General features: G+C 69.3%; 116 protein-coding genes, 2 tRNA genes, 1 other RNA gene and 1 pseudogene (2 of these 120 cut by a window edge). 48 read left to right on the forward strand and 72 right to left on the reverse strand.

Going from position 1 to position 110703, the window contains the following annotated elements; all coding sequences use genetic code 11:
* Positions 1 to 630, forward strand: the final stretch of a protein-coding gene (locus ACQHIV_RS27650; RefSeq protein WP_427896570.1) for a CARDB domain-containing protein. It extends 1758 nt beyond the left edge of the window; only the last 630 of its 2388 coding nucleotides appear in the window; its start codon lies off the left edge, out of view; it ends in the stop codon at positions 628 to 630.
* 33 nt (positions 631 to 663) lie between these two features.
* Here the strand turns inward: ACQHIV_RS27650 and ACQHIV_RS27655 are convergent, their stop codons facing one another.
* Positions 664 to 1653 (reverse strand): winged helix-turn-helix domain-containing protein, encoded by a 990-nt coding sequence (locus ACQHIV_RS27655; RefSeq protein WP_427886514.1) that lies wholly within the window; start codon positions 1651 to 1653, stop codon positions 664 to 666.
* A 98-nt stretch (positions 1654 to 1751) separates the two neighbouring features.
* Between ACQHIV_RS27655 and ACQHIV_RS27660 the strand changes: the two genes are divergently transcribed.
* Positions 1752 to 2660 (forward strand): superoxide dismutase, encoded by a 909-nt coding sequence (locus tag ACQHIV_RS27660; RefSeq protein ID WP_427886516.1) that lies wholly within the window; start codon positions 1752 to 1754, stop codon positions 2658 to 2660.
* Here the strand turns inward: ACQHIV_RS27660 and ACQHIV_RS27665 are convergent.
* From ACQHIV_RS27665 to ACQHIV_RS27675, 3 genes are all read right to left on the reverse strand, one after another.
* Positions 2657 to 3073, reverse strand: a complete 417-nt coding sequence (locus tag ACQHIV_RS27665) for a MarR family winged helix-turn-helix transcriptional regulator (RefSeq protein WP_427886517.1) — start codon at positions 3071 to 3073, stop codon at positions 2657 to 2659. The genes ACQHIV_RS27660 and ACQHIV_RS27665 overlap by 4 nt on opposite strands.
* Before the next feature lie 53 nt (positions 3074 to 3126).
* Complete coding sequence (asnB, locus tag ACQHIV_RS27670) at positions 3127 to 4956, reverse strand: asparagine synthase (glutamine-hydrolyzing) (RefSeq protein WP_427886519.1); 1830 nt, start codon at positions 4954 to 4956, stop codon at positions 3127 to 3129.
* Positions 4957 to 5045: 89 nt separating this feature from the next.
* Complete coding sequence (locus tag ACQHIV_RS27675) at positions 5046 to 5483, reverse strand: hypothetical protein (protein WP_427896572.1); 438 nt, start codon at positions 5481 to 5483, stop codon at positions 5046 to 5048.
* Between the two features lie 55 nt (positions 5484 to 5538).
* Between ACQHIV_RS27675 and ACQHIV_RS27680 the strand changes: the two genes are divergently transcribed.
* A complete protein-coding gene (locus tag ACQHIV_RS27680) occupies positions 5539 to 6249 on the forward strand; it encodes a class I SAM-dependent methyltransferase (protein WP_427886521.1) in 711 nt (236 codons plus the stop codon).
* Positions 6246 to 6764 carry a DUF402 domain-containing protein gene (locus ACQHIV_RS27685; protein ID WP_427886523.1) on the forward strand — a complete coding sequence of 173 codons (519 nt, stop codon included), beginning with the start codon at positions 6246 to 6248 and terminating at the stop codon, positions 6762 to 6764. The genes ACQHIV_RS27680 and ACQHIV_RS27685 overlap by 4 nt, the downstream gene beginning before the upstream one ends.
* A gap of 149 nt (positions 6765 to 6913) precedes the next feature.
* On the opposite strand, the gene acs is transcribed toward ACQHIV_RS27685, so the two are convergent.
* Together acs and ACQHIV_RS27695 are read right to left on the reverse strand one after the other, a co-directional pair.
* Entirely contained in the window at positions 6914 to 8848 is a 1935-nt protein-coding gene (acs, locus tag ACQHIV_RS27690) for an acetate--CoA ligase (protein ID WP_427896574.1), read from the reverse strand.
* Between the two features lie 178 nt (positions 8849 to 9026).
* Positions 9027 to 9641, reverse strand: a complete 615-nt coding sequence (locus ACQHIV_RS27695) for a hypothetical protein (protein ID WP_427886525.1) — start codon at positions 9639 to 9641, stop codon at positions 9027 to 9029.
* A gap of 78 nt (positions 9642 to 9719) precedes the next feature.
* On the opposite strand from ACQHIV_RS27695, the gene ACQHIV_RS27700 reads away from it, so the two are divergent.
* Entirely contained in the window at positions 9720 to 9869 is a 150-nt protein-coding gene (locus tag ACQHIV_RS27700; RefSeq protein WP_427886527.1) for a hypothetical protein, read from the forward strand.
* Positions 9870 to 9872: 3 nt separating this feature from the next.
* Here ACQHIV_RS27700 and ACQHIV_RS27705 read toward each other — a convergent pair whose 3' ends face one another.
* Both ACQHIV_RS27705 and ACQHIV_RS27710 read right to left on the reverse strand, forming a co-directional pair.
* Positions 9873 to 10313, reverse strand: a complete 441-nt coding sequence (locus ACQHIV_RS27705; protein ID WP_344189465.1) for a MarR family winged helix-turn-helix transcriptional regulator — start codon at positions 10311 to 10313, stop codon at positions 9873 to 9875.
* Positions 10314 to 10365: 52 nt separating this feature from the next.
* Complete coding sequence (locus ACQHIV_RS27710; RefSeq protein WP_427886529.1) at positions 10366 to 10710, reverse strand: winged helix-turn-helix transcriptional regulator; 345 nt, start codon at positions 10708 to 10710, stop codon at positions 10366 to 10368.
* Between the two features lie 73 nt (positions 10711 to 10783).
* Here ACQHIV_RS27710 and ACQHIV_RS27715 point away from each other — a divergent pair, with 73 nt between their 5' ends.
* Together ACQHIV_RS27715 and ACQHIV_RS27720 are read left to right on the forward strand one after the other, a co-directional pair.
* On the forward strand, positions 10784 to 11371 hold the full coding sequence (locus ACQHIV_RS27715) for an NAD(P)-dependent oxidoreductase (RefSeq protein WP_427886531.1): 588 nt from the start codon (positions 10784 to 10786) through the stop codon (positions 11369 to 11371).
* A 45-nt stretch (positions 11372 to 11416) separates the two neighbouring features.
* Positions 11417 to 12091 (forward strand): sugar isomerase domain-containing protein, encoded by a 675-nt coding sequence (locus tag ACQHIV_RS27720; protein ID WP_427886533.1) that lies wholly within the window; start codon positions 11417 to 11419, stop codon positions 12089 to 12091.
* Positions 12092 to 12844: 753 nt separating this feature from the next.
* Here ACQHIV_RS27720 and ACQHIV_RS27725 read toward each other — a convergent pair.
* Positions 12845 to 13603 carry a GntR family transcriptional regulator gene (locus tag ACQHIV_RS27725; RefSeq protein ID WP_427886535.1) on the reverse strand — a complete coding sequence of 253 codons (759 nt, stop codon included), beginning with the start codon at positions 13601 to 13603 and terminating at the stop codon, positions 12845 to 12847.
* A gap of 200 nt (positions 13604 to 13803) precedes the next feature.
* Here ACQHIV_RS27725 and ACQHIV_RS27730 point away from each other — a divergent pair, with 200 nt between their 5' ends.
* A complete protein-coding gene (locus ACQHIV_RS27730) occupies positions 13804 to 14751 on the forward strand; it encodes a glutathione S-transferase family protein (RefSeq protein ID WP_427886537.1) in 948 nt (315 codons plus the stop codon).
* Here ACQHIV_RS27730 and ACQHIV_RS27735 read toward each other — a convergent pair.
* Positions 14748 to 15329, reverse strand: coding sequence for a TetR/AcrR family transcriptional regulator (locus tag ACQHIV_RS27735; RefSeq protein ID WP_427886538.1), 582 nt, complete (start codon positions 15327 to 15329; stop codon positions 14748 to 14750). The genes ACQHIV_RS27730 and ACQHIV_RS27735 overlap by 4 nt on opposite strands.
* A 49-nt stretch (positions 15330 to 15378) precedes the next feature.
* Between ACQHIV_RS27735 and ACQHIV_RS27740 the strand changes: the two genes are divergently transcribed.
* The 4 genes from ACQHIV_RS27740 (at position 15379) to ACQHIV_RS27755 (ending at position 18740) form a co-directional block, all read left to right on the forward strand.
* Positions 15379 to 16041, forward strand: coding sequence for a haloacid dehalogenase type II (locus tag ACQHIV_RS27740; RefSeq protein WP_427886540.1), 663 nt, complete (start codon positions 15379 to 15381; stop codon positions 16039 to 16041).
* 71 nt (positions 16042 to 16112) lie between these two features.
* On the forward strand, positions 16113 to 17324 hold the full coding sequence (nhaA, locus tag ACQHIV_RS27745) for a Na+/H+ antiporter NhaA (protein WP_427886542.1): 1212 nt from the start codon (positions 16113 to 16115) through the stop codon (positions 17322 to 17324).
* A gap of 46 nt (positions 17325 to 17370) precedes the next feature.
* Positions 17371 to 17817 (forward strand): phage holin family protein, encoded by a 447-nt coding sequence (locus tag ACQHIV_RS27750; RefSeq protein ID WP_427886544.1) that lies wholly within the window; start codon positions 17371 to 17373, stop codon positions 17815 to 17817.
* 50 nt (positions 17818 to 17867) lie between these two features.
* Complete coding sequence (locus ACQHIV_RS27755) at positions 17868 to 18740, forward strand: alpha/beta fold hydrolase (protein ID WP_427896576.1); 873 nt, start codon at positions 17868 to 17870, stop codon at positions 18738 to 18740.
* Here ACQHIV_RS27755 and ACQHIV_RS27760 read toward each other — a convergent pair.
* From ACQHIV_RS27760 to nth, 6 genes are all read right to left on the reverse strand, one after another.
* Positions 18720 to 19418, reverse strand: a complete 699-nt coding sequence (locus tag ACQHIV_RS27760) for a hypothetical protein (protein WP_427886545.1) — start codon at positions 19416 to 19418, stop codon at positions 18720 to 18722. The genes ACQHIV_RS27755 and ACQHIV_RS27760 overlap by 21 nt on opposite strands.
* On the reverse strand, positions 19411 to 19923 hold the full coding sequence (locus tag ACQHIV_RS27765; protein WP_427886547.1) for a SigE family RNA polymerase sigma factor: 513 nt from the start codon (positions 19921 to 19923) through the stop codon (positions 19411 to 19413). Before ACQHIV_RS27765 ends, ACQHIV_RS27760 begins: the two co-directional genes overlap by 8 nt.
* Before the next feature lie 48 nt (positions 19924 to 19971).
* The gene (locus ACQHIV_RS27770; RefSeq protein ID WP_427886549.1) at positions 19972 to 21144 is read right to left on the reverse strand and encodes a MarP family serine protease; all 1173 of its coding nucleotides are present in this window, start codon (positions 21142 to 21144) and stop codon (positions 19972 to 19974) included.
* Positions 21141 to 21902, reverse strand: a complete 762-nt coding sequence (locus ACQHIV_RS27775; protein WP_427886551.1) for an NUDIX hydrolase — start codon at positions 21900 to 21902, stop codon at positions 21141 to 21143. Before ACQHIV_RS27775 ends, ACQHIV_RS27770 begins: the two co-directional genes overlap by 4 nt.
* Positions 21899 to 22372 (reverse strand): TlpA family protein disulfide reductase, encoded by a 474-nt coding sequence (locus tag ACQHIV_RS27780; protein WP_427886553.1) that lies wholly within the window; start codon positions 22370 to 22372, stop codon positions 21899 to 21901. The genes ACQHIV_RS27775 and ACQHIV_RS27780 overlap by 4 nt, the downstream gene beginning before the upstream one ends.
* A 179-nt stretch (positions 22373 to 22551) precedes the next feature.
* Positions 22552 to 23316 carry an endonuclease III gene (gene nth, locus ACQHIV_RS27785; RefSeq protein ID WP_427886555.1) on the reverse strand — a complete coding sequence of 255 codons (765 nt, stop codon included), beginning with the start codon at positions 23314 to 23316 and terminating at the stop codon, positions 22552 to 22554.
* A gap of 134 nt (positions 23317 to 23450) precedes the next feature.
* On the opposite strand from nth, the gene ACQHIV_RS27790 reads away from it, so the two are divergent.
* A complete protein-coding gene (locus tag ACQHIV_RS27790; protein WP_141857382.1) occupies positions 23451 to 24128 on the forward strand; it encodes a Crp/Fnr family transcriptional regulator in 678 nt (225 codons plus the stop codon).
* Here the strand turns inward: ACQHIV_RS27790 and ACQHIV_RS27795 are convergent.
* The 4 genes from ACQHIV_RS27795 to ACQHIV_RS27810 are packed head-to-tail and all read right to left on the reverse strand — an operon-like array spanning position 24125 to position 26336.
* The gene (locus tag ACQHIV_RS27795; RefSeq protein WP_427886556.1) at positions 24125 to 24892 is read right to left on the reverse strand and encodes an MBL fold metallo-hydrolase; all 768 of its coding nucleotides are present in this window, start codon (positions 24890 to 24892) and stop codon (positions 24125 to 24127) included. The two genes, ACQHIV_RS27790 and ACQHIV_RS27795, sit on opposite strands and share 4 nt — an antisense overlap.
* Positions 24889 to 25710, reverse strand: coding sequence for an NUDIX hydrolase (locus ACQHIV_RS27800; protein ID WP_427886558.1), 822 nt, complete (start codon positions 25708 to 25710; stop codon positions 24889 to 24891). The genes ACQHIV_RS27795 and ACQHIV_RS27800 overlap by 4 nt, the downstream gene beginning before the upstream one ends.
* Positions 25711 to 25716: 6 nt before the next feature.
* The gene (locus tag ACQHIV_RS27805) at positions 25717 to 26178 is read right to left on the reverse strand and encodes a RidA family protein (protein WP_427886559.1); all 462 of its coding nucleotides are present in this window, start codon (positions 26176 to 26178) and stop codon (positions 25717 to 25719) included.
* Positions 26175 to 26336: a DUF4177 domain-containing protein gene (locus ACQHIV_RS27810; RefSeq protein WP_130386959.1), complete on the reverse strand. Its 162-nt coding sequence runs from the start codon at positions 26334 to 26336 to the stop codon at positions 26175 to 26177. The genes ACQHIV_RS27805 and ACQHIV_RS27810 overlap by 4 nt, the downstream gene beginning before the upstream one ends.
* A gap of 50 nt (positions 26337 to 26386) precedes the next feature.
* Between ACQHIV_RS27810 and ACQHIV_RS27815 the strand changes: the two genes are divergently transcribed.
* Together ACQHIV_RS27815 and ACQHIV_RS27820 are read left to right on the forward strand one after the other, a co-directional pair.
* Positions 26387 to 27337, forward strand: coding sequence for an ArsA-related P-loop ATPase (locus tag ACQHIV_RS27815; protein WP_427886561.1), 951 nt, complete (start codon positions 26387 to 26389; stop codon positions 27335 to 27337).
* A 52-nt stretch (positions 27338 to 27389) separates the two neighbouring features.
* Positions 27390 to 28511 carry an ArsA family ATPase gene (locus tag ACQHIV_RS27820; RefSeq protein ID WP_427886563.1) on the forward strand — a complete coding sequence of 374 codons (1122 nt, stop codon included), beginning with the start codon at positions 27390 to 27392 and terminating at the stop codon, positions 28509 to 28511.
* 43 nt (positions 28512 to 28554) lie between these two features.
* Here ACQHIV_RS27820 and ACQHIV_RS27825 read toward each other — a convergent pair whose 3' ends face one another.
* Positions 28555 to 28896, reverse strand: a complete 342-nt coding sequence (locus tag ACQHIV_RS27825; RefSeq protein ID WP_427886565.1) for a YciI family protein — start codon at positions 28894 to 28896, stop codon at positions 28555 to 28557.
* 170 nt (positions 28897 to 29066) lie between these two features.
* Here ACQHIV_RS27825 and lon point away from each other — a divergent pair, with 170 nt between their 5' ends.
* Together lon and ACQHIV_RS27835 are read left to right on the forward strand one after the other, a co-directional pair.
* On the forward strand, positions 29067 to 31418 hold the full coding sequence (gene lon, locus ACQHIV_RS27830) for an endopeptidase La (protein WP_427886567.1): 2352 nt from the start codon (positions 29067 to 29069) through the stop codon (positions 31416 to 31418).
* A 134-nt stretch (positions 31419 to 31552) separates the two neighbouring features.
* Positions 31553 to 33973: a transglycosylase domain-containing protein gene (locus tag ACQHIV_RS27835; RefSeq protein ID WP_427886569.1), complete on the forward strand. Its 2421-nt coding sequence runs from the start codon at positions 31553 to 31555 to the stop codon at positions 33971 to 33973.
* Positions 33974 to 34047: 74 nt separating this feature from the next.
* On the opposite strand, the gene ACQHIV_RS27840 is transcribed toward ACQHIV_RS27835, so the two are convergent.
* Positions 34048 to 34515, reverse strand: a complete 468-nt coding sequence (locus ACQHIV_RS27840; protein WP_427886571.1) for a GatB/YqeY domain-containing protein — start codon at positions 34513 to 34515, stop codon at positions 34048 to 34050.
* 26 nt (positions 34516 to 34541) lie between these two features.
* On the opposite strand from ACQHIV_RS27840, the gene ACQHIV_RS27845 reads away from it, so the two are divergent.
* From ACQHIV_RS27845 to ACQHIV_RS27890, 10 genes are all read left to right on the forward strand, one after another.
* Entirely contained in the window at positions 34542 to 35477 is a 936-nt protein-coding gene (locus ACQHIV_RS27845; protein WP_427886573.1) for a metallophosphoesterase, read from the forward strand.
* Between the two features lie 24 nt (positions 35478 to 35501).
* Positions 35502 to 35578: transfer RNA gene (locus ACQHIV_RS27850), tRNA-Pro, on the forward strand.
* A gap of 68 nt (positions 35579 to 35646) precedes the next feature.
* A complete protein-coding gene (locus tag ACQHIV_RS27855) occupies positions 35647 to 36951 on the forward strand; it encodes a J domain-containing protein (protein ID WP_427886575.1) in 1305 nt (434 codons plus the stop codon).
* A gap of 4 nt (positions 36952 to 36955) precedes the next feature.
* Entirely contained in the window at positions 36956 to 37585 is a 630-nt protein-coding gene (lipB, locus tag ACQHIV_RS27860) for a lipoyl(octanoyl) transferase LipB (RefSeq protein WP_427886577.1), read from the forward strand.
* Positions 37586 to 37594: 9 nt separating this feature from the next.
* Positions 37595 to 38032 (forward strand): hypothetical protein, encoded by a 438-nt coding sequence (locus tag ACQHIV_RS27865; protein WP_427886579.1) that lies wholly within the window; start codon positions 37595 to 37597, stop codon positions 38030 to 38032.
* A complete protein-coding gene (locus ACQHIV_RS27870) occupies positions 38025 to 38723 on the forward strand; it encodes a carbohydrate-binding family 9-like protein (RefSeq protein ID WP_427886580.1) in 699 nt (232 codons plus the stop codon). The genes ACQHIV_RS27865 and ACQHIV_RS27870 overlap by 8 nt, the downstream gene beginning before the upstream one ends.
* Before the next feature lie 45 nt (positions 38724 to 38768).
* Positions 38769 to 39704, forward strand: a complete 936-nt coding sequence (locus ACQHIV_RS27875) for a tetratricopeptide repeat protein (protein ID WP_427886582.1) — start codon at positions 38769 to 38771, stop codon at positions 39702 to 39704.
* A 111-nt stretch (positions 39705 to 39815) separates the two neighbouring features.
* Complete coding sequence (locus ACQHIV_RS27880) at positions 39816 to 40577, forward strand: CoA transferase subunit A (RefSeq protein ID WP_427886583.1); 762 nt, start codon at positions 39816 to 39818, stop codon at positions 40575 to 40577.
* A gap of 1 nt (position 40578) precedes the next feature.
* Entirely contained in the window at positions 40579 to 41208 is a 630-nt protein-coding gene (locus ACQHIV_RS27885) for a CoA transferase subunit B (protein WP_427886585.1), read from the forward strand.
* Between the two features lie 82 nt (positions 41209 to 41290).
* Positions 41291 to 42196 carry a carbohydrate kinase family protein gene (locus ACQHIV_RS27890; RefSeq protein WP_427886586.1) on the forward strand — a complete coding sequence of 302 codons (906 nt, stop codon included), beginning with the start codon at positions 41291 to 41293 and terminating at the stop codon, positions 42194 to 42196.
* On the opposite strand, the gene ACQHIV_RS27895 is transcribed toward ACQHIV_RS27890, so the two are convergent.
* Both ACQHIV_RS27895 and ACQHIV_RS27900 read right to left on the reverse strand, forming a co-directional pair.
* Entirely contained in the window at positions 42153 to 42833 is a 681-nt protein-coding gene (locus ACQHIV_RS27895) for an SDR family NAD(P)-dependent oxidoreductase (RefSeq protein WP_427886588.1), read from the reverse strand. The two genes, ACQHIV_RS27890 and ACQHIV_RS27895, sit on opposite strands and share 44 nt — an antisense overlap.
* A gap of 34 nt (positions 42834 to 42867) precedes the next feature.
* On the reverse strand, positions 42868 to 43536 hold the full coding sequence (locus ACQHIV_RS27900) for an NUDIX hydrolase (RefSeq protein WP_427886590.1): 669 nt from the start codon (positions 43534 to 43536) through the stop codon (positions 42868 to 42870).
* A gap of 78 nt (positions 43537 to 43614) precedes the next feature.
* Between ACQHIV_RS27900 and ACQHIV_RS27905 the strand changes: the two genes are divergently transcribed.
* Together ACQHIV_RS27905 and ACQHIV_RS27910 are read left to right on the forward strand one after the other, a co-directional pair.
* Positions 43615 to 44637 carry an SPFH domain-containing protein gene (locus ACQHIV_RS27905; RefSeq protein ID WP_427886592.1) on the forward strand — a complete coding sequence of 341 codons (1023 nt, stop codon included), beginning with the start codon at positions 43615 to 43617 and terminating at the stop codon, positions 44635 to 44637.
* Positions 44634 to 45509, forward strand: coding sequence for a hypothetical protein (locus ACQHIV_RS27910; RefSeq protein WP_427886593.1), 876 nt, complete (start codon positions 44634 to 44636; stop codon positions 45507 to 45509). Before ACQHIV_RS27905 ends, ACQHIV_RS27910 begins: the two co-directional genes overlap by 4 nt.
* A 271-nt stretch (positions 45510 to 45780) precedes the next feature.
* Here ACQHIV_RS27910 and ACQHIV_RS27915 read toward each other — a convergent pair whose 3' ends face one another.
* Positions 45781 to 46698 (reverse strand): hypothetical protein, encoded by a 918-nt coding sequence (locus tag ACQHIV_RS27915; RefSeq protein WP_427886595.1) that lies wholly within the window; start codon positions 46696 to 46698, stop codon positions 45781 to 45783.
* A 151-nt stretch (positions 46699 to 46849) separates the two neighbouring features.
* Here ACQHIV_RS27915 and ACQHIV_RS27920 point away from each other — a divergent pair, with 151 nt between their 5' ends.
* A complete protein-coding gene (locus tag ACQHIV_RS27920) occupies positions 46850 to 48778 on the forward strand; it encodes a CocE/NonD family hydrolase (protein WP_427886597.1) in 1929 nt (642 codons plus the stop codon).
* Here the strand turns inward: ACQHIV_RS27920 and ACQHIV_RS27925 are convergent.
* From ACQHIV_RS27925 to ACQHIV_RS27995, 15 genes are all read right to left on the reverse strand, one after another.
* Positions 48770 to 49924 carry a glycosyltransferase gene (locus ACQHIV_RS27925; protein ID WP_427886599.1) on the reverse strand — a complete coding sequence of 385 codons (1155 nt, stop codon included), beginning with the start codon at positions 49922 to 49924 and terminating at the stop codon, positions 48770 to 48772. The genes ACQHIV_RS27920 and ACQHIV_RS27925 overlap by 9 nt on opposite strands.
* Positions 49925 to 52555, reverse strand: coding sequence for a glycosyltransferase family 4 protein (locus ACQHIV_RS27930; protein WP_427886601.1), 2631 nt, complete (start codon positions 52553 to 52555; stop codon positions 49925 to 49927).
* Positions 52552 to 53853: a nucleotide sugar dehydrogenase gene (locus tag ACQHIV_RS27935; protein WP_427886602.1), complete on the reverse strand. Its 1302-nt coding sequence runs from the start codon at positions 53851 to 53853 to the stop codon at positions 52552 to 52554. Before ACQHIV_RS27935 ends, ACQHIV_RS27930 begins: the two co-directional genes overlap by 4 nt.
* Before the next feature lie 25 nt (positions 53854 to 53878).
* The gene (locus ACQHIV_RS27940; RefSeq protein WP_427886604.1) at positions 53879 to 55078 is read right to left on the reverse strand and encodes an acyltransferase family protein; all 1200 of its coding nucleotides are present in this window, start codon (positions 55076 to 55078) and stop codon (positions 53879 to 53881) included.
* Positions 55079 to 55082: 4 nt separating this feature from the next.
* Positions 55083 to 56135 carry a non-hydrolyzing UDP-N-acetylglucosamine 2-epimerase gene (wecB, locus tag ACQHIV_RS27945; protein ID WP_427886606.1) on the reverse strand — a complete coding sequence of 351 codons (1053 nt, stop codon included), beginning with the start codon at positions 56133 to 56135 and terminating at the stop codon, positions 55083 to 55085.
* 3 nt (positions 56136 to 56138) lie between these two features.
* Positions 56139 to 57137, reverse strand: a complete 999-nt coding sequence (locus tag ACQHIV_RS27950) for a Gfo/Idh/MocA family protein (protein ID WP_427886607.1) — start codon at positions 57135 to 57137, stop codon at positions 56139 to 56141.
* 2 nt (positions 57138 to 57139) lie between these two features.
* On the reverse strand, positions 57140 to 58231 hold the full coding sequence (locus ACQHIV_RS27955; protein WP_427896578.1) for a DegT/DnrJ/EryC1/StrS family aminotransferase: 1092 nt from the start codon (positions 58229 to 58231) through the stop codon (positions 57140 to 57142).
* Positions 58228 to 58839 (reverse strand): acyltransferase, encoded by a 612-nt coding sequence (locus tag ACQHIV_RS27960; protein WP_380190590.1) that lies wholly within the window; start codon positions 58837 to 58839, stop codon positions 58228 to 58230. Before ACQHIV_RS27960 ends, ACQHIV_RS27955 begins: the two co-directional genes overlap by 4 nt.
* On the reverse strand, positions 58836 to 60020 hold the full coding sequence (locus tag ACQHIV_RS27965) for a hypothetical protein (protein ID WP_427886609.1): 1185 nt from the start codon (positions 60018 to 60020) through the stop codon (positions 58836 to 58838). The genes ACQHIV_RS27960 and ACQHIV_RS27965 overlap by 4 nt, the downstream gene beginning before the upstream one ends.
* Positions 60021 to 60024: 4 nt before the next feature.
* Entirely contained in the window at positions 60025 to 60921 is an 897-nt protein-coding gene (locus ACQHIV_RS27970; RefSeq protein WP_427886610.1) for a hypothetical protein, read from the reverse strand.
* Entirely contained in the window at positions 60918 to 62240 is a 1323-nt protein-coding gene (locus ACQHIV_RS27975; protein WP_427886612.1) for a glycosyltransferase, read from the reverse strand. The genes ACQHIV_RS27970 and ACQHIV_RS27975 overlap by 4 nt, the downstream gene beginning before the upstream one ends.
* On the reverse strand, positions 62237 to 63349 hold the full coding sequence (locus ACQHIV_RS27980; protein ID WP_427886614.1) for a glycosyltransferase: 1113 nt from the start codon (positions 63347 to 63349) through the stop codon (positions 62237 to 62239). Before ACQHIV_RS27980 ends, ACQHIV_RS27975 begins: the two co-directional genes overlap by 4 nt.
* 4 nt (positions 63350 to 63353) lie before the next feature.
* A complete protein-coding gene (locus ACQHIV_RS27985) occupies positions 63354 to 64142 on the reverse strand; it encodes an ABC transporter ATP-binding protein (RefSeq protein ID WP_427886615.1) in 789 nt (262 codons plus the stop codon).
* 16 nt (positions 64143 to 64158) lie between these two features.
* On the reverse strand, positions 64159 to 65025 hold the full coding sequence (locus ACQHIV_RS27990) for an ABC transporter permease (protein ID WP_427886616.1): 867 nt from the start codon (positions 65023 to 65025) through the stop codon (positions 64159 to 64161).
* A 360-nt stretch (positions 65026 to 65385) separates the two neighbouring features.
* A complete protein-coding gene (locus ACQHIV_RS27995) occupies positions 65386 to 65592 on the reverse strand; it encodes a hypothetical protein (protein WP_427886618.1) in 207 nt (68 codons plus the stop codon).
* A gap of 523 nt (positions 65593 to 66115) precedes the next feature.
* Between ACQHIV_RS27995 and ACQHIV_RS28000 the strand changes: the two genes are divergently transcribed.
* The gene (locus ACQHIV_RS28000; protein WP_427886620.1) at positions 66116 to 67105 is read left to right on the forward strand and encodes a helix-turn-helix domain-containing protein; all 990 of its coding nucleotides are present in this window, start codon (positions 66116 to 66118) and stop codon (positions 67103 to 67105) included.
* Positions 67106 to 67136: 31 nt separating this feature from the next.
* Here the strand turns inward: ACQHIV_RS28000 and ACQHIV_RS28005 are convergent, their stop codons facing one another.
* Together ACQHIV_RS28005 and ACQHIV_RS28010 are read right to left on the reverse strand one after the other, a co-directional pair.
* Complete coding sequence (locus ACQHIV_RS28005) at positions 67137 to 68234, reverse strand: aspartate-semialdehyde dehydrogenase (RefSeq protein WP_427886622.1); 1098 nt, start codon at positions 68232 to 68234, stop codon at positions 67137 to 67139.
* A gap of 5 nt (positions 68235 to 68239) precedes the next feature.
* Positions 68240 to 69511, reverse strand: a complete 1272-nt coding sequence (locus ACQHIV_RS28010; protein WP_427886624.1) for an aspartate kinase — start codon at positions 69509 to 69511, stop codon at positions 68240 to 68242.
* 217 nt (positions 69512 to 69728) lie between these two features.
* On the opposite strand from ACQHIV_RS28010, the gene ACQHIV_RS28015 reads away from it, so the two are divergent.
* Entirely contained in the window at positions 69729 to 70049 is a 321-nt protein-coding gene (locus tag ACQHIV_RS28015; protein ID WP_427886626.1) for an ArsR/SmtB family transcription factor, read from the forward strand.
* Positions 70050 to 70080: 31 nt separating this feature from the next.
* Positions 70081 to 70668: a dihydrofolate reductase family protein gene (locus ACQHIV_RS28020; protein WP_427886627.1), complete on the forward strand. Its 588-nt coding sequence runs from the start codon at positions 70081 to 70083 to the stop codon at positions 70666 to 70668.
* Here ACQHIV_RS28020 and ACQHIV_RS28025 read toward each other — a convergent pair.
* Positions 70551 to 71762: an MFS transporter gene (locus ACQHIV_RS28025; RefSeq protein WP_427886629.1), complete on the reverse strand. Its 1212-nt coding sequence runs from the start codon at positions 71760 to 71762 to the stop codon at positions 70551 to 70553. The genes ACQHIV_RS28020 and ACQHIV_RS28025 overlap by 118 nt on opposite strands.
* An 82-nt stretch (positions 71763 to 71844) precedes the next feature.
* On the opposite strand from ACQHIV_RS28025, the gene dinB reads away from it, so the two are divergent.
* A complete protein-coding gene (gene dinB, locus ACQHIV_RS28030; RefSeq protein ID WP_427886630.1) occupies positions 71845 to 73047 on the forward strand; it encodes a DNA polymerase IV in 1203 nt (400 codons plus the stop codon).
* On the opposite strand, the gene ACQHIV_RS28035 is transcribed toward dinB, so the two are convergent.
* From ACQHIV_RS28035 to ACQHIV_RS28070, 8 genes and pseudogenes are all read right to left on the reverse strand, one after another.
* Complete coding sequence (locus ACQHIV_RS28035; RefSeq protein WP_427886631.1) at positions 73044 to 73676, reverse strand: hypothetical protein; 633 nt, start codon at positions 73674 to 73676, stop codon at positions 73044 to 73046. The genes dinB and ACQHIV_RS28035 overlap by 4 nt on opposite strands.
* 2 nt (positions 73677 to 73678) lie before the next feature.
* On the reverse strand, positions 73679 to 74323 hold the full coding sequence (locus ACQHIV_RS28040) for a DUF5063 domain-containing protein (RefSeq protein WP_344189329.1): 645 nt from the start codon (positions 74321 to 74323) through the stop codon (positions 73679 to 73681).
* Complete coding sequence (recR, locus tag ACQHIV_RS28045) at positions 74316 to 74915, reverse strand: recombination mediator RecR (protein ID WP_355700982.1); 600 nt, start codon at positions 74913 to 74915, stop codon at positions 74316 to 74318. The genes ACQHIV_RS28040 and recR overlap by 8 nt, the downstream gene beginning before the upstream one ends.
* 1 nt (position 74916) lies before the next feature.
* Positions 74917 to 75615, reverse strand: a complete 699-nt coding sequence (locus ACQHIV_RS28050) for a YbaB/EbfC family nucleoid-associated protein (protein ID WP_427886634.1) — start codon at positions 75613 to 75615, stop codon at positions 74917 to 74919.
* Positions 75616 to 75863: 248 nt separating this feature from the next.
* Complete coding sequence (locus ACQHIV_RS28055; protein WP_427896672.1) at positions 75864 to 76241, reverse strand: hypothetical protein; 378 nt, start codon at positions 76239 to 76241, stop codon at positions 75864 to 75866.
* Positions 76242 to 76522: 281 nt separating this feature from the next.
* The gene (locus ACQHIV_RS28060; protein WP_427896674.1) at positions 76523 to 76729 is read right to left on the reverse strand and encodes a hypothetical protein; all 207 of its coding nucleotides are present in this window, start codon (positions 76727 to 76729) and stop codon (positions 76523 to 76525) included.
* Between the two features lie 120 nt (positions 76730 to 76849).
* Positions 76850 to 77074: a hypothetical protein gene (locus ACQHIV_RS28065; RefSeq protein ID WP_427896676.1), complete on the reverse strand. Its 225-nt coding sequence runs from the start codon at positions 77072 to 77074 to the stop codon at positions 76850 to 76852.
* A gap of 979 nt (positions 77075 to 78053) precedes the next feature.
* Positions 78054 to 79556 (reverse strand): annotated as a pseudogene (locus ACQHIV_RS28070) (DNA polymerase III subunit gamma and tau); the annotation flags it as partial.
* A 132-nt stretch (positions 79557 to 79688) separates the two neighbouring features.
* Here ACQHIV_RS28070 and ACQHIV_RS28075 point away from each other — a divergent pair.
* Positions 79689 to 80504 carry a nucleotidyltransferase domain-containing protein gene (locus ACQHIV_RS28075; protein ID WP_427886636.1) on the forward strand — a complete coding sequence of 272 codons (816 nt, stop codon included), beginning with the start codon at positions 79689 to 79691 and terminating at the stop codon, positions 80502 to 80504.
* Positions 80505 to 80507: 3 nt separating this feature from the next.
* Here ACQHIV_RS28075 and ACQHIV_RS28080 read toward each other — a convergent pair whose 3' ends face one another.
* On the reverse strand, positions 80508 to 82136 hold the full coding sequence (locus ACQHIV_RS28080; RefSeq protein WP_427886638.1) for a long-chain fatty acid--CoA ligase: 1629 nt from the start codon (positions 82134 to 82136) through the stop codon (positions 80508 to 80510).
* A 153-nt stretch (positions 82137 to 82289) separates the two neighbouring features.
* Between ACQHIV_RS28080 and ACQHIV_RS28085 the strand changes: the two genes are divergently transcribed.
* Genes ACQHIV_RS28085 through ACQHIV_RS28095 form a run of 3 tightly spaced genes read left to right on the forward strand, consistent with a single transcriptional unit; the run spans position 82290 to position 84047 of the window.
* Positions 82290 to 82766: a MarR family winged helix-turn-helix transcriptional regulator gene (locus tag ACQHIV_RS28085; protein WP_427886639.1), complete on the forward strand. Its 477-nt coding sequence runs from the start codon at positions 82290 to 82292 to the stop codon at positions 82764 to 82766.
* A gap of 2 nt (positions 82767 to 82768) precedes the next feature.
* Positions 82769 to 83173, forward strand: a complete 405-nt coding sequence (locus tag ACQHIV_RS28090) for an SRPBCC family protein (RefSeq protein WP_427886641.1) — start codon at positions 82769 to 82771, stop codon at positions 83171 to 83173.
* Between the two features lie 25 nt (positions 83174 to 83198).
* Entirely contained in the window at positions 83199 to 84047 is an 849-nt protein-coding gene (locus tag ACQHIV_RS28095) for an alpha/beta fold hydrolase (RefSeq protein ID WP_427886643.1), read from the forward strand.
* On the opposite strand, the gene nadE is transcribed toward ACQHIV_RS28095, so the two are convergent.
* Together nadE and ffs are read right to left on the reverse strand one after the other, a co-directional pair.
* Entirely contained in the window at positions 84040 to 84858 is an 819-nt protein-coding gene (nadE, locus tag ACQHIV_RS28100; RefSeq protein WP_427886645.1) for an ammonia-dependent NAD(+) synthetase, read from the reverse strand. The genes ACQHIV_RS28095 and nadE overlap by 8 nt on opposite strands.
* A gap of 36 nt (positions 84859 to 84894) precedes the next feature.
* Positions 84895 to 84991: signal recognition particle sRNA small type (ffs, locus tag ACQHIV_RS28105), an RNA gene on the reverse strand.
* 56 nt (positions 84992 to 85047) lie between these two features.
* On the opposite strand from ffs, the gene ACQHIV_RS28110 reads away from it, so the two are divergent.
* On the forward strand, positions 85048 to 85527 hold the full coding sequence (locus ACQHIV_RS28110; RefSeq protein WP_427886647.1) for a VOC family protein: 480 nt from the start codon (positions 85048 to 85050) through the stop codon (positions 85525 to 85527).
* 45 nt (positions 85528 to 85572) lie between these two features.
* Positions 85573 to 86388 carry a TIGR03620 family F420-dependent LLM class oxidoreductase gene (locus tag ACQHIV_RS28115; RefSeq protein ID WP_427886648.1) on the forward strand — a complete coding sequence of 272 codons (816 nt, stop codon included), beginning with the start codon at positions 85573 to 85575 and terminating at the stop codon, positions 86386 to 86388.
* On the opposite strand, the gene ACQHIV_RS28120 is transcribed toward ACQHIV_RS28115, so the two are convergent.
* A complete protein-coding gene (locus ACQHIV_RS28120) occupies positions 86377 to 86889 on the reverse strand; it encodes a GNAT family N-acetyltransferase (RefSeq protein WP_427886650.1) in 513 nt (170 codons plus the stop codon). The two genes, ACQHIV_RS28115 and ACQHIV_RS28120, sit on opposite strands and share 12 nt — an antisense overlap.
* Before the next feature lie 65 nt (positions 86890 to 86954).
* Here ACQHIV_RS28120 and ACQHIV_RS28125 point away from each other — a divergent pair.
* A tRNA-Ser gene (locus tag ACQHIV_RS28125) sits at positions 86955 to 87042 on the forward strand.
* 47 nt (positions 87043 to 87089) lie between these two features.
* Here ACQHIV_RS28125 and ACQHIV_RS28130 read toward each other — a convergent pair.
* Genes ACQHIV_RS28130 through ACQHIV_RS28140 form a run of 3 tightly spaced genes read right to left on the reverse strand, consistent with a single transcriptional unit; the run spans position 87090 to position 89337 of the window.
* Positions 87090 to 87905, reverse strand: a complete 816-nt coding sequence (locus tag ACQHIV_RS28130; RefSeq protein WP_427886652.1) for an aminoglycoside phosphotransferase family protein — start codon at positions 87903 to 87905, stop codon at positions 87090 to 87092.
* An 8-nt stretch (positions 87906 to 87913) separates the two neighbouring features.
* Positions 87914 to 88564, reverse strand: coding sequence for a response regulator (locus ACQHIV_RS28135; RefSeq protein ID WP_427886654.1), 651 nt, complete (start codon positions 88562 to 88564; stop codon positions 87914 to 87916).
* On the reverse strand, positions 88561 to 89337 hold the full coding sequence (locus ACQHIV_RS28140) for a sensor histidine kinase (protein ID WP_427886656.1): 777 nt from the start codon (positions 89335 to 89337) through the stop codon (positions 88561 to 88563). The genes ACQHIV_RS28135 and ACQHIV_RS28140 overlap by 4 nt, the downstream gene beginning before the upstream one ends.
* 142 nt (positions 89338 to 89479) lie before the next feature.
* Between ACQHIV_RS28140 and ACQHIV_RS28145 the strand changes: the two genes are divergently transcribed.
* The 3 genes from ACQHIV_RS28145 to ACQHIV_RS28155 are packed head-to-tail and all read left to right on the forward strand — an operon-like array spanning position 89480 to position 93288.
* Positions 89480 to 90175, forward strand: a complete 696-nt coding sequence (locus tag ACQHIV_RS28145; RefSeq protein WP_427886658.1) for an ABC transporter ATP-binding protein — start codon at positions 89480 to 89482, stop codon at positions 90173 to 90175.
* A gap of 44 nt (positions 90176 to 90219) precedes the next feature.
* Positions 90220 to 92502: an FtsX-like permease family protein gene (locus ACQHIV_RS28150; protein ID WP_427886659.1), complete on the forward strand. Its 2283-nt coding sequence runs from the start codon at positions 90220 to 90222 to the stop codon at positions 92500 to 92502.
* 45 nt (positions 92503 to 92547) lie between these two features.
* On the forward strand, positions 92548 to 93288 hold the full coding sequence (locus tag ACQHIV_RS28155) for a class I SAM-dependent methyltransferase (protein ID WP_427886661.1): 741 nt from the start codon (positions 92548 to 92550) through the stop codon (positions 93286 to 93288).
* Here the strand turns inward: ACQHIV_RS28155 and ACQHIV_RS28160 are convergent.
* The 11 genes from ACQHIV_RS28160 to ACQHIV_RS28210 all read right to left on the reverse strand — a co-directional run bounded on the left by ACQHIV_RS28160 (position 93283) and on the right by ACQHIV_RS28210 (position 102640).
* Positions 93283 to 94110: a nitroreductase/quinone reductase family protein gene (locus ACQHIV_RS28160; protein WP_427896580.1), complete on the reverse strand. Its 828-nt coding sequence runs from the start codon at positions 94108 to 94110 to the stop codon at positions 93283 to 93285. The two genes, ACQHIV_RS28155 and ACQHIV_RS28160, sit on opposite strands and share 6 nt — an antisense overlap.
* A gap of 414 nt (positions 94111 to 94524) precedes the next feature.
* Positions 94525 to 95085, reverse strand: a complete 561-nt coding sequence (locus ACQHIV_RS28165; RefSeq protein ID WP_427886663.1) for a hypothetical protein — start codon at positions 95083 to 95085, stop codon at positions 94525 to 94527.
* On the reverse strand, positions 95085 to 95987 hold the full coding sequence (locus ACQHIV_RS28170) for a carbohydrate ABC transporter permease (RefSeq protein ID WP_427886665.1): 903 nt from the start codon (positions 95985 to 95987) through the stop codon (positions 95085 to 95087). The genes ACQHIV_RS28165 and ACQHIV_RS28170 overlap by 1 nt, the downstream gene beginning before the upstream one ends.
* Positions 95980 to 96918, reverse strand: a complete 939-nt coding sequence (locus tag ACQHIV_RS28175; RefSeq protein WP_427886666.1) for a carbohydrate ABC transporter permease — start codon at positions 96916 to 96918, stop codon at positions 95980 to 95982. Before ACQHIV_RS28175 ends, ACQHIV_RS28170 begins: the two co-directional genes overlap by 8 nt.
* Complete coding sequence (locus tag ACQHIV_RS28180) at positions 96915 to 98189, reverse strand: extracellular solute-binding protein (RefSeq protein ID WP_427886668.1); 1275 nt, start codon at positions 98187 to 98189, stop codon at positions 96915 to 96917. Before ACQHIV_RS28180 ends, ACQHIV_RS28175 begins: the two co-directional genes overlap by 4 nt.
* A gap of 129 nt (positions 98190 to 98318) precedes the next feature.
* Positions 98319 to 98726 (reverse strand): hypothetical protein, encoded by a 408-nt coding sequence (locus ACQHIV_RS28185; RefSeq protein WP_427886669.1) that lies wholly within the window; start codon positions 98724 to 98726, stop codon positions 98319 to 98321.
* A 48-nt stretch (positions 98727 to 98774) separates the two neighbouring features.
* A complete protein-coding gene (locus ACQHIV_RS28190; protein ID WP_427886671.1) occupies positions 98775 to 99503 on the reverse strand; it encodes a hypothetical protein in 729 nt (242 codons plus the stop codon).
* Between the two features lie 100 nt (positions 99504 to 99603).
* A complete protein-coding gene (locus ACQHIV_RS28195; protein WP_427886673.1) occupies positions 99604 to 99900 on the reverse strand; it encodes a hypothetical protein in 297 nt (98 codons plus the stop codon).
* 20 nt (positions 99901 to 99920) lie between these two features.
* Positions 99921 to 101123: a hypothetical protein gene (locus tag ACQHIV_RS28200; RefSeq protein ID WP_427886674.1), complete on the reverse strand. Its 1203-nt coding sequence runs from the start codon at positions 101121 to 101123 to the stop codon at positions 99921 to 99923.
* A complete protein-coding gene (locus ACQHIV_RS28205) occupies positions 101120 to 101536 on the reverse strand; it encodes a hypothetical protein (RefSeq protein WP_427886675.1) in 417 nt (138 codons plus the stop codon). The genes ACQHIV_RS28200 and ACQHIV_RS28205 overlap by 4 nt, the downstream gene beginning before the upstream one ends.
* Before the next feature lie 36 nt (positions 101537 to 101572).
* Positions 101573 to 102640, reverse strand: a complete 1068-nt coding sequence (locus ACQHIV_RS28210) for a substrate-binding domain-containing protein (protein WP_427886676.1) — start codon at positions 102638 to 102640, stop codon at positions 101573 to 101575.
* A gap of 76 nt (positions 102641 to 102716) precedes the next feature.
* On the opposite strand from ACQHIV_RS28210, the gene ACQHIV_RS28215 reads away from it, so the two are divergent.
* Positions 102717 to 103334: a DUF624 domain-containing protein gene (locus ACQHIV_RS28215; RefSeq protein WP_427886678.1), complete on the forward strand. Its 618-nt coding sequence runs from the start codon at positions 102717 to 102719 to the stop codon at positions 103332 to 103334.
* Between the two features lie 60 nt (positions 103335 to 103394).
* Positions 103395 to 104876: a DHA2 family efflux MFS transporter permease subunit gene (locus tag ACQHIV_RS28220; RefSeq protein WP_427886680.1), complete on the forward strand. Its 1482-nt coding sequence runs from the start codon at positions 103395 to 103397 to the stop codon at positions 104874 to 104876.
* 280 nt (positions 104877 to 105156) lie between these two features.
* Here the strand turns inward: ACQHIV_RS28220 and ACQHIV_RS28225 are convergent, their stop codons facing one another.
* Together ACQHIV_RS28225 and ACQHIV_RS28230 are read right to left on the reverse strand one after the other, a co-directional pair.
* Positions 105157 to 105588, reverse strand: a complete 432-nt coding sequence (locus tag ACQHIV_RS28225) for a hypothetical protein (RefSeq protein WP_427886682.1) — start codon at positions 105586 to 105588, stop codon at positions 105157 to 105159.
* Positions 105585 to 105983, reverse strand: a complete 399-nt coding sequence (locus tag ACQHIV_RS28230) for a hypothetical protein (protein WP_427886683.1) — start codon at positions 105981 to 105983, stop codon at positions 105585 to 105587. The genes ACQHIV_RS28225 and ACQHIV_RS28230 overlap by 4 nt, the downstream gene beginning before the upstream one ends.
* 151 nt (positions 105984 to 106134) lie before the next feature.
* Between ACQHIV_RS28230 and ACQHIV_RS28235 the strand changes: the two genes are divergently transcribed.
* Both ACQHIV_RS28235 and ACQHIV_RS28240 read left to right on the forward strand, forming a co-directional pair.
* Positions 106135 to 108729 (forward strand): Tex family protein, encoded by a 2595-nt coding sequence (locus ACQHIV_RS28235; protein WP_427886686.1) that lies wholly within the window; start codon positions 106135 to 106137, stop codon positions 108727 to 108729.
* Positions 108730 to 109112: 383 nt separating this feature from the next.
* The gene (locus tag ACQHIV_RS28240) at positions 109113 to 109661 is read left to right on the forward strand and encodes a dihydrofolate reductase family protein (RefSeq protein WP_427886687.1); all 549 of its coding nucleotides are present in this window, start codon (positions 109113 to 109115) and stop codon (positions 109659 to 109661) included.
* On the opposite strand, the gene ACQHIV_RS28245 is transcribed toward ACQHIV_RS28240, so the two are convergent.
* Positions 109628 to 110703, reverse strand: partial view of a carboxylesterase/lipase family protein gene (locus ACQHIV_RS28245; RefSeq protein ID WP_427886688.1) — the 3' portion only. 493 nt of this gene lie beyond the right edge of the window; the window shows 1076 of its 1569 coding nt (coding positions 494-1569); its start codon lies off the right edge, out of view; the stop codon is at positions 109628 to 109630. The genes ACQHIV_RS28240 and ACQHIV_RS28245 overlap by 34 nt on opposite strands.

The raw sequence follows: 110703 nt of genomic DNA on the forward strand, positions 1-110703 counted from the left end.
GGCGGCGGCGAGGTGCGGGACAACGTCTTCGAGAACCTGTCCGCGACGCTGACCTGGCGGGCCGCCGGGTTCGCGGTGTACGGCGGGACGAACAACGTCTTCCGGAACCTGTACGCCGCGGACATGCTGACGTACCCCGGGATCACGATCAGCTCGCTGGACTTCGGCATCCCGATGAACGGCTTCGGCGCGACCCCGCCGACGCAGTTCCAGAACGTCTCCGTGGTCCGCTCCGGCGGCCACTTCTGGGGCAACCAGGCGTTCGGTGCGGTGTGGGTCTTCTCGGCGTCGAAGATCTTCCAGGGCATCCGGGTGTCCGACCTCGACATCGTCGACCCGACGTACTCCGGGATCATGTTCCAGACCAACTACGTCAACGGCAGTCCACAGTTCCCGGTCGCCGACACGGTCTTCACCAACACCACCATCACCGGCGCCCACAAGTCCGGCGACGCCTTCGACGCCAAGTCCGGCTTCGCCATCTGGGCCAACGAACTCCCCGAACCCGGCCAAGGCCCCGCCACCGGCGAGGCCACCTTCACCAACCTGACCCTCACCAACCTGACCCTCACCAACAACACCACCGACATCCAGAACACCACCACAACCTTCACCCTCCACCGCAACTGATCCCCTGCTAGGGGCCGTTCCCTGCGGCGGCCCCTATCCGATCTGCCCTGGGATGCCTCGGGATTCGCCCGCCAGTAGTGGGCGGGCGGCTGGGGTGAGGGTGTGGAGGGCGGTGCCTTGGGTTCGGTGGGTGGTGATGAGGCCGGCGGCTCGGAGGATTCGGGTGTGGTCGGAGGTGGAGGCGAGGGAGATGCCTACCCGGTGGGAGAGTTGGGTGGTGGTGGCGGGGTGGATCAGGGAGCGGAGTACGGCGGCTCGGGTGCGGCCGAGGAGGTCGGCGAGGGGGTCGGCGGTGGTGGTGTCCTCGTCGGAGTCGGTCAGGTCGGTGCAGGGGTAGACGAGGACGGGGCGGAGGCCGGGGGTGTCCAGCGCGAGGCAGGTGGTGGTCAGCGGGGACGGGTAGAGCTCCAGCCCGCGGCCGTCGAGGTGGATGTCCGCGGGCGGGCCGTCGGTGTGGCCGTATGTCGTCAGCACCGGGCTGTTCCATTCGACGTCGGGGTGCAGCGACGACAGCAGCGCGTCGATCCCGCCGTGCAGTAAGGCCTGCGACCGGATCCCGAGGTCGGCGCCGTACCGCCGCTGCAGCTCCCCCGACGTGGGCGCGAGCACCTGCTGGTGGAACTCCCGGACGGCGATCCCCAGTGCCCGCCGCGATCCGGCCCGTCCCGCCAGCAACCCGCGCAGATAGCGGTCGATGTCCGGCGGCAGGTACGGCTCCAGCTCCTCCCGGATGACGTCCGCCGGCGTGTCCATCAACACGTCGACGGACGAGTCCAGCCCCTGCCCCGGCACCTCCGGGGTGAGGAAGTCCGGAAACATCCCGGTCGGCGAGATCAGCTTGAACAGCGGGCGCATCGACCCCCGCACCCGCGGCGCCGCCGACCGCCGCCAGCGCCGTACCGCCGGAGTCATCGACCGGTCCCCCAGGGCCCGGGCCGCGAGCGCGGCCTCCCACAGCGGGTGCGGCTCGACCGGGAACGTGATCCGGCCGAGGTCCGCCGCGGTGAAGTGGACCCTGATCATCCCCCGATTGTGGACGCCGCGAGGACCGCGCGACAGACCCCTTCGGTTCAGACCGAATCCGGTCGCGGCGCCGCGCCGTACCCTCGGACGCTGGCCGGATGAAACGTCTCGCGCTCCTCACCGTCCTCCTGCTCCTGACCGCCCCGGCCGCCGGCGCGACGACAGTCCACCGGCCGACGGAGTACGTCGTGTCCACGACTCCCGGCGACACCCTCGAAGGGATCGCGGTGACGCCGGGCGGCACGATGTACGTGACCAGCGTCGGCAGCGGCGCCGTGTACCGCGGCGACACCCGCACGTCGCACCTCACCCCGTTCCTCGCGCCCGGCAGCGACGGCCGTACGTCGGCCACCGGCATCCACGTGGACCGCTGGGGCCGGGTCCTGATCGCGGGCGCGAGCACCTCGAAGCTCTTCCTGTACGACGCCCACGGCCGGCTGCTCGCCGTACGCAAGGCGGCCGACGGCTCGTTCCTCAACGACTTCACGATCGCGGGCGACGCCGTGTACGTGACGGACTCCGCGCACAACCAGCTCTGGCGCGCGCCGCTCACCGCCGCCGGACTCGGCGAGCTCGAACCGTGGATCACCCGCGACCGGATCCAGCCGACGCCGTACTTCCTGAACGGCATCGTCACCAACGGCAAGGTGCTGCTGATCGGCGAGCAGGGCCAGGACGTCACGTACCGCGTCGACCTGCGGACCAAGCAGGTCAGCGTCGTGAACGTCCCGAACGGCATCCTCTCCGGCGACGGCTACCTGCTCGAAGGACACCGCCTGTACGCCGTCTACAACGCCGGCGCCGGGAAGTACGTGACGAGGTTCGCGCAGCTGAACGACGACTTCACGACCGCGACGCTGATCGCGGACTCGAGCCCGGGCGCGGCGGGTGCCACGCCGACCACGATCGCCCGCGACCGCGGCCGGCTGCTGTGGGTGAACAGCCAGCTCGACGTTGCGCCCGGTACGCCGCCGTACACCGTCAGCGTCGTACCGGGGCTGCGTTAGAGGTCGTCGGTCACCCGGGCGAGCACGGCACCGGCTTGGAGGACGAGCGTGCGGTCGGCTTCGTCGAGGCGGCTGAGGACCTTCGCGAGTTCGTCTGCCGCCTGTTGCCCGGACGCCGCCACGGTCTCGGCGCCCGCGTCGGTGAGGACGACCGCGGTCGCACGGCCGTCGACCGGGTCCGGTTCGCGCCGGACCAGGCCGGCCTCCTCCAGGCCCGCGACCGTGGTGGTCGCGGTCGGCTGCGAACACGGCACCCGGGCGGCGATCTCACCGATCCGGATCGGCTGCTCGTCCGCGATCAGCATCAGGGCCAGGAACTGCGTCGGGTGCATCAGGGTGGTGGTGCGGCTCCGGCGAAGGTGCCGGACGATCCGGTGCATGCTGACCAGCAGCTGCAATGCTTCCTGCGCCATCGCGATCACCTCCGTCGGGAAGCGCCATCCTGGCACAGTCGTCCAAATTTCTCCTACCGCGGCAACGTGATCTCCGGCCGGTAGAGATCCAGCCAGGTGGCCAGCGACAGCGTCTGTTCCAGCAGCCGGCGGGCCGAGCCGTCGGCCGCGGTCGCCAGTTGCAGCGCGCTGTCGCGGTCCACCAGTTCGAAGACCGGATGCCGCTCCGCCACGAGTTCACGGACCTGCCCGGCCAGCGTCGCGACGTACGCCGGGTCCTGCGTCTGCGGGTACGGCGACTTCCGTCGGTCCACCACCGACTGCGGCAACACGTCCTGGGTCGCCGCCCGGAGCAGGCTCTTCTCGTGGCCGTCGAACGTCTTCAGCGACCACGGCGTGTTGTATACGTATTCAACGAGCCGGTGGTCGCAGAGCGGGACGCAGACCTCGAGCCCGACCGCCATGCTCATCCGGTCCTTGCGGTCCAGCAGGATCCGCACCATCCGGGTCAGGTGCAGGTAGCAGACCTTGCGCATCGCCCACTCGTCGTCGGACTCGCCGTCCAGCCGTTCGACCTCGCGGACCGCCTCGGCGTACCGGTCGCGCAGATGCCCGCCGAGATCGAGCTGCTTCAGCACGTCCTTCCGCAGTACGTGCGCGTGGTTCCCACTCCGCCGCGACGCCAGGTACGCGATCCACGGGAAGATCGGCTTGTTCCGTACGTCGGGATCGTGGAACCACAGGTACCCGCCGAACACCTCGTCGGCCGACTCGCCGGACAGCGCGACCGTCGACTGCTCGCGGATCGCCGAGAACAGCAGGTACAGCGACCCGAAGATGTCGCCGCCGAGCGGGGCATCGTTGGCGCGGACAACCTTCCGGCGGATCTCCGGATCGGTCAGCGCGGCGTTGTCCAGCACGATGTCCGAGTGCTGCGAGTGCACCAGGTCCGCGACGTCGTGCACGTACGGCGTGTCCGGCGTACCGCGGAGCTCGTCGGGCCGGAAGTTCTCCTCCTGGCCGACGAAGTCGACCGCGAAACTGCGGACCTTCCGCCCTTCCTCGGCCAACTGGCCGGCGGCGAGCGCGGTGATCGCGCTCGAGTCGAGGCCGCCGGACAACAGCACACACTTCGGTACGTCGGCCACGAGCTGCCGGCGGGTGATGTCGTCGAGAAGTTCCCGGACGTGCGCGACCGAGGTGTCCTGGTCGTCGACGTGCGGCCTGGTCTCCAGACGCCAGTACACGTTGGTGTGAACGCCGTTCCGGTCGACCGTGACGACGGTCCCCGGCTCGACCTCGTGCATCCCGGCCCACAGTGCGGCACCGGGCGTCTTCGACACGGTGAGCAGCTCGCGCAGTCCGTCGACCTCGACCACGGCCGGTACGGCGGGGTTCGCGAGGATCGCCTTCGGTTCGGAGCCGAACAGCACGCCGTCGGCGGTCGGGTAGTAGAAGAACGGCTTGATGCCCATCCGGTCGCGGACCATCACCAGGGTCTCGGTCCGCGGGTCCCAGATCGCCAGCGCGTACATGCCGTTCAGCCGTTCCGCGAACGCGGTTCCCCATTCGGCGTACGCCCGCAGTACCACCTCGGTGTCCGAGTCGGTCGTGAACGGGTGGCCGCGGCGGCGGAGCTCGGCGCGCAGCTCGGTGTAGTTGTAGACCTCACCGCTGTAGACCATCCCGAGCGTGACGTCCCCGACCTCGGTCGTCATCGGCTGTTCGCCGCCGGGCAGGTCGATCACCGCGAGCCTGCGGTGGCCGAGCGCCACATGTCTGGCGTACCAGGTGCCGCGCGCGTCCGGTCCGCGACAACACATCGTCTCGGTCATCGCGTCGACGACCGCCCGCTCCGCCTCGAGGTCCTGCCGGTACGCCACCCATCCGGTGATGCCACACATCCGGTCGCTCCCCTCTGCCAGAGATACATTCCATTCCAATGTATTTCTGGCAGAGAGTGACGACAACGCTCGATTCCGTGATCAAACTCTCAGACGTGTGTGGCGACGACCCCGAGCGCGAACGCCAGCCCCGCGAGGCCGAGCATCGCCGTCGCCAGCTTGACCAGGCGGCGCTGCAGGACGGGGAGCTCGGCCGCGGTCGCGAACACCCGCTGCGGCCAGTGCCGCCAGGACACGTACCAGAAGATCCCGGTGGCGATCAGCAACAGCAGCCCCTTGACCGCGTGGATCTGCCAGTTGCCGTGGTCGATCAGCAGCATCCCCACCCCGGTCACCGCGATCGCCGCCACCAGCCCGACCACCTTCCACCGGTTGCCCGAGGCAATCACCGCGGTCAGCATCTCCCGCCCCTCGCGATCCGCCCCGAAGTACTTCTTCACCTTCGGCTGCACCACGAACAACGAGTAAGCCATCCCACCCACCCACGCCGCCGCCAACCCCGCATGCACCACCGCCAGGATCGCCATAGTCACCCCCAGAAGGTAGTCCCACCCCAGTCCACCACCCGGTAGCCTCGCGGCCATGGACCCGTGGCAGACGTTGACCACCGACTACGAGCAACGCCGATCGCGGGAGGACTCGCTCGACCGGCTGATGGAGTGGGACGCCCAGCGGTCGATGATCGGCTCCGTCGAGGGCCGGACGATCCTGGACGTCGGCTGCGGCAACGGCCAGAAGGCGATCGAACTCGTCACGGACCACGGCGCCGCGTCGGCCGTCGGGGTGGACATCGGCGCCGAGTTCCTGGCAGGGCCGGCCGAGGTCGCTTTTCACAGGGCCGACCTGTCGTGTTTGGACGAACTCGACGCCTTGAAGGGCCGCCGGTTCGACGTGGTCCTGTTCCTCCAGACCCTCGCCTACGCGCGCGACCGCGCCCGGACACTCCGCACGGTGCGCTCGCTGATGACGGAGGACGGCGTACTGGTGGTCTCGATGGCCCACCCGATCCGGTACGCCGTCGAGCGCTCCGAGCGCGACGGGGTCGGGATCGGGGACGCGTACCACGCGGTCGGGCCGTACTCGTACCCGTCGCTGTGGAACCCGGAGATCACCGTCACGCACACCACCGACACGTTCTCGACCATCCACAACGCACTGACCGGCAACGGCTTCCGGGTCGAGGAAATCCTCGAGCCACAACTGTCCGAGGAGAAGAAGGCGCGCTACCCGCACAAGCAGGCGTGGCTGTCCAAGTACGTCGGCATCATCATCCTCCGGGCACGCCCCGCATGACCGACGTCCAGGTCCTCCACCGAACGAGCCAGTGGTGCCACGGCCGGCAACTCGGGAACATCGTCGCCTACGACGTGCGGATCCTGCCGCAGTACCAAGTCGCCGGGCGGCCGACCGTCGACCGCAGCTACCTGCTCGTCGGGGAAGGCGTACAGCTCACCAGGCCGGCGGTCTTCGAAGGGGTGATGGAAGGTTGGTGGTACGTCGACCTCGTGGAGATCGAGTACGCCGAACGCGGGCTGGTCGTGCACGACATGTACGTCGATCTGCTGATACCGCCGGCGGCCCAGCGGTACCAGGTCCTGGACCTGGACGAGCTGGCCGAGGCCCTACGGGAAGGCAAGATCACGCCGGCCCAGTGCGCCGACACCCTCACGGCCACCCAGCAGTTCGTCCACCGCTACCTCCGCGGCCCGGAGGAAGGCCCGATCGGCCCCGCCCACCCCTTCCCACCCGAGCCCGTCACCACCCTCGCCCAACTCCCCTCGTTGCTCGACGGCTCCGCCGAGTCGTAAGAATCGGCGGCGAATACCCGCCCCGATCCACGACTCGGCGATGAGGGCGAGAACCGAACGCCACGACTCGCGGGGGGACGCCGGGATGGCGGTCCGCGGGATGTCCGGTGCCCGGGGTTTCCCGGGCACCGGGGGTGTGCGCGGTGCTGTCAGTCCTCGTCGGACTTGCCGGAGTCCAGGTTGGTCTTGATCAGGTCCATGACGGTGGAGTCGGCGAGGGTGGTGACGTCGCCGACCTCGCGGTTCTCGGCGACGTCGCGGAGGAGGCGGCGCATGATCTTGCCGGAGCGGGTCTTCGGGAGCTCCGAGACGACCATGATCTGCCGCGGCTTCGCGATCGGGCCGATCTCCTTCGCGACGTGGTTGCGCAGTTCCTGCACCACGTCCGGACCGCCGTCGCCGGCCTCCGAGCGAAGGATCACGAACGCCGCGATCGCCTGACCGGTGGTCGGGTCGGACGCGCCAACGACCGCCGCCTCGGCGACCTTCGGGTGCGAGACCAGCGCGGACTCGATCTCGGTCGTCGACAGCCGGTGCCCGGACACGTTCATCACGTCGTCCACCCGGCCGAGCAGCCACAGATCGCCGTCCTCGTCCTTCTTCGCACCGTCGCCCGCGAAGTACACGCCCGGCCAGCGCGACCAGTACGTGTCGACGAACCGCTGGTCGTCACCCCAGAGTGTGCGCAGCATCGCCGGCCACGGCTTGGTGATGACCAGGTACCCGCCGGACCCGTCCGGCACCGGGTTGCCCGCGTCGTCCACCACGTCGACCGCCACACCCGGGATCGCCTTCATCGCGGCGCCGGGCTTGCCGGCGGTGACGCCCGGCAGCGGGGAGATCATGTGCATCCCGGTCTCGGTCTGCCACCAGGTGTCGACGACCGGCGCCTTGTCCCCGCCGATGTGCTCGCGGTACCAGACGTACGCCTCCGGGTTGATCGGCTCGCCGACCGACCCGATCACCCGCAGCGAGGACAGGTCGAACTTCGCCGGGATGTCGGCGCCCCACTTCATGAAGGTGCGGATCGCCGTCGGAGCGCAGTACAGGATCGACACCTTGTACTTCTGGACGATCTCCCACCAGCGCCCCTGGTGCGGGGTGTCCGGGGTGCCTTCGTACATCACGGAGGTGGTCGCGTTCGCGAGCGCGCCGTACACGATGTAGCTGTGCCCGGTGACCCAGCCGATGTCGGCCGCGGTCCAGTACACGTCGGTGTCCGCCTTGAGGTCGAACACACCCCACTGCGTGTACGACGTACCGACCAGGTAGCCGCCCGTGGTGTGCAGGATGCCCTTCGGCTTGCCCGTGCTGCCCGAGGTGTACATCACGTACAGCGGGTGCTCGGCGTCGAACGCCTCCGGCGTGTGCTCGGTCGACTGCTTGCCGACGAAGTCGTCCCACCACAGGTCGCGCCCCTCGACCATGGCGGTCTCCTGCCCGGTGCGCTTCACCACCAGCACGTTGCGCACCTTCGGGTAGTCCACCAGCGCGGCGTCGACCGCGGGCTTCAGCGCCGAAGCGGCGCCCCGCCGGTACCCGCCGTCCGAGGTGATCACCACGCGCGCGTCGCAGTCCTCGATCCGGCCCTTCAACGCGTCCGACGAGAAGCCGCCGAAGATCACCGTGTGCGGTGCGCCGATCCGGGCGCAGGCGAGCATCGCCACGACCGTCTCGGGAATCATCGGCATGTAGATCGCGACGATCTCGCCGGCCTTCACGCCGAGCTCGAGCAGCGCGTTGGCCGCCTTGCTGACCTCGTCCTTGAGCTGCGCATAGGTGATCTCGCGGGTGTCACCGGGCTCACCCTCGAAGTAGTACGCGATCTTGTCGCCGAGACCGTTCTCGACGTGCCGGTCGACGCAGTTGTACGCCGCGTTCAGCTTGCCGTCGGCGTACCACTTCGCGAACGGCGGGTTGCTCCAGTCCAGCACCTCGGTCGGCTTGGTGGCCCAGGTCAACCGCTTGGCCTGCTCCGCCCAGAACCCCTCGAAGTCCGCCGCCGCCTTCTCGTAGGCGTCCGCTTTCAGGTTCGCGTTGGCGGCGAGCTCGGCCGGCGGCTCGAACCGACGCTCCTCGTGCATCAGGTTCGACAGTGCCTCGGACTGCGGTGGTTCTTGATCCGTCACGTCGACGACTCCTCCTCGCTGGCTTCGGCGCGGCCGCGCGCCCGGCTACCTTTCTACCAATGCAACCCCTTGCAAGGAACCGGGGTATCGCCCAGCCGCTCCGAATCTGCGCCGAACAGGACGGTTCCCGGGCTCAGCGGCCCTGCAAAGTCCGGTCGGCGGCGGTTGCCGCCGCGAGCAGCAGTCGCCGCCGGTTCGCAGCCTGCATCTGGGTCTCGACGGTCTTCTGAACGCAGCAGTCGGTGCCCCACAGCTCGACCTCCACGACCGCGTTCGACCGCCGGAACCAGACCCGCGACGTCACCAGCCCCTGGAAGTCGTCGGTCGCGAGGAACGCCTCCTCACCGATCCCCGGCACGTCGCCCACCGTTGCGTGGTTTGCAACCATGCTGCCCCGCTGGCCGTCGTACTCCGCGATCGCGCCCGTCGCGCCGTGCTGCTTCGCGGTGTGGACGCTGACAGAGATCTTGAGCCGCCGCTCGATCGGACCCTGCGCGTACGCCGAGTACCAGTGGGCGCGGGGCTGCTTGTAGGACCAGACGCAGTACTTGTACGGAACAATGACGTGCGACTCCTTTGCCTGCGCCGTACTCAGCTTCGCGCCGACGTCCGTCGCCCGGATCGCCTGGTCCCGCGTGAGCAGGTCGCAGGCAGCCAGGGCCCCCGGGTACTTCGCGTCGACCTTCGCCTGGCAGCCCGCCAGGACGGCCAGGACCAGCGCGATCGCGACCAGCCTCGGCGTCGGCATGCGCGCAGAGTAGGGCGGCGATCGGGTCAATTCGGCGTACGACGGAACCAAACGGGCGAATCCTGCATCGGACTTGATGTGAACCCAACCCGGCCGACCATGCAACCGCCCGCCGTCACCGACGAACCGCGGAAGATCTCCCGCGCCGCCCGGCGCCGCGTGCACGCGCGCGAGCTCCGGGTCCGCCGGACCCAGGCCGCCCTCCGGGCCCAGCTGCCGGTCGCCTGAGCGCTACTCCTGGTGGTACGTGAGGAGCTTGCCGAGGATCGTGCTCAGCTTGTTCCGGTCGGTGGCCGAGAGCGGGGCGAAGATCTCCTCCTGCGCCTTGCCGACCAGGTTGGTCAGCCGCCGCTGGTGCCGCTTGCCGGCGGTGGTGATCGTGATGATGTTCCGGCGGCCGTCGGCCGGGTCCGGGCTGCGCTCGACGTACCCCTCCGCCTCCAGCTCGTTGAGCGCGGCAACCACATCGCTGCGGTCGATCGAACTGCGTCGCCCGAGCTCCGCCTGACTGGCGGGACCGAACTCCACCAGCGTCGCGAGCAGGCGGAAGTGGTACGCCCGCGCACCTCCGGCGGCGAACGACTCGGTGACGATCCGGTGTGCCTGGGCCGCACTCTGCGTCAGCAACCAGCTCGGCAATTGGGTCAGGGCGCTCGGCGTCTGCTCATCCACCCGCGCAGTCTAGGTCGTCAACGGTTCGCAACCGGCGATCTATTGGCCATGCCTACGATTCGCGCGCATCCAGGAGCTCGTCCCAGTGCTCCTCGGCCCAGTCGCACAGCTGCCGTAGCGGTCCGAGCAGGCTGCGGCCGAGCAGGGTGAGCTCGTACGTTACCCGGCGCTCGTCGACCGTCCTGGTGATGAAACCGTCATGTTCGAGCGCACGCAACGACTGGGTCAGAACCTTCGGGCTGACGCGGGCGAGCGGGATCCGGAGCTCGGAATAGCGGCGCGGACCGCCCTCGAGGCACGCCAGTACCAGAGCGGCCCACTTGTCGCCGCCGATCCGGAACGGCAGCACGGTCGACGGGCAGATCTCCTCGAACATGTCCGCGCGCAGGGCAACCATGTCTTCCAAGGTATCCAATCGGTAACCACCCCTCCTTCTACGGTCGCCGTACCCATTCCTTGAGGAGGTTGCGGTGAGCAAGATTCTGGTAGTTGGCGCCCGAGGCCGGGCCGGTTCGGCGGCGGTTGCGGAGGCGCGAGGTCGCGGGCACGACGTACTCGGTGTCGCGCGTGGCGGGGGCGACGAGGCGGCAGCCGGGGATGTGCTGGACTCGGAGCGGATCGCGGAGTTGGCCGCTGGTCGGGATGCGGTGATCGCCGGGGTGTATGGCGCCGGGGACGGCTTCTTCCCGCGGTCGGCGCGGGCGTTGGTGAAGGGGTTGGGGAAGGCGGGAGTACGGCGGTTGGTGTGGGTCGGGCTGGCGTCGATCCTGCCGACCGCGGACGAGACCTTGCTGATGGACACCGACGGGTACCCGCGGAAGTACCGATCGTTCTTCCTCGCGCACCAGGCCGCGCTGGACGTGTTCGCGGCGTCGGACCTCGACTGGGTCTCGCTCGCCCCGGCCGGTGACTTCTCGGACCTCTCCCCGCGGGGCAGCTACCGGGCCGGCCCGGCCGACGCCGGCGCACGGATCTCGTACGCCGACTTCGCGGTCGCGCTCGTCGACGAGGTAGACCACCCGTCACGGCACCGCGAGGCGTACGGCGTACTGGTCTAGACGGGGGCCTCGCGGGGTCCGGCGTACGGACGATAGGTTCGGGACATGGCTGGGGCCGAGGAGTACTTGGACAAGGCGTTGGCGATCGCGCACCGGGCGGCCGAGACGCAACTGGGGGCGATCCGGGTGGCGGCGGAGCTGGTCGCCGACGCGCTCGCGGACGGCCGGACGTTCTGGGTGTTCGGCACCGGGCACAGCCACACGCTGGCCGAGGAACTGTACGGTCGCGCCGGCGGCCTCGCCGACGTCCGCGCCATCCTCGAGCCCGGCCTGATGCTCCACGAGGGCCTCCAGAAAAGCTCCCTCCTGGAACGCCTCCCCGGCCTGGCCGGGGTCCTCCTCGAGATCAACCCGCTCGCACCGGGCGACGTCCTCCTGATCGCGTCGAACTCCGGCCGCAACGCCGTACCGGTCGAGTTCGCCCTCGGCGCCCGCGCCCGCGGCGTGAAGGTGATCGCTCTGACCTCCCTGGCGCACTCGACCGCGATCACCTCCCGAGCCCCCAACGGCCAACGCCTCTTCGAAACCGCCGACGCCGTCATCGACAACTGCGGCACCCCCGGCGACGCCCTCATCACCGTCCCCGGCACCCCAGAACCCACCGGCGCCACCTCAACCGCCGTAGGAGCCCTCCTCCTCCAAGCCCTCACCGTAGAGGTAGTAACCCGCCTGACCACCCGAGGCCAACCCCCCAACGTCCTCCGCAGCCTGAACGTGTAGGACCTGGTGGTGAACCGGGCGGATGTGGTGAACCGGGCGGATGTGGTCAGCCCCCGCGTGCTCCGCAGGTGCTCCGGTCGCTACGCTCCCTCCCCCACCTGCTTCGCGCGCTCCCACCCGCCGCCGGGCTGGCGCCCGGTTCTTGTCGGCTGCCGCCGACGAGTTGCTCCTTGGCGCTCGCGTGCGAAGGCTTACGTCGGCGCCCTCCGACAACCCGAGCGTGGTGAGTGGCGACTGGTGGTATGCCCGCCGCGGCCACGGATCGCGGCTGGTGATGTCCTGGGAGGTTGTCCTTCCTGGTGGCGCGACCGTGAACGTCCTGTGGTGGCGCAGGATCGTAGGAGGATCAGTCGCCGGCCGTCGAAGTGGCGGCAGCAGTACGGGCCGAGTCGCATCGGCTCGGTGGTGGACGGTGCGGTTGGTGCCCGCGCCACTCATCCACGCGCCGGCTTGCGACGTGCTCCTTCTAGCAGTCGCACGCGAGCAACTCGTCGGCGGCAGCCGACAACTCCCCGCGCTGGCCGGAAGTGGATTCCGGGCGGCAGCCCGGGGCGGCAGCCCGGGGCGGGTGGGAGCCCGCGTGGCGGGCGCGGGAGCGAGCGCGCGTGGCGGGCGCGGGAGCGAGCGCGCGTGGCGGGCGCGGGAGCGAGCGCGCGTGGCGGGCGCGGGAGCGAGCGCGCGTGGCGGGCGCGGAGCGACCGGAGCGACCGGAGCGACTGCGTAGCGCGCGGGGGGCTACTACCCCGCCACAGCTCAGGTGGCGCGGTAGGCGACGGTGATGTCGTAGCGGTCGGAGCGGTAGATGGAGATGCCGAATTCGATCACCTGGTCGGTGGCGGTGCGGGGGGCCGAGGTGATGATCAGGCAGGGGGTGGAACTGTCGATCTCGAGGAGTTCGGCGTCGGCGGGTTCGGGTGGGGCGGCGACGATGGAGGCGGAGACCATGCCGAGGGTGACGCCGTACCGGGTGGAGAGTTCGGTGTAGAGGGACTTCTCGGTGAAGTCGATCTCGTCCAGGCCGGGGTAGCGGTGCAGGGAGAGCGTGGTGCGTTCGATCGCCATCGGGTCGCCGTCGGCGGTGCGGAGGCGGACCAGGTGCAGGACCGGCGTACCGACCGGCTCCTCGAGCTCGCGGGCGAGGTGTTCATCGGCGGCGCCGACGCGGTGTTCGAGGACCTTGGCGCCGGGGCGGATGCCGCGGTTGGTCATGTCCTGGCTGAACGAGGACGCGAGCATCCGGGACGGGCGCGGTTCGGCGACGAAGGTGCCGCCGCCGGGGCGGCGGTTGGCCAGGCCTTCGGCCACGACGCGGTCGACCTCCTGCCGGACGGTCATCCGGGCGACGCCGAAGCGTTCGGCCAGGACGCGCTCGGACGGCAGCACGGTGCCGACGGCCAGCGAGCGGGTGAGGTTCTCCAGAATCTCGCGGATCTGGTCACCCTTCGGGCGATCGGTGCGGAGCTCGGTGGGGAGCTCGGCGAGATCACCGGGGTTGTTCCGTGGGCGGGCCATGAGGTCAAGTATCCCTGAGACTCTGCCCGGCAAACCGGTTGCCGGGGAACGCGGGCCGCGGTGTGTCGTACCGCGCAGGCCGCCCGCGACGACGTTGTCCCGGCCGACCATGTCAGTCCGACTGTAACGTCCGCTGCCACTTCACGGCCAGTGACGTTCCACAGGCTCAGCCAATTGCCAGCGAGGGTAGTTTTAGCGTTATGACCCCGGCACAGTTCGCACAGGAGACGTCGAAGACCGGCGAGTGGAAGCGGCAGGGCAACAGGTTCACCGGCCGGATCAGCCGGGAGTCGACGTCCGCGCCCGGCGAAGGACCGGACGACCAGGGCCGCTGGCCGGTCGAGCCGGGCCGATACCGGCTGGTCGTCAGCCTGGCTTGCCCATGGGCACACCGGTCGGTGATCGTCCGCCGGCTGCTCGGTCTGGAGGACGCGATCGGCCTGGCGATCGTGGATCCGGTCCGGGACGAGCGCGGCTGGCGGTTCACCCTGGACCCGGACGGCCGCGACCCGGTGCTCGGCATCGCGTTCCTCTCCGAGGCGTACCTGCGCACCGATCCGGCGTACGACGGCCGCGTGACGGTGCCGGCGATCGTCGACACGCTGTCCGGCGAGGTGGTCACGAACGACTACCCGCAGATCACGCTCGATCTCTCCACGGAGTGGGTCGACTTCCACCGGCCCGATGCGCCGCGGCTGATCCCGGACGACCGCGCCGAGATGGACCAGTTGATCGAGGAGATCTACCGGGACGTGAACAACGGCGTCTACCGCTGCGGTTTCGCGACCAGCCAGGAGGCGTACGAGGCGGCGTACGACGTGCTGTTCGCGCGGCTCGACGTACTCGAGGAGCGGCTGCGGGACCGTCCGTACCTGCTCGGTGACACGCTGCGCGAGGTGGACGTCCGGCTGTTCACGACACTGGTCCGCTTCGACGCGGTGTACCACGGCCACTTCAAGTGCAACCGTCAGAAACTGACTGAGTTCCCGAACTTGTGGGCGTACGCGCGCCGCCTCTACCAGCAGCCGGGCTTCGGCGAGACCGTCGACTTCGACCAGATCAAGCGGCACTACTACGTCACGCACGACACCATCAACCCGACCGGCATCGTCCCGAAGGGGCCCGATCCCCGGGTCTGGACCGACTAGGCCGCGAGCGCGGTCAGTGCGGCACTCACGGCGGCCTTGAGCTGGGCCCGGGTCGCCCCGGACCGCGACCGCAGGTTGATCGCGTAGGCGAGCAGCGTCAGCAACTCCGCCGCGTCCTCCACCTCGGTCCCCGGCCGCAGTTCGCCGTTGCCCTGCGCAACGTTCAGCGCGGTGGCCAGCGAGTCGCGCAGTACGGCGTGATGCTCGGACAGCACCGTCCGTACGGCGTCCGGCGGGCTCTCGGTGTTCGCGTTCGCCATCATGCAGCCCCAGCCGGCGTACTCCCCCGAGAGCCGTAGCCGCAGCAGCTTCTCGAAGAACGCGCGGACCGCGGCCAGCCCGCGACCGTCCGCGGCGAGCTGGTCGAACATGGGGCGGGACCGGTGCTCCAGGTACCGGCGGGCCGCCGCGGCGTAGAGGGCGTCCTTGCCGCCGAACGCGTTGTACAGGCTCGACCGGCTCAGCCCGGTCGCGGCGACCACGTCCTGGATCCCGGTCGCCGCGCTCCCGCGCCGCCAGAACAGCTGCTCGACCGCGGCCAGCACGTCCGCTTCGTCGAAGTGTTTGACATCCGGCATACCCAGCATCATATCTTGGAACGACCGATCCAAGATATGAGGAGTCCTGATGCTCGACGTACTGGTGCTCGACGTCAACGAGACCCTGACCGACATGGAGCCGCTGCGGGACGGGTTCGAGGCGGCCGGGCTGCCCCGGCACGGGCTCGACGAGTGGTTCACGGCGATCCTGCGGGACGGGTTCGCGCTGACCGCGGTCGGCGAGTACGCCGCCTTCCGCGACCTGGCCGCCGACCTGCTTGAGGCGCAACTGATCGCTGCTGGGGCGGAAGCGACGGAGGAAGTGGTAGGAGGCGTGCTGTCCGGATTCACCAGGCTGCCCCTGCACCCGGACGTCGCGCCCGGGCTGCGGAAGATCCGCGAGGCGGGAATCCGGATCGTCACGCTCACGAACGGCGCGGCAGGAATGTCCGAAAACATATTCCAGAACGGCGGAATCCTGCCGCTGCTCGAGCACCGGCTGGACGTATCGGTGCCGCGCCGCTGGAAGCCGCACCCGGACGCCTACCGGTACGCCGCCGAGGTCTGCGGCGTGCCCGTGGAGCGGATGGCGCTCGCCGCGGTCCACCCCTGGGACATCGACGGCGCCGCCCGGGCCGGCCTGCGGACGGCGTACGTCGACCGCAGGAGAACGCCGTACCCACGGGCTTTCCGCACGCCCGACAGGCAGGTCCTCGATTTCGAGGCGCTGGCGGCGGAGATCACCAGGTAAAATACCGAGGAGGGTGTGCCGGGAAGTCTGGTCGGCGTCCGTCCGAACGACCCCGAAAACGAAGGGCCGACATGAGCCAGCACCCTCGGATCCGGCAGAAGAAGCGTGCGTTCCCCCGTGTCCTCGGGCGGGAACGCGCGTTCCTCGCCGACATGCTGCGCGCCGAGACCACCGGCGGGTTGTTGTTGCTCGCGGCCACGATCGTCGCGCTGGTCTGGGCGAACTCGCCGTGGCAGGACGCGTACCACCACCTCCGCGACGCGCAGCTCGGCCCGCTCACGGTCGAGGCCTGGGCGTCGGACGGCGCGCTGACGCTGTTCTTCTACCTGGCCGGCGTCGAACTGAAGCGCGAGCTCGTGGTCGGCTCGCTGTCGAAGCTCAGCGAGGCGGTCGTCCCGGTGGTCGCAGCGCTCGCCGGAATGATGCTCCCGGCAATCATCTACGTGATCGTCAACGTCAGCGCCGGCGGCAACCCGCACGGCTGGGCTGTACCGACCGCGACCGACATCGCGTTCGCCCTGGCCGTGCTGGCGATCGTCGGCTCGTCGCTGCCGAGCGCCCTGCGGGCGTTCCTGCTGACGCTCGCGGTGGTCGACGACTTCGGCGCGATCCTGATCATCGCGGTGTTCTTCTCGCACGGCTTCCACCTGCTGTCGCTGCTCGCCGCCGTCGCCCTGATCGCGCTCTGGTACGTCCTGCAGCGACGCCGCGTCCGTACGCCGTTCCTCTACATCCCGATCGCCCTCGGCGCGTGGTGGTTCATGCACGAGTCCGGGATCCACGCCACGATCGCGGGCGTCGCGCTCGGCCTGGTCACCCGGGTGGTCGCGGACCCGGCGGAGAAGGAGGCGCCGGCCGAGCGGATCGAGCACCGGCTGCGGCCGTGGTCCGCGGGCGTCGCCGTACCGGTGTTCGCGCTGTTCGCCGCGGGCGTCACGTTGAGCGGCAGCGCCGTCCGGGAGATGCTCACCGACCCGGTCGCGATCGGGGTGGCGGCCGGGCTGTTGTTCGGGAAGGCGATCGGGGTGTTCGGCGGGTCGTGGCTGACCGCGCGGTTCACGCGGGCCGAGCTGAACTCGGACCTGGCCTGGCGGGACGTCGCCGCGGTGTCGGTGCTGGCCGGGATCGGATTCACGGTCGCGCTGCTGATCGCGCAGCTCGCGTTCGGCTCCGACGTCGCCCAGATCGAGCGCGCGAAGGCCGCCGTACTGGTCGCGTCGGTGCTCGCGGCGCTGATCGCGAGTCTGCTGCTGGCTCGCCGCAACCGCGCGTACGCCGATTGACCGTGGGCACTGACGGTAGTGTCAGGCCTGTCCGGAAGGAGTTGCGATGTCGATGAACGGGGACGACGAGCCCACGGTCGGCCAACTGGTCGCGAACGTCAGCAAGGAACTGTCCAGCCTGATCCGCAGCGAGGTCGAGCTCGCGAAGACCGAGCTGAAGAAGACCGCGGTCGCGGCCGGCACCGGGGCGGGGATGTTCGCGGCGGCTGCCTTCCTGGCACTGCTCGCGGTCATCCTGCTGTGCATCTCCGCGGCGTACGGGCTGGTCGCGGCCGGCCTGCACCCGGCCATCGCGTTCCTGATCGTGGCCGGCGCGTTCCTGCTGATCGGCGCGATCCTGGTCCTGATCGGGCTCCGGGCGCTGAAGAGCGCAAAGGGACCGACCCGGACGATCGAGAGCTCGAAGAAGTCGGTCGAGGCGCTGAAGGCGATCGGCAAGGGGCACGACGAGGACACCACGTACGCGCTGCCCGAGCCGGGCGTACGGCGCTGAGCCCGGCGGGAGTCGTCGACCTGCTGGTCGACGGCCCCTGGTCGCACTCACTGGTCGCGGCCAACGGGGCACGGTTCCACGTCGCGGAGTGTGGCGCGGCGGACGATCCACTCGTCCTGTTCCTGCACGGCTTCCCGGAGTTCTGGTGGGCCTGGCGGCACCAGCTCCCGGTGGTCGCGGCCGCCGGGTACCGCGCGGTCGCGATGGACCTGCGCGGGTACGGCGCCAGCGACAAGACGCCGCGCGGCTACGACCCGTACACCGCGGCCGCGGACGTGTCCGGCGTGATCCGCTCGCTCGGGGCGACGGACGCGGTCGTCGTCGGGCACGGGTGGGGCGGGTTCATCGGGTGGTCGGCCGCCGTACTGGCGCCCCGTCAGGTACGCGCGCTGGCCGCGGTGTCCGCGCCGCACCCGCTGCTGCTGACCCGCTCCGGGCAGACGAAGGCGGTGACCCGGACCGCCTGGTTCCAGCTGCCGGTCCTGCCCGAACGCCGGCTGCTCGCGCAGGACGGTATCCACATCGAACGCCTGCTCCGCGCCTGGGCCGCGCCGGGCGGCCCGTTCCCGGACGCCGAGGCCTCCCGCCGGTACCGCGCCGCCCTCCAGGTGTGGCCGGCGCCGCACTGCGCGCTGGAGTACCACCGCTGGTTCGCCCGGTCCCGCTTGCGCCCGGACGGCCGCAAGTACTCGAACCTGATGCGTACGCCGGTCGCCGTACCTGTCCTGCAACTCCAGGGCGCCCAGGACTCGGCCGTCTCCCCTACCGCGACCACACCGCCGGACCTGGTCACGGCCCCGCTCCGCCACGAGCTCATCACCACGGCCGGGCATTTCCCGCACGAGGAATCGCCCGGCCTCTTCAACCGTGTGCTCCTCGACTGGCTGTCGACGACCCGGCAGTCAGCGGTTCCAGGGGCCTAGGTTCTGCGTGATGACCCAGTGTGCGCCTCGCGGCTCGACCCGGTATCGCGCCGAGGTCGTGCCCTGGCATCCGGTCGGCATCGACAGTGCCACGTCGACCTCCAGATAGTTGCCCTTGTCAAGCACGTCGCTGAGCTGGATGATCGCGGTCTCGGGATAGTCGGCGCAGCTCACATCGTCGGGCAGCGACCGGTCGAGAACCCGCACCGGCATCAGCCGGATCGTGTGCGCAACGATCATCACCCGCTGGTTCGGGGAGAACTGCGGTCCGGGGCGTACCCGGCCCGGTGCCGCGCTCGAACTGTCGACTACAACTGCCTTGGTGAACCGGCTGAACCCGGCCGGCTTCGGCTGCGGATTCTTGAACGACCGGAGCATCACGCCGACTGCCAGGCCCCAGATGTCGGCGTCCCTGGTCGTGTAGGTGGTCGACGTCCGGGACACAGCGGCGGCAGGTTGGGTCGTGGTGGTCCGGGGGATGCGTTGGACGCCGTACAGCGTCCCGGTGAGCACGACCAGGACCGTGGCCGCGGCCAGCAGGACCGGAATTGCCCTGCGCCGCATGTGTGCGGACGGTACGTGGTTCTCGTGGGGTAGCGCTTGGCCGACCCTGGCCTCGCGGTCCGCGAAGGTCTCGCGCAGCAGAGTACCGAGCTCTTCGTCGGTCAGATCAGGCATGTCCGTTCGCCTCCTCGGCGGTCAGGTATTGGCGCAGGGTCGACAGCGCGCGGGCGGCGTTCGATCGGACGGTGGCCGCGGCCACGCCCAGAAGTTCAGCGATCTCGGCGTCCGGCAGGTCCTCGTAGTACCGCAGAACCATGACGGCGCGTTGTTTGCGCGGCAACCTGGCCAGCAGCTGCCAGATGGCGTCCCGCTGCGCCTGCCGCGGACCGATGTCGTCGTAGGTCGGCCGGTCGATCGGCTCGGCCAGCAGCACCTCCTTGTTCTTGAGCAGCCTGCGCCAGCTCAGGAACTCGTTCAGCACCATCCTGCGGAGGTAGGCTTCCGGACGCTCGAGACCGCTGATCCGTACCCACTTCCGGTGGGCCCTGGCCAGCACTGTCTGCACCAGGTCCTCTGCGGTGTGCTCGTTCCCGGTCAGCATCACACCGAGCCGCAACAACCGACGCTCACTCGCCTGCACGACATCGACGTACGAGTGCGTCGACTCCACTTCACTCATCAGCACCGTCACACCAGGTCAACGCGGCGGGCGTGCCCGCCTGCTGCATCAGGTGCAGGATTGAGTGGAGACGTCCTGTGTCGCGGTGGCGCCGGTACGGGCGTCGGCGGCTACCTGCTGGGCGGTGAGGACGTAGCCGGTGCGGTTGTCCTCGACCGAGGCGGCGAAGACGACGCCGTACACGGTGCCCTTGTTGGACAGCAGCGGGCCGCCGGAGTTGCCGGGGCGGACCGAGGCCCAGATCGAGAACGCGTCCCGGGTGACGGTCTTGTCGCCGTAGATGTCCGGGCCGCGGAGGCGCTCCTCGGAGCGGATCCGGGCCGGCTCGGCGTCGAACGGGCCGTTCTCCGGGTAGCCGAGGACGACCGCGGACGCGTCCGCCTTCCCAGTCAGGTCGAAGGACAGCGGAGTGGCGTTCAGGTTCTTCACGTACAGCACCGCGATGTCGGTCTCCGGGTCGAAGACGACCACCTTCGCGTCGTACTTCTTGCCGTTCACCTCGACCTGCGGGGAGCTGACGCCGGCGACCACGTGCGCATTCGTCATCACTCGCTGCGGGGCGTACACGAAACCGCTACCCTCGAGACCGCGGGAGCAGTTCGCGACACCGGTGACCTTCGCGATCCGGCTGTACGCGTCCCGGACCGGCTGCTGCCGGGAGATCGCCGCGTCCGGCGGCTGCGTCTCGCGGATCCGCTCCGGCACGAACGGGTCCAGGAACCGCGGGAACAGGTCCGTGTTCACCACGTTGTTGAACGACGCCAGCGCCCGGTCCGCACTCGCCGGCAGTACTTCGTCGACCTTCGCGAGCACATGCGACCCGCGGACCGCCGACGTCACGCTCGGGATCCGCGCGCCGCTGACCGCGACACCGAGCACCCAGGCGACGATCAGCACCGACGCGGCCGCCAGCGCGGCGCCGCCGAGCGCGTCCAGGAACCGGATCGGCTTCCAGGACAGCCGGTTCCGGACCCGGGTGCCGATCATCGCCCCGATCGTCCGCCCGGCCGCGCCCAGCAGTACGACCAGCACCAGCGCGACGAACGACACCGTCACGCTCGGTGAGAAGTTGTCCAGGATCTTCGGCACGCCCCAGACCCCGAGCCCGGCACCGACCAGCAGGCCGATGGTGGCGCAGGCGCCCAGCACGAAGCCCTCGACATACCCCGAGATCGCCACCAGCGCGGTGACGATCAGCAACGCCCAGTCGAGGTGGCTCACTCCACACCTTTCGGATCAGGCCCCTGCGCGTGGCCGAGGTCGTGCTCGATCGCCGTCATCCGGCGGACGTCCTCCGGCCGGCGCCCTTCGCTGCGCCAGGCCGCCTCGACCAGCCGGTCGGGCAACGGTACGACGTTCGAGGGGTCCCAGTCTCGGTACCAGCCGCCGAGCAGCAGCAATTTGTCCAGCAGACCGGCTGTGAACCCCCAGATGTACAGGTCACCGATCGTGAACGCCGGGCCGGTGAAGCCGCTCGGGTGCAGGCAGCTGATCCGGTTCGCCGGGTCCGCGAGCGCGCTCAACGGGACCTGGTGCACGGACGCCACCTCGGCCGGGTCGACCACCGCGACCGGTGACGGCGTACGCCACCAGGCCAGCACGGGCGACACGCCGAAGTTGCTCACCGGCACCCAGAGCGCCGGCCAGATCTCGAACGGGACCACGCCGGCCGGGTCCAGGCCGGTCTCCTCCTCGGCCTCACGGAGCGCCGTACGGACCAGTCCCGCGTCGCCGGTGCCGTCCTCCGGGTCCGCGCCGCCGCCCGGGAACGCCATCTGGCCGGCGTGCTTGCGGAGTGTCCAGGCGCGCTCGGTGAGCAGCACCTCGGGACCCTCGGCGTTGCCGTCGGCAAGCAAGATCAGGACGGCGGACTTGCGTACCGAGGGGTCGTCGGGCGGGAGGAAGCGGGAGAGCAGGTTCGGGTCGACGTTCTCGGACGCCTTCGCCAACGGGTGCAGCCAGTCGGGGATCTCGTTCATGGGGTCACCCCGAGTTTGTCCTGCACCAGTTGGTCGAGTTGGTGCTGGGACGTCAGTACGCCGCGGTGTACGTAGGCGATCGAGCCGTCCTTCGCGACGAAGACGGTCAGCGGCGGGCCGCCGACCTTCAGGGCGCGCTGGATCGACTTGTCCTGGTCCTTCACGTGTGGGTACGCGAGGCCTTCCTCGCGGGCGAACTTCACCGCCAGCTCCGGGCGCGGGTCGTCGTAGTCGATGCCGAGCATGCCGACCTTGCCGGACTTCGCCAGCTTCGCCAGGTACGGCGCTTCCGCACGGCACGGGCCGCACCACTGGGCCCACACATTCAGCACCAACGGACCACGGAGGTCCGCCAGCCGCACATCCGGTCCGTCCCCCAGACACGGCAGGCTCACATCCGGCAGTCCATTACTCACCACCGGCTTCGACGGCGTCGCCGTACAACCCACCAACTCCCCCGTCACCCCCACAGACGGCGTCCCCGCCCCATCCGCAGCCTCAGAACCACACCCCGCCAACACCCCAACCATCACCACCACCGGCACCCACCCCACCCAACGGGACCACGGGCGGGCGGTAGCACCACCGGACGGCTGCCGGGCGGGTGGGCCGTCGAGGGCGTGGTGGGGTGACGAGCGGGGGTGTGGGGTCATGCGGGGGTCTTCACCAGCTTGGCGGCGGCTTCCGGGTTGGTGGGGCCGGTGCCGTAGGAGGGGCACCATTGGGCGATGGGGCAGGCGCCGCAGGCCGGCTTCTTCGCGTGGCAGCGGCGGCGGCCGTGGAAGATCAGGCGGTGCGAGAGCATCGTCCAGTCCTTCTTCGGGAAAAGCTCCCCGATGATGTGCTCGACCTTGACCGGGTCCTCCTCGGTCGTCCAGCCGAACCGGCGGACCAGCCGCCCGAAGTGCGTGTCGACCGTGATCCCCGGCACGCCGAACGCGTTCCCCAGGACCACGTTCGCGGTCTTCCGCCCGGTGCCGGGCAGCTTCACGAGCTCCTCCAGCTTGCCCGGTACGACGCCGTCGTAGTCGTCGACGAGCGCCTGGCCGAGCTTGATCACGCTGTTCGTCTTCGCCCGGAAGAACCCGGTCGGCTTGAGGATCGTCTCCATCTCGTCCCGGTCGGCCTCGGCGTACGCCTGGGCGGTCGGGTACTTCGCGAACAGCGTCGGAGTCACCTTGTTCACCGTGACGTCGGTGGTCTGTGCCGACAGGATGGTGGCCACCAGCAACTCGAGCGGGGTCGTGAAGTCCAGCTCGCAGTGGGCGTCCGGATACGTCTCGGTCAGCACCTTGTGCATCTTGCGGGCCCGGCGGACCAGCTGGGTATGGGTCTCGTCGGCGTACACGGGGGCCTTGCGGGGGAGCTTCAGCGGGACCGCCGCAAGCGGCTCCGCGACACGCGGGGATGGCATGGAGGCAAGCCTACGTGGCGGTGCCGACACCCGAGGGGCTACGGTTTTGTGGCGACCGGGTGTACACATATCGGTCGACGGACGTGGCGGATCCCACGTCCGGAGTCGTGGTCGAAGGTCCTAGGAGGCCAAAAGTGGATGCCGCAGTGCTCCGACAGGCACCGCTGTTCAGTCAGCTCGACGACGAAGCCGCCGACGCACTGGCTGCTTCGATGACCGAGAGTCGGCTGCGCCGCGGTCAGGTGCTGTTCCACGAGGGCGACTCCGGTGACCGGCTCTTCGTCGTCGTCGAGGGCAAGGTCAAGCTCGGCCGGACCTCCGCCGACGGGCGGGAGAACCTGATCGCGGTCCTCGGGCCGGGCCAGATGTTCGGTGAGCTGTCGCTGTTCGACCCGGGCCCGCGGTCCGCGACCGTCACCGCGGTCACCGACGCCTCGCTGATGTCGCTGACCCACGACGAGCTGCTCCGCTGGCTGGACGGCCGCCCGGCGGTCGCCCGCGGCCTGCTGCTGCAGCTGGCCGGCCGGCTCCGCAAGGTCTCCGACGTGGTCGCCGACCTGGTGTTCTCCGACGTACCGGGCCGGGTCGCGAAGGCGCTGCTGGACCTCGCCAGCCGCTTCGGCCGGACCGCCGACGACGGCGTCCACGTCCACCACGACCTCACCCAGGAGGAGCTCGCCCAGCTGGTCGGCGCCTCCCGCGAGACCGTCAACAAGGCGCTGGCCGACTTCGCCTCCCGCGGCTGGGTCCGCCTCGAGCCGCGCTCCGTCGTACTCCTGGACGTCGACCGCCTTCAGCGCCGCGCCCGCTAACTGTCCAGGTAATCCAGCTGCGCCCGCACCGAGAGTTCGGCGGCGGGCCAGAGGGTCTTGTCCACGTCGGCGTAGACGTGTTCGACCACCGCTTCGGGGGTGGTGTGGCCTTCGGCGACGGCGGCGCGGACCTGGTTGAGGCGGTCCTGGCGGTGCTTGACGTAGTACGACAGGACATCGGCGGGGGCGTCGACGACGGGGCCGTGGCCGGGTAGCAGGCGCAGTACGTCGGCCGCCGAGTTCGCGAAGGCGCGGAGGCGGTCGAGGGAGTCCAGGTACGGGCCGAGGGCGCCGTCCGGGTACGCGACCACCGACGTACCGCGGCCGAGGACCGTGTCACCGGTGAGCAGCGAGCCGTCCTGCGGGAGCCAGAAGCAGACCGAGTCGAGGGTGTGGCCGGGCGTCGGCAGGACCTCGACGCGGAGGTCGCCGGCGGTGATCACGTCGCCCTCGGCGAGGCCGTGCGCGTGGTCGGTCGGGATCCGGCACTCGGGGTCCACCGCGCGGACGCCGCAGCCCGCCTGGTTCGCGAACCAGGCCGCGCCCTCGGAGTGGTCGAGGTGTTTGTGGGTGAGCAGTACGACGGAGACCTTGCCGGCGGCTTCGAGTACGGCGCGGAGGTGGTCCTCCATCAGCGGACCCGGGTCGACGACGACGGACTGCTCGCTGCCCGGGGCGCGGAGGATCCAGGTGTTGGTGCCGTCGAGCGTCATCAGGCCCGGGTTGCCGGCGCGGACGAGGGTGGCGTAGTCGGTGACTTTCATGTGGTCTCCAGATAGGCCCGGTCGCCGTCGACGCGCACCGTGGGCATGATCGCCCGGATCTCGCGGTCGCCGGCCGCGGCCAGGATCGCCGGTACGTCGCCGTACCGGGTGAGGTCGTGGCAGCAGACGTACGTCGGGGGCAGCATCAGCATCTCGCCGGCGTCGACAGCCTGTACCGCGTCCGCGGGGCGGATCCAGGTGACCTGGTCGGACTCGCTCGTCACGTCGCGGGTGACCTGGCCGGCCGGGAGCGCGGCGACGAAGAACGCGGTGTCGTACCGCTTGGGCTCGAACTCCGGGGTGATCCAGTGCGCCCACGGCCGCAGCAGGTCGGCGCGGAGCAGCAGGTGGCGGCGGTGCAGGAACTCGGAGAAGCCGAGCTCGCGGGTCTCGAGCGCGACCCGGTCGGCCTCCCAGTCGGCGCCGGTGGTGTCGTCGACGACCGCGTCGGGGGTGGGGCCGGCGAGCAGTACGCCGGACTCCTCGAAGGTCTCCCGCACCGCGGCCGCGACGTACGCCGCCGCCATCTCCGCCGAACACCCGAGCCGCTCCCCGAACCACCCCGGCGCCGGCCCGAACCACGAGTCCGCCACCGTCGAGTCCGTCGGATCGACCCGCCCACCCGGAAACACCGTCATCCCCGCCGCGAACGCCATCGTCCGCTGCCGCCGCAGCAGGTACACCTCCAGGGGTGCGTTGCGGAGGAGGATGACGGTGGATGCCGGCCGGGCGGGGGTCGCGGTACGGGTGCCGTGGGCGTACTCGAGGGCGGTCTCCGCCATCCGGCCGGTCATCAACTGCGAGGTGAGGTCTCGCACGAGCGGTCAGCTGACCTCGACGATCAGTTCGACCTCGACCGGGGCGTCGAGCGGCAGGACCGGTACGCCGACCGCGCTGCGGGCGTGGGCTCCGGCCGCCTCGAAGACCTGGCCGAACAGTTCGGAGGCGCCGTTCGCGACCTGGGGCTGGCCGGTGAAGTCGGGGGTGGAGGCGATGAACGCGACCGCCTTCACGATCCGCTGGACGTTCGCCAGGTCGCCGATCTCCGCCTTGACCGCGGCGAGCGCGTTCAGCGCGCACTGCTGGGCGCACTCGCTGGCCACCTCGGGCGTGACGGCGTCGCCGACCTTGCCGGTGGCGATCAGGGTGCCCTCGCGCAGCGGCAGCTGGCCGGACGTGTAGACGAGGTTCCCGGTCCGGACGGCCGGGACGTACGCGGCGACCGGCTTCGCGACCTCGGGCAGCTTCAGGCCGAGCTCGGCCAGCTTCTCTTCCGGGTGGCTCACTTGTCCTCGATCTCCCGCTTGAAGTAGGCGACCAGGTTCTCCGGGTTCATCCCCGGGACGACCTGGACCAGCTCCCAGCCGTCCTGGCCGAAGTTGTCCAGGATCTCCTTGGTCGAGTGGACCAGCAGCGGCGCGGTGAAGTACTCGAACTTCTTCATAACAGGGGACTCTAACCGTGTGTGCTGCGCCACGTCCTACCCTGGGACCTATGGCGCGACTGCACGTGGTCACCGGTAAGGGGGGCACCGGGAAGACAACCGTTGCGGCCGCCATGGCCCTGGCCCTGGCGGAGGAGGGCAAGCGGGTCCTGCTCTGCGAGGTGGAGGGCCGGCAGGGCCTCGCCCAGCTCTTCGACGTACCACCCCTGCCGTACGTCGAACGCCGCATCGCGCAGGGCCCCGGCGGCGGGGAGGTGTTCGCGCTGGCCGTGGACGCAGAAGCCGCGCTGCTCGAGTACCTCGACATGTACTACCACCTCGGCCGCGCCGGGAAGGCCCTGGAGAAGGTCGGCGCGATCGACTTCGTCACCACGATCGCCCCGGGGCTCCGCGACGTACTGCTGACCGGCAAGGTGTACGAGGCGACCCGCCGGAAGGTACAGGGCAAGCTCGCGTACGACGCCGTCGTACTGGACGCGCCGCCGACCGGGCGGATCGCGCCGTTCCTGAACGTGAACACCGAGGTCGCGGGCCTCGCCAAGGTCGGCCCGATCCGGAACCAGGCGGACGCGATCATGGGCATGCTGCGCTCCGACATCACCCGGATCCACCTGGTCACGCTGCTCGAGGAGATGCCGGTCCAGGAGACGCTGGACGCGGTCGAGCAGCTGCAGAAGCTGGACCTGACGATCGGGTCGATCGTGGTGAACATGGTCCGGAACAGCCCGCTCGACGACGACGCGCTCGCCCTTGCGGTGAAGGAGAAACTGCCCGCCGCCGAGCTGACCCGCGGGCTGAAGGCGGCCGGGCTGACGATCGGCGACGACCTGGTCGGGACGCTCGCAGCGGAGGCCCGCGACTACGCCGTCCGGGTCGGGCTGGAACGCGAGAACCGCGACCGGATCGATGCCCTGGGCAAGAAGGTGACCGAGTTGACGCTGCAGCCGGAGGGGATCGACCAGGGAGCCCTGCTGGACCTCGCCGAGGAGCTGCGCGGATGACGCGGCGGGGCGTGAGAGTGGTGTGGGTGCGAGCGGGCGGAGGACTCGGGCGGTGAGCGAGCTGGATCTGGATGCGCTGATCGACGACGCCGGTACGCGGATCATCGTGACGTGTGGTGCCGGTGGGGTCGGCAAGACGACGACGGCGGCCGCGCTCGGGCTGCGGGCGGCCGAGCGCGGGCGGAAGGTCGTCGTACTGACGATCGACCCGGCGCGGCGGCTGGCGCAGTCGCTCGGGCTGACCGAGCTGGACAACGTCCCGCGCGCGGTGGCCGGGGCGAACCCGACGAACGGCGGCCGGCTGGACGCGATGATGCTGGACATGAAGCGGACGTTCGACGACGTCGTACTGCAGCACGCGACGCCGGAGAAGGCCGAGCAGATCCTCGCGAACCCGTTCTACCAGGCGCTGTCGTCGTCGTTCGCGGGGACGCAGGAGTACATGGCGATGGAGAAGCTCGGCCAGCTGCACCACCAGGCCGAGCGGACCGGCGACTGGGACCTGATCATCGTCGACACCCCGCCGTCCCGCTCCGCGCTCGACTTCCTGGACGCGCCGGAGCGGCTCGCCTCGCTGCTGGAGGGGCGGTTCCTGCGGCTGCTGCTCGCCCCGGCGCGCGGGCCGTTCAAGTTGATGTCGGCGGGCGTGAACATGGCGATGTCGGTGCTGAACAAGGTGCTCGGCGCTCAGGTGCTGACCGACGTACAGACGTTCGTTGCGGCGTTCGACACGCTGTTCGGCGGGTTCCGGCAGCGGGCCGAGCAGACCGTGGCGCTGCTGCGCGAGCCGCACACCGCGTTCCTCGTGGTGGCCGCGCCGCAGAACGACGCGCTGCGGGAGGCGTCGTACTTCGCCGAGCGGCTGCGGGCCGAGGGAATGCCGCTGGCCGGCGTCGTACTGAACCGGGTGACGACGACGCAGGCCTCAGAGCTGTCGGCCGAGCGGTCACTCGCTGCCGCCGAGAAGCTCGAGGAAGCGGACAAGTCGCCGCTGACCGCCGCCGTGCTGCGGTTGCACGCCGACAAGATGCAGCAGGTCGTCGGCGACCACAAGCGCGCCGAACGCTTCCGTCGCGGCCACCGGGCGATCCGCACGATCGAGGTCCCCGCCCTGCCCGACGACGTCCACGACCTGGGTGGGCTGCGAACGATCGGCGAACTCCTCACCGCCTAGCGCGGACCGCCATCCAGGCAGCTGGATGGCGGTCCGGAAGACCTCAGCCGATCCGTCGAACCTCCTGGGGCCAGCCGCACGCCTCGGCGATCTTGCCGGCCCACACCTTCGCGGTGTCGTCGTCCGCCACGGAGATGATGCTCAAGCCGCCCAGGTACTCCTTGGTGTCGGCGAACGGCCCATCGGTGACCTCGAGCGTGCCGCTGGTCGCGTCGGCGCTGAAGGCCTTGTCGATGTCCTCCTCCAGCCCACCGGCGAACACGTAGACGCCGGCGTCCTTCATCTCCTGCACGACCGCCTTGGCGAGCGGGCCGCGCCCCTTGAACCACTCCTCGCTGTGATCGCCCACCCACTGCTGGTTGAAGTAGATGATGTATTGGCTCATGGCTGCTCCGTAAGTCGTCTCGGTTGCGGACTCGTTGCCCGCGTCGACATCTCCACGAACTGGACCCGGCGGATCCGACAAGTTCGCTCACGGTGAAATCGGGCCGGGAATTACCTGCTTACACCCGTGGTTGAGCCTGTCAGACTCAATCTTGAAAAGGGTGTGACAGCGTGACCGATACGTTGAATCTTCCTGTTCTGCCGCTGGACGACGTCGTGGTCCTGCCGGGGATGGTCGTGCCGGTCCGACTCGCCGACAGCGAGGCCCGGGCGGCGATCGATGCCGCGCAGGCCGCGGGTCAGGACCAGGTGCTCCTGGTGCCGCGACTGGACGGGAAATATGCGAAGGCCGGGACGCTCGGTGAGATCGAGCAGATCGGCCGGCTGCCGGGCGGTGCCCAGGCGGCCGTGATCCGGGGGACCCAGCGGGTCCGGATCGGCGCCGGGACCACCGGTCCGGGTGCCGCGCTCTGGGTGGGCGCGACGGTGATGCACGAGATCACCGACGACCGCTCGGCGGAGCTGGCCCGCGAGTACAAGACCCTGACGACCTCCGTGCTGCAGCGTCGCGGCGCGTACCAGGTCATCGATTCGATCAAGCAGGTCGACGACCCGTCGGAGCTGTCCGACCTGGCCGGCTACGCGTCGTACCTGAGCAACGAGCAGAAGTCCTGGCTGGTGGAGAACGCGAACGTCTCCGAGCGGCTGGAGAAGCTGATCGGCTGGGTGAAGGACCACCTCGCCGAGCTCGAGGTCTCCGAGACGATCCAGAAGGACGTCCAGGAGGGCATGGAGAAGCAGCAGCGGGAGTTCCTGCTGCGCCAGCAGATGGCCGCGATCCGCAAGGAACTGGCCGAGCTGGACGGCAAGGCCGAGTCCGAGGAAGAGGACTACCGGGCCCGCGTCGAGGCGGCCGACCTGCCGGAGCACGTCCGCAAGGCCGCGCTCGCCGAGGTCGACAAGCTCGAGCGGACGTCCGACCAGTCCCCCGAGGTCGGCTGGATCCGGACCTGGCTGGACACCGTCCTCGAGCTGCCGTGGAACGAGCGGACCGAGGACAGCTACGACATTCGCGAGGCGCGGGCCGTGCTGGACGCGGACCACGCCGGGCTCGATGACGTGAAGCAGCGCATCACGGAGTACCTGGCCGTACGGCGTCGCCGCGCGGACCGTGGTCTCGGTGTCGTCGGCGGTCGCCGCAGTGGCGCCGTACTGGCGCTCGTCGGTCCGCCTGGCGTGGGTAAGACCTCGCTGGGTGAGTCCGTGGCGCGGGCCATGGGCCGCAAGTTCGTCCGGGTCGCGCTGGGTGGCGTCCGGGACGAGGCCGAGATCCGCGGTCACCGCCGGACGTACGTCGGTGCGCTGCCGGGCCGGATCGTCCGGGCCATCACCGAGGCGGGTTCGATGAACCCCGTCGTACTGCTGGACGAGATCGACAAGGTGGGCGCGGACTACCGGGGCGACCCGACCGCCGCACTGCTGGAGGTCCTCGACCCGGCGCAGAACCACACCTTCCGGGACCACTACCTGGAGGTCGAGCTGGACCTGTCCGACGTGGTCTTCCTGGCCACGGCGAACGTACTGGACTCCATCCCGGCGCCGCTGCTGGACCGGATGGAACTGGTGCAGCTGGACGGGTACACCGAGGACGAGAAGGTCGTCATCGCCCGTGACCACCTGCTCCCGCGTCAGCTGGAGCGGGCGGGCCTGACGGCGGACGAAGTGACCGTCGAGGACTCGGCGTTGCGGCTGCTCGCGGGTGAGTACACCCGGGAGGCCGGCGTACGGCAGCTGGAGCGTGGCATCTCCCGCGTGCTGCGGAAGGTGACGGCCAAGCTCGCCCTGGGCGAGGACCTGGGCCGGCTGACGATCGGCTCCGGTGACCTGAAGGAGTACCTGGGCTCGCCCAAGTTCACGCCGGAGTCGGTGGAGCGTACGGCGCTGCCGGGTGTGGCGACCGGCCTGGCCGTAACGGGTGCCGGTGGTGACGTGCTCTTCGTCGAGGCGTCGCTGGCCGACAAGGAGACCGGGCCGACCGGAGTCACGTTGACCGGGCAGCTGGGTGACGTGATGAAGGAGTCGGCGCAGATCGCCCTGTCGTACCTGCGCTCGCACGGCGCGGAGCTGGGGCTGCCGGTCGGCGACCTGGCCGAGCGGAACGCCCACATCCACGTACCGGCCGGTGCCGTCCCGAAGGACGGACCGTCGGCGGGTGTGACGATGACAACGGCGCTGGCGTCGCTGCTGTCCGGACGGCCGGTCCGTTCGGAGGTCGCGATGACCGGTGAGGTGTCGCTGACCGGACGGGTGCTCCCGATCGGTGGCGTGAAGCAGAAGCTGCTCGCCGCCCACCGGGCCGGGCTGACCACGATCCTGATCCCGAAGCGGAACGAGCCGGACCTGGAAGACGTGCCGGCGTCCGTGCTCGCGGAGCTGACCGTGCACCCGGTGAGCGACGTACGCGAGGTGCTGGAGCTGGCGCTGGAGCCGGCCGAGGTGCAGGCGCACCAGTACGCCGCATAACGCAGTACGGAGAGGGGCCCGGGCGTGTCGCCCGGGCCCTTGTCCTCCTTTTGGATGAACTTTGTCCAGCGGCTGTGACTGAACTCATAGGCGTGGCCGTAACCCAAACGGCCGATCCCGTAGTCTCTATAACCATGCGCGTCAGGGAAAAGGGCGACCGGGGAGTCGTCCAATCTGTGGTTCTGTTCCTCGGGGTGAGCGTGCTGTCGGGGGCGTTGGCTGCCGGTCTCGCCGTCCCGTTCGCCGGCCTCGCCGGATTCACCACGGAGAAGACCTCCGCGACGCTGCAGGACCTGCCGCAGCAGTTCGACGAAGTACCGCTCAAACAGAAGAGCACGATCCTGGCCGCGGACGGCTCGGTGATCGCGACCCTGGCCGAGCAGAACCGGGTCCCGGTGAAGCTCAAGGACGTCGCGCCGATCATGCAGAAGGCCATCGTCGCGATCGAGGACGACCGGTTCTACGAGCACGGCGCGCTGGATGCGAAGGGCACGCTCCGCGCCTTGCTGCAGAACCAGTCCGCGGGCTCCGTGCAACAGGGCGGTTCGAGCATCACCCAGCAGTACGTGAAGATCAGCCTGGTCGAGAAGGCGAAGACGCCGGAGGAGGTCGCCGCCGCGACCGCCGACTCCTACCAGCGCAAGATCGCCGAGCTGCGCTACGCGATCGCGGTCGAGAAGCAGTACTCGAAGAACGAGATCCTCGAGAAGTACCTGAACCTGGCGAACTTCGGCGACGGCGCCTGGGGCATCCAGGCCGCCGCCCAGCACTACTTCTCGGTGAACGCGTCCCAGTTGACGCTCCCGCAGGCCGCGATGCTGGCCGGCCTGGTGAAGAACCCGACCGGTTACGACCCGACCAACTATCCGAAGCGCTCCAAGGAACGCCGTGACGTGGTCATCCGCCGGATGCTCCAGCTGAACGTCATCTCGGTCGCCCAGGCCAACTCGGCCCTCAAGACCCCGGTCATCGACCCGAACAAGGTCCGCCCGAACAATCTCGGCTGCGCCAACGGGCCGTACCCGTTCTACTGCGAGTACGTGGTCGGCGAGCTCGAGAACAACCCGGCCTTCGGCAAGTCCAAGACCGACCGCTTGAACTACCTCAAGACCGCCGGTCTCACGATCAAGACCTCGCTGGACCCGAAGATCCAGGCCGACGCGCAGCGCTCGATCGACACTCACTCCAAGCCCACCGACGACGCGATCGCCGCGATCACGATGGTCGAGCCGGGCACCGGACTGGTGAAGGCGATGGCGCAGAGCGTGAAGTACGGCAGCGGACGCGGCCAGACCGCCTACAACTACAACGCCCCCAAGACGTACCAGGGCGGCTACGGCGGCTTCCAGAACGGCTCGACGATGAAGGCGTTCACGATCGCCGCCGCGATCCAGGCGAAGATCCCGCTCAACTACAAGATCAACTCTCCCAGCCCGCTGGACATGGGCGGGATGAAGTACACGACCTGTGACGGCCCGCGGAAGATCCCGGCCGGTTACGCGCCGAAGAACTCGACGAAGAACGTGCCGGACCCGACGATGATCGAGGCCGCGCAGAAGTCGACGAACACCTACTTCCTGCAGCTGTCACTCCGGGTCGGCCTCTGCCCGATCGCCACGCTCGCGGGCAAGTTGGGCATGTACGACGCCCAGACTCTCGGTCCGCTCGACCAGGTCGCGTCGATGACTCTCGGCGTCGGCTACATCTCCCCGCTGCAGCTGGCGAATGCCTACGCCGCCTTCGCCGCACGGGGTATGTACTGCACGCCGTGGTCGATCACCTCGGTCAAGGACGCGGCCGGCAAGCCGGTCAACATCCCGGGCGCGAACTGCAAGCAGGTGCTCGAACCTGGGGTCGCCGACGGCGTCAACGCCGTCCTGCACCAGGTGATGGAGACGGGCGGCACGGGTAGCAAACTGAAGTTCGGGTCCAGTGACCTGGCTGGTAAGACCGGAACCATCAACGAGGCCAAGGCTGTCTGGTACTCCGGCTACTCGACCAAGCTCGCAGCGGCCGCGACCGTGGCCGATGCGTCTCTGCCCTACAAGAAGCTGATCGGCCAGACCCTCAACGGCCAGACGATGGGCGACGCGTCCGGTTCCGGGACCGCCGGGCCGATCTGGGAGGCGGCGATGCAGGCCGCGCTGCAGGGGACGCCGACCACGCACTTCGTGGCGCCGTCGGACAAGACTCAGCGGGGAGACGTCACGGATCTGCCGTTCGTGAACGGGATGAACCCGCAGGACGCGTCCAACAAGCTCAAGCAGATGGGCTTCCAGGTCGCCATCGCCTCCGGCACGGTCAACTCCCAGGAGACCGCCGGCACCGTCGCCTACACCGACCCCCGCCAGCGCGACGGCGCCCCGGCCGGCTCTCTGGTCACCATCTACATCTCCAACGGCGGAGGCAAGAACCAGCCGGGCTCGACCAACACCCCGACACCCCCGAAGACCACCACGACCATCAACCCGAACTGCCCACCGTGGAACCCGAAGTACCCCAACTGCGGTGGGGGCGGAGGCGGCGGTGGTGGTGGCGGCCGCGGTCACGGCTAAGCGAGAAAGGGCCTCGTCCGGCGACGGACGAGGCCCTCTTCGTTGCGGACGCCGAGCCGGCGCTTCACGTTCGTTCAGGCGCCGAGTTGGCGCTTTACTTCGGCGGAGACGACCGCGCCGTCGGCCTTGCCCTTGACCTTGGGCTGGAGGGCGCCCATGACCTTGCCGATGCCGCGGGGGCCGAGTTCGGCGGCTCCGGTGGCGGCGATGGCTTCGGTGACGAGGGTCTTGATCTCGTCCTCGGTGAGTTGTTCGGGGAGGTACTCGGCGAGGATGTCCGCCTCGGCCTGTTCCTTGTCGGCGAGTTCGGCGCGGCCGGCGTCGCGGTAGGCGATGACGGACTCGCGGCGCTTCTTCGCCTCGGAGCTGAGTACGTCGACGACCTCGGCATCGCTGAGCTCGCGGGCCTCCTTGCCGGACACCTCCGCCTTGGTGATCGCGGTGAGCGCCATCCGCAGCGTCGACTTGCGGATCTCGTCGCGCGCCTTGAGGGCGGCGGTCATGTCGTCGTGCAGGCGCTGCTTCATTCCGGAGTTGGACATGACCATGATTGTGGCAGGCTGGAGAAATGAGTATCGCGAGGACCGCCCTCAAGACCACTGGCGTGGTCACAGCTCTGGGCGCCGCCTGTGTCGCGTATGCGGCCGGGATCGAGGTGCGCTGGTACACGCTGCGCCGGTTCACGGTGCCGGTGCTGCCGGAGGGGAGCGCGCCGCTCAAGGTGCTGCATCTGTCCGACCTGCACCTGATGCCGGCGCAGGAGCGGAAGATCCGCTGGGTCAACGACCTCGCCGCGCTGGAGCCGGACTTGGTCGTCAACACCGGCGACAACATCTCCAACGAGGAGTCGGTCCGCCCGCTGCTGCGTGCGTACGGCGACCTGCTCGACCTGCCCGGCGTGTTCGTTTTCGGCTCCAACGACTACTGGAAGCCGCACTTCAAGAACCCCGGGAAGTACCTGCTGCCCGCGAACAAGCAGCGGCACAAGCCGCACGGCCCGGACCTCCCGTTCGAGGAGATGCGCCGCTCGTTCACCGGCGCCGGCTGGACGGACCTGAACAACGCGAAGGCAACGCTGAAGGTGAACGGCCTGCGCCTGGACTTCGCCGGCACCGACGACCCGCACATCAAGCGCGACCGGTACGACGAGGTCGCCGGCGAGGTCGACCCGGCGGCGGACCTGTCGATCGGCGTCACGCACGCGCCGTACCAGCGGGTGCTGAACGGGTTCGTCGGCGACGGGTACCCGCTGGTCCTCGCCGGGCACACGCACGGCGGCCAGCTGGCGGTCCCGGTCTACGGCGCGCTGGTGACCAACTGCGACCTCGACACGTCCCGGGTGAAGGGCCTCTCGACCTGGGGATACAACGGCCGCCAGGCCGATCTGCACGTCTCGGCAGGCCTCGGTACGTCGCCGTACGCGCCGGTCCGATTCGCCTGCCGACCGGAGGCGACGCTGCTCACTTTGGTGCCCCGGATTAACCCGATTTCGTCCGGACGCTGAGCCCATGTAAGCTACTCGCGACTTCGGGCTGTGGCGCAGCTTGGTAGCGCGCTTCGTTCGGGACGAAGAGGTCGCAGGTTCAAATCCTGTCAGCCCGACCACCATTGAGGGTCAGTCACTGCGGTGACTGGCCCTCAGTGCGTTTCGGACGTGTCGCGGAGGTGCGGGGTTGAGCGGGGCCGACCACTACGAGGTGCTGAACGTCGAGCGCTCGGCCAGTGCGGCGGAGATCAAGTCGGCGTACCGGAAGATGGCCCTGAAGGTGCATCCGGACCAGGGCGGCAACGCGGCGCTGTTCCGGCTCGTGCAGGAGGCGTGGACCACGCTCTCGGACCCGGCGAAGCGGGCCGCGTACGACCGCTCCCTCGACGGCCACGCGACCCCGCCGCGGCCCCGGCACCCCGAGCCGCCGCGGCAGCCGAAGCCTGATCCCGAGCCCCAGTGGACGTGGTCGACCGATCAGCCGTGGTCCAGCGAACCCTCCGGCCCGGACCCGGTGCGCTCGGACGGCGCCGGCCCAGTGCTGATCTACCCGACCTTCGGCCAGTGGCGGATCCCCGCACTGGTGGCGCTGGTGTGCTTCACACTGTTGGTCGCTTGGATCGTGGTCACCAGCGGAGTCGGCTTCTGGGACATCGTCTTCGATGTCGGGTCCGCCGCGATGGTGTTCCTGGCCCTGCCTCCGCATTGGACCAGGCGGGTGCCGCTCCACGGCCTGTTCAAGGTGATCGGCGGCCTCACGGCCGTCTTCTACCTGCTGATGCTGATCCTGAGCCTGTCCACAGCACACAAAGGCAGCACGCTCGAGCGGCTGGTGCTCGGCGCGATCTGCGGCGGTCTCGTGATCACCCGGTTCATCACCGGCCGTTGGTCGAAGTACCACGAACTGGACGTCGCGATCGACCGGGAGGCGGCGTTCGAGTTCAACCTGTGGGGCAAGCCGGGTGAGCCGCTCGTCGCGGACACGCTCGCGGCGTCGATCTCGCCGTACGACGTGATGCTCCACCGACGTACGGCGAAGCTCTTGGACCCGGTGCTGACCGCGTTGCCCGGTGCGAAGCTCGTCAACGGGGCGCAGCTCGGGGCCATGGTTGTCGACCACCTGCTGCTGAACGGCCATCGGGCCGCGTTGATCGTCTCGATCGTCGGCCCGGGCGGGACGTACTCCCTGGACGCCTACGGGGGCCTGCAGCTCAACGGGCAGCCCTGGGAGAGCCCTGCGCCCGCTCTTGAGGCTGCTGTCGAGTCCTGGCGCGGCCGGCTGCGTCAGGTCGACGTACGCGGCTTCCTGGTCATTCACCCGGACACAGGCGCCACCGTGCGGACCCAGGACCGTGCTGACGCCAAGGTCACCTGCCTGGCGGCACGGTCCGCCGCACGTGAGCTGCACGCGTGGCTGCAGCCGGAAGGCAGCAAGGTCTACCGCCAGGTGCTGTACGACATCCTGCACCGCGCACCGTACGGCCTAGTGTGAAGGCATGCAGCGGGTTGATCTCGGTGAGGTGGAGTACGACGTCGCGGCGAAGAACATGCGCGGCTGGGTCGAGGAGCGCGTCGAGGGGAAGGCCGAGGACCGGCTGTTCCTGCTGAGCCATCCCCCGGTGATCACGTACGGCCCGCGGACGATCCTCGACGACCTGCCCGTGGAGGCGGCCGGGATTCCCACGGTGGAGGTCGACCGGGGCGGCTTCGCGACGTACCACGGTCCCGGCCAACTCGTCGGGTACCTGGTCGTCGACCTGCACCGGCGCGGCCCGGTCGACATCGTGCGCTGGGTCGAGAACGGGCTGATCGAGGCGCTCGGCTCGCTCGGGTTCCCGCTGGTCCGCCGGGACACGCCGAAGGGCGCGAGCAGCCTGGTCGGCGTCTGGACACCGGACGGGCGGAAGCTGTGCTCGATCGGGATGCGGATCCGGCGCGGCGTGACCAGCCACGGGTTCTCGGTGAACGTCGCCCCGGACATGACCGTTTTTCACACGTTCACGAGCTGCGGCCTGCAGGACGTGACGATGGTCTCGCTCGCGGAGCTCGCGGCCGAGCGGGATATCGCCGTACCGAGTGAAACCGACGTGCGCGATGCCATCGCTAACTCTCTGGGAGCCCGATAACCTGCGGCAATGAGCCAGGAGGAGGACGACGAGGCCGCCGAGCAGCGTTCGCGGCGGTACGACGCGCCGCCGTTGCCGCCGGCACTGATTCTGGCCGTGGTCGGGCTGCTCTGCGGGTTCGCGACCATCGCCGGGGTCTGGCTGGGCGAACGTGGCTGCGAGCGGTTCCGCGACACCACGAACTGCGGCGCGCTCGGCCTGCCGCTGCTGGTGCTGATCGTGGGCGTGACGATGGTGCTCGGCGGGCTCACACTGAGCCGGCTGGCGATGCCGCACCCGCGGCTGATCCCGTTCCTCGGCGTGGCCTTCATGGTCGCGCTGGTTGTCGCGTTCCTGACCGGCCACCTCGACTCGCCGTGGATCATCGCCGCCGTACCGGTGCTGACCGCGGTCACCTTCCTGCTTGCCAATCTCGTCGCCCGACTGCTGGAGCGTGCCGATGCCTGACCTGCCCGTCTACGAGTGCCGCCGGACCCCCACCGCGCCGAACCTGGACGGCACCCTGACCGACCCGGCCTGGGCGTCCGCCGCCTGGACCACCGACTTCGTGCCGATCGCGGACGGCCCGGCGCCGCGGTTCCGGACCCGGTCGAAGCTGATGTACGACGACCGGTACCTGTACGTCGGCGGCGAGCTCGAGGAGCCGCACGTCTGGTCGACGATGACCGAGCACAACAGCCGGCTGTATTTCGAGAACAACTTCGAGCTGTTCCTCGATCCGGACGGTGACGGGCAGAACTACTACGAGTTCGAGATCAACCCGCTCGGCACGATCTGGGAGCTCACGCTGCCCAAGCCGTACGTCGACGGCGGCGTCCCGATCGACCCGACGAACCTGCCCGGCCTGCGGACCGCGATCCACGTCGACGGCACGCTCAACGACCCGTCGGACACGGACAAGGGCTGGACGGTCGAGCTCGCCGTACCGTGGGCGGACCTGGCGGCGTACAACCAAGGCCGCGCCACGCCCCCGAACCCCGGTGACGAGTGGCGGATGAACCTGATGCGCTGCCAGTGGCCGCACGAGGTCGTCGACGGCGCCTACGTGAAGGGTGAGGAGATCGAGTTCTGGGTCTGGTCACCGCAGGGAATCGAGGACATGCACCAGCCGTCCACCTGGGGCGTGCTGCGTTTCTAGGGCCCCGTGACACGGCGTTAACACGACCGGGAGACAATGAAGCACGTGAACTTGGGGGGCTCCGGCGAACCACACGGGCTGGAGGCGGACCAGGTCGTCAGCGCGATCGAACGCGCGTGCGAGAGCGACCTGCGGACCGCCCTCCGGCTGGTCGCGCGCTATTCGGCGTACTGGTGGTCGCACGGGCTCCAGGACGAGGCTGCGGCGGCGGCCGAGCGGGTGCTCAGCATGCTCGGCCGGACCGTCCCGGTCGGCCTGGACGAGGAGTACCTGCTGGCCGTGATCCACGGCGCCGCGTCCGCGGAGCAGGAGCAGGTCGAGCTCGCGCAGCAGATCGTCCTGACGACCACAGCGCCGTTCCAGTACTCCGTGACCGTGCTGCTGTGGTCACTGGTCTTCGGGCCGTTCGAGCCGGCCGCCGTGGTCGACGAGGTGCTGGAGCGGAACGAGAGCGGCGACGCGTGGACCCGGGCCGCCGTTGAGCTGTGCCGCGGGTACCCGGGTCTTACGACGCCAGGGCCTCCCGGTGAGGCCGCACAGGCGCTGCGTACGGCGCTGGGGCGGTTCCGGATGCTGGAGGACCGCTGGGGCATGTTCCTGGCGCTCAGTGCGCTCCGGCAGGTCGTGGACGAGCCTCTGGACGCCACTACCGAGGCCCTGGAGCTGGCAGAGCACCTGTGCCTCACCGAGGAGACTGCGCTACTGCTGTGCGAGCGTGCTGAGCTCTACCGGCGGCTGGGCAAGCTGGAGGACGCTCACGAGGACTACAGCCGCGCTTTGTCGATCGGTGAGCACGCGGACCTTCCGGAGACCGTGGCAGCCGCCCGGATCGGGCTGGGGCGGGCCTTGCGCGGTTCAGGGAACCTCCCGGCGGCGCGGGCGCACCTGTCCGCCGTACTGACGATCCCTGAGCTGCCTGACGCGCACTTCGAGGCGCTGCACGAGCTGGCCGCGCTGAACGCGTCCGAAGCGTCGGCGTAGTACCCCTGGGGATATCGCCCGGCGCGACTGTGGGGTCAGCCACATCGCGGCGAGGTGCGGCGCTGGTTAGAGTCGGAGCGAATCGGGACCGACACTGCAACGGAGCAGCTGATGGACAAGACGTACGGGTCGCCGCAGGAAGCGGTGGCGGACATCGAGGACGGGGCCAGCCTCGCGGTCGGCGGGTTCGGGTTGTCCGGCAACCCGATGGAGCTGATCAGGGCGCTGCACGACAAGGGGGTGTCCGGACTCCGCGTCGTGTCGAACAACTGCGGCGTCGACGGCTGGGGACTCGGCATCCTGCTCGGTGACAAGCGGATCGCCAAGATGACCTCGTCGTACGTCGGGGAGAACAAGGAGTTCGCCCGGCAGTTCCTGTCCGGCGAGCTGGAGGTCGAGCTGACGCCGCAGGGCACGCTGGCCGAGAAGCTCCGCGCGGGCGGCTGCGGGATCGCCGCGTTCTACACGCTGGCCGGCGTCGGCACCCAGGTCGCCGAGGGCGGGCTGCCGCAGCTGTACAACGCCGACGGGTCGGTCGCGAAGGCGTCGGAGCCGAAGGAGACCCGGGAGATCAACGGGACGATGTACGTCCTGGAGGAGTCGATCACCACCGACTTCGGGCTGGTGCACGCGCTCAAGGGCGACACCCACGGGAACCTGGTGTTCGACCGCAGCGCGCGGAACTTCAACCCACTGGCCGCGATGGCCGGCCGGGTGACGATCGCGCAGGTCGAGGAGCTGGTCCAGCCTGGTGAGCTGGACCCGGACTCGATCCACCTGCCGGGCGTCTACGTCCAGCGTGTCGTTGCCGTCGGCAAGGACATCGAGAAGCCGATCGAGAAGCGTACGGTCCAGCCGCGGAAGGATGCCTGAGATGCCGTTGACGCGTGAGCAGATGGCGGCCCGGGCCGCGGCCGAGCTCGAGGACGGGCAGTACGTGAACCTCGGCATCGGGCTGCCGACGATGGTGCCGAACTACATCCCGGACGGCGTCACGGTCGTCCTGCAGTCCGAGAACGGGATCCTCGGCGTCGGGCCGTACCCGGTCGAGGGCGAGGAGGACCCGGACCTGATCAACGCCGGCAAGGAGACCGTCACGACGCTGCCCGGGGCGTCGTTCTTCGACTCGGCGCTGTCCTTCGGGATGATCCGCGGCGGCGCGATCGACGCCGCGATCCTGGGTGCGATGCAGGTGTCCGCGACCGGCGACCTGTCGAACTGGATGATCCCCGGCAAGATGGTCAAGGGGATGGGCGGCGCGATGGACCTGGTGCACGGCGCCAAGAAGGTGATCGTGCTGATGGAGCATGTCGCGAAGGACGGCTCGCACAAGATCCTCGCGGAGTGCGACCTGCCGTACACCGGCCGCGGGGTGGTCAACCGGATCATCACCGATCTCGCGGTGCTCGACGTGACCGACGACGGGCTGCAGTTGGTCGAGCTCGCCGAGGGAGTCACATTCGACGAGCTGCAGGAGAAGACCGGGGCACCGATCAAGCAGTAGCACTCCGGGGACTGACAGTGCACGGCTGTGGACTGTCAGTCAGCTGGCGAAAGACACCTGTGATCCTTGGCGAAAGTCGGGTATGACGGGACCCGTGGAGTTGGATGTGCTGGTCATCGGCGGGGTAGGCATCGACACGATCGTGCGGGTGCCGAGCCTGCCGTTGGCGGATGTGGACACGGTTCCGGGCGAACCGATCGAGACGTACCTGGCGCACACCGGGCACGGGGTCGCGCTCGGCTGCCACCTGCTCGGGCTGAACGCCGGGCTGGTGGACGTGATCGGCGACGACCCGGAGGGCGCGCGGATCCGGCGTACGTACGCCGAACTCGGGATCCCGTTGCGCGTCGTGCTGCACCCGAGCGGCACCCGCCGGTCGGTGAACCTGGTCGCCCCGGACGGCCGCCGGCTGTCGATGTACGACGCCCGGCACCCGGCCGGCCTGCGCGTCGACCCGGACCTCTGGCGGCCGCTGATCCGGCGCGCCGAGCACGTACACGTCTCGATCATGGACTTCGCCCGGGACGCGCTCGGCGACGCGATCGCCGCGGACCGCTCGATCTCCACCGACCTGCACGACTGGGACGGCCGCAACGACCACCACAAGGACTTCGCGACCGCATCCGACATCGTGTTCGTCTCGAAGGCCGCACTCCCGGACGACGGCGTCGAGTGGATCCTCGCGAACGGCCGCGCGGACGTGGTGGTCGCGATGGCCGGCGCCGACGGCAGCTACCTGCACCTCCGCGGCGAGAAGGTCCGGCACTTCCCCGCCATCGACCTCCCCGACCGCCCCGTCGTCGACACCAACGGTGCCGGCGACGCCTACGTAGCCGCCTTCCTGGCCCTCTACCTGGACGGCGCCTCGTGGCACGAGGCAGCCCAGGCCGCAACCCTCGCCGCCTCCTGGGCCTGCACGAGCGCCGGCACCCACACCAACCTGATCACCGCGGAAGAGCTAGCTGTTCGAACGCGAAAGCTCGGATGAAGCAGTCCCGCGGCTGACCCACCGCGAACAGCACACACTCGACCACCGACGCGGCCGTCAACTCGCACCCACTCTCCCGCGGCCCGTCCTGCACGAAGTCGGGCGGGAACAGCGAGATGACCCGGATCCCCTCCGGCCGCAGCCGTTCGGACAGGATCTCGGCGTACCCGGCCTGCGCGTGCTTGGCGGCGTAGAACGCGCCATGCGCGTCTGAGCGATGCTGACCGACCTCCCCGGCCGCCGAGATCAGGTTGACGATGTCAGCTGCAGCAGAAGCCCTCAGCAGCGGCAGTAGGCGCTCTGTAAGCAGCACGGTCCCCGCGGCAGCGCCGGCAATCGTCTCGCTGATGTCCTGCGGATCAGCCTGAGGCCCCAGGTAGCGAGCGCCGCTGTTCACGAGTACGTCGAGCCGCTCGACCTCCAGTCGCTCGATCGACGCGGGATCGGCGAGATCGAGTACGGCGGGAGCCGCAAGGCCGCCCGTGGCCCGGATCAGCGCGGCCGTCTCCTCGGCCGCGGCCGCCGTACGGGCGGTGGCGAGGACGTGCGCACCGCGGGCGGCGAAGGCGAGCGCGAGCAAGCGGCCGGTGTCGCGGCCGGCTCCGGTGACGAGGACGTGGCGTCCGGCGAAGGTCATGCGGGACACGCAACCACCTGCAGTGGACTGGAGGTCAACGGGTCATCGGTGGGTGGAGGGTCGTGGCCGTGCCGCGGTGGAAGAGTTGGGCGGGGCGACCGCCGTCGCGGGTTGTGGTGGTTCCCAGGGGTGCGACGAAGTCGGGGGTCTTGGTGACCTTGCGGTGGAAGTTGCGCGGGTCGAGCGGGATGCCCCAGACGGCCTCGTAGACGCCGCGCAGCTCGGAGATCGTGAACTCCGGCGGGCAGAACGCGGTCGCGAGCGGCGAGTACTCCAGCTTCGCCCGGGCCCGCTCCACCGCGTCGGCGAGGATCCGCCCGTGGTCGAACGCCAGCTCGCCGCCCTCCCGTACGTCGATCCAGCCGGCGGACGCCGCGTCCGAGCCGGCTACCGGGGCGGGCAGATCCGGGACCAGCGCCAGGTACGCGACGCTGACGACCCGGCCGCGCGGGTCGCGATCGGGAGCGCCGTACGTCGCCACCTGTTCGAGGTGGATCCGCTCGGTGGACAGGCCGGTCTCCTCCGCCAGTTCCCGGCGTGCGGTCGCCTCCAGGTCCTCGTCCGGCCGGACGAAGCCGCCGGGCAGCGCCCACTGCCCGGCGTACGGCGGGATGCCGCGACGGATCAGCAACACCTGCAGGCGACCGTCGCGGACGGTCAGGATGACCAGGTCGGTGGCCAGGCCCAGCGGCACGAAGTCCATGCCGCCCACTCTAATCGTCACCTTGACGAGAAGTCACCTCGACCCTTATCGTCATAGTGACGACAAGGAGAGCAAGAGATGGCAGACATCACCCGGTTCGGCTTCATCAGTCACCTGCGGGCCAACCCGACCACCCACGTGCGGCACCTGCGGAACGGCAAGCTCGCGCACGACGGCGCCGGCCAGGCGTTCTGGTTCAGGGCGCTGAACTCGTCGCTGAGCGAGGTCCCGGTCGACGACCGCGAGCAGCCGCTGCTGTTCCACGGGCGGACACAGGACTTCCAGGACGTCGCGGTGCAGGCGACCGTCACGTACCGGGTGATCGACCCGGCGCTGGCCGCGAGCCGGCTCGACTTCGGCATCGACCCGACCAGCGGGCAGTGGCGGTCCACGCCGCTGGAGCAGCTCGGCGGCCTGCTGACCGAGCTGGCCCAGCAGACCGCGCTCGATCTGCTGGCCCGGATGTCGCTGACCGAGGCGCTGTCCGAAGGCATGACCGCGCTGCGTACGGCGGTCGGCGCCGGGCTGCGCACGGACGAGCGGCTCACCGGGCTCGGCATCGGCGTCGAGGACGTCCGGGTGGTCGCCGTACGGGCGGAGCGGGACGTGGAGAAGGCGCTGCAGACGCCCACCCGCGAGATGGTGCAGCAGGCGGCGGACAAGGCGACGTACGAACGGCGCGCACTCGCCGTCGAACGCGAGCGGTCGATCGCGGAGAACGAGCTGCAGAACCAGATCGAACTCGCCCGCCGCGAGGAGCAGCTGGTCAACCAGCGCGGTCAGAACGAACGCTCCCGCGCCACCGAGGCCGCGGCCGCCGGCCAGATCGAGACCCAGGCCGCGGCCGGCCGGCAGCGCGCGCTCGCGGAGGCCGAGGCGGATGCGAAGCGCGTGATCGGTACGGCGGAGGCAGCGGCCGAGAAGGCGCTGCTGGACGCGTACGCCGAACTCGACCAGGGCACAATCCTCGCGATGGCGATCAAGCAGGGCGCCCTGCCGGAGATCGGCACGCTGAACCTGACGCCCGACCTGATCACCCCGCTGCTGACCAAGCTGACCGCCGGGGAGCAGCCGCCCCGGACTGCAGGGGGCGCCGAATGAGCCTCCCACCCCGCGCGGTGATCGTGCATCGGGCAACCGAGCTCACCGAGTTGATCGCCCGGCACGGGACGCGGCAACAGGCCGGGTTCTTCCTCGCCGGCCGCGGGCGGGACCTGGCCGAGTTGGACGTGCGGCACCAGGCGCAGCAGGACGCGCTCGCCACGGTGTCGGCGGCGATTCCGCTGGACTGGCGGCGAGCGGTTGCCGAGCGCAACGACCTCGACCGGTTCGGGTTCGGCCCGGAGGACGTGGTGATCGCGGTCGGGCAGGACGGGCTGGTCGCGAACGTGGCGAAGTACCTGGACGGCCAGCCGGTGATCGGGATCAACCCCGAGCCGGCCCGCAACCCCGGCGTACTCGTCCCGCACGAACCCTCGGCGATCGCGGGCCTGCTCAGGTCACTGAATTGCGTGGAACGCACAATGGTTGCCGCGAGCACCGATGACGGGCAGCAACTGCTGGCGCTGAACGAGGTGTACGTCGGCCACCACAGCCACCAGTCCGCGCGGTACAAGCTCGCGCCACCGGACGGGCTGCCCGAGCGGCAGTCGTCGTCCGGGATCCTGGTCGGCACCGGCACCGGGTCGACCGGCTGGTGCCGGTCCGCCTGGCAGGAACGCCGGAGTCCGTTGGTACTGCCAACGCCGACGGATCCGGTGCTGTGCTGGTTCGTCCGCGAGGCCTGGCCGTCACCGGCGACCGGTACGGACAACACCGAAGGGTTGCTCAAGGCACCGGACTCGCTGACGATCACCGCCGAGTCGGACCTGGTGGTGTTCGGAGACGGCATGGAGTCCGACACCTTGAGCGTGGGCTGGGGTCAGCGGATCGAGGTCGCCGTCGCGGACGTGAAGTTGCACCTCGTACTCTGAATCGTCGCGTGCCAGGCGTCGTACAGCCGCCGCGCCGAGCCGCCGATCGGGCCGACCGCGTCGAACACCGCCGGAGCACCCCTCCGGCGTCAACCTCCCGCGCGCCGACGAAGTCGGCCAACAAACGGCCGCGCCGCAGGCGTGACCTTCCCACCCACCACACCAACCCCGCCGGAGCGGCCCGCCCCGCATCAACCTCCCGCGCGCCGACGAAGTCGGCCAAAACACAGCCGCGCCGCAGGCGTGTCCTTTCGCCGCCGGGGCGGGTGCTTCAGCCGCCGTTCAACGGGTTGTAGGCCGGGGTGAAGGGGAAGTAGTTCCAGTCGGGGAACGTGGTGGGGACCTTGCCCAGGGACTTGATGACGGTTTTGGTGCCGGCTGCGTGGCCGACGGCGTACAGGTAGCCGGTGTTGGTGTCTTTGTCGATGCCGAGCAGGAGCGTCCCGTTCCGACCGCACGGCGCGGAGACGAGCTGTTCGAAGATCTGCCAACTGGAGGTTCGCACCGGGGTGATGATCGGCTTCAACGGAACAGTGACCGGAATCTTGACCATATACAGACCGCCGGCCCGGTTGTTGGCCAGGAACATGTCGTACGTCGGCGTCGCCGCGATCAGCGTGAACGACTTCATCGAGCTCATCCCGGTCACGTACCCGGTGTTCCGCAGCCCCTTCCCCACATCCGTCCAGCGCCCGAACAACCCGTACTGATCCTGCTGGTACAGCATCGTCCGCGTCGGCTTGCTGCCGGCAGAGGCCTTGTACTGCGACTGGATGAGGAACCGCCCGCCCCACCCGTTCCCGATCCGCTGGAACACCGGCGTCCCGACGACCTTCCCGTCGCGCCCGATGGTGTACGTGCTCTGCATCAGGTACCCGCTGCCCCACACCACCTTCCCGCTGCGCGTGGTCCGCCCGTTCCCGGCCGGTACGGCGGTGAACGACGTCGGCTGGCCCACGTTGTACGGCGTGTTGTACACGTCGGGTGTACGCAGCACCGCGCTCGCGCCGGCCGCCGTCAGCACCTGACTGTCGATGTCGCCGTTGCTCGCGAAAGACCCGAGCCCGAGCGCGCACGCCGCGGTCGCGGCCGTCCGCGCGCCGGAGGCGGCAGGTGCAGCGGCGGCAGGATGGATCGTCGTACCCAGCGAGAGCGCGAGCGCGCCCAGTCCGATGGCCGTTCTCAGCATGGGATCAGCCCCCTTCAGATCACCTGATGCCGGGCGGAGCGCGAAAGTTGCGAGTGAAGTATTACCCGTGCGAAGACACGGGAAGTGAGCGAGCGAGTGAGTTCTGTGCACAGAATAGTCGTTCACCTACCGCCCATAGGGGGATACCCGAATGCGCACAACTCGGTTACGAGCTGGGCTCACACTCCTGGTCGCCGCCGTTCTGGCGCCGGCCGCCGCCCTCACCGCGGCCGCGGGCCCGACCGCGAAACCCTTCGTACAGGGGACGCAGACGGTGCCGGCGTACGACTACGGCAAGGCGATCCACGAGCGGGTGCGGGTCGACGTACCCGGGCTCGACGGGGACGCGAACGGCATCACCGACCAGGTCACGGTCGACATCATCCGGCCGGGTGAGGCGACCGCGGCCGGTATCGACGTACCGGTAATCATCCAGGCGTCGCCGTACTACGCGAGCGATCCGGCGAGCTACTTCGACGGAGCCGGCGCCCGGCAGGTGTACGGGAGCTGGCTGGACAACTACTTCGTGCCCCGCGGGTACGCCGTCGCGTTCGTCGACATGCCCGGGACGTTCCGCTCCACCGGGTGCAGCGACGTCGGCGCGCAGCTCGAGGTACTCGGGACGAAGTCCGTCGTGGACTGGCTGAACAACCGGACCACCGCCCACACGCCGGACGGCGCTGCCGCGAAGGCAGACTGGTCGACCGGGAAGGCGGGCATGATCGGCGTCTCCTGGAACGGGACGATCGCGAACTCGGTCGCGAGTACGGGCGTCCGCGGGCTGGAGACGATCGTGCCGATCGCGGCGATCTCCAGCTGGTACGACTACACCCGCGGGTTCGGGGTGCCGTTCTACGACGAGTACATGGGCTTCCTGCACGACTACGTGAGCAACGACGCGTCGCCGCGGTGCGTGGCGATGACGGACGAGATCGAGAAGGCGTCCGACACGCCGACCGGCTCGTACAGCAAGTGGTGGGACCCGCGGAACTATCGGCTGGACGCGTCGAAGGTGCGGGCCAGTGTGTACGTCGTGCACGGGCTCGGCGACGAGAACGTCAAGACCCGGCAGTTCGGCGAGTGGTGGGACGAGCTCGCGAAGCGGAACGTGCCGCGGAAGATCTTCCTGCACCAGGGCGTGCACCTGGACGGGTTCAGCTTCCGCGACGAGTGGGTGAACAAGCTGCATCCGTGGTTCGACTACTGGCTGCAGGGCTTGCAGAACGACGTGATGGACACGCCGCAGGCGACGATCCAGCGCGAGGACGGGTCGTTCGTGGACGAGCCGCGCTGGCCGGCGGCCGGGTCCCGGCAGACGACGCTCAAGCTGAGCAAGGCGGGTGCGAAGGCCGGCGGGTTGTCGATCGCCGGCGCGTCGAGCGAGCCGGTCAGCTTCACCGGGACCAGCAAGGAGTCCGAGGACACCGTCGTACTCGATCCGACTGCGGCGCGGACGGACCGGGCGGTGTTCCTGAGCGACCCGTTGACGAAGGCGGTCCGGCTCAGCGGGACCGGGAAGGTGTCGGTCCGGGTGCGGGTCGACAAGGTTGCCGCAGGCATCAAAGCGCGGCTGGTCGACTACGGTACGGCGAACCGGTACGTGAACGTGACGAACGTGCCGAACACCCGGGTGTGCTGGGGCGGCGGGAACGCGCTCGACACTGGGTGCTACGCGCAGACGCAGATCAACACCGCGATCTCGGACACGTCGGTGGTGGTGCGGACGCTGGCCGACGTCGGGCACTACAAGTCGTTGTACACCAAGGAACCGCTGCGTTCGGATCGTTGGTACAACCTGTCGTTCGAGCTGAACGCGGACGATGTGGTGTTCGCGGCCGGGCATCGCCTGGGCCTCGTGCTGACGGTCGAACCGGACAACCCGTCGGTGCCGTTCACGGGCGCGACCATCACGCTCGACCCGGCGCGTTCCGCGCTCACGCTCCCGCTGACGGGCTACACGCAGGCCCTTCAAACAGCCCAGACGCCGCAGTCGCGCATAGCCGCCGGCCAGCTCGCCCAGCCGGAGCCGGAGAAGGACCCGGTGGAGCTGATGAAGCAGATGGTGGAAGCATCACGCTAGTTCTGCGTAGGCGTTCACCAGTGTGGTGGCGTCCTGTTCCCAGTTGAGGGTCTTGGCGGCCGTACGGATCCCGTCGGTGTACGTGGGGTAATTGTCGACGAGGGTTCGGACGGCCGCCGCCAGCGAGTGCGGATTGCCCGATTCGTAGAGGGTGCCGAGGTTGTGTTCGGTCACCACCGCACGGAGTTCCGGCAGGTCGGCGGCGACCACGGGGACGCCGGCGCGGACCGCGTGGAAGAGCTTGTTGGGAAGGGCGAGGCGGTGGTTCTCGCAGGTGTTCGTCAGCGTCACCAACGAAATGCCGTACGTCCGCAGCGTGTCGTCGACCTCGTCGATCGACCGCTCCGGCACCGTCTCCACCGGCCCCAGGTCGAGGCGGTAGTTGGGATCCACCGACCCCATCAGCACGGTCCGGAACGGCGCCAGCTCACGAGCGGCCGCGACCACGGTCGACAGGTCGCGCCCCGCGCCTACTCGCCCGGCGTACAGCAGGCCCTCCGGCTTCGAAGGAGCCGGCGGTACGTCGTCGGCGCGCGGGAACGTGTTCCGTACGACGCGCACGTCCGTCAGCCCACGTGACCGCAGCCGCGCGGCGATCCCGTCCGACACCGTGAAGACAACTCGTGCCTGCGAGGCGAGCGCGAGCTCGTACCGTCGCCCACGAGCACGCCACAGCGGAGTGGGACGACCAGGGAGTGCCCGGTCGAACCACAGTTCGTGGCTGTCGTAGATCAGCGCCGCCGACCACTGCGCGGCGTACTCCGCGGCAAGCTCCAACGTGTTGAAGTCGTGCGCATGCACGACGTCGACAGGACCAGCCGCTGCAACCCGAGGGGCCGCCGCGATCCGCCACTGCTTCTCCGTGCGGGCCCGGTGCTCCGGCAGCAGCAGCCACCGGCCGAACCGCTTGGCCAGCACCTTCGGACCGGAATGCCCGTGCCCGACGGTCAGCCCGCCGCTCCCGGCCCGCAGACCGGAGGAGCGGGAGACGGACTCCACCGTGATCCCAGGCCCCACCTCGAAGCCTTCCGGAACGTCGCGGCCGATCACGTGCAGCGTGTGACCGGCCGCGGCGAGCGCCGTCGCCTCCCGCAGGATCCGCGAGTCCCCGGCGATCGGGGACTGCGCGATCATCAGAATCCGCACTTACTCGCTCTCGTCCTCGCGAACCCACTCGTTCCGGACGAACGGCAGCAGCACCTCGACCGACTTCCGGCCGTCGTGCAGGTCCCGCACGAACGAGGGTCCCGCGTCGGCGAGCTTCCGGGCGGTGTCGCGCTCCGCGACGAGCCGCTCGATCACCTCCGCCAGGTCGTCCGGCGTCGCCTCGGCGATCGGCAGGTCGGTCGGCAGCAACTGCCGGACCGGGTCCGCGATGTGCCCGACGGTGACCCGGCCGGCCGCCATCGCCTCGCACGCGAACACGCCGTACGAGCCGAGCAGCATCTGGTCGACCACGATGTCGGCGCTCTTCACCAGTTCGGCCAGTTCCTTGTGCGGAACGTCCTGCACCCGCTGGTACTTGATCAGCCCGCGCGCGTCCAGGTCCTTCAGCACCGGGTCGACGTACACCGAGCCCTTCAGGGCGCTCGCCGACGGCGCGTGCAGCACCACCGGGATCTCCCGCTCCAGCACCGGCTGGGTCGAGGCGAACGTGTCGATGTCGACGCTCAGCGGCAACCAGATGCCGTTGTCGACGAACTCGAGCAGGTCCGGCGTGGTGACGAAGATCGGTCCGGCCCCGTTGTAGCGGCGGAGGTGCCGGCGGACGTTGTTGTTCGCCGACTGCAACCGCTGGGTGAGCTCGTCCTCCGGGTCCCGGAACGGCGAGAACCGGTACTGGTCGCGGTGCTGCGCCGGGTCCCGGATCTCCGACCCGTGGAACACCAGGCCGTGCTTGATCCCGGCCTGGTCGAGCACCGGTACGTCGGCCGTCCACATGTCGCCGGGCAGCTGCCCGAACATCGGCCGGCCGGCCTCGAACAGGACGTGCGTCACCTCGCGCAACGCGTACGACGTCAGCTCCAGCTGCCAGCGCAGGTCCGTCCGGTACTGCTGGTACGTCCCGGTCCGGTGCACGCGGAAGTCGAACGCGCCGCTGCCCGTGGTGAGCGACTCGGCCTTGACGTCCGGGTGCGCACGCTCGAGCGCGGTCGCCCACAGCCAGGCCTGACCCGCGCTGTTGACCGGACCGAGCAGCAGGTGCGTCCCGGTCTTCTCGATCTTGCCGCCCGGACGGCGGACCTCGAGCTGCTTGCCGGTCAGTTCGCCGTACAGCTCACGCAGCTTGGCGGCCTGCCCGGCCCAGGACACTTCCTGCTGGTACGCCGGATCGGCGACCCGCTCGCGGTAGCTGTCCAGGTCGGTGAGCACGGTCCGGACCTTCGACGCCAGGTCGTGCGCGTCCTCCGCGACGAAGACCTCTCCGATCCGCGTACGCCCGACGAAGTCCTTCATGCTCGGCATGTCGCTGACCACCACCGGCAGCCCGGCGAACGCGTACTCGAACAGCTTGTTCGGCAGCGCCATCTCGTGGCTCGGGTACCGCAGGATCGGGATCAGCCCGACGTCGGCGGTACGCAGGAACGCGACCACCTCGTCCGGCCCGACCGGGTCCACGCAGTGCAGCCGGTCCTCGACCCCGAGCTCCGCGGCCTCCGTCTGCAGCGCCCGGACCGCGTCGTTCGCGACCGCGGGCACGCACACGACGGCCAGGTGCACGTCCGGCAGGTCCACCAGCGCCTGCACGGCCGTGTGGATGCCGCGCGCCCGGGTGACGCCGCCGCTGTAGACGACCAGCGGTACGTCGGACGCGAGACCGATCACGCTGCGGATGTCGGACACCTCGACCGACACGTCAGCGGGGTTCGGCGTGTTCATCACCACGGTCGGCAGGTGGTCGAGGTGATGCTCGGCCTGCAGCCGGGTCGCGATCGCCGGGCTGACCGTGATCACCCGGTCGGCGTCGCCGATGTACTCGCGCTCGTGGTTCGCCCAGGCCGCGATCGAACGCCGAGTGCGGGCGCCGTACTGCGACAGGCCGGCGACGTACTCGTGCGCGTCGTACACGACCTTCAGCTGCCGGCCGCGCAGGCTCGCCCGGCCGGCCGCGCGGGCCGCGACGCCGACCACGTGCATGTCGTGCGCGTGCACCACGTCCGGCTCGATCCGGTCGATCAGGTCGCCGAACGCGATCTCCAGGTCCAGCGCCTCGGGGTGCAGCTTGCGCCACGGCGCCGGCCACGGCAGCCGGTGCAGGACACCGTCGTACGCCCGCCAGCTGAACTTGAACGGAGCGTCGGCCTTGTTTCCGACGCCCTTGCGCACCCAGGCGGCCCGCTCGGCCGCCTTCCAGCGCGCCCGCCGGAGCAGCCGGGTGGCCACGCCGGCCTTGTACTTGATCGGGTTTCCCTGGCCCGCCTTGGCCCGTGCGATCGCGTGCCCGGAGTCGGCCTTGAGCTCCTTGAGCTCGGCCGCGATCCGCTGGCTACGCGCCACATAGGTCGCGCGGTACCGATAGCCCACCAACGGCGGCCGCCAGTTGCGGTGCGCCGTACGGCTTCGTTTCCGTTCCTCACGCAGTGCATAAGGCACCGCCACCCGGACGATCAGCGCGCCGTCGAGCATCTCTCTCGACGGGAGGCCGTTGGCCGAGACCCCGAGCACAGTCACCTCTGCTCCGGTCTCGGCCAGTGCTGCGGCCTCCTTGCGGACCCGGCTGTCGTTGGTGACGTCGTTGGCGACCATCATCACGACCCGCAGGCCGGCATCTGTCACTGGCTGACCGACCTTCCGATCACAATCCGCCGCACGCCGGCCCACTTGGCCGGGTCGGTGCGGTCACGACCGTCGACGAGTACCTTCACGCCCGGCAGGTCCGCCGGGCTCAGCTGCGCGTACTCCGCGTGGTCCGCCTGCAGCACCGCCGCGTCCACCGGCGAGCCCAGCGTGTACGGCGTGAAGCCGAGCCCCTGGAGCTCCTCGTCGGTGTACATCGGGTCGTGCACGGTCACCTCGGCACCGCGCGCCTTGAGCGCCTCGACGGCCGGGAACACGCCCGAGAAGGCGGTCTCCTTCACGCCACCACGGTACGACGCACCGAGCACCACGACCTTGGCGCCCTTCAGCTCGCCGAACGCGCCCTCGAGCAGGCCGATCGTGTAGTCCGGCATCCCGGCGTTCGCCTCGCGGGCGGCCCGGACGACGGTGGCCTCGGGGTCGGTGTACAGGTACAGCCGCGGGTACACCGGGATGCAGTGCCCACCGACCGCGATCCCCGGCCGGTGGATGTGGCTGTACGGCTGCGAGTTCGACGCCTCGATGACCGCGTGTACGTCGATGCCGTTCTGGCCGGCGAACCGGGCGAACTGGTTCGCCAGGCCGATGTTCACGTCCCGGTACGTCGTCTCCGCCAGCTTCGCGAGCTCCGCGGCCTCGGCCGAGCCCAGGTCCCAGACGCCGTTCGCGCGGTCCAGGTCCGGACGCTCGTCGAAGTCCAGCACGGCCTCGTAGAACGCGGTGGCGCGCTTGGCGCCCTCCTCGGACAGGCCGCCGACCAGCTTCGGGTACTTCCGCAGGTCCGCGAACACCCGGCCGGTGAGCACCCGCTCGGGCGAGAACACCAGGTGGAAGTCGGTGCCCTCGGTGAGACCGGAGATTTCCTCGATCATCGGCTTCCAGCGGTTCCGGGTGGTACCGACCGGGAGGGTGGTCTCGTAGCTGACCAGGGTCCCCGGGGTGAGGTGCTCGGCCAGCGAACGGGTCGCGTTCTCCATCCAGCCGAACTCGGGCTGCCCGGTCTTCTCGTCCACGAACAGCGGCACGACGACGACCACCGCGTCGCTGTTCGGGATGGCGTCCGCGTAGTCCGTGGTCGCCCGCAGGCGGCCGTCGGCCACGGTCTCGGCGAGCAGCTCCTGCAGGTGGGCCTCACCCGGGAACGGCTCCTGACCGGCGTTCACCAGCTCGACGAACTTCTCGTTGATGTCGACGCCGACGACCTGATGGCCCTTGGCCGCGAACTGGACCGCCAACGGCAGTCCGATCTTGCCTAAGGCAACAACACTGACACGCACAGCAACTCCACTAGGTTGTGATTCTTCATCGTTTGCCTCGGAGCAGCCGCTCCATCGGGTGCTCGACGAGCTTGTAGAGCACCGCCGAGGCGAAGATCGAAAGGGCGAGTACGCCGGCGTACCAGGTCAGGTTCGACCAGCCGATCGGGCCGGCGATGCCGTGGTACTCCTTGATCGCGTACATGATGGTCGCGTGGACCAGGTAGAACGCGTACGACCACTGGCCGAGCGCGACCAGCGGCCTGCTGCGCAGCAGTGACCGGCCGCCGCGAATGTCGCGGGCCGCGACCGCCAGGATCAGGAAGCCGTACAGCAGCGTGAGGATCTCCTTCTGGCACAGTCCCATGGTGACCGCGCCCGGGAAGTTGGCCGGGTGCGAGCCGGAGTACCAGAGCACGTACAGCCCGCCGCCGGTGACCAGGAACGCGAACCACACCGGGATCCGCGGCTTCCACCCGGACCGGAGCGCGATCGCCAGGCCGATACCGAACAGGAACGCCACCGAGTGCAGCACCGGCTGCGGCAGGATCGGTATCTGGGTCTTGTAGTGGAACAGCGCCAGCTTGTAGGCGCCGCTGACGACGATCACCGCGACGCACAGGATCAGGCCGCCCGCGGTCTTCAGCCGCCGCGTCAGCCGCCACACGAACGGGAAGTACGCGTAGAAGAACGCCTCGACCGACAGCGTCCAGCCCGCCGGGTTGCCGGCGTACAGAACGGTGGGGTTGTTCGACCAGCCGTGCAGCAGCAGCCCGGACAGGGCCAGCGCGGTGAGCGACACCGGCTTGATCCAGGGCATCGCGGCCGGCGGGTCGACCCGGTAGAAGACGAAGAACGCCGCCACCAGGGTCAGGATGTACAGCGGGAAGATCCGCGCGAACCGGCGCCGGTAGAAGGTCCGGATCTTCGTCCCCGGCTGCGCCGACCAGGTCAGCACGAACCCGGACAGCACGAAGAAGAACGTGACGCCGGAGACGCCGTACTTCAGGAAGTCGTAGATCGGCAGCGGCGCCAGCTGGGTCATGTGATGGCAGAACACGAAGAAGGCCGCCCACCAGCGCAAACCGGTGAGCGACTCGACTCGTGGCAATCGTCCGCTCGGACGCGGGGGGCTCGCATCGGAGGTAGTGCTGACAGGCGCGCCGGGAGGTGGGGTCGGGACAGCGGCCGACCTGGGGGCGTCCTGGGTCGGCTCTGTCTGGTTCTCTTCGGCGGCCTTCGTCATGTGGTTACTCCGCGAGAGTGGCGACGACACGCTCCGCAGCGTGACCGTCGCCGTACGGCATTGGGCGTCCCCCCGTGGGAGCCGGCCGTGCAGCCAACTGGGGCAGCTTACTCACGTCGGATGTCAACACGTTCCATCCGTCCGCCACTGTCTCGACCCATTCGGTCTCGGTGCGCAGCGTGGTACACACCCGGCCGAGCAGGAAGGCCTCCTTCTGGAGACCACCGGAGTCGGTCACCACACCGGCCGAGCCGAGCACGGCCTGGACCATCTCCGGGTACGCCAGCGGCTCCCGGACGTGCAGCGAACCGTCCGGACGCTCCAGCTTGATGCCGTGCTCCGCGCACTTCGCGACCAGCCGCGGGTGCGCCAGCAGCAGTACCGGCGTACCGGCCGCGGCGAGCCCGTCGACGATCGCGGCCAGCCGCTCCGGGTCGTCGGTGTTCTCGGCCCGGTGGATCGTCGAGACGACGTACTCGCCCTGCGTGAACGGGCCGTCCAGCGGCTTGTCCTGCACCGCGTCCCGGACCCGGAAGCACACGTCGGTCATGACGTCGCCGACCAGCCGGGACTTGCCCGTCAGGCCCTCGTTCGCCAGGTGGTCCATCGCCACCTGGGTGGGGGCCAGCAGGAGGTCCGCCGCGTGGTCGGTGAGCACCCGGTTGTGCTCCTCCGGCATCAGCCGGTTGAAGGAGCGCAGCCCGGCCTCCAGGTGCGCGACCGGCAGGTGCATCTTCACCGCGGACAGCGCACCGGCCAGCGTCGAGTTCGTGTCGCCGTAGACCAGCACCCAGTCCGGCTTGTGCTCGTCGAGTACGGCGTCCATCGCGGCCAGCATCGCGCCGGTCTGGACACCGTGGCTGCCGGACCCGACGCCCAGGTGGACGTCCGGGTCCGGGATCCGCAGGTCGGCGAAGAACACGTCGGACATGTTCTTGTCGTAGTGCTGCCCGGTGTGCACGATCACGTGCTGGTGATCGGTGGCGGCGAACGCCTCCGCGACCGGCGCCAGCTTCACGAACTGCGGGCGCGCACCGACAACGCTGAGGACCTTCATCGACTAGCTCTCCCCGGCGATGGCGACGGTGCGGTCCTCGGAGGCCGACTGCAGAACGGCCTCGGCCACCTTGACGGTGGTCAGACCCTGCTGCAGCGTGACGATGTCCGCCTCCTTGCCCAGCACCGCGTCCCGGAAGGCCTCGTGCTCGGTCTTCAGCGGCTCGGGCTTGCTGATCGCGTACCGGATCATGTCGCCCTCGCTGACACCGCGGAAGTGCGCGACGTCGTCCCACGCGGTCTGCACGGTGCCGTTGGCGTGGAAGGACAGGTCCGCGGTCAGGGTGTCGGCGATGAACGCGCCCTTCTCACCGGTGACGACGGTGAGCCGCTCCTTCATCGGGGACAGCCAGTTGACCAGGTGGCTGGTCACGGTGCCGTTGGCCAGCTTGCCGGTCACCGCGATCAGGTCCTCGTACTGCCGGCCGGACTTGTGCGCGCTCTGCGCGGCCACCGTGACGAACGGCGACTGCGTCACCCACGCGGTCAGGTCGATGTCGTGGGTGGCCAGGTCGAGCACCACGCCGACGTCCGCGATCCGGGCCGGGAACGGGCCCTGGCGGCGGGTGGTGATCTGGTAGATGTCGCCCAGCTCGCCGGCCTCCAGCCGCACCCGCAGCGCCTGCAGCGCCGGGTTGTACCGCTCGATGTGACCGACCGCGCCGACCAGGCCCGCCGCCTCGAACGCCTTCGCGATCTCGGTCGCCTCGGCCGACGAACCGGCCAGCGGCTTCTCGATCATTGCGTGCACGCCGGCCTCGGCCAGCGCCTTCGCGATCTCGGCGTGGTACTGGGTCGGCACCGCGACCATGCAGTAGTCGAGCTTCTCGGCGATCAGCTGCTCGATGTTCTCGTGCACCGGACGACCGCCGGCCACGCTGAACTTGTCACCGCCCGGGTCGGCCACCGCGACCAGGTCGACGCCCTCGAGCGACGCCAGGACGCGGGCGTGGTGCCGGCCCATCATGCCGAGGCCGATCAGGCCCGCACGCAGGTTCGCCATGATCACGCACCCGCCTTCGCAACAGTGTTCACCGCGGCGACGATCCGGTTCAGGTCGTCCTCGGACAGCGACGGGTGGACCGGCAGCGAGAGCACCTCGGCCGCGGCCTTCTCGGTCTCCGGCAGGTCCAGCTCACGCTGGAACGACGGGAGCCGGTGGTTCGGGATCGGGTAGTACACGCCGCAGCCGACGCCGTACTCGGTCCGCAGCGCGTTCGCGAAGCCGTCGCGGTCCTCGGTGACGCGGATCGTGTACTGGTGGTACACGTGGCTCGCCTCGGCGGCCACCGCGGGGATGCCGACGCCCTGCAGGTTCGCGTCCAGGAAGGCCGCGTTCTCCTGCCGCTGCTTCGTCCAGCCGCCGACCTTGGTCAGCTGCACCCGGCCGATGGCGGCGTGCAGGTCGGTCATCCGGTTGTTCAGGCCGACGACCTCGTTCTCGTACTGCTTGAGCATGCCCTGGTTGCGGAACAGCCGCATCCGGCGCTCGAGGTCGGCGTTCGCGACCGAGTTCATGCCGCCCTCACCCGACGTCATGTTCTTGGTCGGGTACAGGCTGAACATCGCGAACTCGCCGAAGGTGCCCACCGGGGCGCCGTTCCAGGTCGCGCCGTGCGCCTGCGCGGCGTCCTCGAAGATCTGGATGCCGTGCTTGTCGGCGACCGCCTGCAGCGCGGTCATGTTGGCCGGGTGGCCGAACAGGTGCACCGGCATGACGGCCTTGGTCTTCTCGGTGATCGCGGCCTCGACCGCGGCCGGGTCCAGGCAGAAGTACGTCGGCTCGATGTCGACGAACACCGGGGTCGCACCGGTCAGCGCGACGCTGTTCGCGGTCGCGGCGAACGTGAAGGACGGGACGATCACCTCGTCACCCGGTCCGACACCCGCGGCCAGCAGGCCCAGGTGCAGGCCCGACGTACCGGAGTTCGTCGCGACGCACGCCCGGCCGGAGACCAGCGCTGCGCCGAACTCCTGCTCGAACGCCGCCACCTCGGGGCCCTGGGCCAGCATGCCGGACTGCATCACCCGGTCGACGGCCTCGCGCTCCTCCTTCCCGATGATCGGCTTCGCGGCCGGAATCGGCTGCACCATCAGTTCTCCTCCTGAGTTTCTCCGGCCGGCCGCAGCCGCCCGTCGGTTTCGATGTACATCTCGCCCGTGTTCGGGCACTTCCACTCGCCGTCACCGACGGAGAGCAGCGGAACCCCGGCCTTGCCGACCCACTTGAGCCGACGGGCCGGAACCCCGGCGACCAGCGCGAAGTCTGGCACGTCCTTGGTCACCACCGCACCGGCGGCGACAGTCGCCCAGCGGCCGATGGTGACCGGGGCCACGCAGACGCTGCGCGCACCGAGCGAGCAGCCTTCCTTCATCGTCACCCCGACCGGTTCCCAGTCGTGCCCGCTCTTCGGCGACCCGTCCGGGTTCACCGCGCGCGGGAAGTAGTCGTTGGTGAGCACCACCGCCGGGCCGATGAACACGCCGTCCTCGAGGGACGCGGGCTCGTACACCAGCGCGTAGTTCTGGATCTTGCAGTTGTCGCCCATCCGGACCCCGGTCCCGACGTAGGCGCCGCGGCCGACGATGCAGTTCTTGCCGAGGACCGCGTTCTCGCGGATCTGGGCCAGGTGCCAGACCGACGAACCGTCGCCGATCTCGGCGCTGTCGTCGACGTCGGCGGAGGGCGCGATGCGGGACGTCACAGGGTCTCCTTCGGGATGAGCCAACTTCTCAGTACTTCGGCCGAGCGGCGTCCGTCGTGCAGCTCGGTCACGAAACCGGGGCCGGCGGCGGCCCGCTCGGCAGCGGTGTCACGGTCGGCGATCAGCCCGCCGAGAACATCACCCAGGGTGTCGGGATCCGCCTCGACGATCGGCACCTCTCGCCCAGTCAGAGTACGCACCCGGCGACGGACCTCGTCACCGACGTACGAAACCACGATCCGCCCGGCGGCCAGGGCCTCCGCGGCCGCCACGCCGTACAGGCCGATGTGCAGCTGGTCGACGACGATGTCGGCGTCGCCGATCACCGCCGGCATGTCCTGGTGCTGGACGCCGGTGATCCGCCGGTACTCGACCACGCCGCGGTCCTGGAGGTCGGTGAGGACCTCGTCGATCTCCTGCGTGCCCTTGAGTTTCGCGTTCGACGGGACGTGCGCGACGACCGGTTTGGGCGTACTGAAGAGGGGGCGTGCGGCGGCCTGCCACGGCGCCGGGTCGATCGCGACCGGCAGCCAGTGGGCGTTCGATACGTCGTCCAGCAGGTCGACCGTGGAGACGAACACGGGAAGGCCCAACGACTCCACCAGCTCGGCGTGCCGGCGTGCCTGCGGCTCGAGCCGCTCGGTCAGGTCGTCACCCGGGGCGAACGGCGACCAGCGCTCGCGCTTCGCGTGCCGGCTGGGCAGGCGGATGTCGGAGCCGTGGAAGAGCAGCGCGACGTTGACGCCCTTGCCGAGCAGCTCCTCGATGTCGGGCTGCGCGTCGGCGTACCCGCGGGCGCCGAACAGCGGGCGCAGGGACTCGGCCAGCACGTGCGTGTACTGCGCGACGTACCGCTGCTGGGCGCGCTGCCAGCGCGGCTGGCCGAACCACGCCAGCGGTACGCCGTAGTCGTCGGCGAACTGGAAGCGGCCCTTGCGGTGAAAGGCGAACGAGACGGCGGCGACGTCCGGCAGGGTGTTCGCGGCCTGTGCCCAGGCGTGACCCTGCCCTGCGGAGTTGGTCGGTCCGACCAGCATCCGCACGGGCGTCGCCGGTACCGGCGGGAAGGCCGGCAGCTGCGCGAACGAGTACCGCACGCCCCGCAGGCGCCGCCGGACCGCTCCCGCGGTCCGGGCCAAGGGCGCCGGCAGGTGCTCGCGGATCGCACGCGTCACCGTCACTGTGTCATCCATTACCTACTGGGGCCTTCATCATGTCGAGCTCGCGACGGGCCGCCGGCAGACCGAGCACCACCGGGGTGCTGGCCTTGCGCTGACCGAGGTTCCAGCCGGCCCAGATCGCACCGGCGTCCAGCGCGATCACGACGTCCGCCTGGTCGATGGTCGTCAGCACGTCACGCCGGCTGAGGACCCGCTCCCAGTAGTTCTTCCCGAGGTCACTGGTGGCCCGCTGCCCCCGCAGGAACTTCACCGGCGCCGACCCCTTGATTGCCGGCGGCAACATCCTGCCCGCAACCTTCCGAGCCTTCCGAGCCCGCCACTCCACCGCCTTCACAACCCGCTTGGCCCCAGTAGGCCGCACCTTCGCCGCGGCACGCGGGGTGGAGGAGGCGGCCGAAGTCCCGGCCAGGCCGGCGGACGCCTCCGCCGCAGCGCCTCCGGCGCCAACCGCGCTGCTGGTGGAGGCGGCGGGCGCAGCCGCACTCGCCCCGGCGCCCTCGGCGCTCGCCTCCCCGCCGGACCCGTCGGCGGCTGCCGCGCCGTCCTCCGGCTCGTCGGTCGGCGTGGTGGCTTCGCCACCGGCGGCAGCAACCTGTGCCGCGGCTGGTGCGACCTCGTCCTCGGCCACCGACTCCGGGGCGGCAACTGCCTCGGGGGCGATGACGGCGTCGGGGGCCTCGTCGGTGGGTTCGGTGGCGGGCTCCGGCTCGGGGTCCGGGGCGGCAGGCATGCGGCCGGGACCGATGAGCGTGAAGGTGTTGACCTTGTCGGCGACCCAGGCGGACGGGGCGACCCAGCCGACCACGTCGATGGTGAGGTTCTGGTCGCCGAGGTCCTCGCGGACCTGGTCGAAGTAGGTCGGCGGCAGTCGCCGCGTCGACAGCAGTACGACGTTGCTCATGCGGCCACCCCCGTCACACTCGCGGCCAGCGACTCGATCCGCGGATCCAGCTGCAGGTCCCGCCGGTACGACGCACCGAACTCGCGCGCCTTCGCCCGGATCCCCTCGTCCGCGGTCCGCGCCGCGTGCGCCGCCTCGATCAGCGCCGCCGCGATCGCCTCCGGCGTCACGTCCGCCACCGGGAACCACAACGGATGCCCCCGCAGTACGTCGGACGCCGCGTTCTCCGGGTCGTGCACCGACACCACCGGCAGCCCGGTCGCGAGGTACTCGAACACCTTCCCGCTGGTGACGTACCGCCCCTTGCCCAGCATCAGCAGCTGCGCGTCGAACTCGTCGTACGCCTTCGCGATCTCGGCCTTGCCGACCGGGCCCTCGTAGCTGACCCCGGCGTCCGCGGCGGCGTTGATCGTCGCGAGCATGTCCGCCCGCGGCTGCGCGTAGTACCCGAGGTATCCGTAGATCTTCGCGCGAGCGCCCTCGAGCTCCGGCGACTGCTCCTTCGCGAGCTGCCAGCCCTCGACGAACTCCTTCAGCGGCACCTTCGGCGACACGGTCCCGACGTACCCGAACACCAGCGGCCGATCGGTCACCGCACCGCGGTCCTGGGTGTCCGGCACCAGGTCCGGGTCGAACCCGTTCGCGACCGTGTGCATCTTCGACGCCTGCGCCGGGTAGAGCTTCTCGTGCCACTCCTTGATCGGGTCGTTCACGAACCAGACCTCGCGAGCGGACTCGACCAGTTTCTTCTCCCAGCGGGCGGCCCGGCTGTTCGGCTCGTGCAGCCGGTCGCCGGTGAACACGTCCAGCAGCCACGCGTCCCGGTAGTCCATCACGTACGGCACCTGGAACTTCTTGTGCAGGTGGTACGCCGCGGTGAACGCGACGTGGGGGTTCGCCGTGGCGACGGTGAGGTCGACCTTGTGCGCACGGTGGATCCGCTCCGCGGCCTTCTCGATCACCGAGCGCCAGGGCCCGTACCCGCTCTCCGGGAACGGGATCTGGTCCTGCTTGGTGCGCCACTTGGCCCAGAGCTTCGGGTTCGAGGCGCGGCGCTTGGACCAGCGGCGCAGGTCGGCCTCCAGGATCGGCCACTCGAACGGCACCCGGACGACCTCGACGGACGGGTCGACCCGTTCCTCGAGGGTCAGGTCCGCACCGGTGAACCGGAAGAACGTGTCGCGGTCGGCCGTCAGCACGGTCACCTTCCAGCCGAGCGCGGCGAACCGGTTGGCCGTGGCCAGTGCCCGGTAGACACCGCCGCCCCGGCAGGGCGGGAAGCCCCAGGCGACGTACAACAGGTGTGGGCGGTCGGTCATGCACGTCCTTTCGAAGAAGCAGAGCCTCTTAGCAGGTAAAGAATCGCGTCGGCCAGGTTGTCGTACGGCGTGGTCGTGGGCAGGTGCTCGCTGGCCCACTGGAGCGCGTGGTCGCGCAGCTTCTCCAGCTCACCGGGGTCCGCGGCCCAGCGCCGCAGGATCTCCGACGCCTCCGCCACCGAGTCCACCAGGACTCCGCCACCGGACTCCTCGATCACCTTCGACTGCCGGGGCAGCCGGGTGGACAGCACGGGAAGGCCGCTGGCGAGGTACTCGTAGATCTTCGACGGCATCGCCTCGATGAACGCCGGGGTCGGCTGGAGCATGGCGAGGCTCGCCCAGGCGCCGTGTGCGATCCGCCACGCGTCGGCGGGTGGCTGGCGCCCGTGCAACCGGACCCGGCCGCCCAGGTCGGGCTGCGCGATCCGGGCCTCGATCCGGTCCCGGTCCGACGGTGCGACCGGGCCGACCAGGTCGAGAGACCACTCCGGCGCCGCGGCGACGGTCTCGACCATGTCGAACAGTCCACGGCTGGTGCGCAGGTCACCGACGTACACCGCGCGCGGGGCGCCGGTCGGCGGGGACGGGGCCAGGAAGCCGTGGTCGGGCAGGTTCTGCACCACCAGGCGGTGCTTCGCCTGGTGCGGTGCGAGGTGCGAGTCGGCGACCACCGTCAGGTCGGCGCCCGCGGCCAGCTTCGAGCCCGCCCGGACGATCAGCCGGGCCGGCAGTCCGGCCGGGCCCTTCGCCCAGGCGCGGTCTGCCAGCAGCCGCTCGTAGTCCTCGTGCACGTCGACGACCAGCTTGCGCCGCCGGAGCGCGGTGACGAACCGGGTGACCGGGATCATGTCCGGGTCGACCGTCATCACCACCTTGGCGCTGGTCCGCCACGGCAGTACGGCGGTCCGGGCCAGGCGCTGCACCAGGTTGCCGCGCGGCCCGGCGTGCACGGTGGCACCGGCCGGACCGCCCGCCGCATCGCCGAGGCCCCACAGCTCGACCCTCAGGTCGCGGTGCTGCAGGGCCGCGGTGATCTTGTGCAGGCGCGCATCGGCCACGTCGTGGCCGGTCGTGATGATCCCCACGTCCGGCGCCGTACTGCGTGACATCGCCTCAGAGGTCCTCGAGTGAGACTGCTTCTTCTTCCCCGACCTGCAGGAACTTGGTGTAGGCCTGGATCACCTCGTTGGGCGCGCCGCGCATCATCAGCTTGCCCTTGTGCAGCCAGATGCAGTCGTTGCACATCTCGCGGACACTGCTCATCGCGTGGCTGACCAGGAACATCGTGCGGCTGTTCGAGACCAGCTCGGCCATCTTCGCCGCGGCCTTGGTCTTGAACGACGCGTCACCGGCGGACAGCGCCTCGTCGATCATCAGGATGTCCGGGTCCATGTGCACCGCGACCGAGAACGCCAGCCGGCTGAACATGCCGGACGAGTACGTCCGCATCGGCATCTCCATGAAGTCGCCGAGCTCGGCGAACTCGGCGATCTCCTCGTACCGCGCCTCGATCTCCTTGCGGCTGAGTCCGGCCGCCAGACCACCGAGGACGACGTTCTCCTTGCCGGACAGCGCGGCGTTGAAGCCGACGCCCAGCGACAGCAGCGTGGAGACCCGGCCGTGCACCTCGATCCGGCCCGAGGTCGGCGGCAGGATGCCGGCGATCGAACGCATCAGCGTCGACTTGCCGGCGCCGTTCGCGCCGATGATGCCGATCGTGGTGCCGTGGTTCACGTCGAAGGACACGTTCTGGACGGCCTTGACCTCGCGGACCGCGCGCTCGCCGCGGCCGAGCCGGACGATCGCGCTCTTGAAGGTCGGCACCCGCTCGAACGTGGTCCGGTAGGTGATCGACACGTCCTGCACCTTGACGGCCGGAACCGTGGACTGACTCTTCTGCATCGGCATCTTCTCGGTGTCAGAGACGGACAACGAAATCACGCTCCCTCGACATGAAGAACAACGCCCCGACAGCGAAGGCCAGGATCGCCCAGAACGCGCCGGCGATCCACAGCTTCATATCCGGCACGTGCCCCTTGACGAGCAGGTCGGTCCAGCCGCCGAGCAGCGGATAGAGCGGGTTGTACTGGATGAAGCCCTTCAGCCTCGCCGGAGCCTGCTCGGCGAACCACAGCACCGGGGACATGTACAGCCAGATGCGTACGAAGTACGGCAGGAAACTCGCGGTGTCCCGGAAGTACACCTGGAGGGCCGCGAAGATCATCCCCATGCCGGAGGCGAAGACCGTCAGCATCACCAGGAAGATCGGCGCGAGCAGCATCTGCCAGTGCAGCTTCTGCCTCATCAGCACGTGGATGATGAGGTACACCACCAGGGTCGGCACGAACCGGAAGAACGCGGTCCGCACCGCCGACAGCGGCAGCAACATCCGCGGGAACGACTGATTCAGCAGCAGCTTGCCGCCGCCAACGACGCTGGCCGCACCGGCCGTCATCGCACCCGAGAAGTAGTAGAAGGCGAACAGGCCGCCGCACATGTGGGCGAACCGCAGCCCCGCATCGACCTTGGCACTGCCACCGGCGATGATGTCGGTCAGCAGGTAGTACACGAGTGCGAGGAGCAGCGGGTTCAGCACCAGCCAAACCTGGCCGAAGAAGGTGTTCGTGTGCGCACCCCGGATGTTCGTCCGGGACATCTCCGCCGCGAACTCCCGTCGCTGCCACAGCGCCTTGAAGTACGGGCGCAGGGCCGGCAGTCCGACCTTGTGCGGTTCGTACACGTGCACCGACGGGTTGAACTCCTCGTCGACGCTAGTCGCGTTCATGCAGGCGATGCCTCTCTCTGCCGGAAATTGGATCCACGATGGCCGATCACCTGGGTTTCGGCGGACACCGCGCGGGGTACGGCGGCGGGCCACGCAGACCGGGAAGCAGAGTAGCGGATCCGCTCGGACGCCGACGACACAGCGGTCCTCCTTAGTGAGCAACGACGTACGGACGGCTACCGAACGTCGTTCCCCGCTGCGTCCACAACACCTGCGTCGTCCTTCGCCGATCGTTATCCGGAATATACATTTGACAGCCAGTGGCGGCCAAAACGCCTTCCAGGCAAGTCAAATCGCGGTCAAATCATCAGGTACGACGCTACGCTCCGGCGCGAAGTTGGCGTGACGCGGCACACCAGTTCAGCGGCAGGACCCCGAGAGCCGCGCGGTCGGGCCGGACGTGACACGCAACAGCACGTCCGGACTCGCCGTGAACAGCCTCACCGTCCACGGAGCACCCGCCGGCAACTCCCGGGGTTCCACCATCGATCCGGCCCCTGGTCCGCGCTGGGCGGTCGCGGACGGCGGCACCGGATCCTGCGGCGCGATGACCAGGGCGGCGGTCATCGGCCTCCCGAGTCCGACGGTGGAGGACAGCGCTACGCGGGATCCCTGCAAAGATGCCTTCGCGCTGGGGACGGCACACCGGACACGACGGGCGGCGGCACACGGCGGAACCGGTCGCATCGGGCACTCCTCCTCAATCGGCCTCACGATTGGAGATGCCACAGTTTGTACACCCTCCGGCACAGCGGGTGATGGCACGGAAGTGCGAGGGCACCGATGCGCCGGATCGAGATCCAACCGAAACCGGCATCGCTGACGGGACAGCCGGCACGGGCCAGAATTGGAACAGCAGCCCGGCGGCGCTCAGGTGGTCCGTCGCCGGGCTGCTGGACCTCAATTCTCGCTCACTACCGCGCGGAAATGGTGGCCAGATGGTGACACGGCACAAGAATGCTGACAGGACAACAAATATCGCTGCGCGCGTCCGGCCCGACACGGACAGTGCCTTCCGTGCTGGATCGGCCCCTCTAACCTGGAGGGACGGTAGCGGGAGGTGACGGCAATCGGCAGGGAGGGAAGAGTCGTGAGCACAACGGACACGGAGCGTGCCGACCATTTGCGGGTGCTCGGACTCAACGACGACGAGATCCGGGTCTACCAGCATCTGCTGCGGACCGGCCCGTCGTCGATCGTCGAACTGGACGACGCGGTGCAGGACCGGACAGGCTCGATCGACAGCACGCTCAGCGGGCTCGTCCAGGCCGGTCTCGCGCGGCGGTCCGGCTCGGACCACTCCCGGTACCTGCCGGTGCCGCCGGACGCCGGCCTGGAGGCGATGACGCTGCGCCGCGAGTCCGAGCTGAAGCAGGCCCGGATCGAGGTGCTGAACGCGTACGACGAGTTCCGCCGGACCGTGCACAGCGAGTCGACGACGCACCTGATCGAGGTCGTCACCGGCAACGCGATCGTCGAGCGGATCCACCAGATCAAGAACAGCGTGCAGCGGGAGATCCTCGCGATCGACTCCCCGCCGTACTACATCGGCGGCCCGAACCAGGAGGAGATCGACCACCTGAAACGCGGCGTCGCCTACCGGGTCGTGTACTCGCCGGAGTCGGTCGAGGTGCCGGGGTACCTGACCGAGAACATCCTCCCGTGTGTGGAGGCGGGTGAGCAGGCGCGGGTGCTGCCCGACGTACCGGCGAAGCTGACGATCATCGACGGCTCGATCGCGTACGTGTCGATGTCGGTGCGCGACACCGAGGTGAACCGTTCGCTGCTGATCATCCGCCCGAGCAGCCTGCTGACCGCACTGATCGGCATGTTCGAGCTGTGCTGGCGCAACGCCCTGCCGCTGCACGCGTCGGTGGGCACCGAGGACGACCGCCTGGAGCCCATCGAACGCCGCCTCCTGGCCCTGCTGGCCACCGGCGCCGCGGACGACACCATCGCCCGCACCCTCGGCATCAGCCGCCGCACGTTCTTCCGCTACCTAGAACGCCTGATGAACCGCACAGGCGCCAGCACCCGCTTCCAACTAGCCCTACACGCCGCCCGAGAAAACTGGCTGTAAACCGACGGGGGGCCCGCTGTAGGCCCCTCTTTCAGGCCTCGGCGGGGATGAACTCCTTGGCGACGACCTCGGCGATCTGGGCCGTGTTCAGCGCCGCGCCCTTTCGCAGGTTGTCGCCGCAGACGAACAGTTCCAGGGCGTTCGGGTCGTCGAGGGACTTGCGGATGCGGCCGACCCAGGTCGGGTCGGTGCCGACGACGTCCGCCGGCGTCGGGAACTCGCCCTCGGCCGGATTGTCGAACAGCAGCACGCCCGGCGCGTCCCGCAGTACCTCACGAGCGCCGTCGGCGTCGACCTCCTGCACGAACCGTGCGTGCACCGACAACGAGTGCGTCGTCACCACCGGCACCCGCACGCACGTCGCGGACACCTTCAGATCGGGCAGCCCGAGGATCTTCCGCGACTCGTTGCGTACCTTCAGCTCCTCCGAAGACCACCCGTCGTCCTTCAACGACCCGGCCCACGGTACGACGTTCAACGCCAGCGGCGCCGCGAACGGACCGAGGTCGTTCCCGACGACCCGCCGTACATCCCCCGGTGAACTCCCGAGCTCACGATTCCCCGCGACCTTCGCCAACTGGTCGTACAGCGCGTCGATCCCGGACTGCCCGGCACCCGACGCGGCCTGGTACGACGCGACCACCAGCTGCTCCAGCTCGTACCGGTGATGCAACGCACCCATCGCGACGATCATCGACAGTGTCGTGCAGTTCGGGTTCGAGATGATGCCCTTCGGCCGGTTCCGCGCGGCCTCGGCGTTCACCTCCGGAACCACCAGCGGTACGTCGGGATCCATCCGGAACGCGCCGGAGTTGTCCACCACGACCGCGCCCTTGGCGGCCGCGATCGGCGCCCAGTGCGCGGACACCTCGTCCGGTACGTCGAACATCGCGACGTCGATGCCGTCGAAGGCGTCCTCGCTCAGCGCGATCACTTCGACGGTCTCGCCACGGACCACGAGCTGCTTGCCCGCGGAGCGCTCGGAGGCGATCAGCCGGATCTCACCCCAGACGTTCTGCCTGGTCGAGAGCAGGGTCAGCATCACCGACCCGACGGCGCCGGTCGCACCGACCACCGCCAGGGAGGGCAGACCCGTCCGGTCCTCGATCGCGTTCTCCACAGCGCTCACAGGGGTCACCGTCCCGTTCCTCCGTACACGACAGCCTGGGTGTGCTCGTCGTCCAGGTCGAATGCGGTGTGCGCCGCGGTCACGGCGGCGTTCACCAGGTTCTCGTCCACGACCACCGAGATCCGGATCTCCGAGGTGGAGATCATCTCGATGTTCACGCCGGCGTCGGCGAGCGCGGAGAAGAACTTCGCGGACACGCCCGGGTGCGAGCGCATTCCGACTCCGACGACCGAGACCTTTCCGATCCGGTCGTCGTACAGCAACTGCTCGTAGCCGACCTCGTCCTTCATCCGGGCGAGGGCGGACATCGCCCGGGCGCCGTCGGCGCGCGGCAGCGTGAACGAGATGTCGGTGCGGTTGGTGGCCACCGCCGACACGTTCTGCACGATCATGTCGATGTTGGTGTCGGCACCGGCGACGGTCTCGAAGATCCGGGCCGCCTCACCCGGCTTGTCGGGGACGCCGACCACCGTGATCTTGGCCTCTTTGGTGTCCTGCACCACGCCGGAGATGATCGCCTGTTCCATCGTTTGATCCAGTTCCTTCGCATCGACGACCCAGGTGCCTTCCTTCTGCGAGAAGGAGGAACGCACGTGGACGGGGACGTTGTAGCGGCGGGCGTACTCGACACACCGCAGGTGCAGCACCTTCGCGCCGCAGGCCGCCATCTCGAGCATCTCCTCGTAGGAGATCTTCGGGATCTGCTTCGCGGCCGGCACGATCCGCGGGTCCGCGGTGAAGATGCCGTCCACGTCGGTGTAGATCTCGCAGTAGTCCGCCTCCAGCGCGGCGGCCAGCGCGACCGCGGTGGTGTCGGAGGCGCCGCGGCCCATCGTGGTGATGTCCTTGGTGTCCTGGGCGACGCCCTGGAACCCGGCCACGATCGCGATGTGCCCCTCGCCGAGCGACTCCTCGATCCGGCCGGGGGTGATGTCGATGATCCGGGCGTTGCCGTGCGCGGAGGTGGTGATCACGCCGGCCTGCGAGCCGGTGAAGCTGCGTGCCTCGTAGCCCAGGTTGGCGATCGCCATCGCGAGCAGCGCGGCCGAGATCCGCTCACCCGAGGTGAGCAGCATGTCGAGCTCGCGCGGCGGCGGCAGCGGAGAGACCTGCTGGGCCAGGTCCATCAGTTCGTCGGTGGTGTCCCCCATCGCGGAGATGACGACCACCACGTCGTTCCCGGCCTTCTTCGTCGCGACGATCCGTTGGGCCACGCGCTTGATGCCATCGGCGTCGGCGACCGAAGAACCGCCGTACTTGTGTACGACGCGTCCCACAGTGTTGTCTCCTCAAACCACTGGTTGCGGTACGCCGTGCGGCGTTGCACCAGGCGTAGTCTCGGGGGTCATTCTAGCCGTGACCTGACCGTTGCCCACCGGCTGACCAGCACCCGGTCCGGCAGATCACCGTCCGCACCGAAGGTTCCCCGACCGCGCGTCGTTCAAGCGGGAAATGGTCCTTGTTCGTATAAGCCATCGCTGAAATAATTGGCGGGTGCACGCGTTCGACATCCTCGGCGACCCGGTCCGGCGCCGGATCCTGGAGCTGCTCGCCGAGGGCGAGCTGCCGGCCGGCAGTATCGCCGGCACCATCGGCACCGAGTTCGGGATCAGCCAGCCGGCCGTGTCCCAGCATCTGAAGGTGCTGCGGGACAACGGGTTCGCGACCGTCACCGTCGACGGCACCCGGCGGCTGTACGCCGTGGCGCCCGAGCCGCTGCGGGAGATCGATACCTGGCTGGACCGGTACCGGAAGTTCTGGACCAACCGGCTGGACGCGCTGGAGGCCGAATTGCACCGCGGCCGCCGCCCATAACCTTTGCGTCCGCGCCCGCATCTGGGTTGGTATGCGGAACATAGTGGCCAGGCTGTGCATGTCCGAGGACGGGATCGTGGAGCGCCCGGAGCAGTGGCTGCCGCGCGGCGCGCTCCGACAGCTGACGCCCGCGGCCGGGACCGTGCTGTTCGGCCGCAGGACGTTCGAGCGGTACGCCGGTTCGCTCGGCGTACCGGAACACACCCGGAACCTCGTGGTCGGCTCCCGCCCCGTCGTCGCCCGCCCGGGGACCGAGATGCTGCAGGGCGAGACCCGCCGGGTACTGACCGCGCTGAAGTCCGTGCCGGGCGAGGACCTGCACGTGATCGGCAGCCTCACGCTGATCCGCTCGCTGCTCAAGTGGCGCCTGGTCGACGAGGTGTCGCTGCTGGTCCACCCGGTCGCCGCCGGCCGCGGTACGTTGCTGGACCGCCGGCAGCTCCGGCTGATCTCGATGTGCGCCCGCGACGGCGGCGTCCTCGAGGCGAACTACCGGGTCCGTTACGCAGCGACCGCCGTACCGTCGACGACGCTGATGCCGGAGGGCCGGTGGGGCGGCACGCGCAGCAGGGACAGGGTCGCCAGTACGGCGAGACCGGCCGCCAGGACCCACGCGTAGCGGACGCCGAACGCCTCGACCACCGCGCCGGCCACGGCGGATCCGACCGCCGCGCCGACCATGCCGCCGCTCTGCGCCCAGCCGAAGATCTCGGTGTGCGCGGTCTGCGGGGTGAGCTCGCCGATCCGCTCGTACACCGCGGCGATCGTCGGCGCGATCAGGCAGCCGGCGGCGAACATCATCACCGCCAGCGCGACCACCGACGAGGTCACCAGGACGCAGCCGGAGATCAGTACCGCGAGCGCCAGCATCCGCCGCCAGACGTACGAGTTCCGCCGGCCGGGCAGCGCGCCGTTGATCACGCCGCCGCTGACACTGCCGATCGCGGCGACCATCTCGAGGACGCCCGCGATCAGCCGGTTCCCGTGCTGGTCGGCGACGGCGACCATGCCGAGCGACATCGCGGCGAATCCCATCACGAGGCACGCCCAGGCGACGAGCAGCGGGGCACGATGCTGATGGAACAGCAGCTCGCGGGCGGTCGGTCGTGGGCCGGAGTTCTCGTCGTGGTGCGAGCCGGACTGCTGACTCAGGCCGAACCACCAGATGCTCGCGGCCGCGAGCACGGCGCACGCCAGCAGACCGGCCCGCGGGCTCGCGAAGCTGACGATGACCGCGCCGGTCATCGGTCCGATGACGAACAGCAACTCCTGCGCGGTCGCGTCCAGCGAGTACACGGCCCGCAGCCGGGAGCCGTGCACGATCCGCGGCCAGTTCGCCCGGAGCGCCGAGGTGACCGGTGCCACACAGACGCCGGCGACCGCGGCCGCCACGGGGAGCAGGCGGTACCAGCTGTACGGGAGGAGCGCGACGACGGCCATCGACGCACCCCAGGCCATGCCGGTGCCGATGACGACCTTGCGGGCGCCCTTCCGGTCGGCCATGCGGGACCAGACCACGCTGGCGACCGCCGTACCGACGGAGTAGGCGCCGGCCACCACCCCTGCCCAGCCGAAGTTGCCGGCCGCGTCCTTGGCCAGGAAGGACAGCGGGACCATCGTCGCGAGCACCGGCAGCCGCGCGATCAGCGCCGAGGCGAGCAACGCCATCACGCCACGGGTCTTCCACAGGTCGCGGTACGCCGACATGTCCATAACGTGCATTGTTTCCTGACATCGATGTCCGGCGCCTCGGGAATTCTCCCTATCTCGTTTTGTCCCCGGTCTATGCGAACATATGTTCGTGTCGATATCAGGCGCGGCGACGATCCTGCATGCCGATCTGGACGCGTTCTACGCGTCGGTCGAGCAGCGCGACGACCCGCGCCTGCGCGGGCGGCCGGTGATCGTCGGCGCCGGGGTGGTGCTCGCCTGCAGTTACGAGGCGAAGGCGTACGGCGTGCGGACCGCGATGAACGGTGGCCAGGCGCTCCGCCGGTGCCCGGGCGCGATCGTGGTCGAGCCGCGGATGTCGGCGTACACCGAGGCCAGCCGGGCGGTCTTCAAGGTCTTCGACGACACCACGCCGCTGGTCGAGGGGCTGTCGATCGACGAGGCGTTCCTCGATGTCGGCGGACTGCGGAAGATCCGCGGTACGCCGGTGGAGATCGCGGCCAGGCTGCGCGCCGAGGTGATGTCGCGGGTCGGGCTGCCGATCACCGTCGGAGTGGCGCGGACGAAGTTCCTGGCGAAGGTGGCGAGCGGGGTCGCGAAGCCGAACGGGCTGCTCGAGGTGGCACCCGAGGGCGAGCTCGACTTCCTGCATCCACTGGACGTCTCGCGGCTCTGGGGCGTCGGCGAGGTGACCGCGGAGAAGCTCCGGAACCGCGGGCTGACCAAGGTCGGCGACGTCGCGATGCTGCCCGAGGCGGCGCTGGTCGCGATGCTCGGCCGCGCCTCCGGGCGGCATCTGCACGCGCTCGCGCACAACCGCGACCCGCGGCCGATCGAGGTCGGGCGGCGGCGCCGGTCGATCGGATCCCAGCGCGCGCTCGGCCGGTCGCCGAAGTCGCCGGCAACCCTGGACGCGGTGCTCGCCGGCCTGGTCGACCGGGTCACCCGGCGGATGCGTTCCGCGGGCCGCTCCGGCCGGACGGTCACGCTGCGCCTGCGGTTCGACGACTTCAGCCGCGCGACCCGCTCCCACACGTTGCCCCAGGCAACCGATCAGACACGCGCCCTGCTGGTGACGGCGCGCGCCCTGCTGCGCGGCGCCCAGCCGCTGATCGCCACGCAGGGCCTGACCATGATCGGCATCTCGGTCGGCAACCTGGAGAACGACGCCGCCCTGCAGTTGGCGCTCCCGTTCGACAAGGCCGCGAACAACGAGCTCGACAGCGCCCTCGACAAGGTCAAGGACAAGTTCGGCACCACCGCCATCACCCGCGGCATCCTCCTCGGCAAGTCCCAAGGCCTGGAGATGCCGATGCTGCCCGATTAGCTTCTGGGGTAGCCGATCTCGGCGATTTCTTCGGTCAGGTCGGCGAGGCGGCGTTCGCGGTTGAGGGACGTGACGACGTACTCCGTCAACGGCATCAGCGCGTACACGTGCCGGACGGCGTCGAGGTCGAGCGCGACCTCGTAGTACTCCTCCGCGAACGTCAGGTACGCCTCGGGCCGGCCGTCCGCCAGCAGCTCGAACAGCTCGTCCGCCCCGTCCGCGCCACCCTCGACCGGTCCACAGCGCCACGCCGTGTCGTCCGTCGTACGCCAGAAGCACACCGTCGCCCGCGGCACCCCGTCGTCGCAGAACGCCTTGTCGTCACGCTGCTCGTGGAACACCTCGGGTACGATGTCGACCAGCCCGCGCCGGTCTCCCCGCGCAGACGGTGACTCGTGGTCGAAGCCGTACCCGAACACCCCGTCCGGCGAGAACACGATCGAGTACTCGTTCCCGGAGCCGTCCCGCATCAACGCGGCTTCCTCGGTCGCGGACCAGCGCGCGTCGAACTCGTAGTACCTGGTCTGCTCGTCGTCGTTCAGCACCACGTCGAGCACGGCGAGCGCCCGGCTCACGCGCCGTACCACCGCCGGCTCGGGCAGCCGCCGTACCAGCTCGAGAACGGACACGGCTACCGGCGCTGAACGGCTTCCTCGGCGACCTCGACGAGCTCGCGGTCGGTGGCCTCGGTCTCCGCGTCGTGCGCCGGCTCCAGCCGGTCGTGCGCGATCAGCGACTGAATGGCCCGCAGTACGGCGCTCGCCGCGGCACCCCAGGTGGAGACATACGAGAACTGCCACCACCAGAGCGCCTCGACGACCCGGCCGTCCTCGTAGTGCGCGAGGCCGTGCACCAGGTCGGTCGCGATCGCCGTCAGGTCGTCGGACAGCCGGTTGACCGTGATCTCCGGCGGCGCGGCGTACGGGTCGAAGACCTCGGCGTACTCGTCCAGGCCCTCGAACAGCACCGCCAGCCGGTCCCGCATCGCGTCCAGGTCCGGGTCCGGGCCGGCGTCACTCTCGAAACGCTCCTCCGGCACGAAGTCCTCGAACGCGCCGAGCCGCCCGCCGGCCAGCAGCAGCTGGCTCACCTCGAGCAGCAGGTACGGCAGCGAGGCGAGGCCCTCGTCGACGCCGTCCTCGTCCGGCTGCGCGGCGATGTCGCGCACCGAGATCAGGAAGCTGCGGACCTGGTCGGCGATCTGCTCGGCGAACTCGGTCAGGTCCTCGCTGTCGGTGGCCAAAGCCCGTGCGGCAATATCGGTTGGTTCAGTCATCGATCGATCGTCGCCCTTCAAACGCCCGTCCGAGTGTGACCTCGTCGGCATACTCGAGGTCACCGCCTACTGGAAGTCCACTAGCCAATCGGGTGACGCGCAAGCCCATGGGCCGCAGCAGCCGGCTCAGGTACGTCGCGGTCGCCTCACCTTCGAGGTTCGGGTCGGTGGCCAGGATGATCTCGGTCACCTCGCCGCTGGCCAGCCGCTGCATCAGCTCCTTGATCCGCAGCTCGTCGGGCCCGATGCCCTCGATCGGCGAGATCGCGCCGCCTAGCACGTGGTACCGGCCGCGGAACTCGCGGGTGCGCTCGATCGCGACCACGTCCTTGGCCTCTTCGACCACACAGATCAGGCTCAGGTCGCGGCGCGGATCCCGGCAGATCCGGCACTGCACGTCCTCCGCGACGTTGCCGCAGATCTCGCAGAACTTGACCTTCTCCTTCACCTGCACGAGCACGTGCGCGAGCCGCCGTACGTCGGTCTCGTCGGCCGCGAGCAGATGGAACGCGATCCGCTGCGCGGACTTCGGCCCCACACCGGGCAACCGCCCCAGCTCGTCGATCAGATCCTGAACGGCCCCCTCGTACACGTCAGCCCGGGTTCTGACCGGACTCGCCGGCCCCGCTCCCCGGGTTCACAAACCCGACCCCACGCCCATCCGAGCCTGCCTGCTTCCCCTCGCCGGCCCGCATGCCGGCCTGCGTGCTCTCGCCGGCCTGCGTGCCGGCTTGTGTGCTCTCGCTGGCCTGCGTGCTCTCGCCTGCCTGGCCGCGGTCGCCCGCTTGGCCGGCCCCGCTCGCGCCTGCCGGACCGCCGGTGCCCGGCTGGTCGTCGCGGCCCGCTTCTCCGGACTCATCCTCGCCCGCGCCGACCGCCGGCCGCGCAGCGGCGGGCAGCCCGAACCCGGCCGGCGCCGACGGCGTACTGTCGCCGAACCCAGGGAAGCCGCCACCGTCGCCACCGAATGCACCGCCCAGCCCACCGGCCAGCGGTCCCATCGCGGCGGCCGCGGCCTGCTTCGCGTTCTCCGAGGCGTCCCGCACCGCGGCGACGACCAGATCGGCCAGCGTCTCGATGTCGTCCGGGTCGACAGCCTCTTTCTTGATGTCCAGGCTGAGCAACTCACCCGTACCCGACACCAGAGCAGTCACCAGACCGCCACCCGCCGAGCCCTCGATCTCCTGCCCCTCGAGGTCGGCCTGCGCCTCCATCAACTGGTTCTGCATCGCCTGCGCCTGCGCGAGCAGGTTGGACATGTCGAAGCCCCCAGCACCGCCACCGTCGAACACTGCGATCTCCTCGTCCGAACCGCTTCCTTGACCCCGGCTGTGGACAAACTCCGAGCCGGAGCCTCAACACTAGCCGGTCGCCCTGACAACCCCACTCGCGGCCGAAAACCGCAGGTTCTCCCCAAACTTATCCACAACCTTGTGGACATCTTTATCCACAGACCTGTGGATTGTGCGGACAGACACCGTACAGATGCTCCGAGTCCTGTGGACGAACCTGTTTGCCACCGGGTGGCGCACAGATGAACTCAGTTCGGCTCTTCGGTGATGATCTGTGCACCGAGCGTGTCCCGCAGCAGATCCGTATGCGACCGCGAGTCCTCCTCGAGCACCATGTCGTCCTCCCCGATCGAGTCCGCCTCTTCCTCCGGCGTCAACGGCACATCAGGCACCGCAGCCGCCGCAGCCGCGGCCTCCCGAGCCTGCTCAGCAGCCACCGCCGCCTCCGCCGCCCGCCGCTTACTAGCCGCCTGCTCCCGCCGATCCACCCCAGCAGCCGGCCCACCCCGCTGCCCACCGGGCTGCTGTCCGGCCGGTGCAGCCTGCCCCCGATCTACCGGCCCGGCATCCCACGGATCCTCCGGCGGTACGTCGTACTCCGAGTCCGGCGGCTCCTGCAAAGCCACCGCCCCGCCGTCCCACTGCCCCGACCGCGCTCCAGCACGACCGCTGTCACCCGAGGGTGCCGCCCCAGCCGTACCACCTGCGCCAATACCCGGCTCACTCACACCGGCCCCGTACGCCGCCGTCCCTCCCACAGCCCCACCAGACGCAGAAACACCGGCACCTGGCCCACCCGCGCCGGGTCCATCCGTCCCCGGTCCACCAACACCTGATCCACCAGCAGTCGCCCCGCCTATGGCCGATCCACCAGCGCCGGGTCCGCCCCCACCGGGCCCATCAGCACTTAGTCCAGCGCCACCGTCTCCGCCGACGCCCGGTGCACCACTCCCAGGCCCACCTGCACCCCAGCCAGCACCCCCCGGCCCGTCAGCCGCCGCCCCACCTCCACCAGCACCACCAGCCGAGCCACCTGCGCCGACCCCGCCCGCGCCAGCCCCACCCGCCCCGACCCCACTCGCGCCAGCCCCGCTCGCGCCAGGTGCACCCGCACCGGAGCCGCCTACACCTTGTCCACTCGCACTCGGCGCACCCGCGCCGCCGTCGCCAAACCCACCGACGCCCGGAGCGCCCGAGCCGCCCGGAGCGCCCGTACCGCCGGCCCCTGGCCCACCTATCCCCGGGCCAGCCGCAGCACCTCCGCCCGGCCCACCACCCCAGCCGCCCGCACCGGCACCACCGCCACCACCGGCACCGCCTGAACCACCGACACCGGCACCGCCTGAACCACCGACACCGGCACCGCCTTGCCCGCCCGGACCGCCCACGCCCGGACCGCCTGCGCCGCCCGGCTGCTGCGGCCCGGGGCGACCGGTCGAGCCGCCGCCCCCGCCTGCACCCGGATCGGTCGACGGGTCCACGACCGCCTCGACCCGACGGTTCACGCCGATCGTGTCGATCATCGCCTGCCGCAGGATCTCGTCACTCCCGGACCGCGCAAAACTCTCCCGCGCCCCGGCGTTCACCAGCCCGAGAGTCAGCGTCTGCTCATCGATCGCGATCACCTGAGCGTTCTGACTCAACATGATCCAGGCGAACCGCCGCTTGGCCTTAACCGCCTCCAACACCTCAGGCCACAGCCGCCGAATATCCCCCAGCCCCACACTCCCAGCCCCCGGCGTACCCGCCCCCGGACCACCGACCCCAGCCACAGCACCCGCCGGAGACCCACCCACAGCAGGAGCATTCGCCGCCGCAGCACCCGCCGCAGGCGCACTCGCTGCAGCACCACCCGCAGCGGGAGCGCCACCGCTCACCGGACCGCCACCCGCCGCAGAACCACCAGCCGCAGGAGCCACCTCCGTCTCATCACCCCAGGCACCAGTACGCGCACCCGCGCCCGACCCACGCACCGCAGAAGCTCCCGCTCCAGCCGGTCCGTGGCCACCGGCACCACCGCCAGCACTCGCCGCCGGCGCAGCGGCCCCGCCGGCGAAGTCGGCACCCGCCGACCCAGAGCCGCCTGAAGCACCACCAGCCGCGGCACCAGACGGCGCTCCTGCCGCCCCACCGGCCGCCGACCCATCAGCACCGGCCGGGCTACCCGCGTGCGACCCACCAGTCTCAGACACATGACCCGCGGCCACGCCGGAGGACTCCCCCGGAGCGGCACCGTGGGCGGAGCCGGACGCACTGCCAGGTGCAACACCTGCAGCACCACTTGCGTCAGCCGTATCCACACCGCCAGCAACACCACCGGCGGCCCCGGCAGTTGCACCACCTGCAACACCACCGGTGGCCCCGGCAGGTGCACCGCCAACCGCGGCACCTGCAGCACTACCGGCGGCACCATCGGCAGCGTTGTCTGCGGGTCCCGCTGCGGCGCCTGCAGCTGGGCCGGCCGGTGCTGGGCGGGTGCCGGCGGTTGCGGCTGCTCTGGCCGCGGCTCGGCTGGAGGCGGCGTCGGCGGCAGGTCCCACGGGGGCGTCCGGCTGGGCGTACCCCGTCGCACCGGCTCCCGCGTATCCGCTTGGCCCGGCAGCACCCGCGGCCGCCGTACCACCAGCTCCCGCGAATCCCGGCGTACCGGCAGCTCCGCCAGCGGTCGGCGTGCCAGCGGCTCCAGCGGCCGGCGTACCAGCGGCTCCTCCGGTGGGTGTACCGGCGGCTCCTGGGTATGGGGTCGGAGCGGTGGCGGCGTCGCCGGGGACGCCGATGGTGAGGCGGCGTTCCATGCGGTCCAGGCGGGCCTGGATGCCGTTGGTTGAGTCGTCGGCGCCGGGGAGGAGCACCTTGGCGCAGATCAGCTCCAACTGGAGGCGTGGTGCGGTGGCGCCGCGCATCTCCAGCAGGCCGGCGGCGACGATGTCGGCGGCTCGGGTCAGTTCCGCCGGGCCGATCCCGGCGGCCTGGGTCTGCAGCCGCTCGCCCTGGTCCTCGGCGGCCTCGATCAGCCCGGAGGTAATAGCGGTCGGCACCGCAGACAGCACCACCAGGTCCCGAAGCCGCCGCAGCAGGTCCTCGGCGAATCGCTTCGGGTCCTGCCCGGTCTCGATCACCTTCTCGACCGTCTCGAACACCGTCGCGCTGTCATGGGCCGCGAACCCGTCCACGCACGCGTCCAGCAGCGAGTCCGGCGTGAACCCGAGCAGCGCGACGGCCAGCTCGTACGTCACACCCTCCGGCCCGGCGCCACCGATCAGCTGGTCGAGAACGCTCAGTGAGTCACGCACCGACCCGGCACCGGCCCGTACGACGAGCGGCAGCGCGGCCGGCTCGATCGACACGCCTTCCGCCTCGCACAGCGTCGCCATGTAGTCGGCGAGCGCCTTCGGCGGCACCAGGCGGAACGGGTAGTGGTGCGTACGGGACCGGATCGTCCCGATCACCTTGTCGGGCTCGGTGGTCGCGAAAATGAACTTGAGGTGCGGCGGCGGCTCCTCGACCAGCTTCAGCAGGGCGTTGAAGCCCTGCGTGGTCACCATGTGCGCCTCGTCGATGATGTAGATCTTGTAGCGGCTCTCGACCGGCGCGAAGAACGCCCGCTCGCGCAGGTCACGCGCATCGTCGACACCACCGTGCGACGCGGCGTCGATCTCGATCACGTCGATGCTGCCGGGCCCGCCGCGGGCGAGGTCGGTGCAGGACTTGCACACCCCGCACGGCTCCGCGATCGGGCCTTTCTCGCAGTTGATCGCGCGGGCGAGGATCCGCGCGCTGGTGGTTTTTCCACAGCCGCGCGGTCCGGAGAACAGGTAGGCGTGATTCACCCGGTTGTTGCTCAGCGCGTTCCGCAGCGGCGCGGTGACATGGTCCTGCCCGATCACCTCCGCGAACGTTTCCGGGCGGTACCGGCGATACAAGGCAAGGGGCGCTTCCACCCGGCAACCCTAGCGCCGACCGCCGACATTTCCCTGCCCCACACCCATCGCACCCGGTCGGACCCACGGCTCGGCGCCGGAGGCGCGCGGAGGCCGGGCGACGTGACCGCGACGACGCCTACTGTGGGTGGGATGACGGCTGGGGACGAACAGCAGCAGGCAGTGATCAAGCGGGCGGCCGAGCTGCTGCCCGCGGACGAGCGGGTGCTGGGGGTGTACCTGATCGGCAGCTACGCCACCGGGGCCGCCGACCGGTTCAGCGATGTCGACGTGCATCTGGTGGTCACCGACGACAGCACCGACTGGTACACGGAGCACTGGGACGACGTACTGCGGGAGCTCACCGGACCGACGGTCTGGGCGGACCGGCTGCCGGGGATGATCGGCGGCCTCGGGATCACGCCGGACTGGCTGCACGTGGACCTGATCATCCACCCGCTGGCCGGGTTCGACCGGTTCCAGTACGACGGTGTGAAGGTGCTGTTCGACCGGGACGGGACGCTGTTCCCGGAGGGCGACATCGAGCCCAAGGGCGGGCGTCCGGCCGAGCCGTACTGGCCCGCCGGCGCCGTACACCTCTTCTTCTACTTCCTCGGCAACCTGGTCACGGTGCTCGGCCGGGACGAGCGGGTGGTCGCGAATCAGGGCGTCGGTGTCGTCCGCGACCAGCTCGTCACGCTCATGCTCGCCGAACGCGGCGTACGCCGGACCAGCGGCGCCAAGCGCCTCAACGCGCTGCTGTCCGACGAGCAACGCGCAGCGCTCGAGGCCATCCCGGCCGCGGGCACCGACCCGGCCGACATCGTCGCGGCCAACCAGTACATCTGCCGCCAGTTCATCACCCGCGGCACTGCGCTGGCCGAACTCACCGGCAACCCTTGGCCGACCGCGTTCGTCGACGCGACCCTGCATCACCTCCACAACCATTTCGGCGTCGACTTCTCCTGAGCCTTACTGCAGGTGGTAGTTGGCGAAGCGGGTCCGGAGATCCTTCTTCGAGAACTTGCCGACTGACGTCTTCGGAACCTCGTCGATGAACTCGACCGCGTCCGGCAGCCACCACTTCGCGACCAGGGGCCGGAGGTAGTCGAGGATCTCGTCCCCGGTCACGGTCACACCCTCCTGCACCACGATGCAGGCGAGCGGTCGCTCGTCCCACTTCGGATGCGGCACCCCGATCACCGCCGCCTCCTTGACGGCGGGATGCGCCATCAGCAGGTTCTCCAGCTCGACCGAGCTGATCCACTCGCCGCCGGACTTGACCAGGTCCTTGGTCCGGTCAACGATCCGCACCGAGCCGAACCCGTCGATCGCCGCGACGTCGCCGGTCTTCATCCAGCCGTCCTCGGTGTTCAGCTGCGCACCGTCGTCGGGCCGGTAGTACTCGGCGGCAATCCACGGCCCGCGCACCTGCAGCTCGCCCGTGGCCTCGTCGTCCCAGGGCAGCGGCGTTATCGACCCCGGCTCGACGATCCGCACCTCGACGCCCGGCAACGGCAGGCCGGCCCGGGCGCGCAGGTGTGCCTGCTCCTCCTCGGGAAGGTCCTTGTTCCGCGCCGGCACGTGGGACGCGGTCGCGACCGGACTCGTCTCGGTCATCCCCCACGCCTGCAGGATCGGCCGGCCGAGCTTCTTCCGGAACGCTTCGGACAGCGCCTCCGGCACGGCGGAACCGCCGCACGGGATCCGCCGCAGCTTCGGCAACTCGACCCCGTCGAGCAACGGCAGCAACCCCTGCCAGATCGTCGGTACGCCGGCCGACAGCGTCACCTCCTGCTCCACCAGCAGCTTGAGGATCCCCTGCGGAGTCATGTCCGGCCCCGGGAACACCAGCGACGCGCCGGCCATCGGTGCGGCGTGCGCCAGCCCCCAGGCGTTGGCATGGAACATCGGCACGACCGGCATCACCGTGTCGGTCTCGGTCAGCCCGATCCCGGCGTTCGTCAGTACGCCGATGGAGTGCAGCCAGGTCGACCGATGCGAGTAGACGACGCCCTTCGGGTTGCCCGTCGTACCGCTCGTGTAGCACATCGCGGCGGCCTGGTTCTCGTCCTCGACGTGGAACTCCACCGGGGACGCGGCTGCCAGCAGTTCCTCGTAGTCGTGGAACCGCGGGTCGTCCGGGATCTCCACCGCCGTCGGAGCGCCCGGCGGCAGGTCGTCCATCACGACCACGTGTCTGAGCTCCGGGAGCCGCTCGAGCAGGGGCAGGAACAGCCCCAGCAGTGAGCGGTCGACGAAGACCACCTCGTCCTCGGCGTGATTCGCGATGTACACGACCTGGTCCGGGAAGAGTCTGATGTTCAGCGTGTGCAGCACCCGGCCGGTGCAGGGCGCGGCGAAGTACAGCTCGAGGTGGCGTCCCGAGTTCCACGCGAACGTCGCGACGCGGCCGTCGGCGGTGATCCCGAGCGTGTCCAGCACCCCACCCAGGCGTCTGGTCCGGTCGGCCCACTCGCCGTACGTCAGCTTGGTAGGCGCCGGGCCGCCTGTGTAGACGGTCTTGTCCGGGTAGAACTGCTCGGCCCGGCGGAAGATCGTGTCCAGCGACAGCTGGTAATTCTGCATCAGACCCTTCATGAAGCCACTGTGCCAGCCGCGCTGCGCCTTGACCATGACCTCGACCGGACTTTCTCCGGAACTCATCCGGAACTGGAGCCGCAGGCAACAACAAACCGGAGAAATCCGCGCCAGATAGATGACACGACATACGTGTCGTGTAATATATCTGGCATGAAGGTTGTCGAGGAGTTTCGCTATCTCGTGCTGGCGATCCAGCGTGAGGGCAATCGGCTGCTCGCCGCCGAGTTGCGCCCGCTGGGCATCACGCCTTCCCAGGCAGAGGTTCTGCGGGTCCTCCGCGACCACGGTCCGATGACGCTGAGCGCGCTCGGCGGGCTGCTGGTCTGCGAGACCGGCAACAGCCCGAGCCGGCTCGTCGATCGTTTGGTCGCCCAAGGACTGGTGAAACGCGGCATCGACCAGGTCGACCGGCGCTACCTCACGCTCAGCCTGACGCCGCAGGGCCGGGCACTGCACCGCCGCATCGTCACCGCGGAGAACCGGCTGCACCGCACCATGCACGACCGTCTCGCCGGCCACGCGCTCGACGAGACCATGAGCACGCTTCGCTCGCTCGCCGACGCCTTCCCGACCGGGGCCGCCCTGGCCCGCCGCCGGGGTCCCGAACTCGCCCATCAGGAGAACTAGTCATGGAACAGGCCACCGAGACCATCCACGCCGGCCAGGCGGCGATCCGGCAGGTGCTGCTCGACGCCCTCGGCCTGCCGGAGTGGAACGAGGCGTTCGTCGCCATCGACGGCCCGCGCGAAACCAACCCCGGCACGCGGTACGCGCTCCGCGTGCGCCCCGGCTTCAGCGGCGAGTTGCAGTACACGGTCGTCGAGGCGGACCGGGTCGAGATCGTCTGGCAGGTCCCCGGCTTCCGCGAGGTCGGCACCTGGACGATCAGCGACGACAGCCGGGTCACCCACACGTTCGAGCAGTCCGGGCCGCTCGCGACCGTCCTGCGACCGGCGTACCGGAACATCGCAGCCATCCGCCTGGCCCGCCTCGCGAACCGCATCCGCCAGATGCAACTGGCCCATACCGCATAGGTCGCGCCCACACTAGGCTCGCGTCATGCTGACGAAGATCCGCGACACCAGGCTGTACGTCGACCAGCGCGGTTCCGCGGACGCTCCGCCCGTACTGTTCATCCACGGCGGCCCCGGCGCGGGGTCGTACGACTTCATGAAGCTCCAGGGCGACCGGCTCGCCCGCAGCTTCCACCTGATCGGCGTCGACCAGCGCGGCGTACAGCAGTCCGACCCGCTCACCGGCCCGGTCAGCGAGCTCGACCTGATCGCCGACTACGAGGCACTGCGCGAGCAGCTCGGCATCGCGCAGTGGTCGGTCATCGGCCATTCGTACGGCGGCCGCATCGCGCTCAGGTACGCCGCGACGCACCCGCAGGCGATCACGAAGGTCGTCTTCGAGAACCCGGGCTGGGACATGGTGCTCGCCAGCGACACCCTCGCCCACGCCGCGCTCCGGCTGCTCCCGGACGCCGAGTTCCCGTCGCACACCGGGCCGGCGACGAAGGCGATGTGGGACGAGCGCGTCGACCTGCTGATCCGGCTCGGCGAGCGCCGGATGGAGATCTACACCGGCCCCGACGCGCGCGACCTCCAGCTCCCGGCGGACACCGAGATCGACGGCGAGTTCCATCGACGGTCCGGCCACTTCTCCGAGCAGATCACCAGTTCGTCCAGCTTCGCCGACGAGGTGCTGCCGTACCTCGGTCAGCTCACCCAGCCGGCGCTGCTGATCAAGGGCGAGTACGACCCGGCCACGAGCGCGGAGGAGATCGAGTTGTTCCGGTCCGACGTACGGCAGGGCATCTATTACTACGCGGCCGGCGTCGGGCACTTCCTGCATGCGGAGCAGCCGGACGTGTACGCCCGGCTGGTCACCGACTTCCTCAGCTGAACGCGAGCGGGACGGCCCGCTTGTGCGCCGTACGGCGATGCGTCGCGATGATCGTGCTGGCCGCCTTCTCGTCGACCTCCCGGCCCTCGAGGAAGTCGTCGATCTCGTCGTACGTCACGCCCAGCACCGCCTCGTCCGGGACGCCCGGGTTGTTCGTCTCGAGGTCCGCGGTCGGGATCTTCCCGGTGATCTCGGGCCCGGCGCCGAGGCGCTCGCCGACCGCGCGGACGCGCCGCTTGTTCAGCCCGGACAGCGGGGTCAGGTCGCACGCCCCGTCGCCGTACTTCGTGAAGAACCCCATCACGGCCTCCGCCGCGTGGTCCGTGCCGACCACGAGACCGCCGCGGGCGCCGGCCACCAGGTACTGCGCGACCATCCGCTGACGGGCCTTGATGTTGCCGACGTGGAAGTCCTCGCGGTCGCCGAGCCCAGAGTGCCGCACCGACTCCACCATCGCGTCGGTCGCCGGCTGCACGTCGACCGTGAGCGTCTCGTCCGGCTTGATGAAGTCGAGTGCGCGCTGGGCGTCGGCCTCGTCCGCCTGCACGCCGTACGGCAGTCGCATCGCCACGAACGTCGCCTGGCCGCCCTCGGTCCGCACCCGCTCGACGGCGAGCTGACAGAGGCGTCCCGCGGTGGAGGAGTCGACCCCGCCGCTGATCCCGAGCACGTACGCCGTCGCGCCGGTCCGCCGGAGCCGGTCGGCCAGGAACTCCACCCGCCGCTCGATCTCGCTGTCCACGTCGAACGCCGCAGGCACATCGAGCTCGGCGATGATCAGGTCCTGCAGGTAACGGCTCTCGGGGTTCATCGGGCTCCTTTTCGATCTGGGAGCCCTAAGCCTAGACATGAGGATTCCCCGCGCACCCGGAAGAGCTCACTTACCCTTGCTGCCTTCCGGCCCTGGGGGGATTGGGCGAGATACCGCCACGCGGGGAACCAGCAACGAGTGTACGGGATGGGCCTCGCCAACCGGGAATCGGACTCCTACCCTCGGCACATGACTGCACTGGGGGTGGCGCGGATCCGGCAGGTCAAGCGGCCGGTGAACGATCTGCGGACGAGCACTGACTGGTACCGGCGTGCGCTGGATCTGGAGCTCGCGGCCGAGTTCCACGAGGGCGGCGTACTGCGCGGGGTCGCGCTGGCGGACCGGGAGACCGGGTACGTCGTCGCGCTCCGGGAACGGGCCGCGGTACCGGGCGCGCCGTCCGTCGAAGGGCTGGACGTGTTCGCGCTCGAGGTCGACTCGCCGGAGTCGCTGCACGCTCTGGTGGCGCGCTGGGACGAGCTGGGGATCGAGCACACGGAGATCCTGGACAGTGGTCCGTTCGGGCTCGGCATCGACGCGTTGGATCCGGATGGCGTCCACGTCCGGTTCCTGTGCGGGAACCCGATCGGGCAGGGCGGGTTCCACGGGTTCGACTTCACGGACGCCGGGCCGGCCGTGTACGACGTACCGCGCTCGCTCTCGCTCTGAGCGAACAAGGGTGCGGTCGGCCGCATCTGCGGTCAAGCTGGTTGGGTGACGGATCATCAATTTGGGCGTTTCGGGATCACGACCGGTCTGACCAGCAGCGCGGAGTCGCTGGCGGCGGCGCGGGCAGCTGAAGAGCAGGGGTGGCCGGTGATCTGGCTGTCCGGCGGGCCACTGCCTGGGCTGCAGACCATCAAGGACCTGGTGGGTGCTACGTCAGCCATCAAGTTCGTCAGTGGGATCTTGGCGGTGGTGACGTACGCCGCGGCCGACGTTAGTGCGACGTACGCCGCATTGGAGGCAGCAGCGCCTGGTCGGTTCACCGTAGGTATCGGTGGAGCGCACGGCCCTAAGCCAGTGGCCAGGCTGAACGCTTACCTGGACGAGCTGGACGTGCCTGTCGAGAGGCGTGTGCTCGCGGCACTAGGTCCGCGGATGCTAGAGCTCGCTGGAGAGCGTACGGCCGGCGCGTACCCGTTCCTGACGCGTGCGGAGTACTCCTCCGAGGCCCGGAAGGTCCTAGGGCCGAACAAGCTCCTGGCCGTCAGCCACCTCGCCGTACTCGAGACAGATGCGGACAAGGCCCGGGCGATCGCAAGGGACACCATCAGCTTCTTCACAACGATCCCTGGGTACGTCGCTTCGCTGCAGCGCCAGGGGTTCAGCCAACGCGACCAGGCGGAGCTCCCGGACCACATGGTCGACGCGTTGGCAGCGTGGGGCAGCCCCGCGGACATCAAGGCCAAGCTGACGGAGCACCTGGATGCCGGCGCCGACCATGTAGCAGTCAACGTCATCACCGGCGTGACAGGACCGCAGCCGATAGACCAGTGGCAAGCGCTGGCGCCCGTACTACTCGACTAGCTGCTTCTCATAGAGGCGTGCGGTCGACTCAAGCTTGTTGTACCGGTACGGGCGCGCCTCACCCGTCGCCTCGAACCCCTGCCGCTGCCAGAACCCCGCAGCGACCTCCGCATTGGTGTCGACAACAGCTAGCCGCATCGTCCGTACCTCCGGCCAGGTGCTCTCGACATACCCCTCGACCAGGCCGTACGTCGTACTGCCATAACCACGCCCCTGCTGCGCCGCGTGGATCTGGAGCAGGCCGATGAACGCCGTACCGTCCACGGGGTAGCCCCTGAGCAGGTCGACAACAGCCACAAGCCCCTGCCCGCCGAAGGCGCCCAACACGACCTTGGCCTCCTCAGCCAGCCCCTCCGGCCGCATCATCAACAGACTCTGCGCATCCGCCGCCCCCGGCGGATACCCCGTGATCCGCTCCGTATACCCGGGATCCGCCTCGATCAGCGCCTGCACCGCGTCCACGTCCGCGGTCCCGATCACCCGCAACCCCAACTCAGCCACCACCCGACCCTAGCCCGCCGCCCCGATTTCGGATTCCTCACCACGGACCGGTATCCTCTCCGCTTGGAGGATTCGCCTAGAGGCCTAGGGCGCACGCTTGGAAAGCGTGTTGGGGGCAACCCCTCACGAGTTCGAATCTCGTATCCTCCGCCACTTCGAAGGCCCGGACCGCTGGTTGGTGGTCCGGGTCTTTGTTTGTTTCAGCGGAGTTGGGTAAGGGCTTGGGTGAGGAAGGCGTTGCGGCGGGTGGTTGCTGTGGGGCTGTAGAGGGTGGTGGGGGTGTTCAGGGCGGCTACTGCGTCCCAGTAGGGAACGTGGCTGGCTTCGTGGGTGGTGGTTTGTTGCCAGCCGGTCAGGGCGTGGGTGGGGGCTTCGGGGCCGAAGGTTATGGCGGCTTGTTTGCGGAGTTCGGACAGGTCTACGCCGGGCGGTCCTGCGCCGGCGGTTTTCCAGTCGATGAGGGCGGCGACGGTGTTGGTGGACCAGATGAGGTTGCCGGGCCAGATGTCGCCGTGGATGAAGACCGAGGGGCCGGGTGGGAGGCCGTGGGCCTGGACGATGTTGTCGGCCTCTTCCAGCAACGGCGTGGTGGGCATGCGGCCGGTGCGGCGGTCGGTGGCGAAGTCGTCGACTGCGATCGGACGTGGGCGGAACGGGAGATGGGCGGAGGGCTCCAGCGGGATGGTGTGCAGCCGGGCCAAGGTGGCGCCGGCGGCTCGTAGGGACTCGGGGGTGCCGACCGGCCAGTCGGAGGTGCCCGGTACGACGGTTTCGAGAGAGGCGGCCGGGTCCGTGGCGATCAGGCGCGGCGCGGGTACGCCGTACCGCTCGGCCAGCTGGAGTGCTGCGGCGGCGGTCGCGATCCTCGCGGTGTCGATGCGCGGGGTCGGGGCACGCAGTACGACGGAGCGGTCGCGGGTGACCAGGCGCCAGGGGCCCTGGTCGTCGTGGAGTGGGTGGACTTCGAGGATGGGGCCGACTACAGCGGCCGCCCAGGCGAGTACGTCTTCCCTCATGCCAGAGGCTACCTCCCCTCGCCGGGGGTGATCAGGCCGGTTTCGTAGGCGAGGACGACTGCTTGGGAGCGGTCGCGCAGGTTGAGTTTGGCGAAGATGCGGGCCGCGTGGGTTTTGACGGTGGCCTCGCTCAGGGTCAGCGCGGTGGCGATCTCGGCGTTGGAGAGGCCTTGGCCCATGAGGGTGAGGACTTCCAGTTCGCGCGGGGTGAGGGTGGAGAGGTCGCGGTGCAGGGCCGGTTGTGGGGTGGCGAAGCGTTCGACGAGGCGGCGGGTGATGGACGGGGCCAGGAGCGCGTCGCCGGTGGTCACCAGGTGTACGGCGGCGGCCAGGTGTTCGGGAGTCACGTCCTTCAGCAGGAACCCGCTGGCGCCGGCGGCCAGGGCGGCGTACACGTACCGGTCCAGGTCGAACGTGGTGAGGATCAGCACGCGGCACGACGTCGGCGTGGCGAGGATCTGCCGGGTCGCCTCGAGTCCGTCCATCGTCGGCATCCGGATGTCCATCAGTACGACGTCCGGGTTCAACCGTCGTACGGCGGCCACTGCCTCGGCTCCGTCCGCGGCCTCCCCGACGACCTCGATGCCGCGGGCGGTGAGGATCATCCGGAAGCCCGTACGAACCAGGGCCTGGTCGTCTGCGATCAGGACCCGCGTCACGGGCGCTCCAGCGGCAGCTTGGCGCGAACGCGGTAGCCGCCACCAAGACGGCGCCTGGCGTCGAACTGGCCGCCGTACACGGCTACTCGTTGCTTGAGCCCCAGCAGCCCGCGCCCGTCTCCTTCTGGAACTGGGGGCCGACCACCGGTCAGCACACTGGGGCCTGTGTTGAGTACTTCGACCCGGAGGGCGTGAGACGCGTACCGGACCGTCACCTCGGCCTTCACGCCGTCCCCGTGGCGCAACGCGTTCGTCAGCGCCTCCTGGATGACCCGGTACGCCGTGACGTCCAGGCCGGTCGGCAGCGGACAAGGGTCGCCAGAGATCCGTACGTCGACAGCCAGCCCAGCGAAGGCCATACGGTCGATCAGCTCGGTGAGCCGGGTCAGACTCGGCTGCGGCGACAGGGTGTCGTCGTCGCCCTTGGGAGCGAGTACACCGAGCAGATGGCGTAGCTCAGCCATCGTGTCGCGGCCTGCAGCCTCTACTGCGAGCAGGGCCGCTTCTGCGTCCTCTGGGGCCGTGGCCAGTACCTGCCGGGCCGCACCGGTCTGGATGACCATCACGCTGACGTTATGGCTCACGATGTCGTGCAAGTCGTGCGCTATGCGAGCCCGTTCCGCGTCGACCGCGCTCTGAGCGGCTGTTTCGCGTTCGCGCTCAAGCAACCAGCCACGCTCCTCCAGCGCGCGCGTGTGGGCCCGTCGCGCCCGTACGTAGGCGAACGCGAGCAAGACGGCAGCCACGGCCGGCAACGCGACTAGCAACCACATCACGTGACCTACTGTCCCAAAGGCGTTCCCGATCCCGCATCATCCGGCAGGAGCACGCCGTACATCTCCAGGATGACAGCCCGCGGACATTAGCCCGGCAGGGTGACGTCAGGACGTGCCGGGCAGCCCTAGCGTGAGCAGCATGACGGAGGACAACGCGGTCGTACGGCTCACTGGAGTACGCAAGGAGTACGGCGAATCGGTCGCACTCGACGGGGTGTCGCTGGAGATCCACGCCGGCGAGGCGGTCGCTGTGATGGGACCGTCCGGTAGCGGCAAGTCGACGCTGCTCAGCATGGTCGCCGGGCTCGACCGGCCGACCTCAGGCTCGGTCGTCGTCCACGGGGACGACCTGGGCACGCTGGACGAGAAGGGGCTCGCCCTGTTCCGCCGGCGGCGGATCGGCATGATCTTCCAGTTCTTCAACCTCCTGGACGACCTGTCGGCCCTGGACAACGTCGCGCTGGCCGCACAGCTCACGGGTACGGCGGCTGCGCCCGCGCGGAAGCGTGCGCTCGAGCTGTTCGAAGAACTCGGCATCGCGAGCCGCCGCAACACGTACCCGGCACAGCTGAGCGGTGGTGAACGGCAGCGTGTGGCCGTCGCCCGAGCGCTCATGAACCGGCCGGCCATCCTCCTTGCGGACGAGCCGACAGGAGCACTCGACACTCGCGCGGGTGAGCAGGTGATGGACCTGCTGCTGGACCTCAACCAGATCGGTCAGACGCTCCTCCTGGTCACCCATGACCAGCAGTTGGCGACACGGTGCGCCAGCCGGGTCGTTGAATTCGTCGACGGGCAGATCGCGGCAGAGCGCAGCCTGGAGCGTACGTCGTGAGCGCGGTCTGGCCGGTTACCCGTGCAGCGGTAAGGCGGCGGCGTGTGCAGACCGTGGTGATCAGTGTCGTCGTACTGCTCTCCACAACGATGATCGTGGTCGCGCTTGGCCTGCTGGCTGCGTCTAGCGGTCCGTTCGACCAGGCGTACGCGCGGCAGAGCGGTGCGCACCTGGTGGCGTCGTACGACCGGAGCAAGGTCAGCGACGGCGACCTCACAGCCAAAGCGTCAGGGGCCGAGGCGTTTGCCGGGCCGTTCGCGATGACGACGCTCGACCTCGGCTCGAGCCCTAAAGGCGATTCGAATTCTCTGGTAACGGTAGGGCGCGCGGACCCGAACGGACCGGTCGACCGGCTGAACGTATGGAAGGGACGCTGGCCGGACAAGGCGGGCGAGATCGTGCTCAACCGGAACCCCACCGACACCGGTGGGCGTGGAGAGGCGACGCTGGGATCGACCGTCCCCGCACCCGGCGGCGCGCGGCTGACCGTTGTCGGGTTCGCGTACAGCGTCAGCCAGTCGGCCGACGCGTGGGTCACCCCGCAGCAAATGGCGTCTTTCAAGCCGACGTCGACACAGATGCTGTACCGGTTCGTGCAGGCCGCCACGAACGCGCAGGTGTCCGCCGGTCAGCACGCGGTCACGGCAGGTCTCCCGGCCGGCGCACTGGTGGGCACCCAGTCGTACCTTGGGCTGCGGGCGCTCGCCACTGGTGAGCCAAACACGTTCGTACCGTTCTTGATGGTGTTCGGCTGGCTAGGGCTCGCTGTTGCGGTACTGATCGTGGCCAACGTGGTCAGTGGTGCCGTAGTCGCCGGCTTCAAGCACATCGGCGTACTGAAGGCGCTGGGCTTCACGCCGACACAGGTGATGGCGGTCTACCTGGCGATGATCTCGATCCCCGCGATCGCCGGCTGCGCGATCGGCACCGTACTTGGCAACGTACTCGCGGAGTCCTTGCTGACAAAGGCGTTCGAGAACTACGGGGCGAACGGTGTCACCGTACCGATCTGGGTAGATGCCGCCACGCTGCTGGGTGTACCTACATTGGTTGCCCTGTCTGCTCTCCTGCCGTCGTTGCGGGCACGGAGCCTGTCAGCGTCGGAAGCGATCAGCGCGGGCAGCGCACCGCGGGCCGGGCGAGGCCTGCGCGCGCAGCGTTGGCTCAGCGGTACCCGGTTGCCGCGTTCAGTGAGCCTGGGGCTCGGCCTTCCGTTCGCACGGCCCGCACGTACGGCGCTGACGCTGGCCGCCGTCGTACTGGGCGTCACGAGCGTGACTCTCGCGGTAGGGCTGGGCAAGTCGCTGACCACGTACCAGACCGCCGCCAGCCGGGCCGGTGCCGTCGACCTGTCGATGTTCGCGCCGGCCGCGCTCGGGGGGCCTCCTCCTCCGGGTGCCAGCGCCCCACCAGTGGCCAAGCTGACCGATGCCGCCGACGAGGCGCTGCTGCGGTCGATTCCCGGGGCGGTGTCGGTGACACCGAGCACGGAGCTCGGGATGCGGCTGGCCGGAACACAGACGGACCTCCGGGTGTCGTTCTACCGCGGGGACGTCGAGCAGGTCGGCTTCCGGCTCCTCGACGGTCACTGGTTCGACGGCGCCGGACAGGTGGTCGTGTCCGAGCGTTTCCTGCGCCAGCGGGCTCTTGCCGTCGGCGACACGCTCACGCTGCAGTTCGAGGGCAAGAACGTCCCGGTGCGGATCGTCGGCAAGGCCCTTTACAACTCGGGGGACGAGGTGCTGTCGAACTGGGACACGCTCAAACTGATCGCTCCCACGCTGCGGGCCAATCTGTACGAGATCAACGTCAAGCCCGGTACGAACCTGGACGCTTTCGTGACGGCCGTACAGGCAAAGGATTCGGGTCTGGTCGAGGCCGGCGGACAGGAATCGGGCACCTTCGTGACGATCGTCGTCGCGACCGTCGTCCTGCTGACGATCATGCTGGGCACCGTCGCGGCGCTCGGGGTGTTCAACACTGTCGTACTGAACACCCGTGAGCGGCGCCGTGACCTGGGGATGCTCAAGTCGATCGGTATGACGCCGGCGCAGGTCACCGCGATGGTCGTCGTGTCGATGACCGCACTGGGCGCCGTCGGGAGCCTGCTGGGCATTCCGCTGGGGATCGTCGCGCACCGCCTCGTCGTACCCGCGATGGCCAACGGCGCCCAGGTCGAGCTGCCCGCCTTCATGCTCCACGTCTACCCCTTCGGCCTCCTGGCTCTCCTGGTCCTGGCCGGTGTTGCGATCGCCGCCGCCGGCGCGTACTTCCCCGCGCGGACAGCCGCCCGTACGACGATCGCGCAAGTTCTCCACAACGAGTGAAATTGCGGTTGCCCCGGGTAGGTCCCATCAGGCTGACTTGTAGTCATGGGAAATCGGGCGATCTGGGAGCAGGCTTCCACCAAGCATGTCCGGGAGTACGACGAGTTGCTGGAGGCGGCTCGTGGTGACGGGCTGCTGGAGGAGCGGGAGCACGAGCTGCTGGCGCCCGTGCTGGCGACCGGTCCGTTCGTCGTGCACCTGCAGAGTGGGCACGGGCTCGACGACGTCGGCCTGGTGAAGGCCGGCGCCCGACGAGTGCTCGGCGTGGACTACAGCTCGGTCGCAGCCGGGGCAGCGCAGCGGCGCGCGCGGGACGTGGCGGTCGATTGCCGGTACGTCGTGGCGGAACTGCCCGGCGTACCGGTCAAGGACGCCGCCGTGGACCTCGTGTACACCGGTAAGGGCGCGCTGATCTGGATGCGGGACATCGACGTGTGGGCGCGCGACGTGGCGCGAGTGCTACGGCCGGGTGGGCACCTGTTCGTGTACGAGGGCCACCCGGCCGTAGTGCTGTGGACGTGGGACGAGGACGAGGCACGGATCCGCCCGGACCGGAGCTACTTCGCCAAGACCAACATCAACGACACATTCCCGGGCAACGGCGCGCAGGAGTGGCAGTGGACCCTCGGACAGGTCGTCACAGCGATCAGCACGGCCGGCCTGCACCTGCAGGTCCTCGAGGAGTACGCCGAACCGTTCTGGCGACCGCAGGACGGCACCAGCGCCGCCGCCTGGTCCGGCCGACTCCCCAACACCTACGCGCTGCTGGCCCGGAAACCGTTATAGATAAGGAAGGAGCGCCTCCTCCTCGCGGTCCAGGTGGGCGTTGAGCTGGGCGATCAGCTCGTCCACCTGCTCCAGCGTGACGGCTTGTTCCAGCTCGCCCAGTAGTACTGCGATCTGGTCGTGTTCCTTCTGCAGTACGCCGATCACGTCCGTCAGCTCCGGGTACTGCTCCACCAGGCTGGGGAACAGCATCGTCGACTCGCCGGTGTGGTGGAAGTGCAGGCCCTTGCAGACGGTCAGGCAGTTGATGCGGAGCTGTGCGCCCAGCCCGGCGGCACCGGACGTGGCGATCTCGTGGCGGATCAGGTCCAGCTCCCGGCGGAACGCGGCGTGGATGTTCTTCAGTGCGTCGGCGAGCGAGCCGCGCCCGCCCGGCGGTCCGCCCGGGACGAGCGCGACGACCGGGATCGTGCGGGTCACACGGGCCTGGTAGTCGCCCCACCCGGCGTCGGCCTCGACCAGTCGGGCGAAGACCTCGTCGCGCTCGGCACCCCGCAGTACGACGGCCGTTGCCGGGTAGCTGAACAGGCCGGTGTCCACGCTGACCTGCGGATTCGCCCGCAGGTTGTGGTACCAGGACGGGTGTTTCGGGCTGCCGCCGGCCGAGCCGACGACCAGCACCCGGTCGCCGTCCGGGTAGTAGCCGAGGATCGCGGTCCGCGGCGCGCCGGTCCGGGCGCCCGTGGTTGTCAGGAGCAACAACCGGGCATTCTCGAACGGGCCGCCGACGCGGCCGGAGTTCGCCTTGAACTCGGCGATGAGTTGTGCGGTGAAATCGTTCAGGATTCGCTTCTTTCTCTGGTGTCGTGAAGGGGAACGCAGACATCAGAGAAGGCGGGCGGGGCCCGCGCGCCGCTCAGAACGCAGCCGGGGACCCAACTCGGTAATGGCTCGAAGCCGACCCGGCAGTCACGTCGCAGATACTACCCGAGTCCGGGCCGGAGACAACGGCCATGTGTCCCAACCTCGAACCGGTCGTGCGGTACGTCGTCCACAGCCACGTGCGCTGATTGCGTACCGACCGTCGTCGATCGCGTGCGAAACGTCGTACCGCGGGAAATGCGGGAGAGAATTCTCAGAAATGCTGTAACGAGTCGCACAAGACGCCGATAAGACGAGTGAGCGACCCAGCGGGGGGCCGAGGGGAAGCTCCGGTGTTTCTTCGGGATCACCGCATTGAGGGGGGCCTCGCAGGTGCTCACCCGGGGCGGGGTGAGCACCTGTTCGAGGATCCGCCTACCGCTGCAGAGCGTCGTACACGTCGCGCACGAAATACGTGTCCGCCAACGCATCGTGGATCGCGTACGCCGACTGGTCGACCCCGACCGCGGCAGCCATCTCCCCGACCTCGGCGGTCGGCGCGGCCTTGGTCCGCCCCAGCAACTGGCTGATCACGCACACGAGCCGGAAGTCCCACGGCACATCGGGCGCGGACCCCACCAGGCCGTGCAGGTGCATCAGGTGGAGTACGTCGGTCGCGTCCATCCATGGTGCGGCGCCGACCCACAGGGGCTCGTCGGCGGTGAGGTGTGCCATCAACTGGGCCGCCTCCCGGCCGCTGCAGACGTCCTCGGCGGAGCCGTTCAGGGACGGGTGGCGGTGGAAACGGCTGATCTCCAACGCGCGTTCTGTCGACGTCGACAGGTCGAGTTCGTCCACGTGGATGAAGCGGTTGTACGGCGTCTCGCGGCCGTCGTCCTCGCGGCGGATCACCGCTAGTTGCCAGATCTGGCGGCCGTCCGGGAGCCAGGGCTCCCGGACGCTCGTGGTCTCCAGGTCGACGAAGACGATCGGCATCAGCCCTTGATCCCCACGTTCGCCATACCTTCGACGAAGCGTTTCTGGGCGAACACGAACAGCACGATCATCGGCAGCGTCGCGAGTGCCGTACCCGCCATCAGGTACGGCCATTGGATCTCGGCCGGGTTCTGGGAGAAGATCGCCAGCCCCAGCTGCAGCGGGCGCATCTCGTCCGACGTGGTGATCATCAGCGGCCAGAGGAACCCGTTCCAGGCGGCCTCGATCTGGAACACCGCGATCGTGATCAGCGCCGGCTTGATCAGCGGCGTCATGATCCGCCAGAAGATCCCGAACTCGCCGAGCCCGTCCACCCGCGCCGCCTGCGCCAGCTGGTCCGGCAGCGACACGTAGAACTGCCGCGCCAGGAACGTGAACAGCGGCGCCGCGCCGAGCGGGATGATCAGGCCCCACCACGAGTTCAGCCAGCCGATGCCGCCCTGGCCGAGGATGTTGTTGCCGCCGAACAGCGGGATCGACTTCACGATCAGGAACAGCGGTACCAGGATGATCTGGAACGGCACCATCAGCAGCACGATGAAGTAGTTCAGCAACGCCTTCCCGCCGCGCACCGGGAGCTTCGCCAGCGCGTACCCGGCCGTCGTACAGACCGCCAGCGTGAACGCGGTCTCGCCGACCGCGATGAACAGGCTGTTCCGGAAGTACCGCAGGAACGGCGCGGTCTGCATCGCGTCGACGAAGTTCCGCCAGCGCAGCTCCTGCGGCAGCCAGCTGAACTTCGCGATCTCCCCGTTGCTCTTGAACGCGGTCAGCACCATCCACACGAACGGCACGATCATCAGCAGCGCGCCGACGGTGAGTACGACGTACAGCAGGATCCGGCCTGCCCGGACCGCCGGCGGCTTCGCGGCACCGATGGCCGGCAACGAAACGCTAGTCATTGGTATCCGCCTTCTGGAGCAGGCGTCCGGCCGCGATGAAGATCGCGATCACGATCATCATGATCACGGTCTCGGCGGACGCGTAGCCGAGTTTCAGGTTCTGGAACGCGTTCTGGTAGATGTCCATCACCAGCACCCGGGTGGACGAACCCGGGCCGCCCTGCGTCATCACGTACACCAGGTCGAACACCTGGAAGGTGCCGACGATCGACGTGATCAGGACGAAGAACTGGACCGGCCCGATCGCCGGCCAGGTGACGTTGGCGAACCGTTGCCAGCGGCCCGCACCGTCCAGCTGGGCGGACTCGATCAGGTCCCGGGACACGCCCTGCAGCGCGGCCAGGTAGATGATGATCTTGGTCCCGAGGCCCTGCCAGATCCCGACCACCATCAGCGACGGCAATGCGGTCCCCGGGTTGGCCAGCCACTGGTTCGGAGCGAACCCGAACAGGCTGAGGAACCCGTTCGCCAGGCCGGATCCCGGGCTGTAGATCCACAGCCAGATCGTGGCCACCGCGACCGTGGCGGTGACCGTCGGGATGTAGAACGCGGTCCGGAAGAAGCCGAGACCGCGCATCTTCTGGTTGAGGCCGATCGCGACCGCGAGCGAGACCGCCATCGAGATCGGGATCACCACGATCGCGTACAGCACGGTGTGCCACAGCGACGCCCCGAAATTGGGGTCCCGGAACAGGTCAGCGTAGTTGCGGAAGCCGACCCAGTCGAAGGAGTCGCCGAAGCTGTAGTCGGTCAGGCTGAGGACCAGGACGGAGATCACCGGCAGGACGATGAAGATGCCGGAGTGCAGCAGCGCCGGCGCGAGCAGTGCCCAGCCGGCCCGGACCTGGTTGCGGATCAGCGCACGGCTGTCCTTCGACTGTGCCGTCCTGCCGGCCGTCGTGAGCGCGGGGCGTTCGAGAGTTGTGCTCATCTGGACTGTCCTGCCAGGTTGTGCAGCACCTTGGCGGGATCCTTCTCGCCAAGGACCGCCTGGGTGAGCTGGATGTCGAAGTTGCCGCGCATCTCGAGCCAGTTGCCCGGTACTTCGTTCTCGTTGACCGCATACACCAGGCCGTCGGCGACGAACTGGCTCAGCGGGTTCGACTTCGCCTGTGGTGAGTTGCTGGCGTCCTTGTAGGCCGGGACCTTCTTGTTCAACTTGGCGATCATGTCGAGGCTCGACGGTGTCGTCAGCGACTGGATGAACGCCCACGCCGCGTCCTTGTGCCGGCTGCGGGAACCGATCGACGCCAGGTCGCCGCCGACGTACTCGATCTCCTTGCCGCTGTCGAAGCGGAAGAACTTCAGGTCGTCGCAGTTCTTCTGGCCGATCCCGTCCGCGGAGCAGTCGACGCCGCCGTTCACGATCCCCATCGCGGCCTCACCAGTGAGCACGAGGGGTTGCTGCGCCGCGTTCGTCTGGCCGTACGGCTGCACGTTGTTGATCATCGACTTGATCCAGAGCAGCGTGTCGAGGCCGGCCTTGTTGTCGAAGTTCGGCTCGCCCTTGACGTACAGCGGCGTACCGGTCGAGGCCAGGAAGGTGGTGAACGACTGCCGGAAGCCGCTCGCGGACGCGAGGTCGAACCCGCTGCGGGTGATGTTGCCGTTCTTGTCCCGCTTGGTCAGCTTCTCCGCGTCGGCCTTGATCTCCTCGAGCGACGTCGGCGGCTTGTTCGGGTCCAGGCCCGCCTCGATGAACGCGCTCTTGCGGAGCGCGACCGCCCGGGCGTCGGCGACCAGCGGGTACGCGTAGAGCTTGCCGTCGTACGTGACCGCGGGGATCAGCGCCGGCGTGCTCTTCTCCTTGATGAAGTCGGGCGTCACGCCGTACTTGCCGAGATCCTCGAAGATCCGCTTCGACGCGAACGGCTGCACCCAGCCGACCCCGGTCACCATCACGTCGTACGGGATACCGGCCGCGATCGAGGTCGACATCTTCTCGTTCAGGTTCTTGTACGTCGCGAAGTCCGGCTCGACCTTCATCTTCGGATAGGTCTTGTGGAAGTCGTCGACAACCTTCTGGAACGCCTCCCGCCCCTTCGTACTGGGCGGGAACGACGGAATCAGCACCCGCAACGTCCCGGTCGCCTCCGCCGGCGGCACCCCGTCCGTGCTCTTGTCGATCACCCCGTTGCCACAACTACTGACCACCACACCGAGCGCAGCGACCAGCAGAGTAAGTCCCACACCACGTCTCACAGGGCAACTCCTTCGCGGCCTGTCCTTCCAAGTGCAGCGAAGGTATGGGTAAGGGCTTTCCCAGTCAATACCTCACCGCTCGAACGATCACATTCGATCAAAACCGGAACCAGACCGATCAGAGTTCCATCACCGCAGCGGCTCCAGCGCCTGAATGAGAAGCACCAGGGACTCGTTGAGCTCGAGAATCCCGGCTTTGTCAGCCGGATCGGCGGTGGCGGCCAGGCGGCTGATCTCTGCCATCCCCGCGCCAGCGCGGGCAATCCGTTCGTGGGCGGTACCACCGTCGGCATTCGCAATCGCGTGCACGCGTTCGGCCTCGATCTCAACCGCCGACGCAGCGGGCGGCCAGCCCACAGCGAGCACTCCGGCCAACGCCTCGACCGCGCTGTTCGCGTCTCGACGATCAACTACGTCGCCGAGTTGGGCCGCGAGCCGTCGTAACTGGTTGATCTCAGCCGCCAGCGCCGCATCGCTCAGACCAGGCGCATCGTCGAGCACCCGGTTGTACTCGACCTCGAACTCGGCGTACTCCACCTGCTTCTCCCCAGATTCTGATGCGTTTGCCGACTGTGGGATACCTCGTCAGTCCCGGTCCGATCGGAGCGACAAGATCAGCATGTAGAGGGGCTCGTTGAGATCCAGGATCGAGGCCTCCTCGCTGGGGTTCGCCTCGGCGATTTCGCCGATGACCGCCATACCGGCTTCGGCACGAGCAATCCGTTCCGCCGGCGTACCTTCACCGCGACCGGCCCGGCTGTGGACGCGAATAGCCTCCATCATCGCCGACGAGGTCGGCGGACCGTCCAGCTCCTCGTCGAGGATGTCCTCGATCGAAGCAATCTGGTTCTGGGCGGTGCGGCGGTCGGTCGGATCTTCGATGTCGGCCGCGAGCTCCTTGAGCCGGGCGATGGCTGCGGGGAGCCAATCGGGCAGCGTCTGGGAATCCAGAACGTCGAACACTCGCTGGTACTCCGCTCTGAACGCTTGGTATCCCACTCCTCGCCTGCTGCTAGGACCTTGCGGAGCGTCCGCGTCACTACCCCCGTCTGCCATTGCCGCCGCGTGGGCCCGCTCTGCCCGGGCCATTGCGGGCGAGACACCCGGCTGTTCGTCGTACGCGAGAATGTCGTCCAGCATCGCGATGTCGTTCTCGGCATCCCGTCGCTCACGTGGGTCTGCCAAAGACACCACCAGGCCCCGCAGGCGTTGGATCTCCGCGGCAAGCGCAGGCCCGCTGATCTCGGAGGCCGATCTCAGAACACGCTGATAATCCGCATTGAACTCGTCGGCGCCGAAGTTCTGGTGGTTCATGTCCCCCATCCGCGCCGCGACTCGCTGATTCCGTCCTACAAGTTACCGGGTCGGGCACCTTCCGCGGTGTCGCCGGGGGTTGAGCGTTGGAGGTTCGTTTTCACGTGTGACCCGATTGCAGCGAGAGGACACGCATGTAGAGAGACTCGTTCAGATCCAGCATCGCGGACTTGTCACCGGGGTTTGCCTCGGCCAGCTCACCGATGGCCGTCATGCCGGCTTGCCCTCGACATCCGCGATGTCGAACTCCGCGGTGCGGCGGGGTCCTCGATCGTCGCCGCCAGCGAGCAAGTTCCTTCAACCGCGCCACGGCGCCGGGCAGCCAGTCAGGCAAGGTCTTGGCATCCAGAACGTCGAACACCGGGTCGTACGCCGTCCTGAACTCGTCGTACTGCATTCGCTGCCTCTCGGCTCCTATCAGCGTTGCGTTTCAGGGCCTTGGCGCTGGACGCCTGGGGTGGTTGAGCTAGTCCCTCGGGCACCTTGCCGATCAGGACTAAGGCGGCTGGCGGAGGCCAACGGCGGCCCGGACAGCCCGGCGCGAGCCGCCGCCGCAATATCCGGCGGAAGCGCAGCCGGACTCCCCGCGCCTTGCGTCCCTTGCCCACGACCTGGCTGCGGCGCTTGTCCCGTCCCGGGCTGCGAGCCCTGACCACGCCCCTGACCGGCACCGGGCTGAGTGCCTGGGCCCTGCTGCGACAGACGGCCCTGGCCCAGGTCCGCCTGACGCCCCTGACCGCGCTGGGCAGTCTGCTGCTGCTCAGCACCAACCCCACGCTGCACCTGCTGCCCTGGCGCCGGCATCTGCCATTGCTTCTTCAGTTGGGTCATCACCTTCGACCCTTGAGCGGCGGCATCCACACCGATCTTGCGCCGTGCATCGGCCCCAGTTCCCTCGGGGAGCTTCGTCACCCGGCCGAATTCCGAGCTCATTGCCGTCGCGATCTTTCCGATGGCTGCCTGTCGCTGGTCTTCCGGGAGGATCCCGGGCAAGCGGCTGTTGTCGTACATCGCCGCCGCGGCCACTTGGAACTTCTGATCAGCAGGTACCACGGCCAGTGACTTGATGACCTCTTCGCGCTGCATACCGGACTTCTGCCCTACCGTCTCGGCGAAGGCCTCGACCGCAGGTGTGAAGTTCTTGTAGACCTGCCCACTCTTGACGTCCTTGATCCCCGGCGCGACCTGATCGACTCCCAGTTCGTCGATGTAGTCGTTCAGTGCCTGGTGAGAGTAGAGCTCGGTCACGCCCTCCTCGAGCGGGCGTACGCCCGGACTTGTTGTGAAGGCTGCCTGCGACTGCGCATGGTCCCGGCCCTCGGACGACAACATGTGCACGTTCTCGTGCAGCACCACCCGCATCGCGTCGCGGTATCCGACCAGCTCGGAACGGTCCTGATTGTGTACCCGGCTGTTGCGGAACATCTCTTGAAGGCGCTCGTCCACATGCCGCGGGTTGTAGGAGATCGAGTTGTCCCAGTTCGCCGTACCGCCCAGGTCCGATCCGGGGGCGATCGGTGCTCCGAGGCGTCCGTTCCAGGACGAGTGGTGAGCGCCCGAGACCTGCACGGCGGCGTTCGCCTGCTCGCGCATCAGCTCCCGGAACGTCGTGACTTTCATCGCGCTTCGTTACGCAAGGCGCCGATCAGCATCATCAGTGTGTGCTCGAGGGAGCCGATCGCCCGCCGCTCGTCCGGATCGCCGGCTTGCGCGATCCGCTCGAGTTCTCGCATGCCCGCCTCTGCGCGGGCCAGGCGTTCGGCTGCGGTGCCGTCGTTGCGGTCGGCTTCGGCGTACACGGCACGTGCCTGCCTGACGATCTCCGACGGTGGCTCGTCATCAGGGCCTTGAGCGAGAACGTATTCGGTTCCCGAGACCTCCAGGAGGGCGTCCTCTCGGTCGTCCTCGTCATCGATCTGGGAGGCCAGCGCGCGGAGCCGGGTGATGTCCGCAGGCTGGATCTGGTCGCTGCGGCCGCTCATGATCAGCTCGGACAGCCGCTTGTATTCGACCTCGAACTCCGCGTACTCCATCTTGGCTCTCCCCGGTTCTGGTGCAGTCCTCTGAATTTACCGGGGAAGAGGTTGTTCTGCTGTGCCGCAGGAGGTTCGGGTGTTGAGGGTGGGGAGGAGGCTTAGGTGTTGGGTGGGGGTTCGGGGGGACTGGAGTTTGCGGAGGAGGAGGTCGCAGGCGGTTTCGCCCAGGGAGCGGCGGGGTGGGCAGACGGCTGTGAGGGGGACTACCGCCAGGGAGGCGGTGACGTCGTTGTAGGCGATGACGGCGAGGTCCTCGGGGACGCGGAGGCCTAGGTCCATGGCGCGTTCTACCAGGCTGGCGCCGTGTTCGTCGGAGTGGACGAGGACGGCGCGGCTGCCGAAGGACTCGCATTCGGCGAGGAAGGCGTCGAGTTGGGCGACCGCGCCGGGGTCCTCGCCGTGGGCGGGGAGGTCGACCGGGGAGAGGAAGACCTCGACGCCGAGGGCCTTCGCGGCGGCCTCGATGCCGAGGCGGAGCCAGTACGCCGTGACCGTGGACTGCAGGTTGATCGCGATCCGCCGGTGGCCGAGGGCCACGAAGCGCCGTAGCGCCAGCATCGCGCCGTACGCGTGGTCGGTCCGGACGTGGTCGTACTCGCGGCCCACGTCCGGGAAGCCGAACGCCCGCTCCATCAGCACCACCGGTACGTCGATGTCGTCGAGCCGGGAGTCCATCCGGTCCGCGTCGCCGTCGCCGAGCGCGGTACTGATCAGCAGGCCGGCCACCCCGATGCCGAGCACCTTGTCCAGCCGTTCACGCTCGGCGGTCACGTCGTACCCGGACACGCCGAGCACCAGCCGGGCGCCGTACCGGTCGGCGATCGCCTCCGCGCCGCGGATCACATCCGAGTAGTACGACTTCGCGCTCGGCACCACGATGCCGATCGTGAGCCGGTTCCCGGGGCTCGCCTGGTCGGCGGCGGAGGTCCCGATCGCGCCGCCGTGCACGCGGCGGAGCAGGCCGGCGGAGTCCAGTTCGGCCAGGTCCCGGCGTACTGTGATCGCGGAGACGCCGAGCTCGTCGACCAGATCGGCGACCCGGAGCCGCCCGTGCCGCCGCAGGCTGCGCAGGATCAGCTCGTGGCGCTCCTGTGCAAGCATGCAGCCCCCTGATCTGTCAGTGATTGTTCGTGATCATACGATCAGGTCCCGCCCGGACGGAACGAGGAGACGATCGGTGCAGAAGGCCAACCGGACGAGTGCCGTGCTGAGCAAGCTGGCGGTGGTCGGCGACCTGCTCATGCTGCAGCTGACGTTCCTGGTGCTCAGCGTCGGCATCCTCACCCTGTTCCCGGCGGCGTTCGCGATGCAGCGGGTGCTGCCGGACGCGATCAGCCAGGAGCGGCCCAGGCTGCTCCGGCGGTTCTTCGCTGAGTTCCGGGTGATGATGAAGCAGCACTGGCTGCCCGGGTTCGGCCTGTGGACCGGTGGCCTGATGCTCGCGTTCGGCATCTCCTTCTGGGCGTACGCCGCGGGGCCGGTGCGGATCGTCGCGCTCGCGATCCTGATCCCGCTCACCGGCATGATCCTGGGGCTCTACCTGAGCGGCCTGGCGATCCTCCCGGAAGCACCTGCCACGGCCACCATGAAGACGCTGTTCAAGTCGGCCAGCCTGTTCCTGCTGCGCCGCCCGCTTCCGGTGGCCGGCAGTGTCGTCATCCTGCTCACCTGGTTCGCCCTGGCGTCGCAGGTGCCGACCTTGCTCGTAGTCGGGAGCGGCCTGGTCCCGGCGCTCACGGCGTACTGGCTGTCTCGACCGCGGCGGCAAAAAACTTCTGAAGACGTGTCAATCTGAGCTGTCCCGGTTCGACGTAGAGGTGTAAGGCCACTACGACGAACTGCAAGGAGAACCGGAATGTACGCGACGACCGAGACCCTGGCGACGACGCCGGCCGCGCAGGGCGGCCGCTCGCGCTGGTTGGCGCTCTACACACTCTGCGCGGGCATGTTGATGATCGTCCTCGACGTGACCGTAGTGAACGTGGCCCTGCCCGCCATCCAGGACGACCTGGGCTTCACGAGCTCCTCGCTCGCGTGGGTGGTGAACGCGTACCTGATCGCGTTCGGCGGGCTCCTGCTGCTGGCTGGTCGCCTGGGCGACCTTCTTGGCCGGCGGAACGTCTTTACGGCCGGGCTGGTCGTTTTCACCGCAGCCTCGGTGCTGTGCGGCCTGGCACGCTCGCAAGAGGTGCTGGTTATCGCACGCTTCGTCCAGGGCGTCGGCGGTGCGCTGACTTCGGCGGTGATCCTGGGCATGATCGTGACGCTGTTCCCCGAGCCGCGGGAGCAGGCGAAGGCGATCGGCATGTATGCGTTCGTGGCGTCCGCCGGTGGGTCCATTGGTCTGCTGGCTGGCGGCGTACTGACGCAAGCGATCAGCTGGCACTGGATCTTCTTCGTGAACCTGCCCATCGGCGTACTGACGACCGCCCTGGCGGTAAAGCTGATCGAGAAGGACAAGGGCCTCGGGCTGGGACGCGGTACCGACGTACCGGGGGCTGTACTGATCACCGGTGCGCTGATGGTGGGTGTGTTCACGATCGTGAAGCCCGCGGCCGAGCTGGGCTGGACCGCACCGCGCACACTGGTCCTGGCTGCGGTCACGCTGGTGCTGCTGGCGCTGTTCATCGTCCGTGAGGCGACTGCGGCGAACCCGCTGGTCCCGCTGCGTATCTTCCGCTCCCGCACGCTGACCGGCGCCAACCTGGTCCAGGCGCTGTCCAGCTCCGGGATGTTCGGCATCTTCTTCCTGGGGTCGCTCTACCTGCAGCGTGTCCTCGGGTACGACGCCCTGGAGATCGGCCTGGCCTTCCTGCCGACCACCGTGGTGATGGGGCTCCTGTCGGTGAAGTACTCCGAGAAGCTGGTCATGCGGTTCGGCCCGCGCCGCCCGCTGATCGCCGGGCTGTCGCTGATCGTCGTCGGGCTCGCCCTGTTCACGCAGGCGCCGGTCGGTGGCAACTACTTCGTCCACGTACTGCCTGTGCTGGTACTTCTCGGCCTGGGCGGCGGCATCTGCTTCCCGGCGCTGATGGGCCTGTCGATGTCGGACGTGAAGCCGGAGGACGCCGGCCTGGCCAGCGGTCTGATCGGCACGATGGGCGAGGTCGGCGCAGCCCTCGGCCTGGCGATCCTGGCCACGCTGTCCGCCACCCGCACCGCCGCCAGCACCAAGTCCCCGCTGGACGCCCTGACCGACGGCTACCACTTCTCCTTCGGCGTAGCCGCCGCCATCGTGGCCGCCTCGGTCGCCATCGCGGTAACCGTCATGCGCCCCACCAAGCAGGCAGCCGCAACGGAAGACCCCGAACCCGAACTCCTCTGCGAAGCCGCCTGACCCTCCACCCCACCGAACTCCCCGTGACCACTCACGGGGAGTTCGCCGTACCGGCCGAGTACCACGTCCACCAGGCAAGCCCGCGACGGCGGGCGCCGCTGACGGACAAGGGCGCCGTACGCCAAACGTCTGTCACGTTGCGCGAGCCAGCGCTCCGTGTCGCGGCGCGCGAGCACGGCGGAGGGATCCAAGGCTCGGTAGACGACCTGGAGCGGCATGGCGTAGCGGGTGCCGGTCCGCGGCACCTGTCTGCCGTCCGAGGTCGCGAACTCGACTGTAGTCAAGAGGACGAAGGGTGTTTGAGGCTGGACGCGACGGCTCTGACGACCACGAGACTGACGAGGACGACCACCATCACCACACTGAACTTCCAGTCCTCGGTGAACCCTGAGACGGCCAGGAAGCCTGCGGCGCTCACGAACAGCGCGGTTGCCGGCCACCACAGGAGTGGGTGGTTCTTCGACCACAACTGAGCACGTCCGTCCCACAGGCCGCGTGGTGCGATTGCCAGCATACTTGCCCACAGGAGCACTGAGGCAGCAGAAAGCCCGTCGTGCCAGGTCTTCGCGCCGGTCAGCTCGTACAGGCTGACCAGGGCAACGGCCAGCGCGAGGAGGCGCCTCGTGCGCCCAGGTCGCTGGGAGGCTCGCCGGGCGATGGCGTCGTCGAAGGACAGGAAGCCCTCGGCTAGTCGTCGTACGGCGGGCTTCACGGCTGGGCGGCCTGGGTGGAGCGGCGGCGCTTGTGTCCGAGGGCGGCGGCGGCTGCTGTTAGGGCGAGGGTTGCTGGGATCGCGATGTACAGGCTGGTCAGGCGGCTGAGGGACTGGGAGAGCACGACGAACAACCAGCCGATGCCGAGGATGCACCACAACGCGGTGCGGAGGAACGGGCGGCGGTTCAGCGCCTCGACGGCGGTGCGCTGTCGGTTCGGGGCGATGCCGGCCGGGAGAAACTGCACCGTGATCATGACGGCGATCAGAATCTCGTCGAGCTGCCGGGCGAAGATCGCGTTCAGGACCGCGGCGCACGGCACGATGATCAAGAATCCGCGCCTGAGGACCGGCGGTGGATCGCCGCTCTCGACGTACCTGCTGAACTGGCCCATGTGTTCCTCCCCAGCGGGATGATCGCATGGGGTTGTCCACAGGGGGAATGGGACGGGTTTCGGGGTGGGGGGTGGGATGGGGAAGGATATGGGGCCTGGCCGGGGCAGAATGCTCGGTGGTTGGTGGACGTAGAGGGGAACGGACGTGGTCGTGCAGTCGATCGAGCAGCGGATCGCCGGCGAGTTGGAGGTCGGGGAGAACCAGGTGCGGGCAGCGGTGGCGCTGCTGGACGAGGGCTCGACGGTCCCGTTCATCGCGCGGTACCGCAAAGAGGTCACCGGGATGCTGGACGACGCCCAGCTGCGGACCCTCGAGGAACGCTTGCGGTACCTGCGGGAGCTGGAGGAACGCCGGCAGACGGTGCTGGAGTCCGTCAACAGCCAGGGCAAGCTAGACGACGCGCTGAAGGAGCAGATCCTCGCCGCGGACACCAAGTCCCGGCTGGAGGACATCTACCTGCCGTTCAAGCCGAAGCGCCGGACGAAGGCGATGATCGCCCGGGAGAACGGTCTCGAGCCGCTCGCCGACGGGCTGATGGCGGACCCGGACGTCGAGCCGATCGCGGCCGCCGCGGTGTTCGTGAACGCCGAGGTCCCCGACCCGCAGGCGGCGCTCGACGGTGCCCGGTCGATCCTGGTCGAGCGGTTCGCCGAGGACGCCGACCTGATCGGTGAGCTCCGCGAGCGGCTGTGGGAGCAGGGCCGGCTGGCGTCCGCCGTACGGGAGGGCAAGGAGACCGACGGCGCCAAGTTCTCGGACTACTTCGAGTTCGACGAGCCGTTCACGAAGATGCCGTCGCACCGGATCCTGGCGCTGTTCCGTGGCGAGAAGGAGGACGTACTGACGATCTCCGTCGAGCCGCTGCCGGCCGGCGTCGAGGTCGACGGGCCGACGGAGTACGAGACGACCATCGCCCGCAAGGTCGGCATCGAGAACCAGGGCCGCCCGGCCGACAAGTGGCTGGTGGAGACGGTCCGCTGGGCGTGGCGGACGAAGATCCTGGTGCACCTGGGCATCGACCTGCGGATGCGGTTGCGGCAGGTCGCCGAGGACGAGGCGATCCGGGTGTTCGCGTCGAACCTGCGCGACCTGCTGCTGGCCGCCCCGGCCGGTACGCGGGCGACGATGGGCCTCGACCCGGGCTTCCGGACCGGCGTGAAGGTCGCCGTCGTGGACGCCACCGGCAAGGTCGTGAACACCGGCGTCATCTACCCGCACGTCCCGCAGAACCAATGGGACAAGTCGATCGCCACGCTCGCCGCGCTGGCGGCCGCGCACAACGTCGAGCTGATTGCCATCGGCAACGGTACGGCGTCCCGCGAGACCGACAAGCTGGCCGCCGAGCTGATCGCGAAGCACCCCGAGCTCAAGCTCACCAAGGCGGTCGTCAGCGAGGCCGGCGCGTCGGTGTACTCGGCGTCCGCGTTCGCGTCCCAGGAGCTGCCCGGGATGGACGTGTCGCTGCGCGGCGCGGTCTCGATCGCGCGCCGGCTGCAGGACCCGCTGGCTGAGCTGGTGAAGATCGACCCGAAGTCGATCGGCGTCGGGCAGTACCAGCACGACCTCCCGGAGAACTCGCTGTCCCGTTCGCTGGACGCGGTCGTCGAGGACTGTGTGAACGCGGTCGGCGTCGACCTGAACACGGCGTCCGCGCCGCTGCTCACCCGGGTCTCCGGCATCACCCCCGGCCTGGCCGACAACATCGTCCAGCACCGCGACGTGAACGGCCCGTTCAGCTCCCGTACGGCGCTCCGCGAGGTGGCGCGGCTCGGCCCGAAGGCGTTCGAGCAGGCGGCCGGGTTCCTCCGGATCCCCGACGGCGACGACCCGCTCGACGCGTCCAGCGTGCACCCGGAGGCGTATCCCGTCGTACGGCGGATCCTGGACGCGACCGGGTCGGACGTGAAGGCGCTGATCGGGTCCGCGGAGCTGAAGCGGCTGAAGGCGGCGGACTTCGTCGACGACATGTTCGGGCTGCCGACCGTGACCGACATCCTGGCCGAGCTGGAGAAGCCCGGGCGGGACCCGCGGCCGGCGTTCAAGACCGCGGTGTTCGCGGAGGGTGTGGACAAGATCGCGGACCTGAAGCCGGGGATGCGGCTCGAGGGTCAGGTCACCAACGTGGCGGCGTTCGGTGCGTTCATCGACATCGGTGTGCACCAGGACGGGCTGGCGCATGTGTCGGCGCTGTCGAAGAACTTCGTGAAGGAGCCGAGCGAGGTCGTCAAGGTCGGGGACATCGTGACGGTCAAGGTTCTGGAGGTCGACATTCCGCGGCAGCGGATCTCGCTGACGCTGCGGTTGGACGACGAGGTCGGCGTCTCTGGTGGTCGCGGCGGTCAGAACCGCGGAAACCAAGGCGCGGGTCAGGGCGGCGCCCGCGGTGGTCAGGGGCAGGGGCGCGGTCAAGGCGGCCAGGGCCGTGGTCCGGGTGGCGGCGCAGGTCAGGGCCGCGGTCCGGGCGGCGGCGGTCAAGGCGGCCAGGGTCGTGGGCCAGGCGGCGGTGGCGCGGGCGGCCAGGGTCGCGGGTCAGGCGGCGGTCAGGGGCGTGGGCCGGGCGGCGGTGGCGCGGGCGGCCAGGGTCGCGGGTCAGGCGGCGGTCAGGGGCGTGGGCCGGGCGGCGGTGGTCAGGGGCGCGGCGGGTCCGGCGGTCAGGGCAACCGCGGCGGCCGGCAGGCCGACACCCCGATGGACGAAACCTCACTCGCCGACGCCTTCCGCAAGGCCGGCTTCACGGTCCGCTGACGTCGAAGGGCGCGGACGGGGTCAGGCGGCCAGGGCCTCCGGCGGCGGTCAAGGCGGCCAGGCGGGGCTCGGGCGGTGGTCGTCAAGGCTGTGTGGGTCCCGCGGTCCGGGACACGGTGGGTCTGACGGTCAAGGCGGTCAGAGGCCGGGCTCGGGCGGTGGTCGTCGGGCGCGCGGTGGGTCCGGCGGTCAGAGGCGCGGCGGGTCTGGTGGTCAGGGCAATCGGGGTGGGTGGGCGTCGTGCCGATCGGCGTCGTGCCGATGGGCCGATGGATGAGGGCTCGCTTGCCGATGCGGTCCGGGGGCCGGATTTGTGGTGCGGTGATGTCGAAGGGGGGCGGCCGGGTCCGACGTAGCGGGTAGATCTTGCGAGGAGGAGCCTGATGCGCGACCTGGTTGTTACTCAGAACGTCACCGTCGACGGTGTGATCGAGGCAGGGGACTGGTTCGGTCCGGCTGATGGTGGGACGGAGGTACTCGCGGAGCTTCGTGAGCAGATGGCGCGGGCGGACGGGTTCCTCACCGGGCGGGTGACGTTCGAGCAGTTGCGCGGCTACTGGCCGGCGCAGACGGACGACCCGACCGGGATCTCGACGTACCTCAACACAGTGCAGAAGTACGTCGTGAGCTCGACGCTGCAGGATCCGGGCTGGACGCCGACGACCGTACTGCGCGGCCTGGACGACGTACGCCGCCTCAAGGAGACCGCCGGCGGCGAGATCGTCTGCACCGGGAGCATCGACCTGACCCACCAGTTGATCGCCGCCGGTCTCGTCGACGAGTACCGCCTTTTCGTCTACCCGACCGCTGTCGCGACCGGCCGCCGCCTCTTCCCCGAAGCACAACAACTGAGCTTGCTGAGCTGCAGGTCGTTCCCGAGCGGCGTCACGCTGCTGACCTACCGGAGGACGGTGCGCCAGAAACCGCACTGATGCTCGCGGTCGAGGTCGGTCGGCGCGATGCCGTCCGGGCCGCCCGCGAGTGACAGGACAGTGCCGTGCCGGTACGCCGGCCAACGCGGCAGCCCCGGCCCGTTCGGGTCACCCGTGGCGGCGAAATGCGCCAGGTACGCCACCATGCTCCGGGCGAGTGCCCGCTGCTCCGGGGTGTGCGGGTGCGTCGGCGAGAACGTGCCGTCGAAAAGGTACTGCGTATCGCTGCCGTGCGGCGCCCCGAGCGGGAACGGCATCCCGTGTACCGGCCCGCTGTCCTCGGCGAACTCGTACGCATACACCGGACCGCTGCGGGCCATCCCGTCGTCGGCGGGCAGCATCGAACACGACCCGAGCTTCCCGCCCCAGTCGCTGAGCACCCGGTACAGCGCCTCGCCCGGGCTCGGGTAGCGGCCGACCGGATACCTGCGCAGTACGGCGGCGCCGTCGGAGCCGAACAGCTCTTGTACTGCGGCGGCGTACTGATCCGCCGTGAGCGGGCGTTCGGTGCCGTGGTTCAACGCCACGAAGATCGACATCTCGTCGCGCGTACCGCCGTGGACGAACGGCACCCGAGCTGCCGTGCCGTCCTGGATCGCGGCGATCGGCTGCTCCGGCAGCAACGCAGTCCCGGCAACCGGCAGCCACGGCAGCGCGCTGATCGGAGCGGTGTCGGTGAACACCTTGTCCGCACCGAGCCGGACGAGATCGGCAGCGGGCTTCGAGCGCAGGCAGGCGAGGTCACCGGGCGCACAGCCGAGCGCGGCGGCGGCGTCCGTACCGCGACGTTCCGCCTCAGGCCGGGTGACCAGCGGGTTGCCGCACGGACCGCTCTGCGCGACGGCCTTGTCGAACAGCCCGCGGGAGGCGGGTGCCGCCAGGTGCGCGCAGACGCTGAATCCACCGGCCGACTGGCCGGCAACCGTGACGTTGTGCGGATCGCCGCCGAATGCCGCGATGTCACGGCGTATCCATCGCAGCGCCGCCTGCTGGTCGGCGAGACCGTAGGTGCCCGCGGCCCGGTCCTCGGCGGCCAGCGCCG

Source organism: Kribbella polygonati (genome assembly GCF_050320105.1).
Classification (GTDB): domain Bacteria; phylum Actinomycetota; class Actinomycetes; order Propionibacteriales; family Kribbellaceae; genus Kribbella.

Coding starts and splice junctions, on each gene's coding strand:
- acs (WP_427896574.1), bottom strand. CDS start 8,848: ATGCACGAGGAGCGTCGGTTCGAGCCGCCGGCCGAGCTCGCCGCCAAC.
- lipB (WP_427886577.1), top strand. CDS start 36,956: ATGCAGCGGGTTGATCTCGGTGAGGTGGAGTACGACGTCGCGGCGAAG.
- ACQHIV_RS27660 (WP_427886516.1), top strand. CDS start 1,752: ATGAAACGTCTCGCGCTCCTCACCGTCCTCCTGCTCCTGACCGCCCCG.
- ACQHIV_RS27710 (WP_427886529.1), bottom strand. CDS start 10,710: ATGGTTGCCCTGCGCGCGGACATGTTCGAGGAGATCTGCCCGTCGACC.
- ACQHIV_RS27865 (WP_427886579.1), top strand. CDS start 37,595: ATGAGCCAGGAGGAGGACGACGAGGCCGCCGAGCAGCGTTCGCGGCGG.
- ACQHIV_RS28220 (WP_427886680.1), top strand. CDS start 103,395: ATGTACGCGACGACCGAGACCCTGGCGACGACGCCGGCCGCGCAGGGC.
- ACQHIV_RS28025 (WP_427886629.1), bottom strand. CDS start 71,762: ATGGACATGTCGGCGTACCGCGACCTGTGGAAGACCCGTGGCGTGATG.
- ACQHIV_RS28085 (WP_427886639.1), top strand. CDS start 82,290: ATGAAGGTTGTCGAGGAGTTTCGCTATCTCGTGCTGGCGATCCAGCGT.
- ACQHIV_RS27825 (WP_427886565.1), bottom strand. CDS start 28,896: ATGAGCCAATACATCATCTACTTCAACCAGCAGTGGGTGGGCGATCAC.
- ACQHIV_RS27680 (WP_427886521.1), top strand. CDS start 5,539: ATGGACCCGTGGCAGACGTTGACCACCGACTACGAGCAACGCCGATCG.
- ACQHIV_RS27815 (WP_427886561.1), top strand. CDS start 26,387: ATGGCGCGACTGCACGTGGTCACCGGTAAGGGGGGCACCGGGAAGACA.
- ACQHIV_RS27895 (WP_427886588.1), bottom strand. CDS start 42,833: ATGACCTTCGCCGGACGCCACGTCCTCGTCACCGGAGCCGGCCGCGAC.
- ACQHIV_RS28210 (WP_427886676.1), bottom strand. CDS start 102,640: ATGCTTGCACAGGAGCGCCACGAGCTGATCCTGCGCAGCCTGCGGCGG.
- ACQHIV_RS28200 (WP_427886674.1), bottom strand. CDS start 101,123: ATGAAAGTCACGACGTTCCGGGAGCTGATGCGCGAGCAGGCGAACGCC.
- ACQHIV_RS27735 (WP_427886538.1), bottom strand. CDS start 15,329: ATGCCGGATGTCAAACACTTCGACGAAGCGGACGTGCTGGCCGCGGTC.
- ACQHIV_RS27920 (WP_427886597.1), top strand. CDS start 46,850: ATGCGCACAACTCGGTTACGAGCTGGGCTCACACTCCTGGTCGCCGCC.
- ACQHIV_RS27915 (WP_427886595.1), bottom strand. CDS start 46,698: ATGCTGAGAACGGCCATCGGACTGGGCGCGCTCGCGCTCTCGCTGGGT.
- ACQHIV_RS27910 (WP_427886593.1), top strand. CDS start 44,634: ATGAGCCTCCCACCCCGCGCGGTGATCGTGCATCGGGCAACCGAGCTC.
- ACQHIV_RS27905 (WP_427886592.1), top strand. CDS start 43,615: ATGGCAGACATCACCCGGTTCGGCTTCATCAGTCACCTGCGGGCCAAC.
- ACQHIV_RS27940 (WP_427886604.1), bottom strand. CDS start 55,078: ATGACGAAGGCCGCCGAAGAGAACCAGACAGAGCCGACCCAGGACGCC.
- ACQHIV_RS27775 (WP_427886551.1), bottom strand. CDS start 21,902: ATGAACGAGATCCCCGACTGGCTGCACCCGTTGGCGAAGGCGTCCGAG.
- ACQHIV_RS27750 (WP_427886544.1), top strand. CDS start 17,371: ATGTCGATGAACGGGGACGACGAGCCCACGGTCGGCCAACTGGTCGCG.
- ACQHIV_RS28155 (WP_427886661.1), top strand. CDS start 92,548: ATGGGAAATCGGGCGATCTGGGAGCAGGCTTCCACCAAGCATGTCCGG.
- ACQHIV_RS27835 (WP_427886569.1), top strand. CDS start 31,553: ATGCGCGTCAGGGAAAAGGGCGACCGGGGAGTCGTCCAATCTGTGGTT.
- ACQHIV_RS27725 (WP_427886535.1), bottom strand. CDS start 13,603: ATGGCCCGCCCACGGAACAACCCCGGTGATCTCGCCGAGCTCCCCACC.
- ACQHIV_RS28205 (WP_427886675.1), bottom strand. CDS start 101,536: ATGGAGTACGCGGAGTTCGAGGTCGAATACAAGCGGCTGTCCGAGCTG.
- ACQHIV_RS28230 (WP_427886683.1), bottom strand. CDS start 105,983: ATGGGCCAGTTCAGCAGGTACGTCGAGAGCGGCGATCCACCGCCGGTC.
- ACQHIV_RS27970 (WP_427886610.1), bottom strand. CDS start 60,921: ATGAGCAACGTCGTACTGCTGTCGACGCGGCGACTGCCGCCGACCTAC.
- ACQHIV_RS27950 (WP_427886607.1), bottom strand. CDS start 57,137: ATGGCGAACCTGCGTGCGGGCCTGATCGGCCTCGGCATGATGGGCCGG.
- nth (WP_427886555.1), bottom strand. CDS start 23,316: ATGCCATCCCCGCGTGTCGCGGAGCCGCTTGCGGCGGTCCCGCTGAAG.
- ACQHIV_RS28095 (WP_427886643.1), top strand. CDS start 83,199: ATGCTGACGAAGATCCGCGACACCAGGCTGTACGTCGACCAGCGCGGT.
- ACQHIV_RS27840 (WP_427886571.1), bottom strand. CDS start 34,515: ATGTCCAACTCCGGAATGAAGCAGCGCCTGCACGACGACATGACCGCC.
- ACQHIV_RS28130 (WP_427886652.1), bottom strand. CDS start 87,905: ATGAGGGAAGACGTACTCGCCTGGGCGGCCGCTGTAGTCGGCCCCATC.
- ACQHIV_RS27675 (WP_427896572.1), bottom strand. CDS start 5,483: ATGGCGATCCTGGCGGTGGTGCATGCGGGGTTGGCGGCGGCGTGGGTG.
- ACQHIV_RS27975 (WP_427886612.1), bottom strand. CDS start 62,240: ATGACCGACCGCCCACACCTGTTGTACGTCGCCTGGGGCTTCCCGCCC.
- ACQHIV_RS28110 (WP_427886647.1), top strand. CDS start 85,048: ATGACTGCACTGGGGGTGGCGCGGATCCGGCAGGTCAAGCGGCCGGTG.
- ACQHIV_RS27795 (WP_427886556.1), bottom strand. CDS start 24,892: ATGAAAGTCACCGACTACGCCACCCTCGTCCGCGCCGGCAACCCGGGC.
- ACQHIV_RS28080 (WP_427886638.1), bottom strand. CDS start 82,136: ATGAAGGGTCTGATGCAGAATTACCAGCTGTCGCTGGACACGATCTTC.
- ACQHIV_RS27890 (WP_427886586.1), top strand. CDS start 41,291: ATGACGGGACCCGTGGAGTTGGATGTGCTGGTCATCGGCGGGGTAGGC.
- ACQHIV_RS28040 (WP_344189329.1), bottom strand. CDS start 74,323: ATGACTGAACCAACCGATATTGCCGCACGGGCTTTGGCCACCGACAGC.
- ACQHIV_RS28140 (WP_427886656.1), bottom strand. CDS start 89,337: ATGTGGTTGCTAGTCGCGTTGCCGGCCGTGGCTGCCGTCTTGCTCGCG.
- ACQHIV_RS27665 (WP_427886517.1), bottom strand. CDS start 3,073: ATGGCGCAGGAAGCATTGCAGCTGCTGGTCAGCATGCACCGGATCGTC.
- ACQHIV_RS28145 (WP_427886658.1), top strand. CDS start 89,480: ATGACGGAGGACAACGCGGTCGTACGGCTCACTGGAGTACGCAAGGAG.
- ACQHIV_RS28240 (WP_427886687.1), top strand. CDS start 109,113: ATGCGCGACCTGGTTGTTACTCAGAACGTCACCGTCGACGGTGTGATC.
- dinB (WP_427886630.1), top strand. CDS start 71,845: ATGTTCGTGTCGATATCAGGCGCGGCGACGATCCTGCATGCCGATCTG.
- wecB (WP_427886606.1), bottom strand. CDS start 56,135: ATGAAGGTCCTCAGCGTTGTCGGTGCGCGCCCGCAGTTCGTGAAGCTG.
- ACQHIV_RS28195 (WP_427886673.1), bottom strand. CDS start 99,900: ATGCAGTACGACGAGTTCAGGACGGCGTACGACCCGGTGTTCGACGTT.
- ACQHIV_RS27980 (WP_427886614.1), bottom strand. CDS start 63,349: ATGTCACGCAGTACGGCGCCGGACGTGGGGATCATCACGACCGGCCAC.
- ACQHIV_RS27810 (WP_130386959.1), bottom strand. CDS start 26,336: ATGAAGAAGTTCGAGTACTTCACCGCGCCGCTGCTGGTCCACTCGACC.
- ACQHIV_RS27885 (WP_427886585.1), top strand. CDS start 40,579: ATGCCGTTGACGCGTGAGCAGATGGCGGCCCGGGCCGCGGCCGAGCTC.
- ACQHIV_RS28075 (WP_427886636.1), top strand. CDS start 79,689: ATGACGGCTGGGGACGAACAGCAGCAGGCAGTGATCAAGCGGGCGGCC.
- ACQHIV_RS27990 (WP_427886616.1), bottom strand. CDS start 65,025: ATGAACGCGACTAGCGTCGACGAGGAGTTCAACCCGTCGGTGCACGTG.
- ACQHIV_RS27720 (WP_427886533.1), top strand. CDS start 11,417: ATGGCTGGGGCCGAGGAGTACTTGGACAAGGCGTTGGCGATCGCGCAC.
- nhaA (WP_427886542.1), top strand. CDS start 16,113: ATGAGCCAGCACCCTCGGATCCGGCAGAAGAAGCGTGCGTTCCCCCGT.
- ACQHIV_RS27655 (WP_427886514.1), bottom strand. CDS start 1,653: ATGATCAGGGTCCACTTCACCGCGGCGGACCTCGGCCGGATCACGTTC.
- ACQHIV_RS27730 (WP_427886537.1), top strand. CDS start 13,804: ATGACCCCGGCACAGTTCGCACAGGAGACGTCGAAGACCGGCGAGTGG.
- ACQHIV_RS28165 (WP_427886663.1), bottom strand. CDS start 95,085: ATGCCGATCGTCTTCGTCGACCTGGAGACCACGAGCGTCCGGGAGCCC.
- ACQHIV_RS28020 (WP_427886627.1), top strand. CDS start 70,081: ATGCGGAACATAGTGGCCAGGCTGTGCATGTCCGAGGACGGGATCGTG.
- nadE (WP_427886645.1), bottom strand. CDS start 84,858: ATGAACCCCGAGAGCCGTTACCTGCAGGACCTGATCATCGCCGAGCTC.
- ACQHIV_RS27685 (WP_427886523.1), top strand. CDS start 6,246: ATGACCGACGTCCAGGTCCTCCACCGAACGAGCCAGTGGTGCCACGGC.
- ACQHIV_RS27740 (WP_427886540.1), top strand. CDS start 15,379: ATGCTCGACGTACTGGTGCTCGACGTCAACGAGACCCTGACCGACATG.
- ACQHIV_RS27880 (WP_427886583.1), top strand. CDS start 39,816: ATGGACAAGACGTACGGGTCGCCGCAGGAAGCGGTGGCGGACATCGAG.
- ACQHIV_RS28170 (WP_427886665.1), bottom strand. CDS start 95,987: ATGACTAGCGTTTCGTTGCCGGCCATCGGTGCCGCGAAGCCGCCGGCG.
- ACQHIV_RS27900 (WP_427886590.1), bottom strand. CDS start 43,536: ATGGACTTCGTGCCGCTGGGCCTGGCCACCGACCTGGTCATCCTGACC.
- ACQHIV_RS28175 (WP_427886666.1), bottom strand. CDS start 96,918: ATGAGCACAACTCTCGAACGCCCCGCGCTCACGACGGCCGGCAGGACG.
- ACQHIV_RS27870 (WP_427886580.1), top strand. CDS start 38,025: ATGCCTGACCTGCCCGTCTACGAGTGCCGCCGGACCCCCACCGCGCCG.
- ACQHIV_RS27985 (WP_427886615.1), bottom strand. CDS start 64,142: ATGCAGAAGAGTCAGTCCACGGTTCCGGCCGTCAAGGTGCAGGACGTG.
- asnB (WP_427886519.1), bottom strand. CDS start 4,956: ATGTGTGGCATCACCGGATGGGTGGCGTACCGGCAGGACCTCGAGGCG.
- ACQHIV_RS28090 (WP_427886641.1), top strand. CDS start 82,769: ATGGAACAGGCCACCGAGACCATCCACGCCGGCCAGGCGGCGATCCGG.
- ACQHIV_RS27765 (WP_427886547.1), bottom strand. CDS start 19,923: ATGAGTGAAGTGGAGTCGACGCACTCGTACGTCGATGTCGTGCAGGCG.
- ACQHIV_RS28190 (WP_427886671.1), bottom strand. CDS start 99,503: ATGAACCACCAGAACTTCGGCGCCGACGAGTTCAATGCGGATTATCAG.
- ACQHIV_RS27760 (WP_427886545.1), bottom strand. CDS start 19,418: ATGCCTGATCTGACCGACGAAGAGCTCGGTACTCTGCTGCGCGAGACC.
- ACQHIV_RS27845 (WP_427886573.1), top strand. CDS start 34,542: ATGAGTATCGCGAGGACCGCCCTCAAGACCACTGGCGTGGTCACAGCT.
- ACQHIV_RS27695 (WP_427886525.1), bottom strand. CDS start 9,641: ATGCCGACGCCGAGGCTGGTCGCGATCGCGCTGGTCCTGGCCGTCCTG.
- ACQHIV_RS27995 (WP_427886618.1), bottom strand. CDS start 65,592: ATGACCGCCGCCCTGGTCATCGCGCCGCAGGATCCGGTGCCGCCGTCC.